The 110,680-nt window shown below is 63.5% G+C and carries 111 protein-coding genes (1 of these 111 cut by a window edge); 60 read left to right on the forward strand and 51 right to left on the reverse strand.

The genetic code is table 11. The features are described 5' to 3' along the window. The 8 genes from dnaA to ABCR88_RS00040 all read left to right on the forward strand — a co-directional run bounded on the left by dnaA (position 1) and on the right by ABCR88_RS00040 (position 8,396). Entirely contained in the window at positions 1-1,542 is a 1,542-nt protein-coding gene (gene dnaA, locus ABCR88_RS00005; protein WP_077933137.1) for a chromosomal replication initiator protein DnaA, read from the forward strand. Positions 1,543-1,580: 38 nt separating this feature from the next. After that, positions 1,581-2,684 carry a DNA polymerase III subunit beta gene (gene dnaN / locus ABCR88_RS00010; protein ID WP_011058392.1) on the forward strand — a complete coding sequence of 368 codons (1,104 nt, stop codon included), beginning with the start codon at positions 1,581-1,583 and terminating at the stop codon, positions 2,682-2,684. A gap of 20 nt (positions 2,685-2,704) precedes the next feature. Then, positions 2,705-3,808: a DNA replication/repair protein RecF gene (recF, locus tag ABCR88_RS00015; RefSeq protein WP_350403938.1), complete on the forward strand. Its 1,104-nt coding sequence runs from the start codon at positions 2,705-2,707 to the stop codon at positions 3,806-3,808. Positions 3,809-3,812: 4 nt separating this feature from the next. Then, the gene (gene gyrB, locus ABCR88_RS00020; protein WP_011058394.1) at positions 3,813-6,230 is read left to right on the forward strand and encodes a DNA topoisomerase (ATP-hydrolyzing) subunit B; all 2,418 of its coding nucleotides are present in this window, start codon (positions 3,813-3,815) and stop codon (positions 6,228-6,230) included. Positions 6,231-6,351: 121 nt separating this feature from the next. Next, on the forward strand, positions 6,352-6,756 hold the full coding sequence (locus ABCR88_RS00025; protein ID WP_015633604.1) for an Imm1 family immunity protein: 405 nt from the start codon (positions 6,352-6,354) through the stop codon (positions 6,754-6,756). 160 nt (positions 6,757-6,916) lie between these two features. Beyond that, on the forward strand, positions 6,917-7,567 hold the full coding sequence (locus ABCR88_RS00030; RefSeq protein ID WP_350403940.1) for a DUF4265 domain-containing protein: 651 nt from the start codon (positions 6,917-6,919) through the stop codon (positions 7,565-7,567). Between the two features lie 26 nt (positions 7,568-7,593). Further along, entirely contained in the window at positions 7,594-8,079 is a 486-nt protein-coding gene (locus tag ABCR88_RS00035) for a DUF4265 domain-containing protein (protein ID WP_041114916.1), read from the forward strand. Next, on the forward strand, positions 8,076-8,396 hold the full coding sequence (locus ABCR88_RS00040; RefSeq protein ID WP_169892327.1) for a hypothetical protein: 321 nt from the start codon (positions 8,076-8,078) through the stop codon (positions 8,394-8,396). Before ABCR88_RS00035 ends, ABCR88_RS00040 begins: the two co-directional genes overlap by 4 nt. A 27-nt stretch (positions 8,397-8,423) precedes the next feature. Here the strand turns inward: ABCR88_RS00040 and ABCR88_RS00045 are convergent, their stop codons facing one another. Continuing rightward, the gene (locus ABCR88_RS00045; protein ID WP_011058398.1) at positions 8,424-9,152 is read right to left on the reverse strand and encodes a response regulator transcription factor; all 729 of its coding nucleotides are present in this window, start codon (positions 9,150-9,152) and stop codon (positions 8,424-8,426) included. Positions 9,153-9,380: 228 nt separating this feature from the next. Between ABCR88_RS00045 and ABCR88_RS00050 the strand changes: the two genes are divergently transcribed. From ABCR88_RS00050 to ABCR88_RS00060, 3 genes are all read left to right on the forward strand, one after another. After that, positions 9,381-9,668: a hypothetical protein gene (locus ABCR88_RS00050; protein WP_041114921.1), complete on the forward strand. Its 288-nt coding sequence runs from the start codon at positions 9,381-9,383 to the stop codon at positions 9,666-9,668. A gap of 399 nt (positions 9,669-10,067) precedes the next feature. After that, on the forward strand, positions 10,068-11,066 hold the full coding sequence (locus ABCR88_RS00055; RefSeq protein WP_350403941.1) for a FecR domain-containing protein: 999 nt from the start codon (positions 10,068-10,070) through the stop codon (positions 11,064-11,066). 18 nt (positions 11,067-11,084) lie between these two features. Further along, positions 11,085-13,403 (forward strand): CHASE2 domain-containing protein, encoded by a 2,319-nt coding sequence (locus ABCR88_RS00060; RefSeq protein ID WP_041114924.1) that lies wholly within the window; start codon positions 11,085-11,087, stop codon positions 13,401-13,403. A gap of 180 nt (positions 13,404-13,583) precedes the next feature. Here the strand turns inward: ABCR88_RS00060 and ABCR88_RS00065 are convergent, their stop codons facing one another. From ABCR88_RS00065 to glyQ, 4 genes are all read right to left on the reverse strand, one after another. Continuing rightward, on the reverse strand, positions 13,584-14,354 hold the full coding sequence (locus tag ABCR88_RS00065) for a lysophospholipid acyltransferase family protein (RefSeq protein ID WP_350403942.1): 771 nt from the start codon (positions 14,352-14,354) through the stop codon (positions 13,584-13,586). An 83-nt stretch (positions 14,355-14,437) separates the two neighbouring features. Beyond that, complete coding sequence (gmhB, locus tag ABCR88_RS00070) at positions 14,438-14,971, reverse strand: D-glycero-beta-D-manno-heptose 1,7-bisphosphate 7-phosphatase (RefSeq protein ID WP_011058402.1); 534 nt, start codon at positions 14,969-14,971, stop codon at positions 14,438-14,440. A 17-nt stretch (positions 14,972-14,988) separates the two neighbouring features. Beyond that, a complete protein-coding gene (glyS, locus tag ABCR88_RS00075; protein ID WP_015633612.1) occupies positions 14,989-17,043 on the reverse strand; it encodes a glycine--tRNA ligase subunit beta in 2,055 nt (684 codons plus the stop codon). Beyond that, positions 17,040-17,993: a glycine--tRNA ligase subunit alpha gene (glyQ, locus tag ABCR88_RS00080; protein WP_003177094.1), complete on the reverse strand. Its 954-nt coding sequence runs from the start codon at positions 17,991-17,993 to the stop codon at positions 17,040-17,042. Before glyQ ends, glyS begins: the two co-directional genes overlap by 4 nt. An 81-nt stretch (positions 17,994-18,074) precedes the next feature. Between glyQ and tag the strand changes: the two genes are divergently transcribed. The 3 genes from tag (at position 18,075) to ABCR88_RS00095 (ending at position 19,880) form a co-directional block, all read left to right on the forward strand. After that, positions 18,075-18,638, forward strand: a complete 564-nt coding sequence (gene tag / locus ABCR88_RS00085; RefSeq protein ID WP_047290171.1) for a DNA-3-methyladenine glycosylase I — start codon at positions 18,075-18,077, stop codon at positions 18,636-18,638. A gap of 42 nt (positions 18,639-18,680) precedes the next feature. Continuing rightward, positions 18,681-19,568: a lysophospholipid acyltransferase gene (locus tag ABCR88_RS00090; protein ID WP_011058405.1), complete on the forward strand. Its 888-nt coding sequence runs from the start codon at positions 18,681-18,683 to the stop codon at positions 19,566-19,568. Positions 19,569-19,640: 72 nt separating this feature from the next. After that, positions 19,641-19,880, forward strand: a complete 240-nt coding sequence (locus ABCR88_RS00095; RefSeq protein ID WP_011058406.1) for a PilZ domain-containing protein — start codon at positions 19,641-19,643, stop codon at positions 19,878-19,880. Between the two features lie 170 nt (positions 19,881-20,050). On the opposite strand, the gene ABCR88_RS00100 is transcribed toward ABCR88_RS00095, so the two are convergent. The 5 genes from ABCR88_RS00100 to def form a co-directional block, all read right to left on the reverse strand. Then, on the reverse strand, positions 20,051-20,368 hold the full coding sequence (locus tag ABCR88_RS00100) for a tetratricopeptide repeat protein (protein ID WP_350403944.1): 318 nt from the start codon (positions 20,366-20,368) through the stop codon (positions 20,051-20,053). Positions 20,369-20,483: 115 nt separating this feature from the next. Continuing rightward, positions 20,484-21,857: a Trk system potassium transporter TrkA gene (trkA, locus tag ABCR88_RS00105; RefSeq protein WP_011058408.1), complete on the reverse strand. Its 1,374-nt coding sequence runs from the start codon at positions 21,855-21,857 to the stop codon at positions 20,484-20,486. A 22-nt stretch (positions 21,858-21,879) separates the two neighbouring features. Next, on the reverse strand, positions 21,880-23,205 hold the full coding sequence (gene rsmB / locus ABCR88_RS00110) for a 16S rRNA (cytosine(967)-C(5))-methyltransferase RsmB (protein WP_041114931.1): 1,326 nt from the start codon (positions 23,203-23,205) through the stop codon (positions 21,880-21,882). Then, on the reverse strand, positions 23,202-24,161 hold the full coding sequence (fmt, locus tag ABCR88_RS00115; RefSeq protein WP_350403945.1) for a methionyl-tRNA formyltransferase: 960 nt from the start codon (positions 24,159-24,161) through the stop codon (positions 23,202-23,204). The genes rsmB and fmt overlap by 4 nt, the downstream gene beginning before the upstream one ends. 69 nt (positions 24,162-24,230) lie before the next feature. Next, the gene (gene def, locus ABCR88_RS00120; RefSeq protein ID WP_011058411.1) at positions 24,231-24,737 is read right to left on the reverse strand and encodes a peptide deformylase; all 507 of its coding nucleotides are present in this window, start codon (positions 24,735-24,737) and stop codon (positions 24,231-24,233) included. 153 nt (positions 24,738-24,890) lie between these two features. On the opposite strand from def, the gene ABCR88_RS00125 reads away from it, so the two are divergent. The 3 genes from ABCR88_RS00125 (at position 24,891) to ABCR88_RS00135 (ending at position 27,707) form a co-directional block, all read left to right on the forward strand. Continuing rightward, a complete protein-coding gene (locus tag ABCR88_RS00125; protein ID WP_041114935.1) occupies positions 24,891-25,901 on the forward strand; it encodes a LysM domain-containing protein in 1,011 nt (336 codons plus the stop codon). An 87-nt stretch (positions 25,902-25,988) separates the two neighbouring features. Then, positions 25,989-27,095, forward strand: a complete 1,107-nt coding sequence (dprA, locus tag ABCR88_RS00130) for a DNA-processing protein DprA (protein ID WP_041114937.1) — start codon at positions 25,989-25,991, stop codon at positions 27,093-27,095. 54 nt (positions 27,096-27,149) lie between these two features. Further along, positions 27,150-27,707 carry an L-threonylcarbamoyladenylate synthase gene (locus tag ABCR88_RS00135; protein ID WP_011058414.1) on the forward strand — a complete coding sequence of 186 codons (558 nt, stop codon included), beginning with the start codon at positions 27,150-27,152 and terminating at the stop codon, positions 27,705-27,707. Between the two features lie 64 nt (positions 27,708-27,771). Here ABCR88_RS00135 and ABCR88_RS00140 read toward each other — a convergent pair whose 3' ends face one another. Then, positions 27,772-28,749 (reverse strand): NADPH:quinone reductase, encoded by a 978-nt coding sequence (locus ABCR88_RS00140; protein ID WP_026020270.1) that lies wholly within the window; start codon positions 28,747-28,749, stop codon positions 27,772-27,774. A 167-nt stretch (positions 28,750-28,916) separates the two neighbouring features. Here ABCR88_RS00140 and hemF point away from each other — a divergent pair, with 167 nt between their 5' ends. Beyond that, complete coding sequence (gene hemF / locus ABCR88_RS00145; protein ID WP_011058416.1) at positions 28,917-29,834, forward strand: oxygen-dependent coproporphyrinogen oxidase; 918 nt, start codon at positions 28,917-28,919, stop codon at positions 29,832-29,834. A gap of 93 nt (positions 29,835-29,927) precedes the next feature. Continuing rightward, the gene (gene aroE / locus ABCR88_RS00150; RefSeq protein WP_041114940.1) at positions 29,928-30,749 is read left to right on the forward strand and encodes a shikimate dehydrogenase; all 822 of its coding nucleotides are present in this window, start codon (positions 29,928-29,930) and stop codon (positions 30,747-30,749) included. A gap of 119 nt (positions 30,750-30,868) precedes the next feature. Here aroE and ABCR88_RS00155 read toward each other — a convergent pair whose 3' ends face one another. The 3 genes from ABCR88_RS00155 to betC all read right to left on the reverse strand — a co-directional run bounded on the left by ABCR88_RS00155 (position 30,869) and on the right by betC (position 34,987). After that, positions 30,869-32,437 carry a SulP family inorganic anion transporter gene (locus ABCR88_RS00155; protein ID WP_350403946.1) on the reverse strand — a complete coding sequence of 523 codons (1,569 nt, stop codon included), beginning with the start codon at positions 32,435-32,437 and terminating at the stop codon, positions 30,869-30,871. A 100-nt stretch (positions 32,438-32,537) separates the two neighbouring features. Further along, positions 32,538-33,455, reverse strand: coding sequence for a choline ABC transporter substrate-binding protein (gene choX / locus ABCR88_RS00160; RefSeq protein ID WP_041114944.1), 918 nt, complete (start codon positions 33,453-33,455; stop codon positions 32,538-32,540). 17 nt (positions 33,456-33,472) lie between these two features. Then, a complete protein-coding gene (gene betC, locus ABCR88_RS00165) occupies positions 33,473-34,987 on the reverse strand; it encodes a choline-sulfatase (RefSeq protein WP_350403947.1) in 1,515 nt (504 codons plus the stop codon). A gap of 114 nt (positions 34,988-35,101) precedes the next feature. On the opposite strand from betC, the gene ABCR88_RS00170 reads away from it, so the two are divergent. Continuing rightward, a complete protein-coding gene (locus ABCR88_RS00170) occupies positions 35,102-36,052 on the forward strand; it encodes a LysR family transcriptional regulator (RefSeq protein WP_041114946.1) in 951 nt (316 codons plus the stop codon). Here the strand turns inward: ABCR88_RS00170 and ABCR88_RS00175 are convergent. Both ABCR88_RS00175 and ubiA read right to left on the reverse strand, forming a co-directional pair. Next, a complete protein-coding gene (locus tag ABCR88_RS00175) occupies positions 36,018-36,479 on the reverse strand; it encodes a DoxX family protein (RefSeq protein WP_041114948.1) in 462 nt (153 codons plus the stop codon). The two genes, ABCR88_RS00170 and ABCR88_RS00175, sit on opposite strands and share 35 nt — an antisense overlap. Before the next feature lie 54 nt (positions 36,480-36,533). Further along, entirely contained in the window at positions 36,534-37,442 is a 909-nt protein-coding gene (gene ubiA, locus ABCR88_RS00180; RefSeq protein ID WP_041114949.1) for a 4-hydroxybenzoate octaprenyltransferase, read from the reverse strand. A 228-nt stretch (positions 37,443-37,670) separates the two neighbouring features. Between ubiA and ABCR88_RS00185 the strand changes: the two genes are divergently transcribed. Further along, on the forward strand, positions 37,671-38,669 hold the full coding sequence (locus tag ABCR88_RS00185; RefSeq protein WP_350403948.1) for a LysR family transcriptional regulator: 999 nt from the start codon (positions 37,671-37,673) through the stop codon (positions 38,667-38,669). A gap of 104 nt (positions 38,670-38,773) precedes the next feature. Continuing rightward, a complete protein-coding gene (locus ABCR88_RS00190) occupies positions 38,774-39,100 on the forward strand; it encodes a DOPA 4,5-dioxygenase family protein (RefSeq protein WP_011058423.1) in 327 nt (108 codons plus the stop codon). A 55-nt stretch (positions 39,101-39,155) separates the two neighbouring features. On the opposite strand, the gene ABCR88_RS00195 is transcribed toward ABCR88_RS00190, so the two are convergent. The 3 genes from ABCR88_RS00195 to trpB all read right to left on the reverse strand — a co-directional run bounded on the left by ABCR88_RS00195 (position 39,156) and on the right by trpB (position 41,753). Further along, entirely contained in the window at positions 39,156-39,599 is a 444-nt protein-coding gene (locus ABCR88_RS00195; RefSeq protein WP_041114953.1) for an anti-virulence regulator CigR family protein, read from the reverse strand. Positions 39,600-39,720: 121 nt separating this feature from the next. Then, on the reverse strand, positions 39,721-40,533 hold the full coding sequence (gene trpA, locus ABCR88_RS00200; protein WP_041114955.1) for a tryptophan synthase subunit alpha: 813 nt from the start codon (positions 40,531-40,533) through the stop codon (positions 39,721-39,723). Next, on the reverse strand, positions 40,533-41,753 hold the full coding sequence (trpB, locus tag ABCR88_RS00205; RefSeq protein WP_011058426.1) for a tryptophan synthase subunit beta: 1,221 nt from the start codon (positions 41,751-41,753) through the stop codon (positions 40,533-40,535). The genes trpA and trpB overlap by 1 nt, the downstream gene beginning before the upstream one ends. 147 nt (positions 41,754-41,900) lie before the next feature. On the opposite strand from trpB, the gene ABCR88_RS00210 reads away from it, so the two are divergent. After that, a complete protein-coding gene (locus ABCR88_RS00210; protein ID WP_041114956.1) occupies positions 41,901-42,794 on the forward strand; it encodes a LysR family transcriptional regulator in 894 nt (297 codons plus the stop codon). Here ABCR88_RS00210 and ABCR88_RS00215 read toward each other — a convergent pair. Then, the gene (locus tag ABCR88_RS00215; protein ID WP_011058428.1) at positions 42,791-43,117 is read right to left on the reverse strand and encodes a DUF883 family protein; all 327 of its coding nucleotides are present in this window, start codon (positions 43,115-43,117) and stop codon (positions 42,791-42,793) included. The two genes, ABCR88_RS00210 and ABCR88_RS00215, sit on opposite strands and share 4 nt — an antisense overlap. 158 nt (positions 43,118-43,275) lie before the next feature. On the opposite strand from ABCR88_RS00215, the gene ABCR88_RS00220 reads away from it, so the two are divergent. Beyond that, positions 43,276-43,491 (forward strand): dodecin, encoded by a 216-nt coding sequence (locus ABCR88_RS00220; RefSeq protein ID WP_011058429.1) that lies wholly within the window; start codon positions 43,276-43,278, stop codon positions 43,489-43,491. Between the two features lie 134 nt (positions 43,492-43,625). Next, positions 43,626-43,850, forward strand: a complete 225-nt coding sequence (locus ABCR88_RS00225) for a DUF1161 domain-containing protein (protein WP_041114958.1) — start codon at positions 43,626-43,628, stop codon at positions 43,848-43,850. Between the two features lie 60 nt (positions 43,851-43,910). Here the strand turns inward: ABCR88_RS00225 and ABCR88_RS00230 are convergent, their stop codons facing one another. Further along, entirely contained in the window at positions 43,911-44,912 is a 1,002-nt protein-coding gene (locus ABCR88_RS00230; protein WP_041114960.1) for an LLM class flavin-dependent oxidoreductase, read from the reverse strand. Between the two features lie 240 nt (positions 44,913-45,152). Between ABCR88_RS00230 and ABCR88_RS00235 the strand changes: the two genes are divergently transcribed. Continuing rightward, entirely contained in the window at positions 45,153-45,584 is a 432-nt protein-coding gene (locus ABCR88_RS00235; RefSeq protein ID WP_011058432.1) for an OsmC family protein, read from the forward strand. A gap of 156 nt (positions 45,585-45,740) precedes the next feature. Continuing rightward, positions 45,741-45,974, forward strand: a complete 234-nt coding sequence (locus ABCR88_RS00240; RefSeq protein WP_011058433.1) for a DUF1161 domain-containing protein — start codon at positions 45,741-45,743, stop codon at positions 45,972-45,974. A 6-nt stretch (positions 45,975-45,980) separates the two neighbouring features. On the opposite strand, the gene ABCR88_RS00245 is transcribed toward ABCR88_RS00240, so the two are convergent. Beyond that, complete coding sequence (locus tag ABCR88_RS00245; RefSeq protein WP_011058434.1) at positions 45,981-46,400, reverse strand: hypothetical protein; 420 nt, start codon at positions 46,398-46,400, stop codon at positions 45,981-45,983. A 42-nt stretch (positions 46,401-46,442) separates the two neighbouring features. Then, positions 46,443-46,856, reverse strand: coding sequence for a hypothetical protein (locus ABCR88_RS00250; protein WP_015633631.1), 414 nt, complete (start codon positions 46,854-46,856; stop codon positions 46,443-46,445). A gap of 59 nt (positions 46,857-46,915) precedes the next feature. Between ABCR88_RS00250 and ABCR88_RS00255 the strand changes: the two genes are divergently transcribed. Beyond that, complete coding sequence (locus tag ABCR88_RS00255) at positions 46,916-48,025, forward strand: aminopeptidase (RefSeq protein ID WP_041114961.1); 1,110 nt, start codon at positions 46,916-46,918, stop codon at positions 48,023-48,025. A 28-nt stretch (positions 48,026-48,053) separates the two neighbouring features. Here the strand turns inward: ABCR88_RS00255 and ABCR88_RS00260 are convergent, their stop codons facing one another. Together ABCR88_RS00260 and ABCR88_RS00265 are read right to left on the reverse strand one after the other, a co-directional pair. Continuing rightward, complete coding sequence (locus tag ABCR88_RS00260) at positions 48,054-48,704, reverse strand: HAD family hydrolase (RefSeq protein WP_041114963.1); 651 nt, start codon at positions 48,702-48,704, stop codon at positions 48,054-48,056. A 29-nt stretch (positions 48,705-48,733) separates the two neighbouring features. Further along, entirely contained in the window at positions 48,734-49,279 is a 546-nt protein-coding gene (locus ABCR88_RS00265) for a gamma carbonic anhydrase family protein (RefSeq protein ID WP_041114965.1), read from the reverse strand. A 75-nt stretch (positions 49,280-49,354) separates the two neighbouring features. Between ABCR88_RS00265 and prlC the strand changes: the two genes are divergently transcribed. Both prlC and ABCR88_RS00275 read left to right on the forward strand, forming a co-directional pair. Next, positions 49,355-51,433, forward strand: coding sequence for an oligopeptidase A (gene prlC, locus ABCR88_RS00270; RefSeq protein WP_019095604.1), 2,079 nt, complete (start codon positions 49,355-49,357; stop codon positions 51,431-51,433). Further along, positions 51,430-51,708 (forward strand): YheV family putative zinc ribbon protein, encoded by a 279-nt coding sequence (locus ABCR88_RS00275; RefSeq protein ID WP_011058440.1) that lies wholly within the window; start codon positions 51,430-51,432, stop codon positions 51,706-51,708. The genes prlC and ABCR88_RS00275 overlap by 4 nt, the downstream gene beginning before the upstream one ends. 75 nt (positions 51,709-51,783) lie before the next feature. Here the strand turns inward: ABCR88_RS00275 and ABCR88_RS00280 are convergent, their stop codons facing one another. From ABCR88_RS00280 to ABCR88_RS00290, 3 genes are all read right to left on the reverse strand, one after another. Further along, positions 51,784-52,590, reverse strand: a complete 807-nt coding sequence (locus tag ABCR88_RS00280) for an IS3 family transposase (protein ID WP_350023009.1) — start codon at positions 52,588-52,590, stop codon at positions 51,784-51,786. Positions 52,591-52,616: 26 nt separating this feature from the next. Continuing rightward, complete coding sequence (locus tag ABCR88_RS00285) at positions 52,617-52,919, reverse strand: transposase (RefSeq protein WP_350023010.1); 303 nt, start codon at positions 52,917-52,919, stop codon at positions 52,617-52,619. 154 nt (positions 52,920-53,073) lie between these two features. After that, complete coding sequence (locus ABCR88_RS00290) at positions 53,074-53,733, reverse strand: tyrosine-protein phosphatase (protein ID WP_019095605.1); 660 nt, start codon at positions 53,731-53,733, stop codon at positions 53,074-53,076. A 292-nt stretch (positions 53,734-54,025) separates the two neighbouring features. Between ABCR88_RS00290 and ABCR88_RS00295 the strand changes: the two genes are divergently transcribed. From ABCR88_RS00295 to ABCR88_RS00305, 3 genes are read left to right on the forward strand one after another with little or no spacing between them, the layout of a single operon-like run. Then, positions 54,026-54,781, forward strand: a complete 756-nt coding sequence (locus tag ABCR88_RS00295) for a gluconate 2-dehydrogenase subunit 3 family protein (protein ID WP_041114967.1) — start codon at positions 54,026-54,028, stop codon at positions 54,779-54,781. 2 nt (positions 54,782-54,783) lie between these two features. Further along, positions 54,784-56,568, forward strand: a complete 1,785-nt coding sequence (locus ABCR88_RS00300; protein WP_350023434.1) for a GMC family oxidoreductase — start codon at positions 54,784-54,786, stop codon at positions 56,566-56,568. Positions 56,569-56,580: 12 nt separating this feature from the next. Then, on the forward strand, positions 56,581-57,885 hold the full coding sequence (locus ABCR88_RS00305) for a cytochrome c (protein WP_350023435.1): 1,305 nt from the start codon (positions 56,581-56,583) through the stop codon (positions 57,883-57,885). Positions 57,886-57,930: 45 nt separating this feature from the next. Here ABCR88_RS00305 and ABCR88_RS00310 read toward each other — a convergent pair whose 3' ends face one another. Further along, positions 57,931-58,287 (reverse strand): hypothetical protein, encoded by a 357-nt coding sequence (locus ABCR88_RS00310; protein ID WP_065364963.1) that lies wholly within the window; start codon positions 58,285-58,287, stop codon positions 57,931-57,933. A gap of 199 nt (positions 58,288-58,486) precedes the next feature. Between ABCR88_RS00310 and ABCR88_RS00315 the strand changes: the two genes are divergently transcribed. The 3 genes from ABCR88_RS00315 to ABCR88_RS00325 all read left to right on the forward strand — a co-directional run bounded on the left by ABCR88_RS00315 (position 58,487) and on the right by ABCR88_RS00325 (position 62,151). Then, a complete protein-coding gene (locus tag ABCR88_RS00315) occupies positions 58,487-59,545 on the forward strand; it encodes a PA0069 family radical SAM protein (protein WP_350023436.1) in 1,059 nt (352 codons plus the stop codon). A 244-nt stretch (positions 59,546-59,789) separates the two neighbouring features. Then, entirely contained in the window at positions 59,790-60,524 is a 735-nt protein-coding gene (locus tag ABCR88_RS00320) for a carbonic anhydrase (protein ID WP_041114975.1), read from the forward strand. 91 nt (positions 60,525-60,615) lie between these two features. Beyond that, entirely contained in the window at positions 60,616-62,151 is a 1,536-nt protein-coding gene (locus ABCR88_RS00325; RefSeq protein ID WP_011058447.1) for a SulP family inorganic anion transporter, read from the forward strand. Positions 62,152-62,234: 83 nt separating this feature from the next. Here the strand turns inward: ABCR88_RS00325 and ABCR88_RS00330 are convergent, their stop codons facing one another. Beyond that, entirely contained in the window at positions 62,235-62,885 is a 651-nt protein-coding gene (locus tag ABCR88_RS00330; RefSeq protein WP_015633641.1) for a hypothetical protein, read from the reverse strand. Positions 62,886-63,258: 373 nt separating this feature from the next. Between ABCR88_RS00330 and coxB the strand changes: the two genes are divergently transcribed. From coxB to ABCR88_RS00350, 4 genes are all read left to right on the forward strand, one after another. Then, positions 63,259-64,386, forward strand: coding sequence for a cytochrome c oxidase subunit II (coxB, locus tag ABCR88_RS00335; RefSeq protein ID WP_011058449.1), 1,128 nt, complete (start codon positions 63,259-63,261; stop codon positions 64,384-64,386). Between the two features lie 82 nt (positions 64,387-64,468). Continuing rightward, positions 64,469-66,064 (forward strand): cytochrome c oxidase subunit I, encoded by a 1,596-nt coding sequence (gene ctaD, locus ABCR88_RS00340; RefSeq protein ID WP_041114980.1) that lies wholly within the window; start codon positions 64,469-64,471, stop codon positions 66,062-66,064. Positions 66,065-66,163: 99 nt separating this feature from the next. Next, complete coding sequence (locus ABCR88_RS00345) at positions 66,164-66,721, forward strand: cytochrome c oxidase assembly protein (protein WP_011058451.1); 558 nt, start codon at positions 66,164-66,166, stop codon at positions 66,719-66,721. 33 nt (positions 66,722-66,754) lie between these two features. Next, entirely contained in the window at positions 66,755-67,642 is an 888-nt protein-coding gene (locus ABCR88_RS00350; RefSeq protein ID WP_325985393.1) for a cytochrome c oxidase subunit 3, read from the forward strand. A gap of 6 nt (positions 67,643-67,648) precedes the next feature. On the opposite strand, the gene ABCR88_RS00355 is transcribed toward ABCR88_RS00350, so the two are convergent. Continuing rightward, on the reverse strand, positions 67,649-67,852 hold the full coding sequence (locus tag ABCR88_RS00355) for a twin transmembrane helix small protein (RefSeq protein WP_011058453.1): 204 nt from the start codon (positions 67,850-67,852) through the stop codon (positions 67,649-67,651). Between the two features lie 70 nt (positions 67,853-67,922). Between ABCR88_RS00355 and ABCR88_RS00360 the strand changes: the two genes are divergently transcribed. Genes ABCR88_RS00360 through ABCR88_RS00380 form a run of 5 tightly spaced genes read left to right on the forward strand, consistent with a single transcriptional unit; the run spans position 67,923 to position 71,831 of the window. Beyond that, positions 67,923-68,663, forward strand: a complete 741-nt coding sequence (locus ABCR88_RS00360; RefSeq protein WP_041114982.1) for an SURF1 family protein — start codon at positions 67,923-67,925, stop codon at positions 68,661-68,663. Then, positions 68,629-69,219, forward strand: a complete 591-nt coding sequence (locus tag ABCR88_RS00365) for a hypothetical protein (RefSeq protein ID WP_015633644.1) — start codon at positions 68,629-68,631, stop codon at positions 69,217-69,219. Before ABCR88_RS00360 ends, ABCR88_RS00365 begins: the two co-directional genes overlap by 35 nt. A 10-nt stretch (positions 69,220-69,229) precedes the next feature. Beyond that, the gene (locus ABCR88_RS00370) at positions 69,230-70,309 is read left to right on the forward strand and encodes a COX15/CtaA family protein (RefSeq protein ID WP_019095615.1); all 1,080 of its coding nucleotides are present in this window, start codon (positions 69,230-69,232) and stop codon (positions 70,307-70,309) included. Next, positions 70,297-71,199, forward strand: coding sequence for a heme o synthase (gene cyoE, locus ABCR88_RS00375; RefSeq protein ID WP_041114985.1), 903 nt, complete (start codon positions 70,297-70,299; stop codon positions 71,197-71,199). Before ABCR88_RS00370 ends, cyoE begins: the two co-directional genes overlap by 13 nt. Further along, complete coding sequence (locus tag ABCR88_RS00380) at positions 71,196-71,831, forward strand: SCO family protein (protein ID WP_015633647.1); 636 nt, start codon at positions 71,196-71,198, stop codon at positions 71,829-71,831. The genes cyoE and ABCR88_RS00380 overlap by 4 nt, the downstream gene beginning before the upstream one ends. Positions 71,832-72,014: 183 nt before the next feature. Here the strand turns inward: ABCR88_RS00380 and ABCR88_RS00385 are convergent, their stop codons facing one another. From ABCR88_RS00385 to ABCR88_RS00395, 3 genes are read right to left on the reverse strand one after another with little or no spacing between them, the layout of a single operon-like run. Further along, on the reverse strand, positions 72,015-72,788 hold the full coding sequence (locus ABCR88_RS00385; RefSeq protein ID WP_350023437.1) for a MetQ/NlpA family ABC transporter substrate-binding protein: 774 nt from the start codon (positions 72,786-72,788) through the stop codon (positions 72,015-72,017). 59 nt (positions 72,789-72,847) lie between these two features. Continuing rightward, a complete protein-coding gene (locus ABCR88_RS00390; RefSeq protein ID WP_041114987.1) occupies positions 72,848-73,513 on the reverse strand; it encodes a methionine ABC transporter permease in 666 nt (221 codons plus the stop codon). Continuing rightward, positions 73,513-74,520 carry a methionine ABC transporter ATP-binding protein gene (locus ABCR88_RS00395; protein WP_011058461.1) on the reverse strand — a complete coding sequence of 336 codons (1,008 nt, stop codon included), beginning with the start codon at positions 74,518-74,520 and terminating at the stop codon, positions 73,513-73,515. The genes ABCR88_RS00390 and ABCR88_RS00395 overlap by 1 nt, the downstream gene beginning before the upstream one ends. A 215-nt stretch (positions 74,521-74,735) precedes the next feature. On the opposite strand from ABCR88_RS00395, the gene katE reads away from it, so the two are divergent. Further along, positions 74,736-76,928, forward strand: coding sequence for a catalase HPII (gene katE, locus ABCR88_RS00400; RefSeq protein WP_225368716.1), 2,193 nt, complete (start codon positions 74,736-74,738; stop codon positions 76,926-76,928). 56 nt (positions 76,929-76,984) lie between these two features. On the opposite strand, the gene ABCR88_RS00405 is transcribed toward katE, so the two are convergent. From ABCR88_RS00405 to zur, 4 genes are read right to left on the reverse strand one after another with little or no spacing between them, the layout of a single operon-like run. Continuing rightward, positions 76,985-77,704, reverse strand: a complete 720-nt coding sequence (locus tag ABCR88_RS00405; protein WP_041114991.1) for a PA5502 family lipoprotein — start codon at positions 77,702-77,704, stop codon at positions 76,985-76,987. A gap of 37 nt (positions 77,705-77,741) precedes the next feature. Then, a complete protein-coding gene (znuB, locus tag ABCR88_RS00410; protein WP_011058464.1) occupies positions 77,742-78,530 on the reverse strand; it encodes a zinc ABC transporter permease subunit ZnuB in 789 nt (262 codons plus the stop codon). Next, positions 78,523-79,308: a zinc ABC transporter ATP-binding protein ZnuC gene (gene znuC, locus ABCR88_RS00415; protein ID WP_011058465.1), complete on the reverse strand. Its 786-nt coding sequence runs from the start codon at positions 79,306-79,308 to the stop codon at positions 78,523-78,525. Before znuC ends, znuB begins: the two co-directional genes overlap by 8 nt. After that, positions 79,308-79,790, reverse strand: a complete 483-nt coding sequence (gene zur / locus ABCR88_RS00420; RefSeq protein WP_011058466.1) for a zinc uptake transcriptional repressor Zur — start codon at positions 79,788-79,790, stop codon at positions 79,308-79,310. Before zur ends, znuC begins: the two co-directional genes overlap by 1 nt. Before the next feature lie 66 nt (positions 79,791-79,856). Between zur and ABCR88_RS00425 the strand changes: the two genes are divergently transcribed. Beyond that, positions 79,857-80,777 (forward strand): zinc ABC transporter substrate-binding protein, encoded by a 921-nt coding sequence (locus tag ABCR88_RS00425; protein ID WP_350023440.1) that lies wholly within the window; start codon positions 79,857-79,859, stop codon positions 80,775-80,777. A gap of 91 nt (positions 80,778-80,868) precedes the next feature. Here the strand turns inward: ABCR88_RS00425 and ABCR88_RS00430 are convergent, their stop codons facing one another. Together ABCR88_RS00430 and ABCR88_RS00435 are read right to left on the reverse strand one after the other, a co-directional pair. Beyond that, positions 80,869-81,819 carry a homoserine kinase gene (locus ABCR88_RS00430; RefSeq protein ID WP_041114995.1) on the reverse strand — a complete coding sequence of 317 codons (951 nt, stop codon included), beginning with the start codon at positions 81,817-81,819 and terminating at the stop codon, positions 80,869-80,871. Positions 81,820-81,884: 65 nt separating this feature from the next. Next, on the reverse strand, positions 81,885-82,172 hold the full coding sequence (locus tag ABCR88_RS00435; protein ID WP_011058469.1) for a DUF2782 domain-containing protein: 288 nt from the start codon (positions 82,170-82,172) through the stop codon (positions 81,885-81,887). Positions 82,173-82,246: 74 nt separating this feature from the next. On the opposite strand from ABCR88_RS00435, the gene polA reads away from it, so the two are divergent. After that, the gene (gene polA / locus ABCR88_RS00440) at positions 82,247-85,039 is read left to right on the forward strand and encodes a DNA polymerase I (protein WP_053154828.1); all 2,793 of its coding nucleotides are present in this window, start codon (positions 82,247-82,249) and stop codon (positions 85,037-85,039) included. Positions 85,040-85,453: 414 nt separating this feature from the next. Here polA and yihA read toward each other — a convergent pair whose 3' ends face one another. Then, on the reverse strand, positions 85,454-86,095 hold the full coding sequence (gene yihA / locus ABCR88_RS00445; protein ID WP_011058471.1) for a ribosome biogenesis GTP-binding protein YihA/YsxC: 642 nt from the start codon (positions 86,093-86,095) through the stop codon (positions 85,454-85,456). Between the two features lie 191 nt (positions 86,096-86,286). On the opposite strand from yihA, the gene ABCR88_RS00450 reads away from it, so the two are divergent. The 7 genes from ABCR88_RS00450 to ABCR88_RS00480 all read left to right on the forward strand — a co-directional run bounded on the left by ABCR88_RS00450 (position 86,287) and on the right by ABCR88_RS00480 (position 93,691). After that, a complete protein-coding gene (locus tag ABCR88_RS00450; protein WP_015633654.1) occupies positions 86,287-86,577 on the forward strand; it encodes a c-type cytochrome in 291 nt (96 codons plus the stop codon). Positions 86,578-86,622: 45 nt separating this feature from the next. Next, on the forward strand, positions 86,623-87,228 hold the full coding sequence (locus ABCR88_RS00455) for a c-type cytochrome (protein ID WP_011058472.1): 606 nt from the start codon (positions 86,623-86,625) through the stop codon (positions 87,226-87,228). A 197-nt stretch (positions 87,229-87,425) separates the two neighbouring features. Continuing rightward, positions 87,426-88,055 carry a thiol:disulfide interchange protein DsbA/DsbL gene (locus ABCR88_RS00460; RefSeq protein WP_011058473.1) on the forward strand — a complete coding sequence of 210 codons (630 nt, stop codon included), beginning with the start codon at positions 87,426-87,428 and terminating at the stop codon, positions 88,053-88,055. Between the two features lie 12 nt (positions 88,056-88,067). Further along, a complete protein-coding gene (locus ABCR88_RS00465; protein ID WP_011058474.1) occupies positions 88,068-88,946 on the forward strand; it encodes an endonuclease/exonuclease/phosphatase family protein in 879 nt (292 codons plus the stop codon). Further along, a complete protein-coding gene (locus ABCR88_RS00470; RefSeq protein WP_041114999.1) occupies positions 88,943-91,114 on the forward strand; it encodes a GGDEF domain-containing protein in 2,172 nt (723 codons plus the stop codon). The genes ABCR88_RS00465 and ABCR88_RS00470 overlap by 4 nt, the downstream gene beginning before the upstream one ends. A gap of 101 nt (positions 91,115-91,215) precedes the next feature. Continuing rightward, the gene (locus ABCR88_RS00475) at positions 91,216-91,995 is read left to right on the forward strand and encodes an N-acetylmuramoyl-L-alanine amidase (RefSeq protein WP_041115001.1); all 780 of its coding nucleotides are present in this window, start codon (positions 91,216-91,218) and stop codon (positions 91,993-91,995) included. A 73-nt stretch (positions 91,996-92,068) separates the two neighbouring features. Next, entirely contained in the window at positions 92,069-93,691 is a 1,623-nt protein-coding gene (locus ABCR88_RS00480; RefSeq protein ID WP_041115003.1) for an EAL domain-containing protein, read from the forward strand. 4 nt (positions 93,692-93,695) lie between these two features. On the opposite strand, the gene ABCR88_RS00485 is transcribed toward ABCR88_RS00480, so the two are convergent. Further along, positions 93,696-95,480: a KinB sensor domain-containing domain gene (locus ABCR88_RS00485; RefSeq protein WP_011058478.1), complete on the reverse strand. Its 1,785-nt coding sequence runs from the start codon at positions 95,478-95,480 to the stop codon at positions 93,696-93,698. 10 nt (positions 95,481-95,490) lie between these two features. Further along, positions 95,491-96,837, reverse strand: a complete 1,347-nt coding sequence (algB, locus tag ABCR88_RS00490) for a sigma-54-dependent response regulator transcription factor AlgB (RefSeq protein ID WP_011058479.1) — start codon at positions 96,835-96,837, stop codon at positions 95,491-95,493. Between the two features lie 441 nt (positions 96,838-97,278). On the opposite strand from algB, the gene ABCR88_RS00495 reads away from it, so the two are divergent. The 5 genes from ABCR88_RS00495 to ABCR88_RS00515 all read left to right on the forward strand — a co-directional run bounded on the left by ABCR88_RS00495 (position 97,279) and on the right by ABCR88_RS00515 (position 101,762). Continuing rightward, positions 97,279-97,563, forward strand: a complete 285-nt coding sequence (locus tag ABCR88_RS00495) for a hypothetical protein (protein ID WP_015633659.1) — start codon at positions 97,279-97,281, stop codon at positions 97,561-97,563. Positions 97,564-97,644: 81 nt separating this feature from the next. Further along, the gene (locus tag ABCR88_RS00500) at positions 97,645-97,809 is read left to right on the forward strand and encodes a DUF1328 domain-containing protein (protein ID WP_003170804.1); all 165 of its coding nucleotides are present in this window, start codon (positions 97,645-97,647) and stop codon (positions 97,807-97,809) included. 2 nt (positions 97,810-97,811) lie between these two features. After that, the gene (locus ABCR88_RS00505; protein WP_041115009.1) at positions 97,812-98,279 is read left to right on the forward strand and encodes an inhibitor of vertebrate lysozyme family protein; all 468 of its coding nucleotides are present in this window, start codon (positions 97,812-97,814) and stop codon (positions 98,277-98,279) included. A 745-nt stretch (positions 98,280-99,024) separates the two neighbouring features. After that, a complete protein-coding gene (gltP, locus tag ABCR88_RS00510) occupies positions 99,025-100,356 on the forward strand; it encodes a glutamate/aspartate:proton symporter GltP (protein ID WP_011058482.1) in 1,332 nt (443 codons plus the stop codon). A 176-nt stretch (positions 100,357-100,532) separates the two neighbouring features. Then, a complete protein-coding gene (locus ABCR88_RS00515; RefSeq protein WP_019095624.1) occupies positions 100,533-101,762 on the forward strand; it encodes a spore maturation protein in 1,230 nt (409 codons plus the stop codon). A 72-nt stretch (positions 101,763-101,834) separates the two neighbouring features. Here the strand turns inward: ABCR88_RS00515 and ABCR88_RS00520 are convergent, their stop codons facing one another. The 8 genes from ABCR88_RS00520 to ABCR88_RS00555 all read right to left on the reverse strand — a co-directional run. Then, entirely contained in the window at positions 101,835-102,464 is a 630-nt protein-coding gene (locus ABCR88_RS00520) for an ABC-type transport auxiliary lipoprotein family protein (RefSeq protein ID WP_350023441.1), read from the reverse strand. Then, entirely contained in the window at positions 102,461-103,399 is a 939-nt protein-coding gene (locus tag ABCR88_RS00525; RefSeq protein ID WP_011058485.1) for an MlaD family protein, read from the reverse strand. The genes ABCR88_RS00520 and ABCR88_RS00525 overlap by 4 nt, the downstream gene beginning before the upstream one ends. 1 nt (position 103,400) lies before the next feature. Continuing rightward, positions 103,401-104,204 (reverse strand): ATP-binding cassette domain-containing protein, encoded by an 804-nt coding sequence (locus ABCR88_RS00530; RefSeq protein WP_011058486.1) that lies wholly within the window; start codon positions 104,202-104,204, stop codon positions 103,401-103,403. Next, entirely contained in the window at positions 104,201-105,349 is a 1,149-nt protein-coding gene (locus tag ABCR88_RS00535) for an ABC transporter permease (protein WP_011058487.1), read from the reverse strand. Before ABCR88_RS00535 ends, ABCR88_RS00530 begins: the two co-directional genes overlap by 4 nt. 54 nt (positions 105,350-105,403) lie before the next feature. Then, on the reverse strand, positions 105,404-106,447 hold the full coding sequence (locus tag ABCR88_RS00540) for a DUF5924 family protein (protein ID WP_015633662.1): 1,044 nt from the start codon (positions 106,445-106,447) through the stop codon (positions 105,404-105,406). A 179-nt stretch (positions 106,448-106,626) separates the two neighbouring features. Next, on the reverse strand, positions 106,627-108,009 hold the full coding sequence (locus tag ABCR88_RS00545) for an insulinase family protein (protein ID WP_350403952.1): 1,383 nt from the start codon (positions 108,007-108,009) through the stop codon (positions 106,627-106,629). A 56-nt stretch (positions 108,010-108,065) separates the two neighbouring features. Beyond that, positions 108,066-109,724, reverse strand: coding sequence for a Na/Pi cotransporter family protein (locus ABCR88_RS00550; protein ID WP_011058490.1), 1,659 nt, complete (start codon positions 109,722-109,724; stop codon positions 108,066-108,068). Between the two features lie 216 nt (positions 109,725-109,940). Continuing rightward, positions 109,941-110,680, reverse strand: the 3' portion of a protein-coding gene (locus ABCR88_RS00555; protein WP_011058491.1) for a TerC family protein. It continues 28 nt past the right edge of the window; 740 of the gene's 768 nt are visible here — the last part of the coding sequence; its start codon lies beyond the right edge, outside the window; it ends in the stop codon at positions 109,941-109,943.

Raw genomic sequence — 110,680 nt, forward strand, 5'->3', positions numbered from 1 at the left:
GTGTCAGTGGAACTTTGGCAGCAGTGCGTGGAGCTTCTGCGTGATGAGCTGCCTGCCCAGCAATTCAACACTTGGATCCGTCCGCTACAGGTCGAAGCCGAAGGCGACGAGTTGCGTGTATACGCACCGAATCGTTTTGTTCTCGATTGGGTCAATGAAAAGTACCTGGGGCGTGTGCTCGAGCTGCTGGATGAACACGGCAACGGCGTGGCACCGGTTCTTTCCTTATTAATAGGCAGCAAACGCAGTTCGGCGCCTCGCGCCGCACCTAACGCGCCACTGGCCGCTGCCGCTTCGCAAGCCCTGCAAGCCGCAGCAGCCAATGCTGCCCCGGCAGCTGCTCCCGCGCCCGCTCCGGCACCCACTTCTGCCCCGGCCAAGAAAGCCGCCGCGCAGAAGGCTGCCGAAGTCAGCGAAGAACCCTCTCGTGACAGCTTCGACCCGATGGCGGGCGCCAGCTCGCAGCAGGCACCGGTACGCGCCGAACAGCGTACTGTCCAGGTAGAAGGCGCGCTCAAGCACACCAGCTACCTGAACCGCACTTTCACCTTTGAGAATTTCGTCGAGGGTAAATCCAACCAGCTGGCCCGCGCGGCGGCCTGGCAGGTGGCGGACAACCCCAAGCATGGCTACAACCCGCTGTTCCTTTATGGCGGCGTCGGCCTGGGTAAGACCCACTTGATGCACGCTGTGGGTAACCACCTATTAAAGAAGAACCCGAATGCCAAGGTCGTGTACCTGCATTCCGAGCGATTCGTGGCGGACATGGTCAAGGCGTTGCAGCTCAACGCCATCAATGAATTCAAGCGTTTCTACCGTTCGGTCGATGCGCTGCTGATCGATGACATTCAATTCTTCGCCCGCAAGGAACGTTCCCAGGAAGAGTTCTTCCACACCTTCAACGCCCTCCTCGAAGGCGGCCAGCAGGTGATTCTCACCAGCGACCGCTACCCGAAGGAGATCGAAGGCCTGGAAGAGCGCCTCAAGTCGCGTTTCGGCTGGGGCCTGACGGTGGCCGTCGAACCGCCTGAGCTGGAAACCCGGGTGGCGATCCTGATGAAGAAGGCCGACCAGGCCAAGGTCGAGCTGCCTCATGATGCAGCGTTCTTCATTGCCCAGCGCATTCGCTCCAACGTCCGTGAACTGGAAGGTGCCCTGAAACGGGTCATCGCCCATTCGCACTTCATGGGCCGCGATATCACCATCGAGCTGATTCGCGAATCCTTGAAGGACCTGCTGGCGCTGCAGGACAAGCTGGTGTCTGTGGATAACATCCAGCGCACAGTCGCCGAGTACTACAAGATCAAGATTTCCGATCTGCTGTCCAAGCGGCGTTCCCGTTCGGTGGCCCGCCCGCGTCAGGTGGCCATGGCCCTGTCCAAGGAACTGACCAACCACAGCCTGCCGGAAATCGGCGATGTGTTCGGCGGTCGCGACCACACCACGGTTCTGCACGCCTGCCGCAAGATCAATGAACTTAAGGAATCCGACGCGGACATCCGCGAGGACTACAAGAACCTGCTGCGTACTCTGACCACTTGATGACTCCAACGCAGCTTATTAAGGCAAGGGACTAGACCATGCATTTCACCATTCAACGCGAAGCCCTGTTGAAACCCCTGCAACTGGTCGCCGGCGTCGTCGAACGCCGCCAGACCTTGCCGGTGCTTTCCAACGTGCTGCTGGTTGTCGAAGGCCAGCAACTGTCGCTGACCGGTACCGACCTGGAAGTCGAGCTGGTCGGTCGTGTGCAACTTGAAGAGCCAGCCGAGCCGGGGGAAATCACCGTTCCCGCGCGCAAGCTGATGGACATCTGCAAGAGCCTGCCCAACGATGCCCTGATCGACATCAAGGTCGACGAGCAGAAGCTGGTGGTGAAGGCCGGGCGTAGCCGCTTCACCCTGTCGACCCTGCCGGCCAACGACTTCCCGACTGTGGAAGAAGGCCCGGGCTCGTTGACCTGCCAGCTGGAGCAGAGCCGACTGCGCCGCCTGATCGAACGCACCAGCTTCGCCATGGCCCAGCAGGATGTGCGCTACTACCTCAATGGCATGCTGCTGGAAGTGTCCGCCGGGATCATCCGTGCCGTGGCCACCGACGGTCACCGTCTGGCCATGTGCTCGATGCAGGCGGACATCGGCCAGCCGGATCGCCACCAGGTGATCGTGCCGCGCAAAGGCATCCTGGAACTGGCGCGCCTGCTCACCGAGCCCGATGGCAACGTCAGCATTGTCCTGGGCCAGCACCACATTCGTGCCACCACCGGCGAATTCACCTTCACCTCCAAGCTGGTGGACGGCAAGTTCCCGGACTACGAGCGCGTGCTGCCCAAAGGCGGTGACAAGCTGGTACTGGGTGATCGCCAGGCGCTGCGCGAAGCCTTCAGCCGTACCGCGATCCTGTCCAACGAGAAGTACCGCGGCATCCGTCTGCAACTGGCCAATGGTCAGCTGAAGATCCAGGCCAACAACCCGGAGCAGGAAGAAGCGGAAGAAGAAGTGGGCGTGGAATACAACGGCGGTTCCCTGGAAATCGGCTTCAACGTCAGCTACCTGCTGGACGTGCTGGGCGTGATGACCACCGAACAGGTTCGCCTGATCCTGTCCGATTCCAACAGCAGTGCGCTGGTGCAGGAATCCGACAACGACGACTCGGCTTACGTTGTCATGCCGATGCGCCTGTAATCATGCTCAGCAGAAGCTAGATGTCCCTCAGTCGCGTCTCGGTCACCGCGGTGCGCAATCTGCACCCGGTGACCTTCTCCCCCTCCCCCCGCATCAACCTTCTTTACGGCGCCAACGGCAGTGGCAAGACCAGCGTGCTGGAAGCCATCCACCTGCTGGGGCTTGCCCGCTCGTTCCGCAGTGCCCGCCTGTTGCCGGTGATCCAGTACGAGCAGCTGGCTTGCACGGTGTTCGGCCAGGTGGAGTTGGCCCAGGGCGGCCATAGCAGCCTGGGGATATCCCGTGATCGCCAGGGGGAATTCCAGATCCGCATCGACGGTCAGAATGCCCGCAGCGCGGCGCAGTTGGCCGAGATCCTGCCGCTGCAGTTGATCAACCCGGACAGCTTCCGCCTGCTGGAGGGCGCACCGAAGATCCGTCGGCAGTTCCTGGATTGGGGAGTGTTCCATGTGGAACCACGCTTCATGTCCACCTGGCAGCGCTTGCAGAAGGCCCTGCGGCAGCGGAACTCATGGCTGCGGCATGGTACACTTGACGCAGCTTCGCAAGCGGCCTGGGACCGGGAACTGTGTCAGGCCAGCGCTGAAATCGATGAATACCGCCGCGCTTATATCAAAGCCTTGAAACCAGTCTTTGAGCGGACCTTGGACGAACTGTTGCAGCTCGAGGGCCTGACGCTTAGCTATTACCGTGGTTGGGACAAGGACCGGGAGCTCAGTGAAGTGCTCGCGACCGCCCTCCACCGTGACCAGCAAATGGGTCATACCCAGGCCGGCCCACAACGTGCTGATTTGCGTCTGCGCTTAGGCGGACACAACGCCGCGGACATCTTGTCCCGTGGCCAGCAGAAGTTGGTGGTCTGTGCCTTGCGCATTGCCCAGGGGCACCTGGTGAGCCAGGCCCGCCGCGGTCAGTGTATTTATCTGGTGGATGACTTGCCGTCCGAGCTGGACGAGCAGCATCGCCGCGCACTTTGTCGCTTGTTGGAAGACTTACGCTGCCAGGTGTTTATCACCTGTGTAGACCACGAATTATTGAGGGAAGGCTGGCAGACGGAAACGCCAGTCGCTTTGTTCCACGTGGAACAAGGCCGTATCACCCAGACCCACGACCATCGGGAGTGAAGGCATGAGCGAAGAAAATACGTACGACTCGACCAGCATCAAGGTGCTGAAAGGTTTGGATGCCGTACGCAAACGTCCCGGTATGTACATTGGCGACACCGATGACGGCAGCGGTCTGCACCACATGGTGTTCGAGGTGGTCGATAACTCCATCGACGAAGCGCTGGCCGGCCATTGCGACGACATCAGCATCATCATCCACCCGGATGAATCCATCACCGTGCGCGACAATGGTCGCGGCATCCCGGTAGATGTGCATAAAGAAGAAGGCGTTTCGGCGGCCGAGGTCATCATGACCGTGCTCCACGCCGGCGGTAAGTTCGACGACAACTCCTACAAGGTCTCCGGCGGTCTGCACGGCGTAGGTGTATCGGTAGTGAACGCCCTGTCCGAGGAGCTGATCCTCACCGTGCGCCGTAGCGGCAAGATCTGGGAACAGACCTATGTCCACGGTGTTCCGCAAGAGCGGATGAAAATCGTTGGTGACAGCGAAACCACCGGTACCCAGATCCACTTCAAGCCTTCGGCTGAAACCTTCAAGAACATCCACTTCAGCTGGGACGTCCTGGCCAAGCGGATCCGTGAACTGTCCTTCCTCAACTCCGGTGTCGGCATCGTCCTCAAGGACGAGCGCAGCGGCAAGGAAGAGCTGTTCAAGTACGAAGGCGGCCTGCGGGCATTCGTTGAATACCTGAACACCAACAAGACTGCGGTCAACCAGGTGTTCCACTTCAACATCCAGCGTGAAGACGGAATCGGCGTGGAAATCGCCTTGCAGTGGAACGACAGCTTCAACGAGAACCTGTTGTGCTTCACCAACAACATTCCTCAGCGCGACGGCGGTACCCACCTGGTGGGCTTCCGTTCGGCCCTGACCCGTAACCTGAACAACTACATCGAGCAGGAAGGCCTGGCCAAGAAACACAAGGTCGCCACCACTGGTGACGACGCTCGTGAAGGCCTGACCGCGATCATCTCGGTGAAGGTGCCGGATCCGAAGTTCAGCTCCCAGACCAAGGACAAGCTGGTTTCTTCCGAAGTGAAGACCGCGGTCGAACAGGAAATGGGCAAGTACTTCTCCGACTTCCTGCTGGAAAACCCCAACGAAGCCAAGTTGGTGGTGGGCAAGATGATCGACGCTGCCCGCGCTCGTGAAGCGGCGCGTAAAGCCCGTGAAATGACTCGTCGCAAAGGCGCGCTGGATATCGCCGGCCTGCCGGGCAAACTGGCGGACTGCCAGGAAAAGGACCCGGCCCTGTCCGAACTCTACCTGGTGGAAGGTGACTCTGCTGGCGGTTCCGCCAAGCAGGGCCGCAACCGCAAGACCCAGGCGATCCTGCCGCTCAAGGGCAAGATCCTCAACGTCGAGAAGGCACGCTTTGACAAGATGATCTCCTCGCAAGAGGTGGGCACCCTGATCACCGCGCTGGGCTGCGGCATCGGCCGTGAAGAGTACAACATCGACAAGCTGCGTTATCACAACATCATCATCATGACCGATGCTGACGTCGACGGTTCGCACATCCGTACCCTGCTGCTGACCTTCTTCTTCCGTCAGTTGCCGGAGCTGATCGAGCGTGGCTACATCTACATCGCCCAGCCGCCGCTTTACAAGGTCAAGAAAGGCAAGCAAGAGCAATACATCAAAGACGACGACGCCATGGAAGACTACATGACCCAGTCGGCTCTGGAAGATGCCAGCCTGCACTTGAACGAAGAAGCCCCGGGGATCTCCGGCGAGGCGCTGGAGCGCCTGGTCAACGACTTCCGCATGGTGATGAAGACCCTCAAGCGCCTGTCGCGCCTGTACCCGCAGGAGCTGACCGAGCACTTCATCTACCTGCCGGCCGTGACCATGGAGCAACTGTCCGACCACGCCGCCATGCAGGATTGGCTGGCCAAGTACGACGCCCGTCTGCGCACTTCCGAGAAGTCCGGCCTGGTCTACAAGGCCAGCCTGCGCGAAGACCGTGAACGCAATGTGTGGCTGCCAGAGGTCGAGCTGATCTCCCACGGCCTGTCCAACTACGTCACCTTCAACCGCGACTTCTTCGGCAGCAACGACTACAAGACCGTCGTCTCCCTCGGCGCTCAACTGAGCACCCTGCTGGACGAAGGCGCTTATGTTCAGCGCGGCGAACGCAAGAAAGCCGTCACCGAGTTCAAGGAGGCCCTGGACTGGCTGATGGCGGAAAGCACCAAGCGCCACACCATCCAGCGATACAAAGGTCTGGGCGAGATGAACCCTGACCAGCTGTGGGAAACCACCATGGACCCAAGCATGCGCCGCATGCTCAAGGTGACCATCGAAGACGCCATTGGCGCCGACCAGATCTTCAACACCCTGATGGGTGATGCGGTCGAGCCTCGTCGCGACTTCATCGAAAGCAACGCCCTGGCGGTGTCCAACCTGGACTTCTGATCCAGCGACACAGCTGAAAATAAAAAGGCCGACGCTTGCGTTGGCCTTTTTTATTGGCAGATTGTTCAATCCCTCATCCATAACGATTTACGTTTTTATCCGGACAAGGCAGTCATGGCAAATGCTCAAGAAAATTGTTGAAGATGAATATGCCGGTAATCGTTGTCACACCCATGAGTGGTTAAACCCCGACTCGATGCAGGTGTTGTCCGCGTTCAACCGCCTGGACGGAAAGGCTTTCAGCTCGACGGTTTTTTTCTTCAGTGATCAGACCCTGATGCATATCGGGGGCGGTGCGGCCGATCAGTATGTGGTCTTTATCGCCCAGGACGTCGACCAGTCGTTGCAGACCCTGCTCAGCGCAGACACCCCTGATGATCAGCGGGTTGAGTTGGTCGCGGGCGGCCAGTCCGGTAGTTACCCTCGCTATCAGTGTGTGGCTAAAGAGCGAGCGAGACAGGCCCTAGCTTATTTCTCGGCCTATGGCTCGGCTGATCCCGATCTGGCCTGGGAAGTGGAAGGTTAACTGGACAATAAGGACGTTGACCTTGGCAGGTACAAGCAGCCACCTATTCGATGAAGCACGCTTCCCCTTCGGGGGCCGTGCGGAGGTCATATTTTCCTTCGAGGAAAACTTCTTTTACGGGCAGTTTGTGAGGCCCATGGCGGCGCCTCGGTGAGATGGAATGGATACCTCGACAGCACAGTTTCAGAAGATCATTTTCAAGCTCACCGTCGACGCTGACGGTTATCCACCGGTGGAGTATGAGTCGATGTGGGGCGTTCAGCGGGGGGCAGATGTCTACCAGTTGGATAACACGCCCTACTATCTCTATGGCGTGAGCAAGGGGGACTGGGTGCTGACTCGCGCCGATGCCCATGAGCGGATCGCGACTCGCGTGGTGCGACAATCCGGGCACTCGACGCTGCGGGTTTTTGCCGAGCGCGAGTCAGAGCGCTCGGGGATTGTGCAGCACCTGCGCAGCCTCGGCGCCAGGTGCACGGTTACCCGGGGCCTGTCGCTGTTCACTGTGGACATCGCGCCCGAGGTCAGTTTTTCCGCGATCGACCAATACCTGGCCTCCATCACCGACGACCAATATGTCGCCTATGAAGATGCCTGTTTACAGCACGAGGCCATTGAGCCTGCGCGCCTGAGCGAGTGCTCTTCACTGGCCTCAGTTGAGTGCGTCACCTGGGCGGGATCACTAGGTGCTGTGCTGGCACCTGAGCTGCGAGACGATCCGGCCATTGAACAGGCGCGTTCGAGATGTGTTTATCGATCGGTTGACCCCGCTACGCGGCTGAGCCGGTTCGGCTCATTTCACTCTTTGTAGAAACAGCAATCGCACGGAAATGGGTTATGGATGATGAAAACCAGGAAATATCGATTCGGGTTGTCGCGGGGCAGAACAGCCGCGGCCCGGTCTATGAGCCGCTGCATGTCCGGCGCATTGATGAGGACAGTTACGAGATTCTCTACTCACCAGGGCTGGCGCTGAACCTGGCCAAGGGCGATATCATCTCGATCAAGGATCCGCAGGCCCCCGCCGTGGTGCTCAAGCGTGGCGGCAACTTCTGCATCCATATCTATTCGGATCACATCCCTGAAGAACACATCATTGCCCTGGCGGCGGATGTGGCGAGCGAATTGGGTGGCATGCTTGACGGGCGCTACAAGGGCAATCTGACATTGTCGGTGCCGGCGCGAAACGGCATGGACAACATCGCCCTGTTCTTCAACCGCTTTCGCGAGACCACGGGCAGCGAGTGGTACTACGCCAACATCTATAAAAACCTCGATGACACCGATGACGAGACCCTGCTCGATTGGTGGCTGGCCCTATGAACGAAAGACAGCAGCTTATCTGTGAACGCTACGACCTTGCTCCCCAGGCCCCTGAGCCGATGATTGCGCTGGCCATAGGCTCCCTTGCGCAGTCGCCCATCTATGGCACCCGGGTCGAGTTGCCGGAGAACGGCACGGTCAGTTGGTTTATCCACTGCGGCGAACATTCCACTGCGGTGGATTTCTACCAGCCTCTGTGTGCCGAGCATCTGCTCGAGCTGTTGCCGGAGGTGATCGATTACCTGTACCTGCCGAGCGGGACGCGTTTCATCATCGACCGCGCCGGCTATGAAGATGTCTGGCGGGACCCGGAATGATATCAAGCCGCTTTTGAAGGCAAGCAGTCAGCTGCCCTGTTCTTCAGGCGACGCGACACTTTCCAGGCGGTAGCCATAGCCGTAGATCGTCAACAGTTGCCAGCCGCGATCCGCGGTCAGCCCGAGTTTGTTGCGCAAGCGGTAGATGTGGGTATCCAGGGGCCGTGAGGAAACGATTTCCTCATGGGTCCAGAACCGTTCGTACAGGTATTCCCGGGACAGCGGCCGGCCCAGGTTGGCGAACAGGCAGCGGGCCAGGCGGTACTCGCGCTCGGTAAGGCTGATGGGAGCGCCGGCGCGGGTGACGGTCAGTTCCGCATCATCGAAGCTCAGGTCGTTGAAACTCTGCACTTCTTCGCTGTGGTTGCGCTGCAAGCCATGGCGGCGCAGTACCGCGTTGACCCGGGCCTTGAGTTCGTTGGGACGAAACGGCTTGCTCAGGTAGTCGTCGGCACCGGTGTTCAGGGCCTGGACGATATCGCTCTCGGCATCGCGGCTGGTGAGCATGATGGCCGCGGGCGGCGAATCCATGTGTTCCCGGGTCCAGCGCAACAGGGACAGGCCGCTGAGGTCCGGCACTTGCCAGTCGAGGATCAGCAGGTCGAAGGTTTCCCGGCGCAACTGGCGCAGTAGGTCTTCTCCGCGCTCGAAGCTGTGCAAGGTCCAGGGCTGTTCGCCGGGGCCGGGAATCTCTCGCAGTGTCTGTTCCACCCGCGCCAGTTCCGCAGGTTCGTCATCCAGTATCGCGACACGCATGCGAGGCAGTTCCTTATGGTTCCAAGAGCGCCCGGGGCCGTGGCTGCCGGGCTCGGACTGAGGGGAAGTTTAGGCACCTGGCCTGAATCTGAACAATTGTGGCGAATTGCTCTTGAGCCCCGGGTCCCTCGGTACGCTGATATCAAATAGCCGGTAAGGCGCCTGGAGCACGGGCCGTCGGGCTATTGAGCAGCACGATACCGGCTCGTACAAACAAGGAAAAGAACCATGGGGAACCTGCTCAGGAAAGGCCAGGTCGCGCTTGTCAGAATATTCAGCGGCGATGATCCGGTGCGTCTTCTCAGTTTGATGCTGGCGGCTTATCTGGGAATCAGTGCCTGTACCGTGCCAGCGTCCACAGCGGGCTGCTGTCAGCCCTCCGGCATCGGGCAATACCCGGCGTCTGCCCTGCCCGCTGGCAGTGACTCCAACCTGACCCTGGACGCCGAGCCCGTGATCGGTCGGACAGCGCTACCCACGAACCTGCAGCCACCGGCCCCGCGCTGGGTGTTCTAGAGGCCGAGGCAATGATTCTGAACAAATATTGCAAATCCGTCGCAGCTTTGCGGCCAGCGTTACATTGCTTCCCGCTGAGTGGCACACGGGGGCACCTGGAAGTGCTCCGACACAGGGAGTGTCAACCGCCAGGCTGGCGGGACAACGCGCGCTCGCGTGCGTCGTTGAAGGGGAATACAGGGAGTGCCTCCTCAGGACTTTGGGCCGGGCGACCTGTCGCTCCGGTTCCGACACAGGGACGTGTCACTTTCTTCTCGTCCTGCCCTGTTTCCGCCCTCGCCCGACCGGGTTCCTGTCTTTGGGCGACATCCCGCAGCGTTCGGCTTTCTGCCAACGATCTGCCTCAGGTATGGTGCGTAGGATTTCGCCGCGGTTTTCCCAAAGGCTCTAAGCACATCCATGAATGACCTCTGCCCTTTTCCGTCCACCGGCCGGCCTCAGGTCGCGCGTGTCGCCCTGCTGTTGGCCGGGCTGATTCTGCCGTTGTGTGCGGCACAGGCGGCTGCGCCACGGCTGCCCTATATCGATGACAACCAGCAGTGCCGTGGCCAGCCCCTGCCGGCGACGGTGGAACACCTGACCGGCGAAGCCTGGAAGCTGGACGCCAAGGGACGCGAGGTGCTCCTGCAGGAAGGCATGAGCATCGATGAGAAGGAAGGGGTCAGGACCTCGCCGTCGGCCTTCGTCAGCCTGTCCCTGGGAGACGGTTCGCGGGTGGTGCTGCCTTCCAGTTCCCAGGTCACCCTGCAACTCAATAACCAGTACTCCATCCCTCAGGTTGTGCTGGAACAGGGCCAGATCGAGTCCTACGTGATCAAGCGCACCAGTGATCACGACCGTTTCCAGATCGTTACGCCGGTGGGCGTGCTGGGGGTTCGCGGTACTCACTTCCGGGTACGCAATGACGATCAGCAATCCCTGGTGGAGGTGCTCAATGGCCAGGTGGCGGTGAATCGCGAAGAGGACGCGCCGCAGCCGGCACCGCGGCGTACGCGTCAGCGCCCTGTGGATAAACCGGCAGGCCCGGTGCCGGGTGAAGTCCAGGTCATGGCGCGCCAGGGGCTGCGGATCCAGAAACAGGGCGAGCTCAAGCCGGTGGAACTGCTGGCCGCGCCGAGGCTGCTGGGGCAGGCCGGACAGACCGGTGCCCTGCCCGTCTGGCAACTGATCCTGCAACCTTTGCCCGGGGCCAGCCGCTACCGGGCCCAGGTCGCCACCGACAAGGACTTCCTGAACATCAAGCAGGAGCAGTTCTCCAGCACCCCGCAGGTCAACTTCACCGGCTTGCAGGCATTTTTTTATCACGTGCGTCTTTCGGCGTTCGATGAGCACGGCCTGGAAGGCGAAACCGGGGTCTATGACATCTTTTATTACCCCAGGACCACCCGTGTTGAATAACGCCCCGGTGGGCCGTCCATGAGCGTGTGGCGCCGTCGGGCCGAAGGCCGTGAACCGACCCAGGCTCAGCGCCTGTTCCGCGGGCTGGTGCGGGAGTGGCTGTGGGTCAGCCTGATTCTTCTGCCGCTGACTGCGGTGTTGTCCCTGAGCCACGGCCTGGCCCTGAACAATCTCTTCTACGACAACCTGCGGCGCTTCACCCCGTTACCGGTGGACCCGCGCATCCTGCTGGTGACCATCGACGACTACAGCTTGCAGCAACTGGGGCGCTGGCCCTGGCCGCGGGCCATTCATGGCCAACTGCTGGACCGGCTGAGCGCGGCCGAGGCCAAAGGGGTGCTGTTCGATGTGATCCTCAGTGAACCCGGCAGCACGGTGGAAAACGACACCCGCCTGGCTGCCGCCCTGTGCCGGGCCGGCAATGTGTTCCTGCCGGTGCTGCGCCAGGGCGTTGCCCGCTATGGCCAGGACATTGAGGAAATCCCGCCGGTGCCGCTGCTGCGCAATTGCGCCCGCGGCCTGGGCCATATCAATGCCGAAGCGGATGCCGATGGCACGGTGCGCAGCGTCTACCTGCGCGAAGGCCCGGTGCTGGCTCCCCGGGCGCAACTGACGTGGCTGCTGTACCAACTGACCGAAGCCGAGCCGGCATTCCCCCATATGCCCGGGCCCGGCAAACCTCGCGTGGCCCAGGGGTGGCTGCGGTCCAACCCGGTGCGCATTCCCTTTATCAGCGCCGACGCCGGCTTTCCCAGCGTGCCCTATGTCAGCGTGCTGCGGGGCGAAGTGCCGCCGGAGCTGCTGCGCGACCGGCTGATCCTGGTGGGCTCCACGGCCCCGGGGCTGGGGGACCGCTACGTGACCCCGCAATCCGGCAGCCAGGGCACCACCCCGGGGGTGGAGATCCAGGCCAACCTGCTCAACGGCCTGCTCCAGCATCGCAGCGTGGTTGCCCTGGGCCAGTGGTCGGGGATGCTGCTGTCCATGGCCCTGACCGCTGTGTTGCTGGGCCTGTTGCTGTGGCGGCCGCGCCACGCGCTGTGGATAACCCTGGGTTGCATGGGGCTGGGCCTGGCGGGCTCGGTACTGATGCTGCGGCTGGGCTACTGGTGGTCGCCGGTGGCCAGCCTGCTGGGCATGCTGCTGGCCTACCTGATCTGGAACTGGCGCCGGCTGAGCGTGATCCTGGCCTACTTCGGCTGGGAACTGGCGCGCCTGGACAGCGAGCCCAAGGTGTTGCCGGAACGCCGGCGCAGCCAGGCCCCGGCCGGGGATGTGCTGCAGGGGCAGATCGTCGCTCTGGAGCAGGCCTTGAGCCGCACCCGGGACACCCGGCGTTTTATCGCCGATGGCCTGGAGTACCTGCCGGTGGCGACCCTGATCAGCGACCCCGACGGCAAGATCCTGCTGGCCAACCGCAATGCACGGGAAGTGTTTGCCCATTCCCTGGTGGGTGAAGGGCTGATTGCCCAGTTGGCTGTCCTGGGTTACCCGGGCCTGACGGAACCGGCCTTGTACCCCCGGCTGGAACAACTGCCGGCGGTGGAGTTCCGTGATGTTCAGCAGCGCAGCCTGCGCATGGAACTGGCGCCGCTGCTGCCGGTGGACAGCGATACCGCCATTGGCTGGCTGCTGAGCCTCACCGACCTCAGCGTCGAGCGCGACGCCGAACAGCAACGCAGCGTGCTGTTGCGCTTTCTGTCCCATGATCTGCGCGCGCCCCATTCGGCGATCCTGGCCTTGCTGGATGTGCAGCGCCATCAGCCGGCGACGCCCCGGCAGGTGTATGGCCAGATCGAACAGCAGGTACGCCGGGCCCTGGCTCTGACCGAGGCCTTCGTGCAGTTGGCCAAGGCCGAATCGGAGGCCTACCAGTTCGAACCGAGCATGTTCGCCATGCTGGTGCTGGACGCCTTCGATCAGGCCACGACCCTGGCCCAGTTGAAGGACATTCACCTGGAGCATGACCTGGACGACGAGGCCGAAGGCCTGGTGCTGGCGGACCAGTCGCTACTGACCCGGGCGCTGTTCAACCTGCTGGAAAACGCCATCAAGTACAGCCCGGTGGAGTCCAGGGTGAGTGTTCGGGTCAGTTGTACCCCAGGCTGGCTGCGCTGCGAGATCAGCGATGAAGGCCGGGGTATCGATGCCGCGGATCTGCCCCAGCTGTTCGGCCAGTACCAGCGTTTTGCTTCGGCCAAGGGCATTGATGGCCTGGGCCTGGGCTTGTCCATGGTCAAGGCGGTGGTGGACCGGCATCAGGGCCGTATCAGTTGCCAGAGCGTGGTGGGTCGGGGCTCTTGCTTCATCCTCGAACTGCCTTTGCTGGAGGAATGAAGGGCCGGGAATATCCCAGGTGAAAAAAACCGGCTCAAAGGCCGGTTTTTTTGTCTGCTGAAAAACTTATGCACGTTTTTCCACATTTTATGAGCTTGGGAAATATATATATAAATCAGTGATTTATAATTCAATTTCAAGCCTTGTAGGAAAAGTCGTACACAGGTTATCCACAGAAGCTCATACAGCAACCTTATCCGTAGAAGTGGCCAATGGTGGCAATGAGCCCATATCCCGTTGAGCCTGTTCATTCCAGGTCGCCACCCGGTCATTGAGCTCGGCGATGGCCCGCGGGCCGCTGCCTTCGGCATACATCGGCGCGCCGATGGTCACGGTGATGGTGCCGGGGCGCTTGGCCCAGCCGGTCTTCGGCCAGAACTTGCCCGCGTTGTGGGCCACCGGCAGCACTGGCAGGTCGGCATTCACCGCCAGGGCGCTGCCGCTGCGGGAAAACTTGCCGATCTGGCCGTAAGGCACGCGGGTGCCTTCAGGGAAGATCAGTACCCAGACATTGTCCTTGAGCAACTCGTCGCCCTTGCTCGCCACCTGCTTGAGGGCAGCCTTGGGGTTGTCCCGGTCAATGGCGATGGGCCGCAGCATGGCCATGGCCCAGCCGAAAAACGGCACATACAGCAGCTCGCGCTTGAGCACCTGGCTCAGGGGCTCGAAGTAGGCCGAGAGAAAGAAGGTTTCCCAGGTGCTCTGGTGATTGGAAACGATCACGCAAGGCCGCTCGGGGACGTTTTCCGCGCCCTTCACTTCCACGCGGATATTGAGGAATACCTTGGTTAGCCACAGCGCGCAGCGACACCAGTAGACGTTGATAAAGCGATAGCGCGCCTTGAATGGGAGGAACGGCGCGATAAAAAAGCTCAGGGAGCACCACAGCAAGGAACTGGTGCCCAGTAGCAGGTAAAAGAAAAAGGTTCTGATGGCCTGCAGGATCGACATAGCGGCATTTACCATTGCGGGCATTGCCCGCCTGTTAAAAAGCGCTCTCCCGAACAGTCCTTGGTCAGGATGCCAGAAGGGGCCTAATTGTGGATAAGTTCAGCGGCAACGGCCGCCAGGTCGTCAAAAATCAAGGTGCCTACCGGCAGGGTTTTCCCCAGAGTCTTTTCGCCTTTCCCGGTCTTTACCAATACTGGCTGAGAGTCGACGGCTTTTGCGGCTTCCAGGTCACCGAGACTGTCACCGACAAACCATAGACCTGTCAGTTCTGCCTGGTAATGCTCGGCAATGGTTCGCAGCATGCCCGGTTTCGGTTTGCGGCAGGCGCACCCTTCGTCGGGCCCGTGAGGGCAGTAGACGATCAGCCCGACTTCGCCGCCCTGCTCCGCCACCAGTTCGCGCAGGCGCGCGTGCATGGCATCGAGGGTGGCCAGGTCGTAGTAGCCGCGAGCGATGCCGGACTGGTTGGTGGCGATCGCCACCGTCCAGCCGGCCTTGCTCAACTGCGCAATGGCTTCGATCGCGCCGGGGAGCGGAATCCACTCCTGCACCGATTTGATGTAGGCATCGGAGTCGTGATTGATCACGCCGTCACGATCGAGTATCAGCAGTTTCACAGCAGTTCCTTACCTGATCAGCTCAGTACCGAAATGTCGGCCACGCCCAGGAACAGGCCCCGCAGCCGCGCCAGCAGCGCGTAGCGGTTGGCCCGTACATTGGCGTCCTCGGCATTGACCATCACCGCCTCGAAGAAGGCGTCCACCGGCTCGCGCAGGGCAGCCAGGCGGGCCAGGGTCTCGCTGTACTGGCGGGCAGCGGCCATGGGCTGTACAGCCTGGTCCGCTTGCTGGATCGCCGAGTACAGGGAGAACTCGTTGGCGTTGTCGAAGTACTTGGCTTCGATGGTGGTCGGCACATTGCCTTCGATCTTGCTCAGCAGGTTCGACACGCGCTTGTTCACCGCAGCCAGGGCGGCGGCTTCCGGCAGCTTGCGGAAGGCCTGCACGGCTTGCACGCGCTGGTCGAAGTCCAGGGCCGAACCCGGCTTCAGGGCACGCACCGAGAGGTAGGTGGCCACATCCACGCCTTCGTCTTCGTAACGGGCACGCAGGCGGTCGAAGATGAACTCCAGCACCTGGTCGGCCAGGCCGGCGGCCTTGACCTTGCTGCCGAAGGCGCTGACGGCGAAGGCCACGGCGTCGTTCAGGTCGAGGTCGAACTTCTTCTCGATCAGGATCCGCAGCACGCCCAGTGCCGCGCGACGCAGGGCGTAGGGGTCCTTGCTGCCGGTGGGCAGCATGCCGATGCCGAAGATCCCCACCAGGGTGTCCAGCTTGTCGGCGATGGCCACGGCGGCACCGGTCACGGTGCTGGGCAGCTCGGCGCCGGCACCACGTGGCATGTACTGCTCGTTCAGGGCCAGGGCGACATCTTCCGGCTCGCCGTCATTGAGGGCGTAGTAGTAGCCGGCGATACCTTGCATCTCCGGGAACTCGCCGACCATCTCGGTGGCCAGGTCGCACTTGGACAGCAGGCCGGCGCGGGCGGCGCGCTGGGCATCGCCGCCGATACGCGGGGCAATGAAGGCGGCCAGCTTGGAGATCCGCTCGGCCTTGTCGTAGACGCTGCCGAGTTTTTCCTGGAAGACCACGTTCTGCAGGCGCAGGTTGAAGTCTTCGAGCTTCTGCTTCTTGTCCTGCTTGAAGAAGAACTCGGCGTCGGTCAGGCGTGGGCGCACGACTTTCTCGTTGCCCTCGATGATCTGGCGCGGGTCCTTGCTCTCGATGTTGGCCACGGTGATGAAGCGCGGCAGCAGCTTGCCGTCCACGTCCAGCAGGCAGAAGTACTTCTGGTTGTCCTGCATGGTGGTGATCAGGGCTTCCTGGGGCACTTCGAGGAAGCGCTCCTCGAACGAGCACACCAGTGGCACCGGCCATTCGACCAGGGCAGTCACTTCGTCCAGCAGGTCCGCCGGGACGATCGCCGTGCCTTCCTGCAGGGTCGCCAGTTCCGCGGTGCGCTTGCTGATCAGCTCGCGACGCTCGTTGGCGTCGGCCAGCACGTAGGCGGCACGCAGGTCGGCCAGGTAGTTGGCCGGCGCGGTGATGCGTACGCTTTGCGGGTGGTGGAAGCGGTGGCCGCGGGAGTCGCGACCGGCCTTCTGGGCGAGGATGGTGCAGTCGATGACCTCATCGCCCAGCAGCATCACCAGCCATTGAGTCGGGCGCACGAACTCTTCCTTGCGCGCGGCCCAGCGCATGCGCTTGGGAATCGGCAAGTCGTTCAGCGAATCTTCGACGATGGTTGGCAGCAGGCTGGCGGTCGGCTTGCCCTTGATGCTCTGGCTGTAGCGCAGTTTCGGGCCGCTCTGGTCGATCTCGCTGAGTTCGACGCCGCACTTCTTGGCAAAGCCCAGGGCCGCCTGGGTCGGGTTGCCTTCAGCGTCGAAGGCTGCCTGGCGTGGCGGGCCGTCGAGGTTGATGCTGCGATCCGGCTGCTGGGTGGCCAGTTGGGTGATCAGCACCGCCAGGCGCCGTGGCGCGGCGTATACGTGCTTGGCCTGGAAGCTCAGGCCGGCGCTCTGCAGGCCTTTTTCGATGCCGGCCAGAAAGGCTTCGGCCAGGGTGTTCAGGGCTTTGGGTGGCAGTTCTTCAGTGCCCAGTTCAACCAGAAAATCTTGCGCACTCATTGTGCCGCCTCCAACTTAGCCAACACTTCATCACGCAGATCCGGGGTTGCCATCGGGAAGCCCAGCTTGGCACGGGCCAGCAGGTAGGCTTGCGCAACGGAACGCGCCAGGGTGCGCACACGCAGGATGTACTGCTGGCGTGCGGTGACCGAGATTGCCCGGCGTGCATCCAGCAGGTTGAAGGTGTGCGAGGCCTTGAGGACCATTTCATAGCTCGGCAGCGGCAGTGGCTGATCCAGCTCGATCAGGCGCTTGGCTTCGCTTTCGTAGAAGTCGAACAGTTCGAACAGCTTCTCGACGTTGGCGTGTTCGAAGTTGTAGGTCGACTGCTCCACTTCGTTCTGGTGGAACACATCGCCATAGGTGACCTTGCCGAACGGGCCGTCGGCCCACACCAGGTCGTATACCGAATCCACGCCCTGCAGGTACATGGCCAGGCGTTCCAGGCCATAGGTGATTTCACCGGTCACCGGGTAGCACTCGATGCCACCGGCTTGCTGGAAGTAGGTGAACTGAGTCACTTCCATGCCGTTGAGCCAGACTTCCCAGCCCAGGCCCCAGGCGCCTAGGGTTGGCGATTCCCAGTTGTCCTCGACGAAGCGGATGTCGTGCACCAGCGGGTCCAGGCCCACGTGCTTCAGGGAACCCAGGTACAGCTCCTGGAAGTTCTCCGGGTTGGGCTTCAAGACCACCTGGAACTGATAGTAGTGCTGCAGGCGGTTGGGGTTTTCGCCGTAGCGGCCGTCAGTCGGGCGACGACTGGGCTGCACATAAGCGGCGTTCCAGGTTTCCGGGCCGATGGCCCGCAGGAAGGTAGCGGTGTGGAAAGTGCCGGCGCCTACTTCCATATCGTAGGGCTGAAGTACCACACAACCTTGCTCGGCCCAGTACTGCTGGAGGGCGAGGATCAAGTCTTGGAAGGTACGCACGGCTGGCGTAGGCTGGCTCACGAAATTCACCTGTTACTTGGGCTGCGATTTAAGGAGCGGGAGTATACCCGATTCAGTCCTGCGCACGCCCCCTGGAGCCTTATGCCACGCTGCTTTTGGTGTTCCGAAGATCCGCTGTACATGGCTTATCACGATCAGGAGTGGGGCGTGCCGCTGCGCGATGGGCAGCGCTTGTTCGAGTTGTTATTGCTCGAAGGGTTCCAGGCCGGGCTGTCATGGATCACCGTGCTGAAGAAGCGCGAGCACTATCGCCAGGTGCTGTTCGGCTTCGATGTGCAGCGCGTGGCGCAGATGAGCGATGCCGAGATCGACGACCTGATGCAGGACCCGGGCATCATCCGCAACCGCCTCAAGCTCAATGCCGCGCGGCGCAATGCCCAGGCCTGGCTGGAGCTGGAAGACCCGGTGGCCTTTCTCTGGGCCTTCGTCGGTGGTGTGCCGAAGATCAACCATTTCAAGGACCGCAGCGAAGTGCCGGCGGTGACGCCGGAGGCCGAAGCCATGAGCCGCGGCTTGCGCAAGGCCGGCTTCACTTTCGTCGGCCCGACCATCTGTTATGCGCTGATGCAGGCCTCGGGGATGGTCATGGACCATACCCTGGACTGTGATCGGTACGCCATCCTGGCCGATGCGCGGTTAGAATAGCCGGCTGGCGACACGCTTCATGACCAAGATCAGGAGTCATTTGTGGATAAGTTCAAAGGCGCCCTGCTGGTGGGTGCTCTGCGGTTGTTTGCCCTGCTGCCCTGGCGCGCGGTGCAGGCGGTCGGCGCAGCCATCGGCTGGATCATGTGGAAGACGCCCAATCGTTCCCGCGAGGTGGTGCGCATCAACCTGGCCAAGTGTTTTCCGCAGATGGACCCGGCGGAACGCGAGCGCCTGGTGGGCCAGAGCCTGAAGGACATCGGCAAGTCCCTGACTGAAAGCGCCTGCGCCTGGATCTGGCCGGCCGAGCGTTCCATTGCCCTGGTGCGTGAAGTCGAGGGCCTGGAAGTACTCAAGGACGCCCTGGCCTCGGGCAAGGGCGTGGTTGGCATTACCAGCCACCTGGGCAACTGGGAAGTGCTCAACCACTTCTATTGCAGCCAGTGCAAACCGATCATTTTCTACCGTCCGCCCAAGCTCAAGGCAGTGGACGAACTGCTGCGCAAGCAGCGGGTGCAACTGGGCAACCGCGTGGCGGCTTCCACCAAGGAAGGCATCCTCAGCGTCATCAAGGAAGTGCGCAAAGGGGGGGCAGTGGGCATCCCCGCCGACCCGGAACCGGCCGAATCCGCCGGGATCTTCGTGCCCTTCTTCGCCACCCAGGCCCTGACCAGCAAGTTCGTGCCGAACATGCTGGCCGGCGGCAAGGCGGTCGGCGTGTTCCTCCATGCCCTGCGCCTGCCCGACGGCTCGGGCTACAAGGTGATCCTCGAAGCGGCGCCGGAAGACATGTACAGCACCGATACCGAAACCTCCTGCGCGGCCATGAGCAAGGTGGTCGAGCGTTATGTGGGGGCCTATCCGAGCCAGTACATGTGGAGCATGAAACGCTTCAAGAAGCGCCCGCCTGGCGAGGCGCGCTGGTACTGAGGGAACTGGCACGATCTGTGGATAACCCCGCACCGGGAGTTATCCACAGCACACCGAACAAGGGCGCAGAAGATGTCCGATCATCGCAAGTCGTTCCGCATCAAGATTTCCCACGAAAGCATCGGCGAATGCCTGGGGCAGACCCGCAACCTGTCCGCCAGCGGCGTCTATGTACAGAGCCCGGCCCTGGCAAGACTGCCCAAGGGCGCGGTGGTCTACGGCCAGGTGCAGGGCTTGCCGGTGACGGCGCCGCGGGTGCGCATGGAAGTGGTGCAAGTGGACGCGGAAGGGATCGCCCTGCGCTACCTGTGAAATAGCCCTGTAGCCGTTGCCGAGCCCGCGAGGCTGCGAAAAGGACCGAAGGGCCTTGCTTGGCGCTCTCTTGTCGAGCCTGTGCGGGTCTTCAGAGCTAGCGAGCAGTGCAGCGCAGTGCCGCCCAGCTCGTTCGCAGCCTGCAGCAGCGGCTACCGAGGAGGGGGGGGTCAGCCTTGAGAGTGGCGGTCGAGTTTTTTCAGGAACACCGTCATTTCCTTTTCCGCCTGCTTGTCGCCGTGGCCCCGGGCCGCTTCCAGGCCCTGTTCCCAGGCCTGGCGCGCTGCCGGCAGGTCGCCCTGCCCCTGGCAGGCCTTGCCCAGCAACTTCCACGCCGCGGAATACTTGGGGTCGAAGGCCACGCAGCATTGCAGGTGCTCGGCGGCCTTGGCGAAATCGCCCTGATCCAGGTAACCCTTGCCCAGGCCAAAGCGTAGTAGGGCATTATCCACACCCTTGGCGAGCATTTTTTCCAGGGATTCAAGCATCGTTGTCACTCCTGTGGGCTCATGTAGCCTGCGATCAGTCCCGTACAGCCTTCGCAAGGGCAGTGCCTGCTGCGCAGTCGATCGCAGCCTTCGGCAGCGGCTACAGCGTTGTTGATCAGAAGAAGCTCAGGCCGACGTGGAACAGTTTCTCCACGTCGCGAATGTGCTTTTTATCCACAAGGAACAGGATCACGTGGTCGCCGGCTTCGATCACCGTGTCGTCGTGGGCGATCAGCACTTCTTCATCGCGAATGATCGCACCGATGGTGGTGCCCGGCGGCAGGCCGATGTTCTCGATGGCACGGCCGATCACCTTGCTCGACTTGGCGTCGCCGTGGGCGATGGCCTCGATGGCTTCCGCCGCGCCCCGGCGCAGGGAGTGCACGCTGACGATATCGCCGCGGCGCACGTGGGCCAGCAGCGTGCCGATGGTGGCCAGCTGCGGGCTGATGGCGATGTCGATGTCGCCACCCTGGATCAGGTCGACGTAGGCCGGGTTGTTGATGATGGTCATCACCTTCTTCGCGCCCAGGCGCTTGGCCAGCAGCGAGGACATGATGTTGGCTTCGTCGTCGTTGGTCAGGGCCAGGAAGATATCGGCATCGGCGATGTTCTCTTCCAGCAGCAGGTCGCGGTCCGAGGCGCTGCCCTGCAGCACCACGGTGCTGTCCAGGGTGTCGGAGAGGTAGCGGCAGCGGGCCGGGTTCATCTCGATGATCTTCACCTGGTAGCGGCTTTCGATGGCCTCGGCCAGGCGCTCGCCGATCTGCCCGCCACCGGCGATGACGATGCGCTTGTAGGATTCCTCCAGGCGGCGCATCTCGCTCATCACCGCGCGGATGTGGGCCTTGGCGGCGATGAAGAACACTTCGTCGTCGGCCTCAATCACCGTATCGCCCTTGGGCATGATCGGCCGGTCGCGACGGAAGATCGCCGCCACCCGGGTGTCGACGTTGGGCATGTGCTCGCGCAGCTGGCGCAGTTGCTGGCCCACCAGCGGGCCACCGTAGTAGGCCTTGACCGCCACCAGTTGCGCCTTGCCTTCGGCGAAGTCGATCACCTGCAGCGCACCGGGGTGCTCGATCAGGCGCTTGATGTAGTTGGTCACCACCTGCTCGGGGCTGATCAGCACGTCCACCGGAATCGCATCGTTGTCGAACAGCCCGGCGCGGGTCAGGTAGGCGGCTTCGCGCACCCGGGCGATCTTGGTCGGGGTGTGGAACAGGGTGTGGGCCACCTGGCAGGCGACCATGTTGGTCTCGTCGCTGTTGGTCACCGCCACCAGCATGTCGGCGTCGTCGGCGCCGGCCTGGCGCAGCACCGTCGGGAACGAGGCGCGGCCCTGCACGGTGCGGATGTCCAGGCGGTCGCCGAGGTCGCGCAGGCGTTCGCCGTCGGTATCGACCACGGTGATATCGTTGGCTTCGCTGGCCAGGTGTTCCGCCAGCGTGCCACCCACTTGCCCGGCGCCGAGGATGATGATCTTCATCCAGTCACTCCCTTAAAACCGTTTAACCGCGTGCGGCGGCAATCTTGATCAGCTTGGCGTAGTAGAAGCCGTCGTGGCCGCCTTCTTGCGCCAGCAACTGGCGCCCGTGGGGCTGCTTGAGGCCGGCCGCAGGCTGCCCCAGTTGGCCGCCGATGTCCAATTCACGAGCACCCGGGGTGCGGGCCAGGAAGGCCTCGATGACCTCGGTGTTCTCGGTGGGCAGGGTCGAGCAGGTGGCGTAGAGCAGGATGCCGCCCACTTCCAGGGCCTGCCACATGGCATCCAGCAGTTGGCCTTGCAGTTGCGCCAGGGCGGCGATGTCTTCGGGCTGGCGGGTCAGCTTGATATCCGGATGGCGGCGGATCACCCCGGTGGCCGAGCATGGCGCGTCCAGCAGGATCCGCTGGAACGGCTTGCCGTCCCACCAGGCCTGGGTGTCGCGGCCATCGGCGGCGATCAATTGGGCGTCGAGCCCCAGGCGGTCGAGGTTTTCCCGTACCCGCACCAGGCGCTTGGCCTCCAGGTCCACCGCTACCACGCCGGCCAGGGCCGGTTGCACTTCGAGGATGTGGCAGGTCTTGCCGCCCGGGGCGCAGCAGGCGTCCAGCACCCGTTGCCCCGGCGCCAGTTCCAGCAGCTCGGCGGCCAGTTGCGCGGCCTCGTCCTGCACACTGATCCAGCCTTCGGCAAAGCCCGGCAGGCTGCGTACATCGAAGGCTTCGTCGAGGACGATGCCGTCCTGGCTATAGACGCAAGCCTTGGCCGCAACTCCCGCTTCGCTCAACAGCTTCAGGTAGGCATCGCGGGAATGATGCCGGCGGTTGACCCGCAGGATCATCGGCGGGTGGGCGTTGTTGGCGGCGCAGATGGCTTCCCACTGCTCGGGCCAGAACGCCTTGAGGGATTTCTGCAACCAGCGCGGGTGTGCGGTGCGCACCACCGGGTCGTGCTCCAACTCGGCCAGCAGCGTTTCGCTTTCGCGTTGGGCGCGGCGCAGCACGGCATTGAGCAAGGCCTTGGCCCAGGTTTTTTTCAGCTTGTCGGCGCAGCCCACGGTTTCACCGATGGCGGCGTGGGCCGGAACCCGGGTGTAGAGCAACTGATAGAGGCCCACCAGCAGCAATGCTTCGACATCGGCGTCGGCTGCCTTGAACGGCTTCTGCAGCAGCTTGGCCGCCAGCGCCGACAGCCGCGGCTGCCAGCGTGCGGTGCCGAAGGCCAGGTCCTGGGTGAAGCCGCGATCACGGGCCTCGACCTTGTCCAGCTGGATCGGCAACGAGCTGTTGAGCGAGGCCTTGCCGTTGAGCACGGCAGTCAGCGCCTTGGCGGCGGCCAGGCGCGGGTTCATTGGGCCTCCGCTGCTTGGCCGAGCAGGGCGCCGATGGCGAATTTCTCGCGGCGGCTGTTGAACAGGTCGCTGAAGTTCAGCGCCTTGCCCCCGGGCAGTTGCAGGCGGGTCAGGCACAGCGCCTGCTCACCGCAGGCGACGATCAGGCCGTCCTTGCTGGCGCCGAGGATTTCCCCCGGCGCGCCCTTGCCTTCGGCCAGGGTGGCGGCCAGCACTTTCAGCGCTTCGCCATTCAAGCTGCTGTGGCAGATCGGCCAGGGGTTGAAGGCCCGCACCAGGCGCTCCAGCTCCACGGCCGGGCGGCTCCAATCGATGCGTGCCTCGTCCTTGTTCAGCTTGTGGGCGTAAGTGGCCAGGCTGTCGTCCTGGACTTCGCCTTCCAGGGTGCCGGCGGCCAGGCCTTCGATGGCTTGCAGCACCGCGGGCGGGCCCATCTCGGCCAGGCGGTCGTGCAGGCTGCCGCCGGTATCTTCGGCGCCGATCGGGGTGCTGACCTTGAGCAGCATCGGCCCGGTATCCAGGCCGGCTTCCATGCGCATCACGGTCACCCCGCTTTGCACGTCACCGGCTTGCACCGCACGCTGGATCGGCGCGGCACCGCGCCAGCGTGGCAACAGCGAAGCATGGCTGTTGATGCAACCCAGGCGCGGAATATCCAGCACCGCCTGGGGCAGGATCAGGCCGTAGGCCACCACCACCATCAGGTCCGGCTTGAGCGCTGCCAGTTCGGCCTGAGCCTCGGCATTGCGCAAGGTCGGCGGTTGCAGCACGGGGATGTCGTTTTCCAGAGCAAGCTGCTTGACCGGACTGGGCATCAGCTTCTGCCCGCGCCCCGCCGGACGGTCCGGCTGGGTGTAGACCGCAACGATCTGGTAAGGGCTGTCGAGCAGGGCCTTGAGGTGTTCGGCGGCGAATTCGGGGGTGCCGGCAAAGACGATGCGCAGTGGCTCAGTCATGGGAATTCTCGATGTTAAACATGCGGAAAAGAAAAAGGCTTGCCGTAGCAAGCCTTTGCAAGACGGTCATCAAGCCTGCTGGCGATGCTGCTTTTCCAGCTTCTTCTTGATCCGGTCACGCTTGAGCGTGGACAGGTAGTCGACGAACAACTTGCCGTTCAGGTGGTCGCATTCGTGCTGGATGCACACGGCGAGCAAACCTTCGGCGATCAGTTCGTAGGGCTGGCCGTCGCGGTCCAGGGCCTTGATCTTGACCCGTTGCGGGCGGTCGACGTTTTCATAGAAGCCCGGTACCGAAAGGCAGCCTTCCTGGTACTGGTCCATCTCGTCGGTCAGGGCTTCGAACTCGGGGTTGATGAACACCCGTGGCTCGCTGCGGTCTTCGGACAGGTCCATGACCACCACGCGTTTGTGCACGTTGACCTGGGTCGCCGCCAGACCGATGCCTGGGGCCTCATACATTGTTTCAAACATGTCGTCGACCAACTGACGCACTTCGTCGTCCACTACGGCCACTGGTTTGGCGATAGTGCGCAGGCGCGGATCAGGGAATTCGAGGATGTTTAAAATGGCCATAAGCGTAATTGCTACACGTGTGAAGTAAGGGCGGAGTCGGCGTCCGCGCAGGTTCTGGACCTGGGCCGCCGGTGCAAAACGTGCTCTGGGATGGAGCGAGCCGTGCAGGCTCTGGCGTTTCACGCGAACGCACATAATAAAGGGATTCAGCCCATGAGGAAATCACTGTTCGCCCTGCTGCTGGCGGGCTGGACCGCCATCGGCCAGGCCCAGGTGCAACTGCGGGACAGTTATCCACAGCACTACCGGGTGCAGCCGGGCGATACCCTGTGGAGCGTCGCCAGCCTGTATCTGCAGCAGCCCTGGCAATGGCGCGAGCTCTGGCCGGCGGGCTTCGCCGGGCAGATCTTCCCCGGTGACCGCCTGCAACTGGTGCGCAATGACGGCCCGCCACGCCTGCAGCTGGAGCGACCAGCGGCGCCGCCGACGGTCAAGCTCGCGCCCCAGGCCCGGCGCCTGCCCCCTGCCCCGATTCCGAGCATCCCCCTGCAAGCGATCAGCAGCTTCTTGCTGGACAACCGCATCGTCGATCAGCCCGGGGCCCTGGAGCAGGCGCCGTATATCGTGGCCGGTGAGGGCGAGCGGGTGCTGGGTGGCATGGGCGACCGGCTTTTCGCCCGTGGCCGGCTGGACCCTGAGCAGCCGGTCTATGAGCTGTTCCGCCAGGGCAAGATCTACCGCGACCCCCTGAGCCAGGAACTGCTGGGGGTCAACGCCGACGCCATTGGCAGCGCCCGGGTGGTGGCGAGCGAAGGTGACCTGGCCACCCTCGCCTTGCAGAGCAGCAACCAGGAAGTGCGCCTGGGTGATCGCTTGCTGGCCGCCGATACCTCGGGGTTGCCGGGCTCCTTCAGCCCCAGTGCCCCGCAACGGCCGGTGGAAGGGCTGATCATCGATGTGCCCCGAGGGGTCACCCAGATCGGCGCCCTGGATGTGGTGACCCTCAACCGCGGGCGCCGTGACGGGCTGCTGGAGGGCAACGTACTGGCGGTGATCAAGACCGGTGAAACCGTGCGCGACCGGCAAACCGGCGAGCCGCTGAAAATTCCCGACGAGGCGGCCGGCTGGCTGATGGTGTTCCGCAGCTACGACAGGCTCAGCTACGGATTGGTACTCAAGGCCACGCGTTCGCTGGCGTTGCTGGACAAGGTCCGCAACCCCTGAGGGAGATCTTTCCTCAACAAGTTACCAACAGAGTTATCCACAGCTTGTTCCAGCTCAGGCTGGAGCCCTGACGATCAAGGATGATCCATGTCGAACTCGATGAGCGGCAGCATTTCCCCGGCAGAACTGGAAGCTCGATTGCGCTTGCACGTCCTGCCCGAACTCGGGCCGATGCGTTTTCAGCGCCTGCTTCAGGCATTCGGTTGCGCTTCTAAAGCACTCAGTGCCCCGGCCAGTGCCTGGCGTTCCCTGGACCTGCCGCCGGCCTGCAGCGAGGCCCGGCGCAGCCCCCAGGTGCGCGACGGCGCCCGTCGCGCATTGGCCTGGATAGATAGCCAGGCCCAGCATTTGCTTATGTGGGACCAGCCCGGCTACCCGCCCTTGCTGGCGCAACTCGAGGATGCGCCTCCGCTGCTGTTCGTGGCCGGCGACCCTTCGATTCTCGAACGGCCGCAGTTGGCGATGGTGGGCAGCCGTCGCGCATCGCGACCGGGGCTGGACACCGCCGGGGCCTTTTCCCGCAGCCTGGCTCGCGCCGGTTTTGTCATCACCAGCGGTCTGGCCCTGGGCATCGATGGCGCTGCTCATCAGGCGGCCCTGGATGTTGGCGGGCGCACCGTGGGCGTGCTGGGCACTGGCCTGGAAAATTTTTATCCACAGCGGCACCGGGCCCTGGCCAGGGCCATGATCGACCAGGGCAGCGCGGTGGTTTCCGAGTTCCCGCTGGACACTCCGGCGCGTGCGGAACACTTCCCCCGGCGCAATCGAATCATCAGTGGCCTGGCCCTGGGCGTGCTGGTGGTGGAGGCCAGCGTCGCCAGCGGTTCGCTGATTACCGCGCGGCTGGCGGCGGAGCAAGGCCGCGAGGTGTATGCCATCCCCGGTTCTATCCACCACCCCGGTGCCCGGGGCTGCCACCAGTTGATCCGCGACGGCGCGGTGCTGGTGGAAAGCGTGCAGCACATCCTGGAGACCCTGGCCGGCTGGCAGAACCTGCCGCCCAGCGCCTCGCTGCCGACAGCGGCCTGTACCCACCCGTTGCTGGCCTTGCTGCATGCGGCGCCCCACAGCAGCGAAGCCTTGACCAGCGCCAGCGGCTGGCCCCTGCCCCGGGTGCTGGCAGCCCTGACCGAGCTGGAGATCGAAGGCCGTGCGGTCCATGAAAATGGGCGTTGGTATGCGCGTCTGAGCTAGGTTTTATAAGCAGGATCGGTAAACTGCGCACAGCTTTTATCTGGAGAGTCGGCAATGGTCAGCAGTTGGCGTGTGCAGCAAGCCGCACGAGAGATTCGCGCAGGGGCGGTGATTGCCTATCCAACCGAAGCGGTCTGGGGCCTGGGGTGCGATCCGTGGAATGAAGAGGCGGTGGATCGCCTGCTGGCGATCAAGTCACGGTCGGTGGACAAGGGCCTGATCCTGATCGCTGACAACATCCATCAGTTCGATTTCCTCTTCGAGGACTTCCCGGACACCTGGATCGATCGTATGTCCAGCACCTGGCCGGGGCCCAATACCTGGCTGGTGCCCCATCAGAACCTGTTGCCCGAGTGGGTCACCGGGGTCCATGACACGGTGGCGCTGCGGGTCAGCGACCATCCGCTGGTGCGTGAGCTGTGCTCCCTGGTGGGCCCGCTGATTTCCACCTCTGCCAACCCCCAGGGGCGCCCGGCGGCGCGCACGCGGCTGCGCATCGAGCAGTATTTCCGTGGGCAACTGGATCTGGTCCTCAGTGGCAGCCTGGGCGGGCGCAAGAACCCGAGCCTGATCCGTGACCTGGCTACCGGCAAGGTCGTTCGGCCTTCCTGAAGCGCTTCGCCGGCAAGCCGGCTCCTACGATACTCGGCAGGAACCGGCTTGCCGGCGAAGGCGTTCAAGGCAGCAGCACAGTCGAGCCAGTCGTGCGTCGCGCCGACAGTTCGATATGGGCCTTGGCCGCATCCGCCAGGGCGAAGCGCTGGCCAATCTCGATCTTCAGCTTGCCGCTGGCAATCATGCCGAACAGGTCGTCGGCCATGCGCTGCAGGTTCTCGGCATTGTTGGCGTAGCTGGCCAGGGTCGGCCGGGTCACGTACAGCGAGCCCTTGGCCGAGAGAATCCCCAGGTTGACCCCGTCCACTGCGCCAGAGGCGTTGCCGAAGCTGACCATCAGCCCGCGTGGAGCCAGGCAGTCCAGGGAGGTCAGCCAGGTGTCCTTGCCCACGCCGTCGTAGACCACCGGGCATTTCTTCCCGCCGGTCAGTTCCAGCACTCGCTGGGCCACGTCTTCATGGCTGTAGTCGATGGTTTCCCAGGCGCCCAGGGCCTTGGCGATGGCGGCCTTTTCCGGCGAGCTGACGGTGCCGATCAGCTTTACCCCGAGGGCCTTGGCCCACTGGCAGGCCAGGGAGCCGACACCGCCGGCAGCGGCGTGGAACAGCACGGTTTCGCCGCCCTGGAGTTCATAGGTCTGGCGCAGCAGGTACTGCACGGTCAGGCCCTTGAGCATGACCCCGGCGGCCTGTTCGAAGCTGATGGCGTCCGGCAGGCGTACCAGGTTGGCTTCGGGCAGCACGTGCACATCGCTGTAGGCCCCCAGTGGGCCGCTGCCATAAGCCACCCGGTCGCCGACCTTGAAACGGGTCACGGCACTGCCCACGGCCTCGACTACGCCCGCGCCTTCGGCCCCCAGGCCCGAAGGCAGGGCGGGTGGTGCGTAGAGACCGCTGCGGAAATAGGTATCGATGAAGTTCAGGCCGATGGCCTTGTTGCTGACGCGAACCTGTTGCGGGCCCGGTTCCGCCGGTTGGTAATCCACATATTCGAGCACTTCGGGGCCGCCATGGGCGCGGAACTGGATACGTTTGGCCATCTGCATTCTCTCCTCGGACGTGTCGTGAAAGTGCTCTATCGGACTCCTCTGCTTGACCTTCGTCAACTGCGGAGCGCCCCGGCGCGGTGTTATGCTACGCGCCCATTTGCGCCGGCCCGTGCTCCATCCCTAGCGCCGCGTAGCTTTGCCCGATTCAAGGTGATGCCATGACTACCCGCACCGAGGCCGTGAAAGCCTACCTGCTCGACCTGCAAGACCGCATTTGCGCTGCACTGGAAACCGAAGACGGTGGCGCACGCTTCATCGAGGACGCCTGGACCCGGCCTGCCGGTGGTGGCGGGCGTACCCGGGTGATCGGCGACGGTGCAGTGATCGAAAAGGGTGGGGTGAACTTCTCCCATGTATTCGGCAGCGGCCTGCCGCCATCGGCCAGTGCCCACCGGCCCGAGCTGGCCGGCCGTGGCTTCGAGGCCCTGGGCGTGTCCCTGGTGATCCACCCGCACAACCCCCATGTGCCGACTTCCCACGCCAACGTGAGGTTCTTCATCGCCGAGAAGGAAGGCGAAGAGCCGGTCTGGTGGTTCGGCGGCGGTTTTGACCTGACCCCCTACTACGGCAACATCGATGACTGCGTGCACTGGCACCGGGTTGCCGAGCGGGCCTGCGCGCCCTTCGGTGCCGACGTCTACCCGCGCTACAAGGCCTGGTGCGACAGCTATTTCCACATCAAGCACCGCAATGAACCGCGGGGCATCGGTGGCCTGTTCTTCGACGATCTGAACGAATGGGACTTCGACACCAGTTTCGCCTTCATGCGCGCCATCGGCGACGCCTACATCGAGGCCTACCTGCCCATCGTCCAGCGCCGCAAGGCCGCGGCCTACACCGCGCAGCAGCGGGAATTCCAGGAGTTCCGCCGGGGCCGCTACGTGGAGTTCAACCTGGTCTACGACCGTGGCACCCTGTTCGGCCTGCAATCGGGCGGGCGCACCGAGTCGATCCTCATGTCGCTGCCGCCACAAGTGCGCTGGGGCTATGACTGGAAGGCCGAGCCGGGCAGCGAAGAAGCGCGCCTGACCGAATACTTCCTGCAGGATCGCGACTGGCTGGCAGCCAGCAACTAAACCGTACCCACTGTGTAGAAGCCGGCTTGCCGGCGAAAAGGCCTTCAAGGCGGATGCGGTTCCTACCCCTGTGTTGAGCAAATGGGATGAGAGATGGATCAGTACGTTGTCTTTGGTAACCCGATCGGCCACAGCAAGTCGCCGCTGATCCATCGGCTGTTCGCCCAGCAGACCGGCCAGCAGCTGGAGTACAACACCCTGCTGGCGCCCCTGGATGATTTCGCCGGCACCGCTCGCAGCTTCTTCTCCCACGGGCGTGGGGCCAATGTCACGGTGCCGTTCAAGGAAGAGGCCTATCGCCTGTGCGACAGCCTGACCGAACGGGCCCAGCGCGCCGGCGCGGTGAACACCCTGAGCAAGCAGGCCGACGGCCGCCTGCTGGGGGACAACACCGACGGCGCCGGGCTGGTGCGCGACCTGAAGGTGAACGCCGGGGTCAGCCTCAAGGGCAAGCGCATCCTTGTGCTGGGGGCTGGCGGCGCTGTCCGTGGTGCCCTGGAGCCGTTGCTGGCCGAGCAGCCGGAGGCCTTGGTGATCGCCAATCGCACCGTGGAAAAGGCTGAGCTGCTGGCGGAGTTGTTCGCCGACCTGGGGCCGGTATCGGCCAGCGGCTTCGACTGGCTGCAGGAGTCGGTGGACCTGATCATCAATGCCACCTCCGCCAGCCTTTCGGGCGAGCTGCCGCCGATTGCCGGCAGCCTGATCGAGGCGGGCAAGACCGTGTGCTACGACATGATGTACGCCAAGGAGCCGACACCATTCTGCCGCTGGGCCAGTGAACAGGGCGCGGCCCTGGTGCTGGATGGCCTGGGCATGCTGGCCGAGCAAGCGGCGGAAGCCTTCTACCTGTGGCGCGGCGTGCGCCCCGACAGTGCCCCGGTGCTGGCTGAACTGCGTCGCCAGCTGGCCCTGTAACGCCCCCCTCGTAGGAGCTGGCTTGCCAGCGAAGGCGGCTTCAAGGCTGGGCCAGGCTCAAGGGCCTCTTCGCCGGCAAGCCGGCTCTCACGTCGGATGTGGGCAAGGCGCCTGCGGGTTCAGTCTTCGAAGTGGATCGGGCAGCGTTCCGGGCCTTCGAGCTTGACCAACTCTTCTTTCACCGCCTGCCGTGCCCGGCGCAGGATCAGGCTGCGCTCCTGGCGCCTGAGGCGGCGTGCTTCCTGGTGCAGCATTTCCACTCCTGAATAGTCGATGAAGTTGATTTGCCGTGCGTCGATCACCAGCCTGGGCGCGTGGCAGCGCTGCATGCGCACCTGCAGGTAATGGCTGGCGCCGAAGAAAATCGAACCGCCGACCCGCAGGACGTCTTCATCGCCTTCGCTGGACTGCTGCACCCGCGGTTGCGAAGTGCGCTTGAGGTAGAAGAACAGCGACGCCAGGACCCCGGCATAGATCGCGGTCTGCAACTCCAGGAGCAGAGTGGCGACGCAGGTCAGGCTCATCACCACGAACTCGGCGCGGCTGACCCGGAACAGCGCGCGAATGCCCCGGTGGTCCACCAGCCCCCAGCAGATCAGCAGGATGCTGCCGGCCATGGCCGGGATCGGGATATGGGCGATCAGCCCGGCGCCGGCCACGGCGAACAGCGCCACCCACAGCGCCGAGAACACTCCGGCCAGGGGCGAGCAGGCGCCGGCCTCGTAGCTCAACCCGGAGCGGGTGAAGGAGCCCGAGGACAGGTAGCCGGAGAAAAACGCCCCGACCATGTTCGACAGGCCCTGGGCGCGGACTTCCTGATTGGCGTCCAGCAACTGTTCCGAACGTGCTGACAGCGAGCGGGCAATCGACAAGCTGGTGACCAGCCCGAGCATGCCCACCGCCACTGCGCTGGGCAGCAACCGCAGGATCAGTTCCAGGTCCAGGGGCAGCGGGCTCAACGGCGGCAGCCGGCCGGCGAAGGCGCTGACCAGTTGCACATGGCCAAACACCCCTGGCAGCAGCCATACCACCAGGGCACTGAACACCAGGCTCAGCAGCAGGCCGGGCCAGCGCGGCGCCAGCAGCTTGAAGGCGACCCCCAGTGCCAGGGTGCCCAGCCCCAGCAACAGCGAAGGCCGGTCCACCTCGCTCAGGTGCTGCAGCAACTGGCTCAGGCTGTTGAGGGCGGTGGCCTGGTTCGGCAGTTCCAGCCCCAGCAGGTTGGGCAATTGGCCCAGGGCGATGACCACCGCCGCGCCGAGGGTGAAGCCCAGCACCACCGAGTGCGAGACGAAGTTCACCAGGGCACCGAAGCGCAGCATTCCCAACAGCCACTGGAAGACCCCGGCCAACAGCGTCAGGAGCAGGATCAGGGTGATGTAGTCCTCGGATGCCGGCACCGCCAGAGGGCTGATGCTGGCATACAGAACAATGGAGATCGCCGCCGTGGGGCCGCAGATCAGGTGCCACGATGAGCCCCATAGGCAGGCGATCAGCACCGGGACTATGGCCGCGTACAGCCCGTACTCCGGGGGCAGGCCGGCGATCAGGGCATAGGCGATGGATTGCGGCAGAGCGAGGATCGCGCCGCTCAGGCCCACCAGCAGGTCACGGCCGACGCTGGCCCGGGTCTGGCGCGGCAGCCAGCTCAGCAAAGGCAGGAGAGATTGGCGGTCGGGCCAGGCCATGGTTCCTCACGGGTGGGTTGATTCGGTGGGCCAGGGTAAAGCATTGCCAGGCTTTGAGTGTAGGAGCCGGCTTGCCGGCGAATGGCCGGCGCACCTCGGGCTACAACCTGCTCTTCACCGCTGCCAGGGCCTCTTTGTCATCAATGGTCCGCACTCCCTCCAGCCATTGCTCCAGCACTGCCGGGTGGGCCTTGATCCAGGCCTTGGCGGCATCGGTGTTGCTGAGTTTGCTGTTGGCCACCGCGGCCATGATGCTGTTCTCCATCTCCTGGGTGAACCGCAGGTTGCCCAGCAGTTTGCCGACGTTCGGGCAAGCCTGTGCATAACCCTTGCGGGTCAGGGTGTAGACGCTGCCGCTGGCGCCGAAGTACTTTTCGCCGCCGGTCAGGTAGCGCATTTTCAACTGCACGTTCATCGGGTGTGGGGTCCAGCCGAGGAAGGTGATGAAGCGCTGCTTTTTCGTAGCCCGGGACACTTCGGCGAGCATTGCCTGTTCACTGGACTCGATCAGCTTCCACTGGCCCAGGTTGAACTGGTTGCTCTTGATGATTTCCTGCAGCGACAGGTTGGCCGGCGCGCCGGAGCCGATGCCGTAGAGCTTTTTGTCGAACTTGTCGGCGAACTTGTCCAGGTCGGCAAAATCATGCACTCCGGCCTCCCACACATAGTCCGGCACCGCCAGCGTGAACTCGGTGCCTTCCAGGTTCTTGGCCAGCTGGGTGACGTCGCCATTGGCCACGAACTTGTCATGGAAGCCTTGCTGCGCCGGCATCCAGTTACCCAGGAATACATCCACCCGGCCATCCTTCAGGCCACCGAAGGTGATGGGCACGGCCAGGGTGTCGATCTTCGCCTTGTAGCCCATGCCGTCCAGCAGGAAGCCGGTGATGGCATTGGTGGCGGCGATATCGCTCCACCCCGGGTCGGCCATCTTCACTGTCTCGCACGAGTCGGCCCAAGCGGATGCGCTGCCCAGGGCCAGAAGCCCGAGCGTCAGTGCTGTGGATAACCTTTGCATGCTTTTCCCCTTACGTTTTATTGGTTTTGGCAGGGTTGTGGAAAACGGGCCTTGCGCTCCAGGTCATCGAGGTCGATGTGGTTGCGCATGTACTGCTGGCTGGCGTCTACCAGGGGCTGGTGGTCCCAGCTCTTGAGTTTGCCCCGGCTCAGCGCCTCGGCCACCAGCCGGCGGCGGCGCTGGCTGGCCAGGACCTGTTGGTGAATGCGCGGAATATCCCACTTGGCCCGGGCCTCGGCCAGGAACGCGGCGAACAGCGGCCGATGCTCGGGCGACTGGCCAAGGTCGAAGCGCTCTTGCGGGTCGTGGTGCAGGTCGAAGAGTAGGCAGGGGTCGTCTTCGCTGTAGATGAACTTGTAGGCACCGCGGCGAATCATCATCAACGGGCTGATGGTGCCTTCGGCCATGTATTCGCCGAACACCTCGTCGTGCCCGCCCTGCCCTCGCAAGTGCGGGACCAGGGAGCGGCCATCCAGCGGCAGGTCGGGCTCGACCCGGCCGCCGGCCAGTTCCACCAGGGTCGGCAGCAGGTCGGCGGTGGAGACAGCGGCGCTGACCCGGCCGGCAGTGAACTGCCCCGGTGCACAGATCAGCAGCGGTACCCGGGCGGCCATTTCAAACCAGTGCATTTTGTACCAGAGGCCGCGCTCGCCGAGCATGTCGCCGTGGTCGCCGGAAAACACGATCAGCGTGTCATCCACCAGCCCGGTGTCTTCCAGGGTCTGCAGCAGCTTGCCGACGTTGCTGTCGATGTAGCTGCAGGCGCCGAAGTAGGCGCGGCGCGCGTCGCGGATCTTATCCACAGGCAAGGGCTTGTCCCACAGGTCGTAGACCTTGAGCAGGCGCTGGGAGTGCGGATCCAGCTCGCTTTGGGGCGGGGTCTGCGGCAGTGGAATCTGGTCGTCGCGGTACAGGTCCCAGAAGCCCTTGGGAATGGTGTACGGATCGTGGGGGTGGGTCATGGAGACGGTGAGGCAGAACGGCTGGTCGCCGGCCTCGCGCACATGGTCGAACAGGTATTGCTGGGCCTTGAACACCACCTCCTCGTCGAAATCCAGCTGGTTGGTGCGTACACAGGGGCCGGCCTGCAGTACCGAGGACATGTTGTGGTACCAGCTGGGGCGCACATCGGGCTGGTCCCAGTTCACCGCCCAGCCGTAGTCGGCGGGGTAGATATCGCTGGTCAGGCGCTCTTCATAGCCGTGCAACTGGTCCGGACCGCAGAAGTGCATCTTGCCCGAGAGCGCAGTGCGGTAGCCCAGGCGCCGCAGGTAGTGGGCGTAGGTGGGCACGTCGGCGGGGAAGTCCGCGGCGTTGTCGTAGGCACCGATCCGGCTGGGCAACTGGCCGCTGACCAAAGTGAAGCGCGAGGGTGCGCACAAGGGGCTGTTGCAGTAGGCGGCGTCGAAGACCACGCCCTGGGCGGCCAGCCGGCTGAGGTGAGGCAGCTTGATCGGCGAGGGTCCGTAGAACGGCAGCAAGGGGGCGGCCATCTGATCGGCCATGATGAAAAGAATGTTCTTGCGCTTCATGGATTCGCGGCATTCCATAGTCGATGGTTATGCGAAGGTTCTGCAATCGAGCATGGATCCCATGCCGTTGGTGGTAAAGCCCATGTACAGCAATGACTAGGATAAGCACAGCTTATGTATGAAGCCCTTGGCGACCTGTCCCTGGACCTGCTCCGAGTGTTCGAAGCAGCCGCGCGCCTGCGCAGCTTCACCGCCGCGGCGGTGGAACTGGGCACCACCCAGCCGGCTATCAGTCAGCAGATCAAGCGCCTGGAGGAACAGCTGGGGGTGCGCCTGTTCGACCGCATCTACCGGGGCATAGAGCTGACCGAGTCTGCAGCCTTGTTGCTCGATCAGGTCCAGGCCGGCCTGCAGAGCATCGATGCCGGCCTCAGCGCCCTCAGCCAGCAGCATCAGCATGAGGTGTTGCAGGTGGCCACGGATTTCGCTTTCGCCGCCTATTGGCTGATGCCCCGCCTGCATCGCTTTCATGAGGCCAACCCCCAGGTGGATGTGAGCCTGGTCACCAGCGAGCGCAGCCACAGCATGCTGCGCAGCGATATCGACGTGGCGGTGCTGTTCGGCGACGGGCGTTTCAGGCAGGGGGAAAGCCACTGGCTGTTCAGCGAAGAAGTGTTTCCGGTGTGCAGCCCGCTGCTGCTCAAGGACCGTGCTGCGCCGCTGCCCGCCCCTTCCCTGCTGGAACTGCCGCTGCTGCACCTGCGGGGTGAAGGCAGCAACCACTGGTTCGACTGGAGCGGGGTATTTCGCGAGCTGGGCCTTGCGGGTGCGCCGGCCCCAGGGCAATTGCGCTTCGACAATTACACCCTGCTGATCCAGGCGGCCATCGGCGGCCAGGGCGTGGCCATCGGCTGGCGTCACCTGGTGGATGACCTGCTGGAGCAGGGCCTGCTGTGCCGGCCCATCGCCGAGAGCGCGCTGTCCGCCTACGGCTATTACGTGGTGCTGCCCCAGCGCAAGCGCCGCGGCCCGCTGATCCAGCGTTTCGTCGACTGGCTGATGAGCGAGCAGGCCGGCAGCGCCCAGAGCCTCAAGGGGTTGGCGCTGCCGTCCATTGCCCCGTAGACGGCACCTTGAACAGGCTCCACAGGGACAGCGCGCCGTTGCCCAGACACACCAAGGCCAGCGACACCACTGCGAGAAAGGCCAGGTATTCCCAGCCGCCCCCCGGGCTGGTGTAGATCCAGCCGTGGGCGCCGTGGACGAAGACGATCGCCCCTAGCAGCATCGGCATCAGCCCCAGGGCGATCCAGCGCACGCCGACCCCGAGGATCAGCAACAAGCCCCCCACCAGCTCGGCGCACACCGCCGGGTAGGTCAGCCACTCGGGCATGCCGGTGGCGCTGAACAGCTTGAGGGTGCCCGGCCAGCCCAGGACCAGGATCTTGAACAGGGCGTGGGCGATGTACATGGCGCCCAGTGCCAGGCGCAGGAACAGGGCGGCCCATTGTTCCGGTGCCTGGAGCGGCGATCTGATTGGGAGTGCAGGCATATGACAGGTCCTTGTGTGGTGGAAGGTGCGGGTTGAGTGCTGAATGTCCAACGGTCAAACGATGGCTACCGAGGCGCCGACCAGTAACAGCACGCCGATGTGGGCGTTGCTGCGAAACAGGTGGTTGCAGGGCTCCGGGTGGTCCGGACTGAACAGGCTGAGCTGGTAGGCCAGGGACAGGGCGATAGGCAGCAGCAGGATGAAAAAGCCCGGGTTGGCGCCGGCCAGCAGGCCCGCGCCGTACCAGCACAGCAGGGTCATGGTGTAGAACACGGCGATCCAGGTCCTGCCCCGTTCGGCGAACAGCGTGGCGGTGGAGCGCAGGCCCATTTTCAGGTCGTCCTCACGGTCGCTGTAGGCATAGAGGGTGTCGTAGCCCAACTGCCAGAACAGGCAGCCCAGCCACAGCGCCAGCGCACTGGGTTGCAGGCTGCCGGTGGTTTCCACGCTGGCCATGAGCACGCCCCAGTTGAACACCGCGCCGAGAAACGCCTGGGGCCAGTGGGTGAAGCGCTTGAACAGCGGGTAGACCAGGGTCAGGGGCACGCAGCACAGGGCCAGCAGCACCGTCGCCGGTTGCAGAAGCGGCAGCAACCCGGCGGCCAGCAGCAATGTCGCGGCCAGGCAGGCCAGGGCTTGGGCGAGGTTCAGCGAACCCTGGGCCAGGGGCCGCTGGCGGGTGCGGTTGACCCGGGCGTCGAAGCCGCGATCGAGGATGTCGTTGATGCAGCAGCCGGCACTGCGCATCAGCAGGGCGCCGAGGGCGAACACCAGCACGGTGCCGACCGGGGGAATGCGCCCGGCGCAGAGGATCAGCGCGGCCAGGGCCGGCAGCAGGGTCAGCCAGGTGCCGATGGGCCGGTCCAGGCGCATCAGGCGGGCGTAGGCCTGCCAGGATCGCGGCAGGCGGTTCGCGACCCAGTCATGGGCGCGGATGTCATTGAGGTCGGGGCTTGCGGGCATCTTCGGTCCCTGAGTGTGAGCACGGTGTTGATCACGACCCAGCGCTTTCAAGTGTTCAAAAAACACTCAGGCCGGTGGCGGTCACTGAACGTCGGGCAAGCCGCTGCCGTGATCGCACGGGTTGATGTTCAGTGCCATCTGCTTGCTGGTCGGATGCGCTAAAGTTGCCCGCCCCCGCCCGTTGCGGCAAGGGAACAATCCGCAATAGCCTCCTGCAGGATCTGCAATATGCTCCGTGATGAAGTGCCCCGCGTTCCGCGTATCGACCTCAACCTGTTGCGGGTTTTCGATGCGGTCTATGAGGACCGCAGTATCCTGCTGGCCAGCAAGCGCCTGCATCTGAGCCAGTCGGCGGTCAGCCATGCCCTGACCCGACTGCGTGAGTCCTTGCAGGACGAGCTGTTCATTCGCACGGCCAAGTGCATGCAGCCGTCGGCCCGGGCCGAGGCGATTGCCGGCCCGCTGCGCGAAGCGCTGCTGACCATTCAACACACGGTCGGCGTGGAGCCATTCGACCCCGCCCGCGCGACGCGTACCTTCACCCTGGCGGCCAACGACTACCTGAGTTCGGTGCTGTTGGCGCCCTTGCTGCGGCGCCTGGCCCGGGTGGCGCCGGGGGTGGATTTGGTGGTGCGTCCGGCGACCCGCCTGGACCTGGCCGAGCAGATCGATGTCGGGCGTATCGATCTGGCCGTCGGGGTGTTTGCCGAGTTGCCGCAGCGGGTGCACAGCGCCTGTCTCTGGCGGCAGCAGGATGAGTTGCTGATGTGTCCCGAGCATCCCTTGCTCGACCTGCCCGTACTGACGCTTGAGGCCTTGGCGGACCAGTCGTTGATCACGCTGTCGGTGGGTGGGCAGGAGGAAGGCGCGGTCAACGGCTACATTCTCGAGCGTGGCATTGCCCGGCAGTCGGAGATGTTCGATCGCCAGCGCCTGGAGCAGGCCCTGGCGGCGATTGGCCGGCGTCCCCAGTACAAGGTCACCCTGCCCCATGCCCTGGTGCTGCCGCAGTTGCTGGAGCAGTCGCGCCTGGTGGCGATTGTGCCGGAACCCTTGGCCCGGGCCTTCGAGCAGCGCTTTGGCCTGTGCCGGCGGGCGCTGCCACTAGCGGTAGAGCCCTCATCGCTGCTGGCGATCTGGCACGGGCGCAACAGTGCCGACCCGGCACATCTCTGGCTGCGCCAGCAACTGCTGGAGGTGGCGGCGACGCTGGCGCAAGCGCTTTGAGCCGGTCGGTTTTCGGTGTTTTCATGGGGCCGGTGTTTTCTTCACAGCGGGTGTTCTACATCTGTGGCGAGCCTTGAGGGTTCGTCTTGATTGCGAGGGTTTGCATGCAACGGATCAAGGGCTACCACGCCCATGTCTACTTTGACGCCAGCACCATCGACCAGGCTCGGGCCTTGTGCGAACGGGCGGCGCAGCTGTTCGAACTGAAAATGGGCCGGGTCCACGAGCGGCCGGTGGGACCGCATCCGGACTGGAGCTGCCAGTTGGCCTTCGGCCCCGAGGTGTTTGCCCAGGTGGTGCCGTGGCTGGCCCTCAATCGCCAGGGGCTGGTGGTGTTCCTGCATCCGGATACCGGTGATGACCTGCTGGACCACACCGACCATGCGATCTGGATGGGGGCTATGCGGCCACTGGACCTGAGGGGGTTCTGAGGGCGACGGACCGCCGGCAAGCCGGCTCCTGCAGGGGCCGGCCGGTCGGGTGAGGTCAGTAGAGCACGCCGTCGAGGATCTCGTAGACGATGCCGGTGCCCACGGCGATCAGCACGATGTCGCCCCCCATGCGCCGCCATTCGTACCCCGGGTACACCGGCAGGCGCGACAGGGCCCGGGGCTCCAGGCGTTCGCCGTAGTAGCCGCGCGGCAGTGGCTGGCCGCGCACCAGGTGGATGCCGGGAGGCGGCGGCGCGCCCCGGACGAAGTAGCCGTGGTTGTCGCGGATGGTCTGGCGCACCGGGCCGAAATCCTGTGGCGGGCCGCCGCGGCGGTCATCCCCCGGGCCACGGTGCTCGTTGCCACGGTTGTCCCAATGGCCCTGTTGTGGCCCGCCATGATCATAGCCGCCGCGCTCGTCGGCCATGACCTGCAGCAACGGGCTGGCGCTGAGCATCAGCAGCGCGGCACCGGCAATCAGACGTTTGGGCATTTTCATCAGGTATTCCTCGCAACACACACAGCAAAAAGGGGTTCGCCACCTTGGTCGCGAACCCCCGGGTCTTGCTGTTTAGTCTGTGTCTCGAGGCGCTAATTCCTCTGTATCAGGACCTTTACCCTCAGCTGACGCGGGCCTTACGTACGCCCTCGGACAGCGCCGCACACAGGCTCAGCACCCCATCCACCGCTTGCTCGGAAGACTCGGCGCTGGCGATGTGGTCGATCAGCGCCGAGCCCACTACCACGCCGTCGGCCAGGCGAGCGATGGCGGCTGCCTGCTCCGGAGTACGGATGCCGAAACCGATGCTGATGGGCAGGTCGGTGTGGCGACGCAGGCGGGCCACGGCTTCTTCTACGTGCTCCAGGGTGGCGGCGCCGGCACCGGTGACCCCGGCCACGGAAACGTAGTAGACGAAACCGGAGCTGCCGTTGAGCACCTTGGGCAGGCGCACGTCGTCGGTGGTCGGTGTGGTCAGGCGGATGAAGTCGATGCCGGCGGCCTGGGCCGGGTCGCACAGTTCGCTGTTATGTTCCGGCGGCATGTCCACCACGATCAGGCCATCGACACCGGCGGCCTTGGCGTCGGCGATGAAGCGCGGCACGCCGTAGTGGTGGATCGGGTTGAAGTAGCCCATGAGCACCAGCGGGGTGTCGCTGTTGCCTTCGCGGAACTCGCGAACCATCTGCAGGGTTTTCGCCAGGTTTTGCTTGGCCCCCAGGGCACGGATGTTCGCCAGCTGGATCGCCGGGCCGTCGGCCATCGGGTCGGTGAAGGGCATGCCCAGTTCGATCACGTCGGCACCCGCTGCGGGCAGGCCCTTGAGGATCGCCAGGGAGGTGTCGTAGTTCGGGTCGCCGGCGGTGACGAAGGTTACCAGGGCGGCGCGGTTTGCTTCCTTCAGCTCGGCAAAACGGGTTTGCAGGCGGCTCATCAGTGTTTCTCCTGCTGGGACTGTTGCATGTGGTGCATCACGGTCTGCATGTCTTTGTCGCCACGGCCCGAGAGGTTGACCACCATCAGGTGATCCTTGGGCAGGTTCGGTGCGCGCTTGAAGACTTCGGCCAGGGCATGGGCGCTTTCCAGGGCCGGGATGATGCCTTCCAGGCGGCAGCACTGGTGGAACGCGGCCAGGGCTTCGTCGTCGGTCACCGAGGTGTATTCGACGCGGCCGATATCGTGCAACCAGGCGTGTTCCGGGCCGATGCCGGGGTAGTCGAGGCCGGCGGAAATCGAGTGGGCGTCGATGATCTGGCCATCGTCGTCCTGCAGCAGGAAGGTGCGGTTGCCGTGCAGTACGCCGGGTACGCCGCCGTTGAGGCTGGCGGCGTGCTTGCCGGTCTCGATGCCGTAGCCGGCGGCTTCGACGCCGATGATCTCGACGCTTTTGTCGTCGAGGAACGGGTGAAACAGGCCCATGGCGTTGGAACCGCCACCGATGCACGCCACCAAGCTGTCCGGCAGGCGGCCTTCCTGGGCTTGCATCTGCTCGCGGGTTTCCTTGCCGATGACCGCCTGGAAGTCGCGGACCATGGCCGGGTACGGGTGCGGGCCGGCGACGGTGCCGATCAGGTAGAAGGTGCTGTCGACGTTGGTCACCCAGTCACGCAGGGCTTCGTTCATCGCGTCCTTCAGGGTGCCGGTGCCGGCCACCACCGGGATCACTTCGGCGCCCAGCAGCTTCATGCGAAATACGTTGGCCTGTTGGCGCTCGATGTCGGTGGTGCCCATGTAGATCACGCAATCCAGGCCAAAACGCGCGGCCACGGTGGCGGTGGCCACGCCATGCATGCCGGCGCCGGTCTCGGCGATGATGCGTTTCTTGCCCATGCGCCGCGCCAGCAGGATCTGGCCGATGCAGTTGTTGATCTTGTGCGCGCCGGTGTGGTTCAGCTCTTCACGCTTGAGGTAGATCTTGGCGCCGCCGCAGTGCTCGGTCAGGCGTTCGGCGAAGTACAGCGGGCTGGGGCGGCCCACGTAATCGCGCTGGAAGTAGGCCAGCTCCTTGAGGAATTCGGGATCTTCCTTGGCCTTTTCGTATTCGCGGGCCAGGTCGAGGATCAGCGGCATCAGGGTTTCGGCCACGTAACGGCCGCCGAATGCGCCGAACAGGCCGTTGTCGTCAGGGCCATTGCGTAATTGGGACTGGGTCATTGCAGCGCTCCCGGGGGAAGTTTGGAGAAAGAAGGCCTGGTGGAGAGACCGCTTCGTAGAAACACAATGGAGCCCACTCTACCCCTGACATCCGATGCTGAAAACCGATAAGATCGCCGCAACCTGTCAGGAAAACTCACAGATAAAATGAGCCGCGACCTCCCTCCCCTGAATGCCCTGCGGGCCTTCGAAGCCACTGCCCGGCTCAATAGCGTCAGCCAGGCGGCCGAACAGCTGCACGTCACCCACGGCGCGGTCAGCCGGCAGTTGAAGGTGCTTGAAGAACACCTGGGGCTGAGCCTTTTCGTCAAGGAAGGCCGTGGCCTTAAACTCACAGATTCCGGCATTCGCCTGCGCGATGCCAGCAGCGAGGCCTTCGAACGCCTGCGGGATGTCTGCGCCGAGCTGACCCAGGGCAGCGCCGATGCGCCCTTTGTCCTGGGTTGTTCCGGAAGCCTGCTGGCGCGCTGGCTGATCCCGCGCCTGGGGCGCCTGAACGCCGACCTGCCGGACCTGCGCCTGCACCTTTCGGCCGGTGAAGGCGACCTCGACCCCCGGCGCCCGGGCCTGGATGCCTTGCTGGTCTTTGCCGAGCCGCCCTGGCCGGCGGACATGCAGGTCTATGAACTGGCCAGCGAACGCATCGGCCCGGTGCTCAGCCCGCGCTATGCCGGTTATCCACGCCTGCGGCAGGCGCCGGCTGGCGTCCTGGCCAGCGAGGCCCTGCTGCACACCACTTCCCGCCCCCAGGCCTGGCCCAGTTGGGCACGGCGCAACGGCCTGAATCCCGAAACGTTGAAGTACGGGCAGGGTTTCGAGCATCTGTATTATTTGCTGGAGGCGGCCGTGGCGGGCCTGGGGGTGGCAATTGCCCCGCAGCCGCTGGTGGCCGAGGACTTGCTGGCAGGCAGGCTGGTTGCGCCCTGGGGTTTTTCCGACACCCCGGGGCAACTGGCGCTGTGGTTACCCAAGCGCGCCGCGGATGGGCGCGCCCGGCAATTGGCGCAGTGGCTGGAAAACGAACTGCGCCAGCAGCTTTAGTCGCCGCGCTTGCACAGCAGATAGGCGGCCAGCAGGCCGATGGCACCCACGGCGACCCCGGCGGTGGTCCAGGGGTGTTCCTGGGCATAGTCGCGGGTCGCGATCCCGGTTTCACGGGTTTTCACTTTGACTTCTTCATAGGCATCGCTGAGCAGGCTGCGCGAATGCTTCAGCGCGCTTTCGGCATTGCTCTTGAGCGCCTTGAGGGTCTTGCGCGACTCGTCGGACGCATCGTCCTTCAGGCTTTCCAGCGATTTGAGCAGGCTGGAGATCTCGGCTTCCATACTTTCCAGTGAGGCTTTGCGTAACGAGGTGTTGGCCATGTCGGCTCTCCTGCAGGGTGGTGAATGGGCTGTGTAGGTTCCGACTGCGGCGTGTTGGGAAAGTGCAGAAAATCTGAACTTAGCTTTGGGCGCAGGCGCCATAAGTAATAAGAAAAATCACTGCTAGGCTGTAATTCACAGCTAAAAAGGAGAGCGCCATGACTGATCATCACACTTACAAGAAAGTCGAACTGGTGGGTTCGTCGCCGAACAGCATCGAAGATGCGATCAACAACGCGCTAGCGGAAGCGCACAAGAGCATCAAGCACCTGGAATGGTTCGAAGTGACTGAAACCCGGGGCCATATCAAGGACGGCAAAGCTGCGCATTTTCAGGTCACGCTCAAGGTGGGCTTCCGAATTGCCAATAGTTGAAGGCTTGAGCTAGGCTCTGGAACTTGTGCGCTGGCCGAGTGCCATAGGAAATGGCAAAGCGCTACAAGTGTCTTGAGCCTCTGTCAGGCAGGCGTCAATGCCGCCTCTTTTGATCCGACCAGGGAATGTGACCGATGAAAAAACTAGTATTAGCTGCTGCTTTGTTGAGTCTTGCGGGAACAGCCCTTGCCGCTGGCAAGCCGTGCGAAGAACTCAAGAGCGAGATTGCCGCCAAGATCGACGCCAACGGCGCCAAGCACTACTCGCTGGAAGTGGTGGACAAGGGCGCGGCGGCGGATGGCAAGGTGGTCGGCTCCTGCGAAGCCGGTACCAAGGAAATTGTCTACAAGCGCGGTTGAGCCTTGTGGATGGTCAAAAAAAAGCCGACGCAGAACGTCGGCTTTTTCATGCCTGTCGTTTCAGCCTTTCATCACCTGTGACAGCAGCTCGTAGGAGTGCAGCCGATCGGCGTGTTCGTACAGATCGCAGGTGAAGATCAGCTCATCGGCTCCGGTCTGCTCGATCAGCACCTCCAGCTTGGCGCGGATTTTCGCTGGGCTGCCGACCATCGCCAGGCCGAGGAAGCTGGCGACCGCTTCCTTCTCATGGGGTAGCCACAGGCCGTCCATGCTTTGCACCGGTTTGCGCTGGACCAGGCTCTGGCCACGCATCAGCGCCAGGATGCGCTGGTACACCGAAGTCGCCAGGTAATCGGCCTGTTCGTCGGTGTCGGCTGCCACCAGCGGCACGCCAAGCATCACATAGGGCTTGTCGAGCACCGCCGAAGGCTTGAAGTGGTTGCGGTAGACGCGAATCGCCTCGTGCATGTAGCGCGGTGCGAAATGCGAGGCGAAGGCGTAAGGCAAGCCCCGTTCCCCGGCCAGTTGTGCACTGAACAGGCTGGAGCCCAGCAGCCATACCGGCACGTTGGTGCCGGTGCCCGGCATGGCGATCACCCGTTGTTCGGGGGTTCGCGGGCCCAGGTAGGCCATCAGTTCGGCCACGTCCTCAGGGAAATCGTCGGCGCTGCCGGAACGTTCCCGGCGCAGGGCGCGGGCGGTCATCTGGTCGGAACCCGGGGCGCGGCCCAGTCCCAGGTCGATGCGCCCCGGGTACAGGCTTTCCAGGGTGCCGAACTGTTCGGCGATCACCAGGGGCGCGTGGTTGGGCAGCATGACCCCGCCGGAACCGACTCGAATGGTCGAAGTACCGCCCGCCAGGTAGCCGATCAGCACCGAGGTGGCGGAACTGGCGATACCGTCCATGTTGTGGTGCTCGGCGACCCAGAAGCGCGTGTAACCGAGCTTCTCCACATGCTGCGCCAAGTCCAGGGAGTTGCGCAGGGACTGCCCCGGGCTGCCGTTTTCACGCACGGGCACCAGGTCGAGGGTCGAGTATTTAACAGCGGACAGCGGTTTCATAAGCCTGCTTCTCCTTGGGGTGCGCAGGCTTTTGTCATGAGCCAAAACCTGCCGAAGTCTGTAAGTCAGATCTATGCAATGTGGGCATATACCCGAGTTTCAATAGCCTGAGTGAATTTGTCGGGTAAACGGGCATCGGCGACAACGGCTGAACTTTGCCATCGGATCTATCCTCAGAACCCTTAGGCAACAAAAAACATCAGGGTGCGAACTTTTGCACCGGTTCTTGAGGAGAAAGCGATGAGCATCAAAAAGAAAGCCTCGGCGCACTGGGAAGGTGACCTGAAAACCGGCATTGGCTCGATCTCGACCGAAACCGGCGTGTTGCGTGAGGCGCCCTACGGCTTCAAGGCGCGTTTCGAAGGCGGCAAGGGCACCAACCCGGAGGAACTGATTGGCGCGGCCCACGCGGGCTGTTTCTCCATGGCCTTTTCCATGATCCTTGGCGAGGCCGGGCTCAAGGCGGACAGCATCGACACCCAGGCAGAAGTGACCCTGGACCAGGTCGATGGCGGCTTTGCCATTACCGCGGTGCACCTGATCCTCAAGGCGAAGATCCCCGGTGCCAGCCAGCAGCAGTTCGATGAGCTGAGCAAGAAGGCCAAGGAAGGGTGCCCGGTGTCCAAGGTGCTCAACGCCAAGATCAGCCTGGATGCGACACTGCTGAGTTGAGGCAACTGCTTGGCCGGCAAGCCGGCTCCTGCAACGGTCCGTAGGAGCGGGCTTGCCGGCGAATGCGCCTGTGCGGCGGACAAGCACCTGTGGTCGAATACGCGACTGCGGCTTCAGCGCACCCCCGTGTGCACCGCAGCAAGGGAGCTTTAGATCATGAAACGTTTTGCCTTGGCGGTTGTTAGTTGTGCGCTGGCCACATCGGCCCTGGCCGCGCCCAAGCCCTGCGAGGAACTCAAGGCCGAGATCGAAGCCAAGATCCAGGCCCAGGGCGTACCTTCCTACACCCTGGAAATCGTCACCAACGACGAGGTCCACGACAACAACATGGTGGTCGGCAGCTGTGAAAACGGCACCAGGAAGATCATCTATCAGAAGAACGATCGCTGACCCGACTCAGGGCACGCAGTTGATCATGCGCTCCTCGGCGACTATTTCGCGCTGGGCGTTGTACAGCCGGGCGCTGGGGGTGAACCCCAGGTTGCGCGCCTCCAGGCGATAGCGCTGGCCGGCCTGGAAATGGTCGTAGCGCAGGCTCAGGTAGCACAGGCGCTCCTGGGGATCGTTGTTCATGCCCATGCCGCCGGCGAACACTTCGAAATCGAAGCGCACCATCAATTCGTGGCTGCCGGGGCTGACCTGGAAGAAGCGCCCGTCGTCCAGGCGCTGGTTGTCCAGGCGTTCGGCCATGACCAGCTTGCCCCCGGGCGTCGGGGTGGCCAGGTCGATCCAGGCCTGTTGCGGATCGACGCCCGGCAGGGGCGTAGTGCAGGCGCTGAGGGTGCCAAGGGCGAGAAACAGTAGAAATGGACGCATGACTGGGGCCGAGTGAGCGAGAGGCCCTCAGCATAGCGCCGTTCAACTGCGCTGGCAGCCTGCTGGCCGGGCTTTGTCGAGCAGGGTGTGCTGCTCGTCGTAGAGCCTGGCCCAGGGGTGGAAACCGATGTTCCCGGCCTGTACCTGGTAGCGCTGGCCGGCACCGAAATCCTTGAATTTCACGTTCAGCTGGCAATCGCGCCACAGCGGCTCGGCGTCTGGCCCGATGTTGCTGGGTTGCACGGCGAACTGGTAGCGCAGGGTCAGTTCATGGCTGCCGGGCTGGACCTGGAAATAGCGCGGATCATCGATGTTCTTGGCGTCCACCTCCAATGCCTGCAGGTGGGTGTTCCGGGGCGGAGCCAGGTCGACCCAGGCCTGGGCCGGGTCGGGGTCGGGCAGGCCGGCGCAACCGCCGAGGGTCAGCAGGCCGGTGGTCAACAACAACACGCGCATGGCGAAACTCCAGGCTGGCGAGATAGTCTTGCGGACAGACTCTCTGTGGATGATTCGATTTGATTAGGCCGTGTTCAAGCCATGGGTTACTTGATCCTCTTTTACGGTTTTTGTTTCCGGCACTGATGCTTTTGCTGCTCAACGGTTGCAGCAGCGTCGGTTATTACAGCCAGCTGGCCAGTGGCCAATTGCAGCTGCTGCGAGCCCGTGTGCCGGTGGCGCAAGTCGTCGCCGACCCGAGCCGCGATGCGAGCCTGCGCGCCCATCTGGCCCAGTCGCAGCAGGCACGCCGCTTTGCCAGTGAGCACCTGCACCTGCCGGACAACCGCAGCTATCGGCTGTACGTCGACATCGGGCGGCCCTATGTGGTGTGGAACGTGTTCGCCACCCCGGAGTTTTCCCTGAACCCGCAAACCCACTGCTTTCCCATTGCCGGTTGCGTGGCTTACCGCGGCTATTACAGCCAGGGCGCGGCCCGGGGCGAGGCGGCGTTGCAGCAGTTGAAGGGCATGGACGTGGCGATCGGCGGGGTCGAGGCCTATTCCACCCTGGGCTGGTTCGACGACCCGATCATCAGTTCGATGATGCACTGGGGCGAGGAGCGCCTGGCGACCCTGATCTTCCACGAGCTGGCGCACCAGCGCTTCTATGTGAAGGACGACACCGAGTTCAACGAGTCCTACGCCACCTTCGTCGAGCAGGAAGGCACCCGCCAGTGGCGGGCCTATCGCGGGCTGGCGCCATTGAGCGACGGCGAGTTGCGCCAGCGTGACCAGTTCACCCAGCTGGTGCTCGACACCCGCAAGCGCCTGGAGCAGCTGTATGCCCTGCCCTTGCCCGCCGAGCAGATGCGCCAGCGCAAGGCCGCGGAGTTCGAGCGCATGCGCAGCGAGTATCGGCAGTTGCGCGACAGCCAGTGGGCCGGTTCCAAGCGCTATGACGCCTGGATCAACACCCCGCTGAACAACGCCCGGCTGCTGCCCTTCGGCCTGTATGACCAATGGGTGCCGGCGTTTGCCGCCTTGTTCAGGCAGGTGAAGGGGGACTGGCCGGCATTCTTCGCCGCCGTGGAGACGCTGGGACGTTTGCCGGCCGAGGAGCGCAAGGCGGCCCTGATCCGGTTGCAGGACACAGTCGCCCTGGCGCCGGCTCCTGCTTCGGGCCTGTAGCATCCGGCTTGCCGGCGAAGCCTGTGCCTTAACGCGGCAAAAACGCCTGGTGCAGCTCGCCCAGGGTCTGGAAGTGATAGGCCGGGGCTTCGGCAGTCAATTCCTCATGGCTGCCAAAGCCATAACCCACCGCCGCCGCGTCCAGCCCGTTGCGCCTGGCGCCGATCAGGTCGTGCTTGCGGTCGCCGATCATCAATGTGCTGGCAGGGTCGAGTTGCTCCTGCTCCAGCAGATGGGCGATCAGCTCCACCTTGTCGGTGCGGGTGCCGTCCAGTTCGCTGCCGTAGATCACCTTGAAGTGCTTGGCGAAGTCGAAGTGACGGGCGATCTCCCGGGCGAAGACCCAGGGCTTGGAGGTCGCGATGTACAGTTGCCGCCCTTGCCCGCAGAGCGTTTCCAGCAGCGGCGTGACGCCATCGAAGACGCGGTTTTCATACAGGCCGGTGACCTTGAAGCGTTCGCGATAGAAGTTCACCGCTTCCCAGGCTCGGGCCTCGTCGAAGCCGTAGAACTGCATGAAGGCCTGCAACAGCGGCGGGCCGATGAAGTGTTCCAGTTTGCTCAGGTCCGGCTCGTCGATGCCCAGTTTGCCCAGGGCGAACTGGATCGAACGGGTGATGCCCTCGCGAGGGTCGGTGAGGGTGCCATCGAGGTCGAACAGTACGGTTTGGTAATGCATGGGGATTCCTGGGCTGTGCAAGGGGGGGCTCAGGGCCGGTCGTAGCCTTCGGCCAGGTGCAGATCCTTGAGCTTGACGTAGTTGGCGGCGCTGTAGGTGAAGAAGGCGCGCTCCTTGTCGGTCAGCGGGCGCGCCTGCTTCACCGGGCTGCCCACATAGAGAAAGCCGCTTTCCAGGCGTTTGCCCGGTGGCACCAGGCTGCCGGCGCCGACTATCACATCGTCCTCCACCACCGCGCCGTCCATGACAATGCTGCCCATGCCGATCAGCACCCGGCTGCCGATGCTGCAACCGTGGAGCATGACCTTGTGGGCGATGGTCACGTCGTCGCCGATCAGCAGCGGGAAGCCGTCGGGGTTGAACGGGCCGGCGTGGGTGATGTGCAGCACGCTGGCGTCCTGCACGCTGGTGCGTGCGCCGATGCGGATGCGGTGCATGTCGCCGCGGATCACGGTCAGCGGCCAGACCGAGCTGTCGGCGCCGATTTCCACGTCGCCGATGACCACCGCCGAGTGGTCGACAAAGGCCCGCTCGCCCAGGTTCGGGGTGTGGTTCTGGTAGCTGCGAATGGCCAAGTGCGAATGCCTCTCTGAGATTTATTAATGGGGGCTATAGCTGCGGTGGGCGTCGATTGTAATTAAGATGGCTCAATGTTTCTTCCAGCCAAGGTGCCCACCGTGAGTGTGAACAACCCTCTTCTGCAGCCCTACGACCTGCCGCCGTTCTCGGCGATCCGCGCCGAGCATGTGCAACCGGCCATCGAACAGATCCTGGCTGACAACCGCGCCGCCATCGCTGACATCCTCAAGACCCAAGCCACCCAGCCGACCTGGGCTGGCCTGGTGCTGGCCATGGACGAGCTCAATGATCGCCTGGGCGCTGCCTGGAGCCCGGTCAGCCACCTCAACGCAGTGTGCAACAGCGCCGAACTGCGTGAAGCCTACGAGGCCTGCCTGCCGGCCTTGAGCGCCTATTCCACGGAAATGGGCCAGAACCGCGAGCTGTTCCAGGCCTTCGACGCCCTGGCCAAGAGCCCGGAAGCCGCCGGTTTCGACGTGGCGCAGAAGACTATCCTCGAACACTCCCTGCGGGACTTCCGCCTGTCGGGCATCGATCTGCCGCCCGAGCAGCAAAAGCGTTATGCCGAGGTGCAGAGCAAGCTTTCCGAGCTGGGCAGCCGGTTCTCCAACCAACTGCTGGATGCCACCCAGGCCTGGACCAAGCACATCACCGACGAAGCCGCCCTGGCCGGCCTGACCGACTCGGCCAAGGCGCAAATGGCTGCCGCCGCCCAGGCCAAGGACCTGGAAGGCTGGCTGATCACCCTGGAATTCCCCAGCTACTACGCAGTGATGACCTACGCCCAGGACCGTGCCCTGCGCGAAGAAGTCTATGCCGCCTACAGCACCCGCGCGTCGGACCAGGGCCCTAACGCCGGTCAGAACGACAACGGCCCGGTGATGGAAGAGATCCTCGACCTGCGTCAGGAGTTGGCCAAGCTCCTGGGTTTCGCCAGCTTCTCCGAGTTGAGCCTGGCCACCAAGATGGCCGAGTCCAGCGACCAGGTGCTGAGCTTCCTGCGGGACCTGGCCAAGCGCAGCAAGCCGTTTGCCGCCCAGGACCTGGAGCAGCTCAAGGCCTACGCCGCCGAACAGGGTTGCCCCGACCTGCAAAGCTGGGACAGCGGTTTCTATGGCGAGAAGCTGCGTGAGCAGCGCTACAGCGTTTCCCAGGAAGCCCTGCGCGCCTATTTCCCCATCGACAAGGTGCTGAGCGGGCTGTTCGCCATTGTCCAGCGCCTGTACGGCATCGAGATCGCCGAGCAGAAAGGTTTCGATACCTGGCACCCGGACGTGCGCCTGTTCGAGATCAAGGAAAACGGCCAGCACGTCGGCCGCTTCTTCTTCGACCTCTATGCCCGTGCCAACAAGCGCGGCGGTGCCTGGATGGACGGTGCCCGCGATCGCCGTCGCACGCTGGACGGGGTATTGCAAAGCCCGGTAGCCAACCTGGTGTGCAACTTCACTCCGGCGGTCAGCGGCAAGCCGGCCTTGCTGACCCACGATGAAGTCACCACCCTGTTCCACGAATTCGGCCACGGCCTGCACCACCTGCTGACCCGGGTCGAGCACGCCGGAGTGTCCGGGATCAACGGCGTGGCCTGGGACGCCGTCGAGCTGCCGAGCCAGTTCATGGAAAACTGGTGCTGGGAGCCGGAAGGCCTGGCACTGATCTCCGGCCACTATGAAAGCGGCGAACCGCTGCCCCAGGACCTGCTGCAGAAGATGCTGGCGGCGAAGAACTTCCAGTCCGGGCTGATGATGGTGCGCCAGCTGGAATTTTCCCTGTTCGACTTCGAACTGCACGCCACCCACGGCGACGGCCGCAGCGTGCTGCAAGTGCTGGAAACCGTGCGCGACGAAGTCTCGGTGATGCGCCCGCCGGCCTACAACCGCTTCCCCAACAGCTTCGCGCACATCTTCGCCGGCGGTTATGCCGCGGGGTACTACAGCTACAAGTGGGCGGAAGTGCTGTCGGCCGACGCCTTCTCCAGGTTCGAGGAAGAGGGTGTGCTCAATTCGGCCACCGGGCGTGCGTTCCGCGAGGCGATCCTGGCCCGTGGCGGCTCCCAGGAGCCTATGGTGCTGTTCGTCGATTTCCGCGGACGCGCACCGTCGATTGACGCACTCTTGCGCCACAGCGGCCTCAGCGAGGACGCGGCAGCATGAGTGACGCACCCGTGAAGACCAAGAAACGCTTTATCGCCGGGGCGGTATGCCCGGCGTGCAGTGAGCAGGACAAGCTGATGATGTGGAGTGAGGACGATGTGCCTCATCGCGAGTGCGTGGCCTGTGGCTACTCCGACACCCTCAACGAACAGGGGCTGTCGGTGCCCAAGGAACTCGGGACCCGGGTCAACAGCGCGACGCCCAAGGTGGCGGACATCAAGGTGCAATCGGTGCAGTTTTTCCCCAACCCCAAGTTGAAGAAAAAGACCGACTGACCCGCAATAAAAAGCCGGCTCCCCCTTAGGAGCCGGCTTGAACTGGTCAAGTAATCCTGGACACCGATTAAGGTTCTACGCCGCCAGTTTCTCCATCGCTACCGGCGACCAATAGTCGTTATAACTGTGAGGCCTGATGGTGTTGTAGCGCATGACGTAGCGCTGTACATCCGTTCGGGCCTCATGCTCCGAGCTGTAGCCTGTTTCAGGTACCCACTCCGACTTCAAACTGCCAAAGAAACGCTCCATCGCAGCGTTGTCCCAGCATTCACCTTTACGACTCATACTTTGCCGGTGCCCAAGTTCCAGCAGCTCATTCCTGAACTTATGGCTGGTGTACTGGCAACCTTGATCGGAGTGAAACAACACGTCTTTGGGACGCCCCCGTAGCTCGACGGCCATCCGCAAGGCTTCACAGGTCAGCGAGGCATCAGAGATCATCGAAAACGACCAGCCCACGATCCTGCGGGCGAACAAGTCCAGAACTGCGGCAAAATACAGCCAGCGCTTGCCGACCTTGATGTACGTGACGTCGCCGCACCACACCTGATTCATCGCCGTAACCTCAAACTGACGCTTGAGCACGTGGGGCGCCACCAGCGCTTCCACGCCGGAGGACTTGTACTTGTGGCGTCGACGCTGACGACTGGCGATACCGGCTTCTCGCATCAGGCTGCGAGCCATGTACCGTCCGACACTATGCCCATTGGCTTGCAGCACCTTGGCCAGGGTGCGCGAGCCGGCAGATGCCCTGGAAGCCTTATGGTGCTTGACCAGCAAGGCTTTGAGCTTCTCTCGTTCGGGCCGAGCTCGGCCTTGGCGCTCGCGCCATGCGTAAAAGCTGCTGCGGCTAATTCCCAGCACGCGGCAGCACTTGTTCACGCCGTATTGCTCACCCAGCTCATCGATCAGCGAGAGTGATCTTTGGCGTCCAACAGCAGGAGAGCACTGGCCTTTTTTAGGATTTCGATATCCTGATCTTTTTGCCTGAGCAAGGCTTTGAGTTGTTGGATTTCTCGCTGATCGGCGGTAATCGCTTTGGCCCCGACCGGAATCGATCCCTGGCGCTCTTGACGAACTTGTTCAACCCAGCGACGCAGCGCCGTAGGACCAACACTCAAACTGGCGCAAACCTCGGGAACCGATAGTCCCTCGTCCAACACCATGCTGGCCGCCTTGAGCTTGAACTCACCCGAATAAGAATTACGCATATCCAAACACCTCTGATTTGGGCGCCATCATAGCGCCCGATTTGGGTGTCCAAAATTATTAGGCCAGTTCAGCTTGCCGGCGAAGCGATTCGCCGCCCTTCCCTCGCCCCCTGGGTTTTCGCAAGCAAGCTCGCTCCTACACAGGGTGTGGTGCTCAGTTGCTCAGCGGCTTGGTCGCGCTCACCGTCTCGAACCAGCTCTTCACCGAACAGGTGGCGAATACGCTGGTGCTGCAATCGCCATTGGCCAGGGCGGTGCGCAGTTTGTCGACATCGGCCTGCATCATGTAGCGAATACCATCCTTGAAGTGGGAACTGTCGCCGTACCCACCCTGGGTCATTTCATTCAGCGCTTCTTCTTTGCTCCAACCCTGGATCACCACCCGGTACATGGCCGACATCAGGCCGGTGCGGTCCGAACCATGCTTGCAGTGCATCAGCACCGGGCCTTGGGCTTCGGCGCTCTGGATTGCGCGCAGGGCCTTGAGCACATCGGCGTCGTCCACATGGTTGGTGCGATAAGGCAACTGCACCTGGTTGATGCCCGGTGCCGACAGCCAGCTGGCGTCGGATTCCGGCAGGAAGTTGATCACCGTTGCCACCTTGAGCTGCTGCAGCAGCGGCACCGCGCCTTTGTCCGGCAGGGCGCTGCGATACAGGGTCGGGGACATTTGGTACAGGTTGTACTGCTTTTCCACTGGCTGTGCCCATTGGTCCGGGCGGCTGGAGGGGGCCTCGGCGGCTTGTACCTGGGGCCCGGCCAGCAGCGCCAGCAACGACAGGCAAAGGGCCGGGATGAAACGAATGCTCGACATGCGCGGGATCACCGATGAGGGGATTCAATGCCGCGCAGTATCGATTTGTCGGGGTCAAAGCCCCGTGAGCCCCCTGTCAAAGAATCGTGAAGCTGATCCGCTTTTTCCGGCGGTTTCTGATCTTTTTTCCGCCTGAAACGATTCATCTGGATGCTTAGCCTGCTACCATTTGTAACTAAAGTTTGCTGATGTGTTCATAAAACCGGGTCTTCCCGGCCTTTTGCGTTGCCAAAACACAAAGTCGCGCCATGACGCGGCTGACCAATCCATCAATGCCTGATGAGGTGCACCCATGTCTGATCAAGATCGAGACAACCCGCGGCGTGAGTTCTTGCGTAAATCCCTGACCTTGATCCCTGTGGTCACCGTCGCCAGCACCGGCCTGGGCGGCTCCCTGCTGGCGGCTGCACCTGAAACGGCCGCCGCTGCCACACCGGCCACGCCGGGCAAGCAGCCCGCCGGCAGCGGCCAGGGCTATGAGCCGGGCTATTTCACCGCCGAGGAGTGGGCCTTCATCAAGGCCGCGGTGGAACGCCTGATCCCGGCCGATGAAATGGGCCCGGGCGCCCTGGAAGCCGGCGTGCCGGAATACATCGACCGGCAGATGAATACCCCCTACGCCGCTGGCGCCCTGTGGTACATGCAAGGCCCGTTCAAGGCCGACGCCGCACCGGAGATGGGCTGGCAGAGCAAACTGGTGCCCAAGGACATCTATCGCCTGGGCATTGCCGCCACGGATGCGTGGTGCAAAGAGCTCAAGGGGCAAACATTTGCTGCGCAAGACAGCGCTACCCGAGACGATTTGCTCAAGCAACTGGAGGCCGGAACCCCGCAGTTCGACGCGGTCCCGGCCAAGCTTTTCTTCAATCTGCTGTTGCAGAACACCAAGGAAGGCTTCTTCAGCGATCCGATCCACGGGGGCAATAAAGGCCTGGTGGGCTGGACCCTGATCGGCTTTCCCGGCGCTCGCGCCGATTTCATGGATTGGGTGGAACGCAACGAGCAATACCCCTTCCCGGCTGTATCGATTCGCGGCGAGAGGGCTTGAGCATGGCAACAGTGATGAAGAAGGTCGACGCAGTGATCGTCGGTTTCGGCTGGACCGGCGCGATCATGGCCAAGGAACTGACCGAGGCCGGGCTCAATGTGCTGGCGCTGGAACGCGGGCCGATGCAGGACACCTACCCGGATGGCAACTATCCCCAGGTGATCGACGAACTCACCTACAGCGTGCGCAAGAAACTCTTCCAGGACATCTCCAAGGAGACGGTGACCATCCGCCACAGCGTCAACGACGTGGCCCTGCCCAACCGTCAATTGGGGGCCTTCCTGCCGGGCAATGGTGTGGGCGGCGCCGGCCTGCACTGGTCCGGGGTGCATTTTCGCGTCGACCCCATCGAGCTGCGCATGCGCAGCCACTACGAAGAACGCTACGGCAAGAACTTCATCCCCAAGGACATGACCATCCAGGACTTCGGCGTCAGCTATGAAGAGCTGGAGCCGTTCTTCGACTACGCGGAAAAGGTCTTCGGCACTTCGGGCCAGGCCTGGACCGTGAAGGGCCAACTGGTGGGCGACGGCAAGGGCGGCAACCCTTATGCGCCGGATCGCTCGGACCACTTCCCGCTGGAATCGCAGAAGAACACCTATTCCGCACAGCTGTTTCAGAAAGCGGCCAATGAGGTGGGCTACAAGCCCTACAACCTGCCGTCGGCCAATACCTCGGGGCCTTACACCAACCCCTATGGCGCACAGATGGGGCCGTGCAACTTTTGCGGCTTCTGCAGCGGCTACGTCTGCTACATGTACTCCAAGGCCTCGCCCAACGTGAACATCCTGCCGGCCCTCAAGCCGCTGCCGAACTTCGAGCTGCGGCCCAACTCCCACGTGCTCAGGGTCAACCTCGACAGCAGCAAGACCCGCGCCACCGGCGTCACCTACGTCGATGGCCAGGGCCGCGAGATCGAGCAGCCGGCGGACCTGGTGATCCTCGGCGCCTTCCAGTTCCACAACGTGCGCCTGATGTTGCTGTCGGGCATCGGCAAGCCCTACGACCCGATCACCGGCGAAGGCGTGGTGGGCAAGAACTTCGCCTACCAGAACATGGCCACCATCAAGGCCTACTTCGACAAGGACGTGCACACCAACAACTTCATCGGCGCCGGCGGCAACGGCGTGGCGGTGGACGACTTCAACGCCGACAACTTCGACCACGGCCCCCACGGCTTTGTCGGCGGCTCGCCGATGTGGGTCAACCAGGCCGGCAGCCGGCCCATCGCCGGCACCTCCAACCCGCCGGGTACCCCGGCCTGGGGCAGTGCCTGGAAGAAAGCCACCGCCGACTACTACACCCATCAGGTCTCCATGGACGCCCACGGAGCGCATCAGTCCTACCGTGGCAACTACCTGGATCTGGACCCGGTGTACCGCGATGCCTACGGCTTGCCCCTGCTGCGGATGACCTTCGACTGGCAGGAAAACGACATCAAGATGAACCGCTTCATGGTGGAGAAAATGGGCAAGATCGCCGAGGCGATGAACCCCAAGGCCATTGCCTTGCTGGGCAAGAAGGTCGGTGAGCACTTCAACACTGCGTCCTACCAGACCACCCACTTGAACGGCGGCGCGATCATGGGCACCGACCCCAAGACCAGCGCCCTGAACCGCTACCTGCAAAGCTGGGACGTGCACAACGTCTTCGTGCCCGGGGCTTCGGCCTTCCCTCAAGGCCTGGGCTACAACCCTACCGGCCTGGTGGCAGCGTTGACCTACTGGTCGGCCCGGGCGATCCGCGAGCAGTACCTGAAAAAACCCGGCCCGCTGGTTCAGGCATAAGGAGCGATGACCATGAAAGCACTCGTTATCGCCACCCTGGCGCTGCTGGGCAGCGCAGCCGCCAATGCTGCCGAAGCGGATCAGCAAGCCCTGGTGCAACAGGGCGAATACCTGGCCCGCGCCGGTGACTGCGTAGCCTGCCATACCGCCAAGGACGGCAAGCCGTTCGCCGGCGGGCTGCCGATGGAGACCCCCATCGGCGTGATCTATTCCACCAACATCACCCCGGACAAGACCGGCATCGGCGACTACAGCTTCGAGGACTTCGACAAAGCGGTGCGCCATGGTGTGGCCAAGGGCGGCAGCACCCTGTACCCGGCCATGCCGTTTCCTTCCTACGCCCGAGTCAGCGACGCCGACATGCAGGCGTTGTATGCCTACTTCATGAAGGGCGTGGCACCGGTGGCCCGGGACAACCAGGACAGTGACATTCCCTGGCCCCTGAGCATGCGCTGGCCGTTGTCCATCTGGCGCTGGATGTTCGCCCCGAGCGTGGAGACCCCGGCACCTGCGGCTGGCACCGATCCGGTGATCAGCCGTGGTGCCTACCTGGTGGAAGGCCTGGGCCACTGCGGCGCCTGCCACACGCCACGGGCCCTGACCATGCAGGAGAAGGCCCTGAGCGTCAGCGATGGCAGCGACTTCCTGTTTGGCAGCGCGCCGCTGGAGGGCTGGATCGCCAAGAGCCTGCGTGGCGATCACAAGGATGGCCTGGGCAGCTGGAGCGAAGAGCAACTGGTGCAGTTCCTCAAGACCGGTCGCAGTGATCGCAGCGCGGTGTTCGGCGGCATGAGCGATGTGGTGGTCCACAGCATGCAGTACATGACCGACGCAGACCTGACGGCGATTGCCCGCTATCTCAAGTCCCTGCCGGCCAATGACCCCAAGGACCAGCCGCACCAGTACGACAAGCAAGTGGCCCAGGCCCTGTGGAACGGTGACGACAGCAAGCCGGGCGCGGCGGTGTACATCGACAACTGCGCGGCCTGCCACCGCACCGACGGCCACGGCTACACCCGGGTGTTCCCGGCGCTGGCGGGCAACCCCGTGCTGCAATCGGCGGATGCCACCTCGCTGATCCATATCGTGCTCAAGGGCGGCACCTTGCCAGCGACCCACAGCGCGCCTTCGACTTTCACCATGCCGGCCTTCGCCTGGCGTCTGTCGGACCAGGAGGTGGCCGATGTGGTCAACTTCATCCGCAGCAGCTGGGGCAACCAGGCCTCGGCGGTGAAGCCCGGGGATGTGGCGGCGCTGCGCAACGGCGACTTGCAGAGCACCTCCAACGACGACCTGGGGCAGGTCACCAGCCACTAGCCCCAAGGCCGGCGCTCGCTGCGGGCGCCGGCCCGGGATGGCCGTTCAGCCCTGGGTGAAGCGCTGGATGCCCAGGCGGCTTTCCAGCTGATAGCCGGCGATGCAGTCCGCCAGCCCGGCGGTCATCAGGTCTTGCCAGCTTGCGGGGAGCAGGCCGATGCCGTCGTGGCAGGGGCTCCAGCGCACCTCGGCGAACTTCGGGTCCGCTTCATCGAAGGGTTGCTGGCCGTTCACAGTGGCCTTTTCGATGTCCTGGGTGCACAGCTCGAATTCGCAGGCCACTCCCCACAACTGCCCGTCGGGTGCCCTGACGATGATCAGGTCGGCACCTTGTTCGTAGCTGGGGAGGTAGGCCTCTGCGGCGTAGAAAATCTTTTCCAGCGTGCCGGGTGTCCTGGGCATGCTTGTGCTCCTGTTCTTTGAGCCTGCCTTATACCCTAACGCCACACGCCCGCAGTAGCCGGCTTGTCGGCCAAGAATGCGGTACGCGTTGTGTCGCATTGGGGAACGTCCGCTGGCAGGGGTGGGTTTCGGTCCGACGGTGCTGGTCAGGTAAATCCGGCTCCATTACTGTATGTGCATACAGTTATGGAGTGCTTCCATGTTCAACCCCCTGCCTCCCCGTGGTCGCGGTACCGCGAGCAATCCGCACAACCGTTTTGCGCCCAATCGTTCGGTGGCCGAGGATGATGGCTGGTACCAGGAGGTGCCGTTGACCCAGGGCACCGAGGTGCGCTTTGAAACGGCCAAGTCGATCATCACCCGCAACAGTTCGCCGGACCTGCCCTTCGACCGCTCCATCAACCCCTATCGCGGTTGCGAGCACGGTTGCATCTATTGCTACGCGCGGCCCAGCCACGCCTATTGGGACCTGTCCCCGGGGCTGGATTTCGAAACCAAGCTGATCGCCAAGAGCAACACCGCGGCCTTGCTGGAGCAGCAACTGTCCAAGCCCGGCTATCGCTGTGCACCGATCAACCTGGGGTCCAATACCGATCCCTACCAGCCCATCGAGCGCGAACAGCAGTTGACCCGGCGCACCCTGGAGGTGCTGCTGCGCTATCGACACCCGGTGACCATCGTCACCAAGGGCTCGTTGATCCTCCGGGACCTGGACCTGCTGAGCGAGCTGGCGCGCCAGCGCCTGGTGGTGGTGATGATCAGCCTGACCACTTTGGACGATGAGTTGAAGCGCATTCTCGAGCCCCGGGCGGCGGCGCCCAAGGCGCGCTTGCGGGCCATCCGGGTGATGCGCGGGGCGGGCATCCCGGTGGGCGTGCTGTGTTCGCCGATGATCCCGATGATCAACGACAGCGAGCTGGAAAGCCTGCTCAGCGAGGCCCATGCCGCAGGGGCGCAGAGCGCGGCCTACATGATGCTGCGCCTGCCCCTGGAAGTGGCGCCGCTGTTCGAGGAGTGGTTGGCGGCGCATTACCCGCAGCGGGCGGCCCATGTGCTCAGCCTGATTCGCCAGAGCCGGGGCGGCGAGCTCTACGACAGCCGTTTCGGTGCCCGCATGCGCGGTGAAGGACCTTTTGCCGACCTGCTGGCCCAGCGCTTCGCCAAGGCCCTCAAGCGCCTGGGGCTCGCCCGTCGCGAGGGCTTCGATCTTGACTGTTCGGCCTTTTGTCCGCCGGGTGGGCAGATGTCGTTGCTGTGAGCGGCATTGGCCAATCACTGAGCAGTGGGCGCAGCGTTCCCCGGGTACGCTGGTCGCCTTTTGCCATCGCCGATAGTGGCGTTCTAGAGCCTTCCGTTCAGTTTGAGTTAAGTATGGATGGCTACCTTGTTCATCGAGTGACCCACGGGTCGCCGCCAGCGCAGTTGGTTGTTTTTTAATCGATCGTTGGCGTCGTGCCGGATATTTCTGGAAAATTCACCCCATCCGACAGAGAGAATGAATCATGAGTGACCAGGATAAACAGCCGTTGGCTGCGTCGGCTCCGACACCCACAGAAGTCGCCGAGACCGCCGATGCAGCGCTGCAGCACATCGTTGACGGCTTTTTGCATTTTCATCATGAAGTCTTCCCGCAGCAGGAAGAGCTGTTCAAGAAACTCGCCACCGCTCAGCGGCCGCGGGCGATGTTCATTGCCTGCGCCGACTCGCGCATCGTTCCCGAGCTGATCACCCAAAGCTCCCCGGGCGATCTTTTCGTGACCCGCAACGTGGGCAACGTGGTGCCGCCCTACGGGCAGATGAACGGTGGTGTTTCCACGGCGATCGAGTACGCGGTTCTGGCCCTGGGGGTGCATCACATCATCGTCTGCGGGCACTCGGATTGCGGCGCCATGCGCGCGGTACTCAACCCGCAGAGCCTGGAGAAAATGCCCACGGTCAAGGCCTGGCTGCGCCACGCCGAAGTAGCGCGGACCATGGTCCACGAGAACTGCGATTGCGCCGACGAATCCTCCAGCATGCATGTGCTGACCGAAGAGAACGTCATTGCTCAACTGCAGCACCTGCGCACCCATCCTTCCGTGGCCTCGCGCATGGCCAACGGCCAGTTGTTCATCCATGGCTGGGTCTATGACATCGAGACCAGCTCGATCAAGGCCTACGACGCCGACAAGGGTTGTTTCCTGCCTCTGGATGGCAGCCATCCGATCCCGGTAGCGACGCCCAAAGCGCGTTTCTGACCCTACCTCAATCCCCCTGAGTGGTTGTAGCCAGGGCTGCCATCTGGCGGCCCGGCTTTGCCACGCCTGAAGAAAAGTCGGGAGAACTGTCATGCGTGCAGCACAGTTGAAAAGTGTCCTGCCACGGGAGCTGCTGGCTTCGGTGGTGGTGTTTCTGGTGGCCCTGCCCCTGTGCATGGGGATCGCCATTGCCTCGGGCCTGCCGCCGGCCAAGGGCCTGATCACCGGGATCATCGGTGGCCTGGTGGTGGGCTGGCTGGCGGGCTCGCCCCTGCAGGTCAGCGGGCCGGCGGCCGGGCTGGCGGTGCTGGTGTTCGAGCTGGTGCGCCAGCATGGGGTGGCCATGCTCGGGCCGATCCTGCTGCTGGCCGGGCTGCTGCAATTGCTGGCCGGGCGCCTGCGCCTGGGTTGCTGGTTCCGGGTCACGGCGCCAGCGGTGGTCTACGGCATGCTGGCGGGCATCGGCGTGCTGATCGTGCTGTCCCAGGTGCATGTGATGCTCGATGCCGCGCCCCAGGCCTCGGGCCTGGATAACCTTGTGGGCTTTCCCCAGGCTCTGGCGCAGGCCTTGCCGAGCCTGGGGTGGCAGGCTGGCTTGCTGGGGTTAGCGACCATCGCGGTGATGTGGGGCTGGGACAAGTGGCGGCCCCAGGCGCTGCGGTTCATCCCCGGTGCCCTGCTCGGTGTCGGGCTGGCGACCCTGGCCAGCCTGCTGCTGGCGCTGCCGGTGAAGCGGGTCGAGGTGCCGGCCAACCTGGCCGAGGCCATCGACTGGCTGCGCCCCGCCGACCTGCTCAACCTGGCGGACCCCAACCTGCTGATCGCCGCCTTCGCCGTGGCCTTTATCGCCAGTGCCGAAACCCTGCTGTCCGCCGCCGCGGTGGATCGCATGCACAGCGGCCAGCGCTCGGACTTCGACCGTGAACTGTCGGCCCAGGGCGTGGGCAACATGCTCTGCGGTCTGCTGGGTGCCCTGCCCATGACCGGGGTCATCGTGCGCAGCTCGGCCAATGTCCAGGCCGGGGCCCAGACCCGTTATTCGACGATTTTCCATGGCCTGTGGCTGCTGGGTTTCGTGCTGGTGCTGTCCAGCGTGCTGCAGAGCATTCCGGTGGCGAGCCTGGCGGGGGTGCTGGTCTACACCGGCTTCAAGCTGGTGGACCTCAAGGTCTTTCGCGGCCTGGGGCGCTACGGGCGCATGCCGATGCTGACTTACGCGGTGACGGCCCTGGCGATTGTTTTCAGCGACCTGCTGACCGGGGTACTGATCGGCTTTGCCCTGACCCTGGCCAAGCTGGCGTTCAAGGCGTCGCGCTTGAAGATCAGCCTGATCGACCTGGCAGAGGAAGGCGAGATGGAGTTGCGTCTGGTCGGCGCTGCGACCTTTCTCAAGGTGCCGGCCCTGACTCGGGTACTGGCGACGATTCCCCCGGCCACCACTGTGCATGTGCCCCTCAGCAACCTCAGTTATATCGACCATGCGTGCCTGGAGTTGCTGGAAGACTGGAATCGGGCCAACAGTGCCAAGGGCTCGCGGCTGGTGATCGAAACGCGGGGCTTGAAGCGGCGCCTGGAGGGCCGGTTGACCACCACCAGCGGCGTGGGGGCGGCTGCGGCGAGAGGTTGAATCGCCGGGTGGGCGGGAGGGGCTTGGGCGAGCCAGGCCCTTCGCCACAAGGCTCGCTGCGAGCCTTGCTGGCGAGGAATGGGTCAGGCGGCGGGCTGGTCGAGTTCCAGTTCCACGCCCAGTTGGCGTGACAGGCAAGGCCAGCGTTTCCAGGCGGCCTCGGTGTCCGGGCTGCTGAGTTTCTCGCGGTAGGCTTCCACCGACTCCAAGGCGAAGCTTTCTTCGTCGAGCATGGCGTCGACGGCGTGGTGCACCGCTTCGTCCAGCTGGTTGGCGAAGGTTTCGCCGATCAGTTGGTGGGCGATGAGGTTGGCGACAGTCATGTCCAGGGGGATCAGCGGACGGCCGAAATGCTTGATGTACAGGTCGTTGACCTCTTCCACCAGACGGTGGGCCAGATAGGCTTCATCCAGCAGGCCGTCGAGGCCGACGTGGCCATCCATGATGGCCGGCGGCTGGAGGAAGAATTGCTCGGCGATCTTCAGCACCGGCTTGATCTGCGACTCGATGCCGGCTTCCCGGGCTACAGAGTTGGCGGCGTCCAGAAGGTCTGGAACCTGGTCGATATAGGCGCTGACAAAACGGGTCATGACGCCCTTGGCGTCGACTTCGGGCAGCTGGATGGCAGGGTGCAGGTGAGGCAATTGGCTCTCCAACTGACGGGTCAGGAGGCCGGTACTGGCTTCGTGCTGCTGGGCCAGTTTGATCTGCTCGCGCAATGCGGCGGTGTTCATGAAAACTCCAGGGAACAAGGGCAATTGAATAGGGAGAACATAAGTTAGCCTGCTTACAAAAGCGCTTAAGACGCATTTGTCATAATTATTTCATGCTTAGTCACCACGGTTATATCGTTTCGCCATCCAGGGCACTCGATCCCTTTCCCGCCGTGGCCTGCAAACCTCCTTATTAGTGTTTCAGTTGATTTACGCCCTCGCGTTGCGAGGTGGGAGTCGCTGTCTATACTCGCCCTTGTATGAAGTTAGCTGATGATGCCCGACTGCAAATGCAGCGAAGGCTCGGCCGGTTTAAGTTCGTAGTCTAGGCAGCCGCTCCCTTGCCGCAGGTGTTAAGCCGGCGGGATAACAAGAACGATAAGGGGAACCCGCAATGATGCGACATCCACATGTCTGGATGGGCCTCCTGTTGTGGTCGGTATTCAGCCAGGCGCAAGCCGCCTGGACCGTGAATATGACGCCTGGGGCGACCGAGATAAGCCACGCGGTATTCGACCTGCACATGACCATCTTCTGGATCTGTGTGGTGATCGGCGTCATCGTCTTCGGTGCGATGTTCTGGTCGATGATCGTTCACCGCCGTTCCGTTGGCCAGGTCCCGGCCAAATTCCACGAAAGCACCACGGTGGAAATCCTCTGGACCATCATTCCCTTCCTGATCCTGGTGGCCATGGCCGTGCCTGCCACGGCGACGCTGATCAAGATGTACGACACCAGCGAGCCGGACGTGGATATCCAGATCACCGGCTACCAGTGGAAGTGGCACTACAAATACCTCGGCCAGGACGTGGAGTTCTTCAGCAACCTGGCCACCCCCGCCGACCAGATCCACAACCAGAGCACCAAGGGCGAGCACTACCTGCTGGAGGTCGACCAGCCGCTGGTACTGCCGGTGGGCGCCAAGGTGCGCTTTCTGGTGACCGCCGCCGACGTCATCCACTCCTGGTGGGTGCCGGCCTTCGCGGTCAAGCGCGATGCTATCCCGGGTTTCGTCAACGAAGCCTGGACCCGGGTCGACAAGCCCGGCATCTACCGTGGCCAGTGCGCCGAGCTGTGCGGCAAGGACCACGGCTTCATGCCGATCGTGGTGGAGGTCAAGAGCCAGGCCGACTACGACACCTGGATGGGCGAGCGCAAGGCCGAGGCGGCCAAGCTCAAGGAGCTGACCAGCAAGGAATGGACCCTCGACGAGCTGGTGGCCCGCGGTGACAAGATCTACCACACCACCTGCGTTGCCTGTCACCAGGCGGAAGGCCAGGGCCTGCCGCCGATGTTCCCGGCCCTCAAGGGCTCGAAGATCGCTACCGGTCCCAAGGAGGCTCACCTGAGCCTGGTGTTCCACGGCAAGCCGGGCACCGCCATGGCCGCCTTCGGCAAGCAGCTGTCGGAAGTCGACATCGCCGCCGTCGTCACCTACGAACGCAACGCCTGGGGCAACAACAAGGGCGACATGGTGACGCCCAAGGAAGTCCTGGCGCTGAAGCAGGCGGAAAGCAAATGAGCCGGCTCATGGGGTATGTGCGCAACCGGTCGCGGCGTCTCGCCGCCGATCATCCAGTCCATTCGCTCGCAGGAGACAGGACATGAGTGCTGTGATCGATGACCACGGCCACGCCGGCCATGATGACCACGCCCATGGCCCAGCCAAGGGCCTGATGCGCTGGGTACTGACCACCAACCACAAGGACATCGGCACCCTGTACCTGTGGTTCAGCTTCTGCATGTTCCTGCTGGGCGGCTCGTTCGCCATGGTGATCCGTGCCGAACTGTTCCAGCCCGGGCTGCAGATCGTCGAGCCGGCGTTCTTCAACCAGATGACCACCATGCATGGCCTGGTGATGGTCTTCGGTGCGGTGATGCCGGCCTTCGTCGGCCTGGCCAACTGGATGATCCCGTTGATGATCGGCGCGCCGGACATGGCCCTGCCGCGGATGAACAACTTCAGCTTCTGGTTGCTGCCGGCGGCCTTCCTGTTGCTGATCTCGACCCTGTTCATGCCCGGCGGCGGGCCGAACTTCGGCTGGACCTTCTATGCCCCCCTGTCCACCACCTACGCCCCGGAAAGCGTGACCTTCTTCATCTTCGCCATCCACCTGATGGGCGTCAGCTCGATCATGGGCGCGATCAACGTGATCGCCACCATCCTCAACCTGCGAGCCCCGGGCATGACCCTGATGAAGATGCCACTGTTCGTCTGGACCTGGCTGATCACCGCCTTCCTGCTGATTGCGGTGATGCCGGTACTGGCCGGGGTGGTGACCATGATGCTGATGGACATCCATTTCGGCACCAGCTTCTTCAGTGCAGCCGGCGGCGGCGACCCGGTGTTGTTCCAGCACGTGTTCTGGTTCTTCGGCCACCCCGAGGTGTACATCATGATCCTGCCGGCCTTCGGCGCGGTCAGCTCGATCATCCCCACCTTCAGCCGCAAGCCACTGTTCGGCTACACCTCGATGGTCTATGCCACCGGGGCGATCGCCTTCCTGTCGTTCATCGTCTGGGCGCACCACATGTTCGTGGTGGGCATCCCGCTGGTGGGCGAGCTGTTCTTCATGTACGCCACCCTGCTGATCGCCGTGCCCACCGGGGTCAAGGTGTTCAACTGGGTGAGTACCATGTGGCAGGGCTCGCTGACCTTCGAGACACCGATGCTGTTCGCGGTGGCCTTCGTCATCCTGTTCACCATCGGCGGTTTCTCCGGGCTGATGCTGGCCATTGCCCCGGCGGACTTCCAGTACCAGGACACCTACTTCGTGGTGGCGCACTTCCACTACGTACTGGTGCCGGGGGCGATCTTCGGGATCTTCGCCTCGGCCTACTACTGGCTGCCCAAGTGGACCGGGCACATGTACGACGAGACCCTGGGCAAGCTGCACTTCTGGCTGTCCTTCGTCGGCATGAACATGGCGTTCTTCCCCATGCACTTCGTGGGGCTGGCGGGCATGCCGCGGCGGATCCCGGACTACAACCTGCAGTTCGCCGACTTCAACATGGTGTCCTCCATCGGTGCGTTCACCTTCGGCGCGACGCAGATCTTCTTCCTGTTCATCGTCATCAAGTGCATCCGCGGCGGCAAACCGGCTCCGGCCAAACCCTGGGAAGGTGCCGAAGGCCTGGAGTGGAGCATTCCCTCGCCGGCGCCGTACCACACCTTTGTCACCCCGCCGGAAGTGAAATGAACATCTGTGCTGTAGGAGCGAGCTCGCTCGCGAAGGCGCCAGAGTATGGTGCCCGCTTCGCCGGCAAGCCGGCTCCTACAGGCTTGGGAGGACGTTGAGATGGCCGAGGTAACGCTGAAGAAACTGGTGACCCGCCTGTTGCTGGTGGTGGTGGCGATGTTCGTCTTCGGTTTTGCCCTGGTGCCGATCTACGACGTGATGTGCAAGGCCCTGGGGATCAACGGCAAGACCGGTGGGCAGTACGCGGACCAGGGGCAGCAGGTGGACGTATCGCGCCAGGTGCGGGTGCAGTTCCTGTCCACCAATGCCATCGACATGGTCTGGGATTTCTATCCCAAGTCCGATGACATCGTGGTCCATCCGGGGGCGGTGAACGAGATGATCTTCATCGCCCGCAACCCCAGCGACCACCCGATGAGCGCCCAGGCGATCCCGAGCATCTCCCCCAGCAGCGCGGCCATGTATTTCCACAAGACCGAGTGCTTCTGCTTTACCCAGCAGGTGCTGCAGCCGGGCGAGAAGATCGAGATGCCGGTGCGTTTCATCGTTGACCGTGACATGCCCAAGGATGTGAAGCACCTGACGCTGGCTTACACGCTGTTCGATATCACCGCGCGTCATCCACCGGTGGCGGTTGCCGCCAAGAACGGTGGCTAGACGATCTAGCGTGCCCGATAAGGAGAACAACCCATGGCGATTCATGAGCACTATTACGTTCCCGCCCAGAGCAAGTGGCCGATCATCGCAACGGTGGGCATGTTCGTCACCGTGGTGGGCCTGGGCACCTGGTTCAACGACCTCAAGGCTGCGCGACCGGAATCCCACGGCCCGCTGATCTTTTTCGTCGGCGGCCTGCTGCTGGCCTACATGCTGTTCGGCTGGTTTGGTGCGGTGGTCAAGGAAAGCCGCGCCGGGCTCTACAGCGCCCAGCTCGATCGCTCGTTCCGCTGGGGCATGAGCTGGTTCATCTTTTCCGAAGTGATGTTCTTCATGGCCTTCTTCGGCGCGCTGTTCTATGTGCGGCACATGTCCGGGCCCTGGCTCGGCGGTGAGGGGCACAAGGGCATCGCCCACATGCTGTGGCCGAACTTCGAGTTCGTCTGGCCGCTGCTCAACAACCCCGACCCGAAACTCTTTCCGCCGCCCAAGGGCACCATCAGCCCCTGGGGCCTGCCGCTGCTCAATACCATCCTGCTGGTGAGTTCCAGCGTCACCGTGACCATCGCCCACCACGCCTTGAAGAAAGGCCATCGCGGCGCGCTGAAGATCTGGCTGGCGCTGACGGTGCTGCTGGGTTGCGCCTTCCTGGGCTTTCAGGCCGAGGAATACATCCATGCCTACCACGAGCTGGGGCTGACCCTGGGTTCGGGGATCTACGGCGCCACCTTCTTCATGCTCACCGGTTTCCACGGTGCCCACGTGACCATTGGCACCCTGATCCTGTTCGTGATGCTGATGCGCATCATGCGCGGGCATTTCGACGCCGAGCACCAGTTCGGCTTCGAGGCCGCCAGCTGGTACTGGCACTTCGTCGATGTGGTCTGGATCGGCCTGTTCGTTTTCGTCTACGTGCTCTGAGGCGCCCTACCAGGGCGCGTGGGAGACCAGCTGGCCGCTGAAGAAACCCCAGGCGATCAAGCCGACGGTGACCACGGCCAGCGCGACCCGAATGCTCAGTGAGGTCACCAGGCGCTTGGATGAACTGTCGTCCTTGACCAGAAAGAACAGGCCGCTGAACAGGCTGACAACCGTGGCAATCAGCATCAGGACGATGGCTGCTTTGAGCATGGTGGGACTCCGGGGGAAACGCGATGTACAGCAGTATAGCGAGTGGATTTCTCAGCCTTGCAGGCCAGCCATGAAGGGCTTCCGGCCGGGCATCGGGCCAACCCTGGTGGTGCTCTTGCTGCTGCCGGTGCTGGTTGCCCTGGGCTTCTGGCAACTGGGCCGGGGCGAGCAGAAGCGTCAGTTGCTGGCCAGCTACGCCGAGCGCCGCGCGGCGGAGCCGGTGGCCCTGTTCGAGCTGTTGGCCAGCGAGGATCCGGCTTTTCGCCGGGTACGCCTGCACGGTCATTTCGATGCCGATCACAGTCTGTTGCTGGATAACCGCCTGCATGACGGCAAGGTCGGGGTCGAGCTGCTGCAACCCTTCCTCGACCAGGCCAGCGGTCGCTGGCTGCTGGTCAACCGCGGCTGGCTGCCCTGGCCCGACCGGCGCACGCCTCCCGTATTCAGCACCCCGCAGCAGAGCCTGAGCCTGGATGCCTGGGTCTACGTTTCGCCGGGCGCGGCATTCCAGCTGCACGCCGACCCCAGCGGCGCGAGCTGGCCGCGGCTGATTACCGCCGTGGTTCCACAGGCGCTCTGGGCCGAGCTGGGCCGCAGCGGTTTCGACCATGAAGTGCGCCTGGAGTCGGGCCCGGGTGCCTACCTGACCGAATGGCCGGTGGTCGCCATGGGCCCGGAAAAACACCAGGCCTATGCGGTGCAGTGGTTCGCCATGGCCCTGGCGCTGTTCGCTCTCTATCTCTATTTCGGCTGGCACAACACTCGGGAGAAACGCCATGGGAACGGCCATGAATCCACCCAACATCTCTGACGCCCAGGCGCCCAATCGGCGGCGCGGCCGCTGGCAACTGGTGCTGATCCTGCTGATGGTGATCGGCCCGATGATCCTTGCCACCGGCATGTACAAGCTGCAGTTCTGGGTACCGGAAAGCCGCAGCTATCACGGCGAGCTGATCGGCAATGGCCAGACCCGCGCCCAGATCGGCGTGCAGGCCGAGGAGGATCGCTGGCAGGTTCTGGTCACCGCGCCCGGGGAGTGTGCAGTGGATTGCCAGCAACTGGTGTACCTGGCGCGGCAGATCCAGATCGCCCTGGGCCGTGATGCCTCGCGGGCCAGCCATGCCCTGGCCAGCGCCCGGCCCCTGAGCGCCGAATACGAAGCCAAGCTGCAGCGTGAATACCCGCAACTGCAACGCTACCCCCTGGACCTGGCGACCTTCACCAAGGGCGCCAACGACAAGGAGGCGCCGCAGCTGTGGATCGTCGACCCCCACAGCAACCTGGTGCTGCGCTATGACGCCCGGGTCAAGGGCAAGGACCTGCTCAACGACCTGCGCCACCTGCTGAAACTGTCGAACATCGGATAAGGGCATCGTCATGGCCAAACCTGGATTTCGCCTCGCGTTGTTTGCCACCTTGCTGGCCCTGATCGTGGTGCTGCTCGGTGCCTACACCCGGCTGACCCATGCCGGCCTCGGCTGCCCGGACTGGCCCGGCTGCTACGGCTTTATCAGCGTGCCGAAAAGCGAAGCCCAGTTGGCCCATGCCGAGCTGCATTTTCCCGATACCCCGGTGGAGGCCCACAAGGGCTGGAACGAGATGATCCACCGATACTTCGCCGGCACCCTGGGGCTGCTGATCGTGCTCCTGGCGGCCCGGGCCTGGACCCATCGCCGGCATCCGGGGCAGCCCCTGAAGCTGCCGCTGTTCCTCCTGGCAGTGGTGTTCGCCCAGGCGGCCTTCGGCATGTGGACGGTGACCCTCAAGCTCTGGCCGCAAGTGGTCACCGCGCACCTGCTGGGCGGTTTCGCCACCCTGAGCCTATTGTTCCTGCTGACCTTGCGCCTGTCCGGGGTATTGCCGGCGCTGATCGTGCCGCGGCGCTTGCAGTACTGGGCTACCGCCGGGCTGGTGCTGGTGATCGGGCAGATCGCCCTGGGCGGCTGGGTCAGTTCCAACTACGCGGCGGTGGCCTGTATCGACCTGCCCACCTGCCATGGCCAGTGGTGGCCGAACATGGATTTCGCCAATGGCTTCCACCTGACCCAGCACATCGGCCCCAACTACCTGGGCGGGCAGCTGGACAGCGATGCCCGCACCGCCATCCACATGACCCACCGGGTCGGCGCGGTGCTTGTGACCCTGGTGTTGCTGGGCCTGGCCTGGCAGCTGCGGCAGACCGGCATGACCCGCCTGGCCGGGCTGGTGCTGGTGGCGCTGGGCGCGCAGGTCAGCCTGGGCCTGAGCAACGTGTTCTTTCATTTGCCACTGCCGGTGGCCGTGGCCCACAACGCCGGGGGGGCGGCGCTGCTGCTGACCCTGGTGCTGGTCAACTACCACGCCCGTACCAGCCTGGTGCGGGCCCGGGATCGCCTGCCCCTGGGCTGGCGGCTCAGCCCGCGTAAACAGATGGCGGGTCCCATCACCATCAAAGGAGAGATGCCATGGCGACTCTGACCGGCGCCCGCCAGCACCCCCAGGCGATCTGGCGCGATTACCTGGAACTGACCAAACCCAAGGTGGTGGTGCTGATGCTGATCACCTCGTTGGTGGGCATGTTCCTCGCCACCCGCGCCGGAGTGCCGTGGACCGTTCTGGTGTTCGGCAACCTGGGCATTGCCCTGTGCGCGGGCGGGGCGGCGGCGGTCAACCATGTGGTGGACCGGCGCATCGATGCGGTAATGGCCCGGACCCACAAGCGCCCCCTGGCCGAAGGCCGGGTATCGCCACGAGCGGCGCTGGCCTTTGCCCTGCTCCTGGCGCTAGCCGGGCAGGCGCTGCTGCTGACCTTCACCAACCCACTCACGGCCTGGCTGACCCTGGCCTCGCTGCTGGGCTATGCGGTGGTCTACACCGGGTTTCTGAAACGCGCGACGCCGCAGAACATCGTGATCGGCGGGCTGGCCGGCGCGGCTCCACCGTTGCTGGGCTGGGTCGCCGCCACCGGGCACGTGAGCGCCGAACCGCTGCTGCTGGTGCTGATCATCTTCGCCTGGACCCCGCCGCACTTCTGGGCCCTGGCCATCCATCGCAAAGAGGAATACGCCAAGGCCGATATCCCGATGCTGCCGGTCACCCATGGCGAGCACTACACCAAGGTGCACATCCTGCTCTACACCTTTGCCCTGCTGGCGGTGAGCCTGCTTCCCTATGTCATCCACATGAGTGGCGTGCTGTACCTGGTGTGTGCCCTGGCCCTGGGCGGGCGCTTCCTGCAATGGGCCTGGGTGCTGTACCGTGGCACTCGGCCGCACGCGGCGATCAACACCTTCAAGTACTCTATTTATTACTTGTTCCTGCTGTTCATCGCCCTGCTCGTAGACCACTACCTATTGTTGAACCTATGACTCGAACTCAGAAAACCGTCTTTATTCTCGTTGCCTTGGTGGCCCTGGTGCTGGGGCTTACCGTCAACAAAGTACTGTCCGGCAAGGGTCAGGGCGACCCCACTGCACTGATCGATGCGGGCATCATCCTGCTGCCGCAAAGCCGTACCCTGCCTGCGGTGAAGATGGTCGACCAGGACGGCCAGCCAGTGGTGATCGACGAGCTGAAGGGCAAATGGTCGCTGCTGTTCTTCGGCTACACCTTCTGCCCGGACATCTGCCCCACCACCCTGGCGCAGTTGCGGCAGATCAAGAGCGAGCTGCCCAAGGAAGCGGTGGACAAGCTGCAGGTGGTCCTGGTCAGCGTCGACCCCAACCGTGATACCCCGCAGCAGCTCAAGCAGTACCTGGGCTACTTCGACAAGGACTTCAAGGGCCTGACCGCCTCCTCGGTGGAAGACCTGCAGAAGCTCGCCAACGCCGTGAGCATTCCCTTCATCCCGGCCGATACCAGCAAGCCCAACTACACCGTGGACCACAGCGGCAACCTGGCGGTGATCGGCCCGGACGGTACCCAGCGCGGTTTCATCCGTGCTCCGCTGAACAACCAGAAGCTGGTGGCCCAACTGCCTGTGATGCTGCAGCGCAAATAACGCTACATGCTCGAACCGCTGAACCGCTGAACCCTGTAGCTGCTGCTGCAGGCTGCGATCGGCCTCGAGGAGGACGCGCTCCTGAGGCCCTTGGAGGGCGCTGGGCGCCTTATCCCGGCCTTCGGCAGCGGCTACAACGAAACGGGGCGCCCCAAGGCGCCCCGTTTGTGTTTCTGCAACCGATCAGAACGCCGGCACGATGGCGCCTTTGTACTTCTCGAGAATGAACTGCTTCACTTCAGGGCTGTGCAGGGCCGCGACCAGCTTCTTCATGGCGTCCGAATCCTTGTCGTCAGGACGGGCCACCAGGATGTTCACGTAAGGCGAATCCTTGCCTTCGATCATCAGGGCGTCCTTGGAAGGATCCAGCTTGGCTTCCAGGGCATAGTTGGTGTTGATCAGCGCCAGGTCGACCTGGGTCAGCACGCGCGGGATGGTGGCTGCTTCCAGTTCACGGAACTTCAGGTCCTTGGGGTTCTCGGTGATGTCCTTGATGGTGGCCAGGATGTTGTTGGAATCCTTGAGCTTGATCAGGCCGGCCTTGTCCAGCAGCAACAGCGCGCGGCCGCCGTTGGTGGCGTCGTTGGGGATCACCACGGTGGCGCCGCCCGGCAGTTCGGAGAGCTGCTTGTACTTGCTGGAATAGGCACCCAGGGGCTCGACGTGAACACCGGCAACGTTCACCAGCTTGGTGCCCTTGGCCTTGTTGAACTCATCCAGGTAGGGCTGGTGCTGGAAGAAGTTGGCGTCCAGGCGCTTTTCGGCGACTTGCACGTTGGGCTGCACGTAGTCGGTGAAGACCTTGACCTTCAGGTCCACGCCTTCCTTGGCCAGGGCCGGTTTGACGAACTCCAGGATCTCGGCGTGGGGCACTGGTGTGGCGGCCACGGTCAGGGTTTCGGCGGCGTGCGCGGAGAACGCGGCAACGGCTGCGAAAGCGACGAGTAGTTTTTTCATCCAACAAGCTCCTTGTAAGTCGCCCGACCCCGGGCGCCTGCCGGCCTGGGCCGGCAATTTTATTTGCGGGAAAAGTGCACCACCAGCTTGTCGCCGACGGTTTGCAGAACCTGGACCAGCACCAGCAGCAACACCACGGTCACCACCATCACATCGGTCTGGAAGCGCTGGTAGCCGAAGCGGATCGCCAGGTCGCCCAGGCCACCGGCCCCCACCACGCCGGCCATGGCGGTGTAGGACACCAGGGTAATGGCAGTCACGGTGATAGCGGCAAAGATGCCCGGGCGGGCCTCCGGGAGCAAGGCATTGGTAATGATCTGCCGGGTGCTGGCACCCATGGACTGGGTGGCCTCGATGATGCCGCGATCCACTTCGCGCAGGGCGGTTTCCACCAGCCGGGCAAAGAACGGCGTGGCGCCGACGACCAGCGGTGGAATGGCCCCGGCAACCCCCAGCGATGTGCCGGTGATCAGTACGGTGAAGGGAATCATCACGATCAGCAGAATGATGAACGGCAGTGAACGCAGGATGTTGACCACCAGCGACAGCAGCGCATACAGCGACTTCTGCTCCAGCAGTTGGCGCGGGCTGCAGAGGAACAGCAGCACGCCCAGTGGCAGGCCCAGCAGTACGGTGAACAGCAGCGAGCCGGCGAGCATCATCAAGGTGTCGCCGGTGGCCAGCCAGATTTCCAGCCAGTCGATGTTGGCGAAGAAGGTCTCCATCAGCGCAGCACCTCCATGTGGACATCCGCCGCGGTGAAGCGGGCGAAGGCCGCTTCCATGTCACCGCCGGTGATGGCCAGGGTCAGTTGCCCGTAAGGGGTGTCCTTGATGCGGTCGATGCGTCCGGCGAGGATGCTGTAGTCGACCCCGGTCTCCCGGGCCACGGTGCCCAGCAGCGGCGCGTAGGTGGAATCGCCCTGGAAGGTCAGGCGCACGATGCGCCCCGGTACGTGGGCGAAGTCGTCGCGCTGCTCGTTCTCGTCGATCTGCTCGTCTTCCTGGACGAAGCGCCGGGTGGTCGGGTGCTTGGGGTGCAGGAACACGTCGGCCACCGGGCCCTGTTCGACGATCACGCCGGCGTCCATCACCGCCACCTGGTCACAGACGCGACGGATCACGTCCATCTCGTGGGTGATCAGGACGATGGTCAGGTTCAGCTCGCGGTTGATCTCGGCCAGCAGTTGCAGGACCGAGGCGGTGGTCTGCGGGTCCAGGGCGCTGGTGGCCTCGTCGCACAGCAGGATCTTCGGCTTGGTGGCCAGGGCGCGGGCGATGCCGACGCGCTGCTTCTGGCCGCCGGACAGCTGCGCCGGGTATTTCTTCGCGTGGTCGGCCAGGCCGACCCGGTCCAGCAGCTCGGCCACCCGGCGGTCGATGTCGCTGCGCGACAGCTCGCCGGCCAGGGTCAGGGGCAGGGCGACGTTGTCGGCCACGGTCTTGGACGACAGCAGGTTGAAGTGCTGGAAGATCATGCCGACCTGCTGGCGGAAGCGGCGCAGGCCACTGGCGTCCAGGGCGGTGACGTCTTCGTCGTCGACGACGATGGTGCCGCCACTGGGGTTTTCCAGGCGGTTGATCAGGCGCAGCAGCGTACTTTTACCCGCACCGGAGTGGCCGATCAGGCCGAACACCTGGCCATTCTCGACCCGAAGGCTGGTCGGGTGCAGGGCGGGAATATCCTTACCGGCGACCCGGTAGGTTTTATGGACGTTTTGAAACTCGATCACGTAGCGAACCTTGTGGGGCGCGTTAGAAAAGGATCAGCGGTTAGCCGGGCGCGCATTTTAGCCTGTCCGTATAGAGGTTCTTAGCATTTATTTCGCAATCATCCTGCCATTTGGCAATAACGCGATCAAAGGTCATAAAAAAGGAACGCCCGCACCTTCTCGTCAGTCACTACTTAAGTCACTCGAAAGCCGCCAGGTGCCGTGCCTGGAGGCCTTTGCCCACGAAGCCCCGGCACGCCAGGGATTTCGCCAACGAGGAGTTTTGCCTGATGAGCACGAAGAAGCCCGATACCCCAAAAAGCCAGATGGCCGGGACCGACACCCTGGACCGCGGCAACAGCAACAGCAAGCTCAAGAGCCTGGAGACGTTCCGCTCCGACGCCACCGGGCAGGCCCTGCGGACCAACCAGGGGGTGAAGATCGCCGACAACCAGAACACCCTCAAAGCCGGTGCTCGTGGGCCTTCGCTGCTGGAAGACTTCATCATGCGGGAGAAGATCACCCACTTCGACCATGAGCGGATTCCCGAGCGCATCGTGCATGCCCGAGGGGTGGGTGCCCATGGTTACTTCCAGAGCTATGACAACCATTCGGCATTGACCAAGGCCGGTTTCCTGCGTGATCCGGGGAAGAAAACACCAGTGTTCGTACGCTTTTCCACGGTCCAGGGGCCAAGAGGCTCTGGCGACACCGTGCGTGATGTGCGCGGCTTTGCGGTGAAGTTCTTCACTGACGAAGGCAACTTCGACTTGGTGGGCAACAACATGCCGGTGTTCTTCATTCAGGACGCGATCAAGTTCCCCGATTTCGTACACGCCGTGAAACCCGAACCCCACAACGAAATACCCACCGGCGGCTCGGCCCATGACACCTTCTGGGACTTTGTCTCGCTGCAGCCGGAATCGGCGCACATGGTGATCTGGGCCATGTCAGACCGGGCCATTCCGAAAAGCCTGCGGGCCATGCAGGGTTTTGGCGTGCATACCTTTCGCCTGATCAACGCCCAGGGCCGGTCGAGCTTCGTCAAGTTCCACTGGCGGCCGACGGTGGGTACCTGTTCGCTGGTCTGGGATGAGGCGCAGAAGCTGGCGGGCAAGGACACCGACTTCCATCGCCGCGACCTGTGGGAATCGATCGAAGCCGGGGATTACCCGGAGTGGGAGTTCGGCGTACAGATCATCGCCGAGGAAGACGAGCACAACTTTGATTTCGACATCCTCGACCCGACCAAGCTGATTCCCGAGGAGCTGGTGCCGATCACGCCCCTGGGCAAGATGGTGCTGAACCGCAACCCGGACAACTATTTTGCCGAGACCGAGCAGGTCGCCTTCTGCCCGGGGCACATAGTGCCCGGGATCGACTTCTCCAACGACCCGCTGTTGCAAGGGCGGCTGTTTTCCTACACCGATACCCAGATCAGCCGCCTGGGTGGGCCGAACTTCCACGAATTGCCGATCAATCGGCCGCTGGCGCCCTTCCACAACAGCCAGCGCGACGCCATGCACCGCATCACCCTAGACAAGGGCCGGGCCTCCTATGAGCCCAATTCCATCGACGGCGGCTGGCCCCGGGAAACCCCACCGGCGGCCGAGGATGGCGGCTTCGAGAGTTACAACGAGCGTATCGATGCGCACAAGATCCGCCAGCGCAGCGAATCGTTCAGCGACCATTTCTCCCAGGCGCGGCTCTTCTACAAGAGCATGAGCAAGCACGAGCAGGAGCACATCATCGCCGCCTACAGCTTTGAGCTGGGCAAGGTGGAACGTGAATGGATCCGCGAACGCCAGGTCAACGAGATTCTGGCCAACATCGACCTGCAACTGGCCGCGCGAGTGGCCGAGAACCTCGGACTGGCGGCGCCGAAGAAAGCCACGGTGGCGGAGCGCAAGACTTCGCTCTCGCGCTCGCCGGCCCTGAGCCAGGCGAACCTGTTGCCGGGCAATATCAAAACCCGGAAGGTGGCGATTCTGGCGGCCAACGGCGTCGATGGTGCAGCGATCGATGCGCTGAAGAAGGCTCTCAAGGCCGAAGGGGCGCACGCCAAGCTACTGGGGCCGACCTCGGCGCCGGTCACCACGGCGGACGGCAAGAGCCTGCCGGTGGATGCGTCCATGGAGGGCTTGCCATCGGTGGCCTTCGATGCGGTGTTCGTGCCCGGAGGTGCGCAGTCGATCAAGGCCTTGAGCGGCAATGGCGTGGCCCTGCATTACTTGCTGGAGGCGTACAAGCACCTCAAGGCGATTGCCCTGCACGGCGATGCCCGGGAGCTGTTGCACAGCCTGCGGCTGGAGGCGGATGAAGGCTTGATCGTGGGGGCCGATGCCAAGGCGCTGAAGGCATTCATTGCCGCCATCGCGCAACATCGGGTCTGGAGCCGAGAGGAAAAGGCCAAGGCAATCCCGGCCTGAACACACTTTCCCCGACAAGCCTGCTCCGTGTAGGAGCCGGCTTGCCGGCGAAGGCTTTACTGCGCCTTGCGCGGCGTCAGCACCATCTGCGCCGGTACATGGCGCACGATTTGCCGACTGATCTTCTGTTCAAAGTCCGGGTCGAGCTTCTTCACCCGCTTGCCGAGCAGGGTCGACAGCCAGGGGTAATCCTCGGTGCGTGGTACCTGGATGCTCACGTCGCACTGGTAATTCACCACATCGGCGGCCAGGGCATCGAGTTGATGCCGCAGCTTGCGGATATCAGTGACGTTCAAGGCGACGGTGGTGCTCTCGGCGGTCGGATCGATCAGCTTGGCCGCAGGGCGCGCTTCGGCGGCCTTCAGGGCGGCTTCGGCCTTGTCCAGCTCCGCCTTGCGGGCGTGGGCAATGGCATTGTTGACCCCACCGGTCAGCGCCGGAGCCTTGGGCATCAGTGCCCGGGCACGGCTCAGGGCCGTGGCTGCGGCGTTCACATCGCCCTTCTGCAGGACGATCTGGCTGCGCTGCAGATAGGCTTCGGCCAACTGCCGCTGGTACTGCACCAGTTGCGGGTCGTCGGGCGTCTGCGCCTGCAAGGCACTGAGTTGATCTTCCGCGGTGGCCAGTTCGCTGCTGGCGATGTTTTGTTCCAGCTGCGCGATGGCCGTGGCCCGTGCATCAGGGACCTCGGTGGCCGCTGGTGGCGTGCTTTGGCAGGCTCCCAGTAGCAGGGAAAATGCGACAAGGAGCAGATAACGGGAGGCGAACGGCTTCATTCCTGCGACTCTCTAATTGCGCAAAAAGCGAGCAAGTCTACACCCCTCGACGGGGCAGAACAAAACTCAGCAGAAACAGTGTGGCGGCGGTGACCACGATCGACGGCCCGGCCGGTGTGTCCTTGAACCAGGACAGCGCCAGCCCGCCGCACACCGCGAGCATGCCCAGCAGGCTGGCGCCCAGGGCCATCTGCTCCGGCGAGCGGGCGTGACGCTGTGCCGCAGCGGCCGGGATGATCAGCAGCGAGGTGATCAGCAACACCCCGACAATCTTCATGGCCACGGCAATCACCACGGCGATCAGCAGCATCAGCGCCAGGCGCAGCGAGGCCACAGGCAGGCCTTCGACCCTGGCCAGTTCCTCGTGCACGGTGATCGCCAGCAAGGGGCGCCACAACGCCACCAGCAGCAACAGCACCGCCGCGCTACCGCCGAGAATCCACGCCAGGTCGCCCGGGCTGATTGCCAGCAGGTCACCGAACAGATAGGCCATCAGGTCGATTCGCACTTCATGCATGAAGCTTAGTACCACCAGGCCCAGAGACAGGGTGCTGGGTGCAAGAATCCCCAGCAGCGTGTCGGAAGCCAGGGGTTGGCGCTGTTGCAGGGTCACCAGCAGCACCGCCAGCAGCAGGCAGCCGACCGTGACCGCTACGGCCGGGCTGACATCCAGCAGAAAGCCCAGGGCCACGCCGAGCAGCGCGGCGTGGGACAGGGTATCGCCGAAATAGGCCATGCGACGCCAGACCACAAAGGACCCCAAGGGGCCGGCAACCACCGCCAGGGCCAGGCCTGCGAGCAGGGCGTAGAGCAGAAAATCAGCCATGCTTGCAGTTTTCTCCATGGACATGGGCGTGGCCCGAAGCGGGCTGGGTGACAACCGAACCATGCAGGTCGTGGGCATGGTCGTGATGGTGGTGGTAGATCGCCAGGCTCGGTGCGTTCTTGCCGAACAGCTCGACGAAGGCCGGGTCGCCGCTGACCTGCTCGGGGTGGCCAGAGCAGCAGACGTGGCGATTGAGGCAGACCACCTGATCGGTGGTGCTCATCACCAGGTGCAGGTCGTGGGAGACCATCAGCACGCCGCAGCCGTGACGGTCGCGCAGGCGGGTAATCAGGCTGTAGAGCTCGGCCTGGCCGGCCACATCGACGCCTTGCACCGGTTCATCGAGCACCAGCAGCTCTGGCTCGCGCAGCAGCGCCCGGGCCAGCAGCACGCGCTGCATCTCGCCACCGGAGATGCTCTGCACCGGGCTGTCGATCACCTGCTCGGCACCTACTTCCTTGAGCGCTGCCAGCGCCCGGGTACGGTCCACTCCCGGCACCAGGCGCAGAAAGCGCAGCACCGACAGCGGCAAGGTCGGGTCCACATGAAGCTTCTGCGGCATGTAGCCCACCCGCAGTTTGGGCTTGCGCCAGACACTGCCGGTGTCGGGCTTGAGCAGGCCGAGCACGGCGCGCACCAGCGTGGTCTTGCCGGCGCCATTGGGGCCGATCAGGGTGACGATCTGGCCGGGTTCGACGCTGAGCTGGATGTTCTCCAGCACGTTCTGCCCGGCAAAGGTCACCCCGACCTGCTCGAGGCGGATCAACGCATTGCTCATCAAGCCCCCTGGCAGCCCGAGCAGAGCCCGACCACTTCGACGGTCTGGCCCTCGACCACGAAGCCGACGTCGCGGGCGCTGCTGATGATGGCGTCGCTGATGGATTTCTGTTCCAGCTCGATGGCGGCGTGGCATTCGCGGCAGATCAGGAACTGGCCCTGGTGCGCGTGCTCGGGGTGGTTGCAGCCGACAAAGGCATTGAGCGAGGCGATGCGGTGCACCAGGCCGTTTTCCAGGAGGAAATCCAGCGCCCGGTAAACCGTTGGCGGAGCGGCGCGACGGCCGTCCTGCTCGCTGAGCACGGCCAGGATGTCGTAGGCCCCCAGGGGCTTGTGGCTTTGCCACACCAGCTCCAGCACCCGCCGGCGCAGGGCGGTCAGGCGCAGGCCTTGCCGTGCGCACAGGGCGTCGGCCTCAGACAGTGCGCTGTGTACGCAGTGAGAGTGGTCGTGTGGACGGCTGGCAAGGGGTGTTTTAGGCATGAGCGGCGACGAGGTTTGTGAGAGACGTTATTATGTTACCCGTTCTCGCCTCCTCGAGTGTCCATCGTGCCCAGACTTTTTCGCCTTTTTGTCGCTTTTACCTTCAGCCTGTTCTCGATCGGCTCGGCCCAGGCCGAAGTGCGGGTGCTGACCAGCATCAAGCCGCTGCAACTGATTGCCGCCGCCGTGCAGGATGGCGTGGCGGTTCCCGAGGTGCTGCTGCCGCCCGGAGCTTCCCCGCACAACTACGCGCTGCGGCCTTCGGACGTGCGCAAGGTGCAGAGCGTAGACCTGCTGTACTGGATCGGCCCGGACATGGAAGGCTTCCTGCCGCGGGTGCTGAAGGGCCGTAGCCTGCCCTCGGTGGCGGTACAGGACCTGTCGGGCATGAGACTCCGGCACTTTGCCGAAGATAGCCACTCCCACGCTGAAGATGCCGACGAACATGACCATGATCATCGCCCCGGCACCCTGGACGCACACCTCTGGCTGTCGCCGATCAATGCCCGGGTGATCGCCACCCGCATGGCCGCGGACCTGAGCGCGTGCGACCCGGCCAATGCCGCCCGCTACCAGAACAACCTGAAGGCGTTCAGCGAGCGTCTGGATGCCCTGGATGCTCGCTTGAAAGCCCGCCTGGCGGGGATCGCCGGCAAGCCTTACTTCGTGTTCCACGAAGCTTTCGACTACTTCGAGGACGCCTACGGCCTCAAGCACGCCGGGGTGTTCAGCGTGGCAGCGGAAGTCCAGCCGGGGGCCCAGCACGTCGCCGCCATGCGCGCGCGCTTGCAGCAGGTGGGCAAGACCTGTGTGTTCAGCGAGCCGCCCCTGCGCCCGCGCTTGGCGGAAACCCTGGTGGCCGGCCTGCCGGTGAAGCTGGCGGAGCTGGATGCGTTGGGCGGTTACACGCCGGCGACCGCTCAAGGCTATGAGCAGGTGCTGGAGAAGTTGGGGAATGATCTGGCGGGCTGCCTGGAGCAGCTTTAAGCGGGGATTGTTGCGCGAGGGCTTTCGCGGGCAAGCCCGCTCCTACAGGTTGGGCGCATCTCTGTAGGAGCGGGCTTGCCCGCGAAGCGTTTTACAGGGCGAACGGCAGCGCGATGCTGACCTGTTGCCGCTGCGCCAGGCGCTGCTGGAACTCCATCGGATCGTGAATCAGCACGTCCTGCCCGGCGAAGCTCTCGGCGGCGATCAGCCGCGATAGCCAGAAGCGCACGCAGGCCACCCGCAGCAGGGTCGGCCAGAGTTCGGCCTCCGCCGCAGTGAATGGGCGCAGCGCCGCGTAGGCGCCCAGCAGGGCTCGGGCCCGTTGGCCGTCGAGTACGCCTTCATCGTCGGAGCACCAGTCATTCAGGGCGATCGCCACGTCGTAGAGCATCGGTCCCGAACAGGCGTTGTAGAAGTCGATCAGGCCGGTCAGGTGGGTGCCTTCGAACATGGCGTTGTCGCGAAACAGATCGGCGTGGATGTTGGCCCGGGGCAGGGCGAGGATCTTCATCTTCTGAGCGGCGATTTCATCCAGGGCCCGTTGCAGCAGGTCCTGGGCCGTGGGGGCCAGGTGCGACAGCAGTTGCCTGCCCTCTTCCTGCATCCAGTCCAGGCCGCGATCGGTCTTGCGCTTGATCATGTGGTCCTTGGTGGCCACGTGCAGGTGGCCGAGCAGTTCACCGACCTGGGCACAGTGCTGGGCGTTGGCCTGCTTGATGTGCTTGCCCGCCAGCCGCGGTTGCAACAGTGCCGGCTTGCCCGCCAGTTCGCGCAGGGCGACGCCGTCGGTGGTGCGCAGGGCATAGGGCACTGGCAGGTTGGCCTGGTGCAGCACGTCCAGCAGTTCAATGAAGAACGGCATTTCCTGGACCGGGCCACGTTCCACCAGGGTCAGGACGAACTCGCCCTGTTCCAGGCTGATGAAGAAGTTGGTGTTTTCGCTACCAGCGGCGATCCCCTGGAAATCAAGCAGGCGGCCGAGCCCATACGGGGCGAGAAAGGTTTCCAGCTCGGGCCGAGCCAGGGGGGTGAACACAGACATGGTTAAAAACTGCCAGTACGGGCGCTGCTATCCAGCCAGCGCCATTGAGTTGAAGTCGGAGTGGTTTACCACTCAAAGATTTTCCACGAAGGGATCAGCATATCCGGCTGATCCGAACGGATGAAGTTGCCGTCCGAGCCATCGGCACGCACCAGGAAGTAGGGTTTGCCGCCCTTTGGCGTGATCTTGATGGCATACAGGAAGCCATTTTGCCGGTATTCCTGGATGGTCTTGTCGCCTTCCGTGCGAATGGTTACTTCCGGGTCCGCTGATGGCGCATCTTCTGCGGCGATCGCGGCCAATGGAGCGATTGCAATCAAGCCGGTCAGCAGCAAGCGATTTAGTGTGCGCATGATAACCTTGTCCCTTTGTCGTCAACGGTCCCGCTATTCTAGCGCCGGACCCGCCGAAAAGGTTGATCCCGCTCATGAGCCAAGCCCCCCTCGTCCTGGTGGACGGTTCTTCATATCTGTACCGCGCGTTCCACGCGCTGCCACCGCTGACCACCTCCAAAGGCCTGCCTACCGGCGCGGTCAAGGGCGTGTTGAACATGCTCAAGAGCCTGCGCAAGCAGTACCCGGACAGCCCGTTCGCCGTGGTCTTCGATGCCAAGGGCGGGACCTTTCGCGATGACATGTATGCCGAATACAAGGCCAACCGTCCGAGCATGCCCGACGACATGCGGGTGCAGATCGAGCCGTTGCACGCCAGCGTGATCGCCCTGGGTTTCCCCCTGTTGTGCGTGGAAGGGGTCGAGGCCGATGACGTGATCGGCACCCTGGCCCGCAGCAGCGCGGCAGCGGACCGCCCGGTGGTGATTTCCACTGGCGACAAGGACATGGCACAGCTGGTGGACGGGCACATTACCCTGGTCAACACCATGTCCGGTAGCAGCATGGACGTGGAAGGCGTGAAGGAGAAATTCGGCGTCGCTCCCGAGCAGATCATCGATTACCTGGCGCTGATGGGCGACTCTTCCGACAACATTCCCGGGGTGCCGGGCATTGGTCCGAAGACCGCTTCCGGCCTGCTGGTCGGGGTCAATGGCGGGTTGAAGGAGCTGTACGAACAGCTCGATATCGTACCGACCCTGCCGATCCGCGGGGCCAAGACCTTGCCGGCCAAGCTCGAAGAACACAAGGAAATGGCCTTCCTCTCCTATCAGTTGGCGACCATCAAGGTCGACGTGCCGCTGGATGTCGGGCTCGACGACCTGCACCTGGGTGAGCCGGACCGCGAGAAGCTGGTGGAGCTCTACAGCCTGCTGGAGTTCAAGAGCTGGCTCGACGAGTTGCAGCGCGATGCCAAGCGTGTCGAGCTCAGCGGCGCTGAGGCGGCACCCGCCGCCGTGCCGCCGCCGCAGGCTGTGGAGCAGGCTCCGCTGGAGCTGCAGTACGAAACCATCCTCGACCAGGAGCGTTTCGATGCCTGGCTGGAGAAGCTCAAGGGCGCCAAGCTGATTGCCTTCGATACCGAAACCACCGGGATCGATGCGCAGCAGGCGCAACTGGTGGGCCTGTCCTTCTCGGTCAAGGCCGGCGAAGCGGCCTATGTTCCCCTGACCCACTCCTACATGGGCGCGCCGGCACAGCTGGATCGCGACAGCGTGCTGCTGGCCCTCAAGCCCTTGCTGGAAGATCCCAAGCTGCTCAAGGTCGGCCAGCACGCCAAGTTCGACATGAACATCCTGGCCAACTGTGCCATCGGCGGCGACCAGGCCAATGGCATCACTGTGCGCGGCGTGGCCTTCGATACCATGCTCGAATCCTACGTGCTCAACTCCACCGCCACCCGCCATGACATGGACAGCCTGGCGCAGAAGTACCTGGACCACAGCACTGTGAGTTTCCAGGACATCGCCGGCAAGGGTGCCAAGCAGTTGACCTTCGACCAGATTCCCCTTGAGCAGGCCGGCCCCTACGCCGCGGAAGATGCCGACGTGACCCTGCGCCTGCACCAGGTCCTGTTCGACAAGCTGACCGCGATACCGAGCCTGGCCAGCGTGCTCACCGATATTGAAATGCCTTTGGTGCCGGTCCTGGCGCGCATCGAGCGCCAGGGAGCACTGGTGGACGACAAGCTCCTGGGAGTGCAGAGCATCGAACTGGGGGACAAGATGGTCGCCCTGGAGCGCGAAGCCTTCGAGATCGCCGGCGAGGAGTTCAACCTGGGCTCGCCCAAGCAGTTGGGCAGCATCCTCTACGACAAGCTCGGCCTGCCGGTGCTGAAAAAGACTGCCAAGGGCCAGCCATCCACGGCTGAAGAGGTGCTGGCCAAGCTGGCGGAAGACGACTATCCGCTGCCGCGGGTGCTGATGCAGTACCGCTCCATGAGCAAGCTGAAAAGCACCTATACCGACCGCCTGCCGGAGCAGATCAACCCGCGTACCGGGCGCATCCACACCTCCTATCATCAGGCGGTAGCGTCCACCGGCCGGCTGTCCTCCAGCGATCCGAACCTGCAGAACATTCCGGTACGCACCGCTGAAGGCCGGCGCATTCGCCAGGCCTTCATCGCGCCGCCGGGCTACAAGCTGCTGGCAGCGGACTATTCGCAGATCGAGTTGCGGATCATGGCGCACCTGTCCCGCGACGAAGGTTTGCTCAACGCCTTCCGCAACAACCTGGACGTGCACACCGCCACGGCGGCCGAGGTGTTCAAGGTGGAGCTCAAGGACGTCACTTCCGATCAGCGCCGCAGCGCCAAGGCCATCAACTTCGGCCTGATCTACGGTATGGGCGCGCAGAAGCTGGGCAAGGACATCGGTGTCGATACCAAGCAGGCCAAGGCCTATATCGACACCTACTTCGCGCGTTACCCGGGGGTTCGCGAGTACATGGACCGCACCCGCGCCCAGGCCGCGGACCAGGGTTATGTCGAGACCATCTTCGGTCGCCGCCTGTACCTGCCGGAGATCAACTCCAACAAGCCACAGGAGCGCGCCGGCGCCGAACGCACCGCGATCAATGCGCCGATGCAGGGCACCGCGGCAGATATCATCAAGAAAGCCATGGTGGCCGTGGACAACTGGCTGGAGTCCTCGGGGCTGGATGCCCGAGTGATTCTCCAGGTGCACGACGAACTGGTGCTGGAAGTGCGCGAGGACCTGGTGGACCAGGTTCGTGAGGAAATTCGCGGGCACATGAGCGGTGCCGCGACCCTGGATGTGCCGCTATTGGTGGAAGTGGGGGTGGGAAATAACTGGGATGAGGCTCATTAAGGGCACTTTTCAGATGTTTTTGCCGCGGCATAGTGTCGCGGCAAAAACTAGCGAAGAGCTATTAGCACCGAAAATTTCATCGATTATTGCCAATAGTTTTTGCAAACGTCCGGAACTAAATAGGTGAACGCCCACTCAGAGTTACTGAATGGCTGGTGAAGCCCTTCGATGCTCCTATGTTGTGTTAAGTGTTGGCAGATATCTGGACCCCGCCCTAGCGGTCTAGAACTTGAACCCCGAACTTCCCCCTCCCCATACGAAGTCCGGGGTTTTTTTTGCCTGAAAACCGCCTGGGAAATGATCATGCTGCGTTAAAAGCGCGGCGCGAAATGCTCATTTACAGCCAGTGAACTCCGCTTTCGCACCGCGCTTTTGCCTTGCCTGACCATCCCCAGGCAATTTTCCCTACGTCTCTCAGGCCTCGGCTTCGGCGCCTTTGTCGGCCAGTTCCATCCAGCCCGCCAGCACGGTGTAGGCCTCTTCCAGGCCCATGCGCTTGGGGGCCGAGAACAGTTGGATGGTGACGGCTTCGCCCCAGCCCTTGCGGATCTGCGACTGCACCTTGAGCAGGGTGTTCTTGGCCGCGCCGTAGGTCAGTTTGTCGGCCTTTGTCAGCAGGATGTGCATCGGCATGCCGCTGGCGACCGCCCAGTCCAGCATCAGCAGGTCGAAGTCGGTCATGGGATGACGGATATCCATCATCAGGATCAGGCCCTTAAGGCTCTCGCGGCTGCCCAGGTAGGCTTCCAGGTGACGCTGCCAGTGTTGCTTGAGCGGGATTGGCACTTTGGCGTAACCGTAGCCCGGCAGGTCGACCAGACGGCGATCGTCGTCTAGCTTGAAGAAGTTCAACAACTGCGTGCGACCCGGAGTTTTCGAGGTGCGTGCCAGGCTGGCGTGGGTCAGGGTGTTCAGGGCGCTGGATTTGCCGGCGTTGGAGCGCCCGGCAAAGGCCACTTCGAAGCCTTCATCGTCAGGGCATTGATCGACTTTGGCGGCGCTGAGCATGAACGTAGCCTGTTGGCACAGACCGAGGATGGGGTTCTTGAGTTGCATGGGATTTCCGATTGGGGCGATGCCGAGAGTGGACGCGGCGAGCGGTGTCGTTTCCGTTTCAGTAACGCCAGTATATAATGCCGCAGATTTTGTGTGCGCTTTGTCCCAGCGTAGGATGAAGTTCACGAGAGCGATAAACCTTGAATGCGCATTAGAACGCAGCACGCTCTCAACCCTGAAAAGGTCGTTTTATGACGAAATGGCTGCTAGCTGCCGGTGTCTTGATGCCGTTTTACGGCGCTCAGGCTACACAGGATCCGGAAGCTGTGTACAACCGTGTTTGTGGGGCTTGTCATTCCGGCCAACTACCCACGGCGCCCCGCAAGGGCGACCAGGAAGCTTGGGCGCCGAGGTTGGCGCAAGGTATGGAGACGCTGGTGCAACACGTGACCCAGGGTTTCAAGGCGATGCCGCCGCGTGGTTTGTGCATGGACTGCAGTGCCGAGGATTACCGAGTCATCATCCATTGGATGAGCGAGTGATCCCGGTCCATAACTCTTAACCCTTAGCCGTAGTTGGATTAGCTGATGAACAAATTACTCGTGAGTCTGCTGTTGACCTTGGGCATCACAGGTGTCGCCCATGCCGCAGGCGACGCTGCTGCCGGTCAGGCGAAAGCCGCAGTCTGTGGTGCTTGCCACGGCCCTGATGGGAACAGCATGGCGCCAAACTTTCCCAAGCTGGCGGGTCAGGGGGAAAAGTACCTGAACAAGCAGTTGCACGATATCAAGTCCGGCAAGCGCCAGGTGCTGGAGATGACAGGCCTGTTGACCAACCTGAGCGATCAGGACCTGGCTGACATCGCCGCCTACTTCGCCAGCCAGAAAGGCAGCGTCGGCGCAGCAGATCCTAAAGTCGTGGCCCGTGGTGAGGAACTGTTCCGTGGCGGCAAGCTGGACCAGGGCATGCCTGCCTGCACCGGTTGCCACTCGCCAAACGGTGCGGGTAACGCAGCAGCCGGCTTCCCCCATCTGGGCGGCCAGCACGCACAGTACGTGGCCAAGCAGTTGACCGACTTCCGCGAAGGCAACCGTACCAACGATGGCGATACCCTGGTGATGCGCAGCATCGCTGGCAAGCTGAGCAACAAAGACATCGAAGCGGTGTCCAGCTATATTCAGGGCCTGCACTGAGGCCGGCTCGATCAGCGTTGCCCAAGGTGCTAAGCCACGGCAACGTTAATGATCGATTAATCTGACGGTGCAAGCATAAAGGGTGGCTCAGGCCGCCCTTTTTTATGGCGTCTGCCGCTACACTAGCGAACTCAAGCCCGCCAAGACCTGGCCGAATTCAGGTCGAGCGAGGCGCCAAAATTGTCCAGGAGTAAAGCATGCGTAATCTGATTCTCAGCGCCGCACTCGTCACCGCCAGCCTGTTTGGCGTGACCGCTCAAGCGGCCGAACCGCTTGAAGCCGGTAAACAATATGTCGAGTTGAGCAGCGCCGTTCCGGTTGCCGTGCCAGGCAAGATCGAAGTGGTTGAGCTGTTCTGGTATGGCTGCCCGCACTGCTACGCTTTCGAACCCACCATCAATCCCTGGGCTGAAAAACTCCCGGCCGACGTCAACTTCGTCCGTATCCCGGCCATGTTCGGCGGTATCTGGAACATCCATGGCCAGCTGTTCATCACCCTTGAAGCCATGGGTGTCGAGCACAAGGTGCACAAGGCCGTATTCGAAGCCATCCATGGCGGCAAGAAGCTCGCTACTCCTGAAGAGATGGCCGAGTTCCTGGCTGGCGAAGGCGTCGACAAGGACAAGTTCCTGAGCACCTACAATTCCTTCGCCGTCAAAGGCAAGGTCGAAGACGCCAAGAAAAAGGCCCAGGCCTACCAGATCACCGGCGTACCGACCATGGTGGTCAACGGCAAGTATCGTTTCGACCTGGGCACCGCCGGTGGTCCTGAAGGCGCGCTGAGCGTGGCTGACCAGTTGATCGCCAAAGAGCGCGCAGCCAAGTAAGCGCCCGCCGCCATGCCGCGCTGGAGCTCGGAACGCATCGTTGGCCTGCATGATCCGCAGGTCAACGAGCACCATTTGGCGTCGTCCGGCCTGCCGGCAGACAGTCGTCTGCGCTTGCTCAGTTTCAATATCCAGGTCGGTATCAGCACCGAACGTTATCGCCATTACCTGACTCGTGGTTGGCAGCACCTGCTGCCCCATCATGGGCGTGCCGACAATCTGCAGAAAATCGGCAACCTGCTTGGCGATTTCGACCTGGTGGCCCTGCAGGAGGCCGATGGCGGCAGCCTGCGCTCCGGCTACGTCAATCAGGTGGAACACCTGGCCCAACTGGGCGCCTTCCCCTACTGGTACCAACAGCTCAATCGCAACCTGGGACGCCTGGCTCAGCACAGCAATGGCGTGCTCAGCCGCCTGCGCCCCTGGGCCATCGAAGACCACCCGCTGCCTGGCCCCAAGGGGCGCGGCGCGATCCTCGTGCGTTTTGGCGAGGGTCCCGAGGCACTGGTGGTGGTGATGATGCATCTGGCGCTCGGTGCCCGCACCCGAACCCGGCAACTGGCGTACATCCGCGAGTTGATCGGCGGCTACAAGCATCAGGTGCTGATGGGGGACATGAACACCCATGCCAGCGACCTGCTGGAGCATTCCCCTCTAAGGGACCTCAGCCTCTTGGCGCCGCAACTGCAGGCGACCTTTCCCAGCTGGCGTCCGCAACGTTGCCTGGACCATATTCTGCTCAGCCCCAGCCTGACCCTGGAGCGCGTGGAGGTCCTGGCCCAACCCATATCCGATCACCTGCCGGTCGCGGTAGAGATTCGTCTGCCGGGTTCGCTCACGGCTGATGCATTGCCCGCGTTGAGTCCTGCCCCTCGCGGAACCGATGAATGAGCGACGACGCCAATCGCTGGAAAGAGAAATACCTCAAAAGTATCGAACAGCAGGAAAAGCTCGAACGCCGATGGGCGGCCCGTCTCGACTTGCTGCGTCGTGGCCTGGTACGCAGCACCCTGGCGGCGGAGGGCACCGATCGCGCGGTCGACCAGTGCATGAAGGAAATGCGCGAGGTGGTACGCACCGACGACATGGACGCCGGACTTGCTGCCCTTCTGCCGCGTCTGGAAAAAGCCGTGCTGGACTCCGAGCAGCGACGGGAAACCCGGGTCGAGCAGATGAGCAGCGCGCTGACGGCGCTGGTCAGCCAGTTGCAGTCCCTGCCCCTGCCCCGGGAGGTCAGCCGTCCGCTGAAAGCCTTTGCCAAGCAACTGGATGGCCGGGTTGGCCAGGCGCGGGAAATTCCCTTGCTGCTCGGCGAACTGAGCAGCCTGCAGGGCAAGGCCCTGAGCCAGCTGGAAACCCCGGCCGAACCCGACCGCCCAAGCCTGTTGCAGCGCCTGTTCGGCAGCCGCGAGGCGAGCGAGACGCCAGCCCCGGCGGAGGAAGCTGTTGCGACGAATCCGCCGCTCCCGGCAGCCGCGGCTGAGGCTCATCCACAAGCCGAGGAAGCCCCAGCACCGGAGGATGGCGCGCGCGAGCACTATCAGACGCCGACCCAGGCCTTGCCTGAGGCGGTTTCGGCGCCTGCCGCGCCCGCCACGGCACAGCCCGAAGCGCAGCTCGAACCTGAGCCGGTTGCCAGCGACGAGCCGGAGGTTGCTGCAGTGCCCGCTCCGGCCCCGGTGGTGGCGTTCGTGCCTCCGGTACTGGTGCAGGAGGCGCCCGCCGAGCCTGTACCCGCTATCGAGGTCGAACCTCAAGCCACCATTTCGCCTGTCGCGGAGCCACAAGCGCACGTTGATCCCGGGGTGGTCGCCGCTTCCGATTCGCCGCTCGCGCCTGTTGCCGAAGCCGCGCTCAATCCCGACGAGTTGTTGCCCCTGCCGACGGTTTCCCCGGCAGTGCTGCTGGACAGCCTGCCCCTGCCGGCAGTCATGGCCGAGGCCCTGGCCGCCATCGATCCGGAGCAGTCGGAGCACGATGTGCTCTACGCTCTGCCGGATTCGCCCGAGCCCTCCTACAGTTCGGTGGCCAAGCACATCGAGCACACCTTGCTGGGGCTGCTCGACGACCTGAGCCTGCCGGAGCGCCACCGGCCACAGGCCGAGGCCATGCGCGATCGTCTGCAGCATGGGTTGAACTGGTACGAATTGCTGCCGATTCTCGACGATCTGGCGGTGTTGATGCTGGCCATCACCGACTCCGGCCAGCATGAGTTCGAGACCTACCTCAAGCAGCTCAACGAGCGCCTGGAGGCCTTCCAGAGCAACCTGCAGGCAGCCAGCGATGGCCATGCCGACAGCAGTTCGGCGGCACGGGCCATGGACAGCCAGATCCGCGAACAGGTCGACGGCCTGCAAAGCAGCGTGCAGGAGGCCGCCGACCTGGATGACCTCAAGCAAGTGCTGGAAAGCCACCTGGAAGGCCTGCTGGGCACCATGGACCACCACCAGAAGCAGCGCGATGAGCGTGAACGGGAAGTGGCCGCCCGCCTGCAAAGCCTGGCGGAGCGGGTTTCGAGCATGGAGCAGGAAGCCCAGGGCTACCGTGAGCACCTGGAAGAGCAGCGGCAGAAGGCGCTGATCGATCCGCTCACCGGCCTGCCCAACCGGGCTGCCTGGAGCGAACGCCTGGAACATGAAGTCGGCCAATGGCAACAACATGGCAACAGCCTGCTGCTGGCCATGCTCGATCTCGATCATTTCAAGCGGATCAACGACAACTACGGTCACCTGGCCGGTGACAAGGTGTTGAAGATCATCGCCAACGTACTGCGCAAACGCCTGCGAGGCAGCGATTTCATCGCACGTTTCGGTGGCGAGGAGTTTGTTCTGCTGCTGCCCAACACCCCCTGGCCGGTGGGCGTGCGCATTGTGGAAGCCTTGCGCGCGGCAATCGAGGCGTGCCCGTTCCATTTCAAGGGCGAGCCGGTGACCATCACCGTGTCCGTCGGGCTGAGTGCGTTCAAGGCCGGTGATCGCAGCGATCTGGTGATCAAAAGAGCCGATCAGGCGCTGTACCGGGCCAAGGATGCCGGCCGGAACCGGGTGGAAGCTGGTTGAGGAGCCAGCACTTTGCTGAATGAAAGCGCGGTTTTGCCCATGATCGCCAGGGCAGTACGTTACACTGTTGCATTATCGTCTTCAGCGTACTGCCTTTTGCCATGAAACTTCTTGTTCTTGCCCTCTCCCTGCTGATCCTCGCCGGCTGCGCCAGCGGCCCGCGCATCGACACCAGCCACCCGTCGGTCAATTACGATCAGCGCGCCCAGTTCATCATCGTCCACTACACCTCGGCATCGCTGGAGCGCTCCCTGGCCCTGTTGACCCATGGCCAGGTCAGCAGCCACTACCTGATCGGCGATGACAAGTCCGCCACCATCTACAAGCTGGTGGACGAGCAATACCGTGCCTGGCATGCCGGCGACAGCCAGTGGCAGGGCCGGACCTGGCTCAACTCCAGTTCCATTGGCATCGAGATCGTCAACCCGGGGTTCCGCGATGGCCCCAGCGGGCGGCTCTGGTACCCCTACAGCGAAGCGCAGATCCAGAACCTGATCGTGCTGCTCAAGGACATCAGCAAGCGCAACAACATCTCGCCGCGCCACATCATTGGCCACAGCGATATCGCCCCCATGCGCAAGCTGGATCCGGGCCCGTTGTTTCCCTGGAAACGCCTGGCCGAGGCCGGCCTGGGACTGTGGCCCGATGCCCAGGCAGTGGCACGCCAGCAGGCGTTCTTTACCGTGAGCCCGCCGAGCATCGGTTGGTACCAGCAGCAACTGGCCCAGCTGGGTTACGCCACGCCGCAGACCGGCGAACTGGACAAGGCGACCCGTAACGTCCTGGCCGCATTCCAGATGCACTACCGGCCGGGGCGTTTCGATGGCACGCCGGACGCAGAAAGCGCGGCCATCCTGATGGTGCTCAACCAGACAAAATAATGACGCCGCCGGACGGTTCGGGCCGATTGTCCAATCAGTTGCTATAACTCATTGGTAATCCTTCGGATCTCCCATGATGCCGGCCGCTCGCGAGCCCTTGCGTACCTGGTTCCATCGCCCCTGGACGCTGGCGATGCTGGCGGCTGTGCTGAGTGCGGTGATTTTGCTGCTGGGCAGCGCCGGGCTGGCCATGCACCAGGTCCAGCAACGGGAAAGCGAGCAGATGAACGCCCAGGGGCAGCGTTTCCTGGAGCGGCTGGAGCAGTTGTTCGGGCAACTGCGCGAAGGTCTCGACGTGCTGGAGGCGCAGCCGCTGCGCGAGTGCAACGCCGATCTCATCGCAGCTCTGCAGCAGGTCAGCTACAGCTATCGCTTCATTTATGAAGCGGCCTACAGGGACGCCACCCACACCTGTTCCAACTGGCCACGGCAGAACCCCCTGCCGGCGGCCAGGCCGCCGGATATCCGCGGGCCGACCTACAGCTACTGGCTCAACACCTCGACCCAGCCCAATGAGAACCTTGCTGCCCTGATGCTGGGTCGCGGCAACTTTCGCGTGGCCACTTCCCGCGGGCACCTGACCGATGTGGTCGATCTGCCTGCCGGGGGCAGCCTGATGGTGGTGGTGGATCATGGTGCCCGGGCGATACCGGTGCTCGGCCCGGCCCGTGCCTGGCCCCCCGCACAGCCTTGGCGGGCGGGCCGCGACGGGCCCTTGCAGGTCACCCCGGACCTGCTGATCTATCGCATGCCCACTCGCAACCCCGAGTACCAACTGGTGCTGATCACCCCCCGCGCCAGCCTGCAGGGCGAAGTGCTCGACGGTTGGTGGTGGTTGCTGCCCTCCAGCCTGGTGCTGGCGCTGTTCATCGGTGGGTTGGTGTATCAGTTGGTCCGCCAGCGCCAGTCCCTGGGGGCGGAGCTGCAAGGGGCCCTGCGCCGCGGCGAGCTGCAGGTGCTGTACCAGCCGATCTTCGATCTCAGTAGCCGGCTCTGCGTGGGGGCCGAGGCCCTGCTGCGCTGGCGCCGCCCGGACGGCACCCTGACCAGCCCCGACCTGTTCATCCCGCTGGCGGAGAACACCGGGCAGATCCGCCAGATCACCGACTTCGTCCTGCAGCGCCTGCTGGAGCAACTGGGGCATGTGCTACGGGCCAATCCCCAGCTGTACATCTCAGTCAACCTGGCGGCCTGCGACGTGATGGTCCCGCGGATCGGCATGGTCATGGCGCGGCTGCTGGCGACGCATCGGGTAGCGGCCCGGCAGATCGCCTTCGAGGTCACCGAGCGTGGGCTGATCGATGTGGTGGTGGCGCGCAACAACCTGCAGGCCCTGCGCGATGTCGGGCATCAGGTGCTGATCGACGATTTCGGCACCGGCTATTGCAGCCTGGCCTACCTGCAGAGCCTGCCGGTGGATTGCCTGAAGATCGACAAGGCGTTCATCGATGCCCTGGGGCACGATGCCGCCAGCAGCGGCGTGGCGCCGCACATCATTCGCATGGCCCACGCATTGAAACTCAAGGTGATTGCCGAGGGTATCGAGTTCGAGGACCAGGCGCTGCTGCTCAGCAGCGAGGGCGTGAGCTTCGGCCAGGGCTGGCTGTTCGCCCATGCCCTGAGTGCCTTGCAGTTCACTGAGTTGATTACCCGTGGCCGACGGCTGGTGGCCAGGCGCCTGGATGATGAAGCATGAAGCCCTAGAGCGGCAGGGCCAGATAGAACTGGGTGCCCTGCCCGGGCCTTGAGTAGACGCCCATGCGCCCGCCATGCAACTGGACGATCTCCTTGCACAGCGCCAGCCCGAGGCCGGCACCGCCCTTCTTGCGGCCCACCTGGACGAAAGGTTCGAAGATCCGCCCTTGCTGGCCATAGGCAATACCCTCGCCATTGTCTTCGACGCTGACGATCACCCGCTCGCCATGGCGCCGCGCCTGCAGGCGGATCTGGCCCTCGCTGGCGGTGTGGCGCAAGGCGTTGTCGATCAGGTTGTCCAGCACCCGCTCCAGTTGTGCGCGGTCGGCATGCAGCCGTGGCAACGGCGCCTGGATCTCCAGCAGCAGGTCGATGCCCTGCTGTTGGGCCTGCTCGCTGAAGCGGCCCTGGGCCTGCACCAGCAGTTCTTCCAGGGGGCAGGGAGCGAGGGTGAGTTTCTGCAGGCCGTTCTGATAGCGGGAAAAATTCAGCAGGTCGTTGATCAACTGCATCAGGCGCTGCATTTCCTCGTTGACCGTATTAAGCAGGTCGGTTTCCCGGGACTCCTCGGGAAAGTGCAGGCGTTCCTGAAGCAGCCCGAAGGCCATGTGCATGCCGGTGACCGGGGTACGCAGTTCGTGGGAGGCGCGCAGCACGAACTCACTGCGCACTCGTTCGAACGCCCGTTGCTCGGTGACATCGTGCAGCACCATCACGGCGCCGAGAATATGGCCCTGGGTATGGCTGACGGGGGTCAGGCTGTAGGTCAGCAGGCGCGACTCGCCGTCGACCTCGATATCCAGGTCGTCCGGCGCCCGTTCCAGATTGCCGCCGCGCAGTACCAGCTGTAGCTGCTCATCCAGCTCCGGGCGTTGCAGGGCGCTGCCCAGGCCCTGGCCGAGGCGCTCCTGGTCCCAGCCCAGCTGGCGCTGGGCCACGGGGTTGAGGTGTTCCAGGCGGCCCTGGCGGTCGATCATCAGCAAGCCGTCGTCAATACTGTCGAGCACGGCCTGCAGGCGCTGCTGGCCGGCCAGCAGCTCATCGACATTGGTTGCCTGATGCTGGCGCAGGGCCTCGGCCATGATGCCGAAGCGTCGGGTCAGCAGGTTCATCTCCGCCGCCGCTGAAATGGGCAGGGTGACGTCGAAATTGCCTTCGCCAATCTTGTCCGCAGCCTTGGCCAGGGCTTCGATCGGCCCGCCAAAGCGCCGGGCGATGGCATGGGCCGTGACGAAGCCGATGATCAGTACCGCCAGGGCCACCAGGCCTAGCAGGCCGGCCACCAGCCATGCACGGTTGCGGGCCTGCTGCTCCACCTGGCTGATGTTGTCCAGGGCGCGCTTGTGTTCGTTGATCAGCCCGCCGCGCAAGGCGTTGAAGCGCTCGGTCAGCTCGTTGTTGTCATGCAGCCCGCTTGCGGTGCTGTTGCGCTCGAAGGCTTGGTAGAAGCTCAGGTAGTCGCTACGGGCCTGCTGGAAGCCACTTTGTACCTGGGTCTGCCGATCATGGGCGATGCCTTCGTCGAGCAGTTCCAGATAGTGCTGCCGGGAGGTTTCCAGGGCGGCGCGGTCCGGCTGCTTGCCGAGCATGATGATCAGCTGGTCGCCCAGGGTCTGGCGCAGCTTGAGGCCCAGGTCCAGGGTGATGAAGTTGTTGCGGATCAGCGATTCCTGGGTGCTGGCCATCTGCATCACGCTGACCAGCCCGAGCACCAGGCCCAAGAGGGCCACGGTGATCAGGGCCGAGATGCTCAGAAACAGCCGGGTGCGCAGTTTCATCGCTAACTTCATAGGGTGTTGCTCACAGGTTGTACTGTTTGCGTTTGCGGTACAGCGTCGACGCGTCGATACCCAGGGTCTTGGCGGCTTGATCCAGGGTGTCGCTGGTGGCCAGGACCGCACCGATGTGGGCCTTTTCCAGCTCGTCCAGGCTCAGGGCGGCGCCGATCCGCGGGGCGTTGTTGGTGGGTTGCTCGGCCATGCCCAAGTGGCTGATTTCCACCCGCTCCTGCGGGCAGATAATGCTCGCCCGTTCTACCACGTTGCGCAGTTCGCGGATGTTGCCCGGCCAGCGGTAGTTGAGCAGCGCTTCCCGGGCTTCATCACTGAAGACCCGGGCCGGGCGCGAATACTCTTTGACGAAGCGGGCGAGGAAGCGGTCGGCCAGGGTCAGGATATCTTCGCTGCGCTCGCGCAGGGGCGGCAGGTGCAGGGTGATGACGTTCAGCCGGTACAGCAGGTCTTCGCGGAAACGCCCGTCGCGCACCATGTCTTCAAGGTTGAGGTTGGTGGCGGCGAGGATGCGCACATCGGCGCGGCGGGTTACCGGGTCGCCGACGCGCTCGTATTCCTTGTCCTGGATGAAGCGCAACAGCTTGGGTTGCAGGGTCAACGGGAAGTCGCCGATCTCGTCGAGGAACAGGGTTCCGCCATCGGCCTGGTTGACCCGGCCCAGGGTGCTCTCGCTGGCCCCGGTAAAGGCGCCGCGGCTGTGGCCGAAGAGTTCGCTCTCCATCAGTTCGGCAGTCAACGAGGGGCAGTTGATGGTCACGCAGGATTTCTTGGCGCGTTTGCTCCAGCCGTGAATGGCCCGCGCCAGCTCGCCCTTGCCCGTGCCGGACTCGCCGAGGATAAGGATGTTGGCGTCGGTGCTGGCCACCTGACGCGCGGTTTCCAGCACCACTTTCATTGCCGGGCTGTGGGAGTCCAGGCCGTCCTTGGGCTTGCGCACCTCACCTTCGAGGGCTTCCAGGCGTGCCGAGAGCTGGCGTACTTCCAGCTGCTTGGCGGTGGCCAGGCGCAACTGGTCGGGGCTGCAGGGCTTGACCAGGTAGTCTGCGGCGCCGGCCTGGATCGCATCTACTGCGGTGTCCACGGCAGAGTGAGCGGTGACGATCACTACCCGCATCCAGGGTGCCTGGGTACGCATTTGTGCCAGTACGTCGAGGCCGTTGTCTTCGCCCAGGCGCAGGTCGAGGAAGCACAGGTCGAATACCTGGCGTTGCAGCAGAGCATCGGCCTGCGCCGCGCTGTTGGCGGTGGCCACGGTGTAGCCCTCGTCTTCCAGGCAGTAGCGGAAGGTGCGAAGGATTGCGGATTCGTCATCCACCAGAAGGATGCGGCCTTGATTCTCCGGCGCTGACTCCATATCCCGAGGCTCCTTAATGAATGATCTTTATTTAGTCCCGGAAAAATCGGGCAAGTTGCAAGGTTGATTCTGATCCATTCCAGCGTCAGCAGGTTAGATATCTCCGGCTGAAACGGCTAACAGGCTGAAATTACGCATGTTTTACCCAGAGTAGCTGCTGGGTGGGTCTGTATCAGGCTATTGGCCATTGATCAAAGTTCCCCCTGTGATCAAAAAACACTCATTGTTTTCCCGGGGCATCGTGCATTTCGCACGGCCGGCATGGAGGCATCGTGCAGTATGCGTGTGGAATGCTTTTGGCAATTTGATTTAAGTGTTTGATTTTATTGAATTTAATTTCAAAGAAAAAGCTGGCATGCAGCCTGCAATATCCCTCTCATCGAGAAGCGCCGGCCGTGGCTTCCATAACAACATAACCACCAGTGTGGGAGGAGTTTCAGGATGAATCGCCAACGTCTTGCCCAATTGCGTATTGCGCCACTGCATCTCCAGCAAGGCCTCTTCGCCGTTCTGGCGTTGCTGGTCACCCTGATCGCCGGGCAACAGTTCCAGCGCTGGCAGGACAGCCAGGCACCTGCGCCGCGCGTGCCGGTTCATCACTTCACCCAGACCCATTTCAGTTCGGTGAGCAGCCAGCTCAACGACCAGGCCCCCATGCAACTGATGGCCGTCGACCAGGCACAGCCGGTCGCGGACGCGCCACGTCAGGAACGCTGGGTGTTCTAGCACCAAGGCCGGGCCCGCAATCGGCGGCGCCGGGCTGGCTCCATAGGCAGCACCACTAATAGAAGAGTAAGGAGAATCATCATGCTGAGCTGGGCAATCACATTCCTGATCATTGCCATTGTCGCTGCGGTCCTGGGCTTCGGTGGTATCGCGGGCACCGCCACGGGTATCGCCAAGATTCTCTTTGTGGTGTTCCTGGTGATGTTCATCGCTTCGTTCTTCTTTGGCCGTCGAGGCCGAGGCTGACCATGAGTCTCTCGTTGAAGACATTGACTGCCGCGCTGCTGCTGGGCGCCAGCGCCCTGGCGTCGGCGGCCAATGATGGCCAGGCACGAGCCAATCAGCTGTTGGGGTCGGACCCGCAGTTTCGTGAAACCTGGCAGGGGGTCGTGCACAAGGAGGAGCGCCTGCCCGAGTGGGTGATGAACCTCTCGGGTGATGCGCCGCAACAGATGAATGCCATGACCGAAGACGGCGATCAGTATCTGGTGGGCCCTCTGTGCGAAACCGCCCAGAGTTGTCAGAAACAGCGTTTGATTGTGGCCTTCAGTTTCGACAAGAAGCATGCCTACGCGATGCTGGTGGACGTGCCGGCGGGGTTGCCCGCGGACAAGTCACCGACCCGCCACGCCAATTATCGGTTTCTCGGCAAGCCCGATGATGGCATGCAAGCGCTGCTCCAGGAGCAGTTGCGCAAGGACCCAAACTGGTACTGATGTGCAAATTGCCGATATTGCATAACAGATAGACGAAAGGGCCGCCCTGGCGCTTTCGGCTGTTGCACCACCCGAGGAGGGCGAGTGCATGACCAAGGGGCCGGGATGTTCTGATCCACAGGTGATCGGAGTGACCTAGGGGTACAGGGAGTGCCTCCGCAAGGGCCGGGTCAGGAAAGAGCGGCGGCGCAAGCTCCCAGGTCGGCCACCGACCTGATGAGCTTGCGGCGTGCTTGAATGGCAAAGTCCTGTGCTAGAGCCGTCCGTCTGACAATTTCCGTGCTCGCGCGGGAAAAAATCTTCCTTTGACTCCGATCAAACGTTTCCTGGTGTTTCTCTGCGACCGTATATCGAGAAACTTTGTGCGAATTGCGCAGCGTTTCCGGGCGCCCGAATCAGAGCAATCCTAAACTTTTTTAGCCTTTTTCCTGACCCCTCCGACAAGCCTGCACGCCGCCTGAAATGGCCGTTACACGGCATTTTTGCCTGCCGAAATGTCGTATTCGAACCGGTTGGGACGCTCGTTTTGTTTGGAAAAACTCATGCCGATTCGGCATAGGGTAGGCGTTTACGGCATTAGACGTGCCTCCCTAGCATCGGAATAGTTGCGCCTTTTTTCGCCCGCAGAGAGCCGTAAATGCTCGTTCGGGATGACCTTATACGGGGGCCGATGCACAAACTTTTCCGCCATTGAGCGTTCCAGTTCGCGCATCAGCCCGAGTCCAACTGAAGTAAGGGTAATGATATGAAGAAGGCAAAATTAAGCCTCGCCTGGCAGATCCTCATCGGTCTGGTCCTGGGGATTGCGATTGGCGCGCTGCTCAATCATTTCAGTGCTGAAAAGGCTTGGTGGATCAGCAACGTCCTGCAGCCTGCGGGCGATATCTTTATCCGCTTGATCAAGATGATCGTGATCCCGATCGTCATTTCCTCGCTGATCGTCGGCATCGCCGGTGTCGGTGACGCGAAGAAACTGGGGCGCATCGGCCTCAAGACCATCATCTACTTCGAAATCGTGACCACCATCGCCATCGTCGTCGGCCTGCTGCTGGCCAACCTGTTCCATCCGGGCGCAGGCATCGACATGAGCACCCTGGGCACCGTGGACATCTCCAAGTACCAGGCCACTGCGGCCGAGGTGCAGCATGAACACGCGTTCATCGAGACCATCCTCAACCTGATTCCATCGAACATCTTCGCGGCCATGGCCCGTGGCGAGATGCTGCCGATCATCTTCTTCTCGGTGCTGTTCGGCCTGGGCCTGTCGAGCCTGCAGTCCGACCTGCGCGAACCGCTGGTGAAGATGTTCCAGGGCGTTTCGGAAAGCATGTTCAAAGTCACCCACATGATCATGAACTACGCCCCTATCGGCGTATTTGCACTGATCGCGGTGACCGTCGCCAACTTCGGTTTCGCCTCCCTGCTGCCGCTGGCCAAGCTGGTGATCCTGGTGTACGTGGCCATCGCCTTCTTCGCTTTCGTGATCCTCGGCCTGATCGCCCGCCTGTTCGGCTTTTCGGTGATCAAGCTGATGCGCATCTTCAAGGATGAGCTGGTCCTGGCCTACTCCACCGCCAGCTCGGAAACCGTGCTGCCGCGTGTGATCGAGAAGATGGAAGCCTATGGCGCGCCGAAAGCCATCTGCAGCTTCGTGGTGCCGACCGGCTACTCGTTCAACCTCGACGGTTCGACCCTGTACCAGAGCATCGCGGCGATCTTCATCGCCCAGCTGTACGGCATCGACCTGTCCATCAGCCAGCAACTGCTGCTGGTGCTGACCCTGATGGTCACCTCCAAAGGCATCGCCGGGGTTCCGGGTGTGTCCTTCGTGGTCCTGCTCGCCACCCTGGGTAGCGTCGGCATTCCTCTGGAAGGCCTGGCCTTCATCGCCGGTGTCGACCGTGTGATGGACATGGCGCGTACCGCCTTGAACGTGATCGGCAACGCCCTGGCGGTACTGGTCATCTCCCGTTGGGAAGGCATGTACGACGACGCCAAGGGCCAGCGTTACTGGAACTCCCTGCCGCACTGGCGCAGCAAGGAAAAGCTGCCAGCAGGCGAAGCGTCCAAAGGCTAAGTGCCTATTGTGTAGGAGCTGGCTTGCCAGCGAAGAGGCCCCAAGCCCTTCACCTGCCTGAAGACCGCCTTCAGCGGCAATCCAGCTCCAACAGATGACAGGCCCCGGTTAATCCGGGGTTTGTCGTTTCTGCCCGCCCCGCTATCATTCGCCGCATCTTTCGAGGGGTATGACCGATGCTCAATGGCCTGTGGCTTGGCTTCTTTATCGTGGCAACCGTGTCGGCCCTGGCGCAGTGGCTGGTGGGTGGCAACGCCGGGATCTTCGCTGCCATGGTGGAAAGCATCTTCGCCATGGCCAAGCTGTCGGTGGAGGTCATGGTCCTGCTGTTCGGCACTCTGACCCTGTGGCTGGGTTTTCTGCGCATCGCTGAGAAGGCTGGAATCGTCGAGTGGCTGGCCAAGGTCCTGGGGCCGCTGTTCAAGCGCCTGATGCCGGAAGTACCGCCGGGGCACCCGGCCCTGGGCCTGATCACCCTGAACTTCGCCGCCAACGGCCTGGGCCTGGACAACGCCGCCACGCCCATCGGCCTCAAGGCCATGCGCGCCCTGCAGGAACTCAACCCCAGCGCCACCACTGCCAGCAATGCGCAGATCCTGTTCCTGGTGCTCAACGCCTCGTCCCTGACCCTGCTGCCGGTGACCATCTTCATGTACCGCGCCCAGCAAGGCGCGGCGGACCCGACCCTGGTGTTCCTGCCGATTCTCCTGGCCACCAGCGCCTCGACCCTGGTGGGCCTGCTGTCGGTCGCGGTGATGCAGCGCCTGCGCCTGTGGGACCCGGTGGTACTGGCCTACCTGGTTCCCGGGGCCCTGGCCCTGGGCGCCTTCATGGCCTTGCTGGCCACCCTGTCGGCCACGGCCCTGGCGTCCCTGTCGTCGATTCTCGGCAACCTCACGCTGTTTGGGCTGATCATGCTGTTCCTGGTGGTCGGCGCGCTGCGCAAGGTCAAGGTCTACGAGGCCTTTGTCGAGGGCGCCAAGGAGGGCTTCGACGTCGCCAAGAGCCTCTTGCCATACCTGGTAGCGATGCTCTGCGCCATCGGCGTGCTGCGGGCGTCCGGGGCCCTGGATTTCGGTCTCGACGGCATTCGTCATCTGGTGGAGTGGGCCGGTTGGGACACACGTTTCGTCGACGCCTTGCCCACTGCCCTGGTCAAGCCGTTCTCGGGCAGTGCGGCACGGGCCATGCTCATCGAGACCATGCAGACCCAGGGCGTGGACAGCTTCCCGGCCCTGGTGGCGGCCACCATCCAGGGCAGTACCGAAACCACCTTCTATGTGCTGGCGGTGTACTTCGGCGCGGTAGGCATCCAGCGGGTGCGGCACGCCGTGGGCTGTGCCTTGCTGGCGGAATTCGCCGGTGTGGTGGCGGCGATTGCGGTTTGCTACTGGTTCTTTGGATGAGTTGAGCGAGCCTTCGCCGGCAAGCTGGCTCCTACTCCCTCTGTAGGAGCCGGCTTGCCGGCGAAAGGGCTCTCAATGTTTCAGCGCCCGATTGCCCTGCCCCACTGCCCAATCCACCACTTGCCGGGTCAGCGCATCGCCGGCCTGGCCAAATTCTGTGACCACCGCCGGCACCCCGGTTTCAGCCAGCGCTTGGCGCACTTCGAAGCGCCGGCTGGCGAGGATCTTCTGGTCGTAGCCACGAATCAGCCGCGCATCCAGGCGGATCACCACCTGGGCGGCGTTGCCCTGGTATTCGGTCTGGAAGGCTTGCAGGTCGCCGCCCAGGGCCAGGTCGGTCTGCAGGTTGCTGTCATCGGTGCTCAACAGCTGGACCCGGCCATCGCGCTGGAAGCCGTCCAGCAGGCGGTTGCGCAGCAGGATCGGTGCCGGATCGCTCCAGCGCGAGGCCTTGTAGCTGCTGATCAGGTTGCCTTGGGGAATCACCGCGATCCGTGCGCTGTTCAGCGCATCCCCTGCCTGGGGCTTGAGCAACTGCAAGGACCACGGCAGGGCCTGGTTCGACGCCGTGGCGCCGGCCTGGCTTGCCGGCAGCCGATAGATGTCCAGCGGCTCGCCCTTGGGCAGTATCGAGCAGGCCCCGGTCAGGGCCAGGGCGGCGCTCAGGCTCAGGGGGGCAAGCAGGCGATAGGCACGCTTCATGGCGTGAACTCCTTGTTCTTCTCGTTACCCAGCAGGTAACCGCCGGGGTTGGCTTCCAGGCGCCGGGTGATGGCCCGCAGCGAGCTCAGGGTCTCGCGCAGCTCGCGGACCGCTGGCGCCAGGCCGTTGAGGCCCTGCATGCCGTTGTTCAGCGAGTCCTGGTTGTCGCTCAGCAGTTTGTTCAGGGTGGCGCTGCTTTGCTCCAGGGAGCGCATGGCGTGCTCGGCGCTACCGAACATCTGCTTGCCCTGGTCGTTGAGCAGCCCATTGGCGTTGCGCATTAGCGCGGTGGTCTGTTCCAGCATGGCGCCGGTCTGCTTGCTGATGGAGCCCAATTGCTGCATCAGCTGGCGCAGGTCGTCGCGCTGCTCGGCGATGCTGGCGGAGGTCTTCTGCAGGTTGTCCAGGGTGCTGCTGACCCGGGCCACGTTGTCCGGGGAGAACATGCGGTTGGCGTTGTGCAGCAGCAGGTTGACCCCGGTCATCAGGTCGTTGCTGTTGTTCAGCAGGCGGGCGATGGGCGACGGTGAGGCGATGATGGTGGGCAGTTCGCCGTCCTTGCCCTTGAGGGTCGGGCTTTGAGGCGTGCCGCCGCTGAGCTGGATGATCGAGGTGCCGGTGATGCCGGTCAGGGCCAGCTTGGCCTGGGTGTCCTCCTTGATCGGCGTCTCGCTGCCCAGGCGGATCTGTGCCAGCACCCGGCGCGGGTCCTTGGGGTCCAGGCGCAGGTTGACCACATCACCGACCTTGATCCCGCTGTATTGCACGGAGCTGCCTTTGGACAGGCCACTGACCGCCTCGTTGAAGACGATCTGGTAGTCCTGGAAGGCGCTGTCGACGCTGGACTTGGCCAGCCACAGGCCGAACAGCAAGGCGCCGGCCACCACGATCACGGTGAACAGGCCGATCAGTACATGATGGGCTCGGGTTTCCATGTCATCCCTCGTTGGTCTGTGTAGCGGCCTGGTAGGCCGCGCGGCCGCGAGGGCCATGGAAGTATTGGTGAATCCATTCGTCGTCGGTCTCGGCGACGATATCGATGGCATCCGCCACCAGTACCTTTTTCTGCGCCAGCACCGCCACCCGGTCGGTGATGGTGTAGAGGGTGTCCAGGTCGTGGGTGACCAGGAACACACTGAGCCCCAGTGCATCGCGCAGGGTCAGGATCAACTGGTCAAAGGCGGCGGCGCCCACCGGGTCGAGGCCGGCGGTGGGTTCGTCGAGAAACAGGATGTCCGGGTCCAGGGCCAGTGCCCGGGCCAGGGCGGCGCGCTTGATCATCCCGCCAGAGAGCGAGGCCGGGTACTTGTCGGCCGCCGACAGCGGCAGGCCGGCCAGGGCCAGCTTGACCGCCGCCAGGTGTTCGGCATCGGCACGGGATAGGCCGGCATGCTCGATCAATGGCAGGGCGACGTTCTCGGTCACGGTCAGCGAGGTGAACAGCGCGCCCTTCTGGAACAGTACGCCGAAGCGTCGTTCGATCAGCGAGCGTTGCTGTTCCGGCAGGCTTGGCAGGTCCTGGCCGAATACCCGCACCGAGCCTTCGCTGGGCTGGCGCAGGCCGACGATGCTGCGCAGCAGTACCGACTTGCCGCTGCCCGAGCCGCCGACCACGCCGAGGATCTCGCCCTGGTATACATCCAGGTCGAGGTTCTCGTGCACGCTCTGCTTGCCGAAGCGGTTGCACAGGCCACGGACCTCGATCACCGCCTTCGCCGGCGCGCGTGGCGGCCGGCTCACCAGCCCATCTCCATGAAGAACAGCGCGGCCACGGCATCGATGACGATCACCACGAAGATCGACTGGACCACGCTGGAGGTGGTGTGGGCGCCCACCGACTCGGCGCTGCCGCTGACCTTGAAGCCTTCCAGGCAGCCGATGGCGGCGATCAGGAAGGCGAAGATCGGCGCTTTCACCAGGCCCAGCAGGAAGTGCTTCACGCCGATATCCGAATGCAGCAGCGAGAGGAACATCGCCGGAGAGATATCCAGGGACAGGGCGCAGACCACCGCGCCACCGACTATCCCCGAAAGCATCGCCAGGAACGTCAGCATCGGCAGCGACACCAGCAGGGCCAGGACCCGAGGCAGCACCAGCAGCTCTACCGGGTCCAGGCCCAGGGTGCGGATGGCGTCGATCTCTTCATTGGCCTTCATCGAGCCGATCTGCGCGGTGAAGGCACTGGCGGTGCGCCCGGCCATGAGAATCGCGGTGAGCAGTACGCCGAATTCCCGCAGGAAGGAAAATGCCACCAGGTCCACGGTAAAGATGCTGGCGCCGAAGTTGGCCAGCACGGTGGCGCCGAGAAAGGCCACCACCGCGCCCACCAGAAAGGTCAGCAGGGCGACGATGGGCGCCGCGTCGAGGCCGGTCTGTTCGATGTGTGCCACCACCGGGGTGATGCGCCAGCGCTTGGGGCGCAGCAGGCCGCGGGCCAGGGTTTCCAGGATCAGGCCGATGAAGCCCAGGACCTTCAGGGTGTCCTGCCAGACGGTGTAGACCGCGCTGCCAATGCGCGAAAGCAATTGCACGCTGACCGAGATCTCCGGTTCCTTGACCGGTACGCAGAAGTCGTTCAACGAGGTGTAGACCGTGTGCAGCAGCGCGCGGTCGGCGGCGGACAAGGTGCAGTCGGGGTGTTCGGCGGACTGCCCCAGGCGTTCGGCCCCCAGCAGTTCCACCAGCAGCGACGCGCCGGCGGTGTCCAGGGCGCCCAGGCCGTTGAGGTCGATATGGGTGCTGCTGTCGTAGCGGCCGTCCAGGGATTGGCTGAGGCGTTTGAGGTCGCTGTAGTGCGCCAGCGTCCAGTCGCCGCCGATGCGCAATTGCGCCGGGGAGTGGGCAAGGTCCAGTTGAGCGGTGCCGGGCGTCACGCTGCTAGTCATAAGCTCCGAGCTTGTGTGGCCATTTCGCAGTGCTACGTAATAGCACGATCCCGGTTACTTTGCCTCGCCGGTCTTGGCCGCGTCTTGATCTGGAGCGGTGATCTCGAAGCGCAGCACGCCGATCACCTGGCCGTCCTCGGTGATCACCCGCACCTGCCAGTCGCCCGCCGGGTTGGCGGGGAAATTCTGCTTGTGGGACCAGGCACGGTAGCCTTCCTTGCGCCCGCCATGGATGTCCAGGGCGACGCGATCCACCTCGCTGCCGTTGAATTGCCAGACGTGGTAAATGCGCTCGTCCAGGCCCCGGGGGGCGTTGATCGCGGTGTAGGCGTACAGGCCGGTGCTGCTTACCTGGGCGGTGCTGATCTGCTCCAGGCTGTCGCCCGGGGTGCGATCCTGGAGCTGGGTGCTGATGGCATCCTCGGTCAGCCACAGGGTGGCCGGCGGCACCCAGGAGCGCAGCAGCCAGCCGGTGCTGCCGATGGCCAGGGTAATGGCCAGCACGGTCAGGGCGCTGCGCAGGCTGCGGATCGGCAGGATCGAGGCCAGGCTCGGAAAGGACAGGAGCATGGCGATGCCCAGGGCCAGCTTGAAGCTCTGGGCGGTGGTCAGGTGCAGGATCAGCGGCAGGGCCGTGAGCAAGGCGGCGAACAGGGTCAGGGTGTGCAGCGCCAGGAACAGCCAGCGGCGCGGGGCCAGCCATTTGTAGTACAGCGGGTCAGTGATGGAAATCAGCGCCGCGGCGCCGAGCAGGCCGGTGAACACCAGTTGGCCGCTGTTCCAGCTGGTGGTGATGAAAAAGAACGGCAGGACGAAGAACAGGCTTTCCTGGTGGATCATCTGCGTCGCATAGCGCAGCAGCGGCTGCGGGATCTCGCGCTTGAAGACCTTGGTGAACAGCTGGGTCAGGCTGTTCTCCAGCATCAGCCAGACCCAGCTCACCAGCAGGATCACGGCGATCCACGAGGCCAGGCTCTGTTGCCGGTCCACCAGGATGAAGCTGCCGACCCCGGAGATGAAACCGCCGAGCGCAATGATCCCCGGATAGCGCTTCATCAGTTCGAGAATGCGCTGGATAAGGAGGGTCAGGTTCGGCATCGGGGGGATCACAGTCAGGGCAGGAAAAACCGCGACAGGATAACGTCGGCGGCGGTCCGTGGCGAGGGAGCTTGCTCAGATGCGCACGCGCTGGCGAGGTAATCCGGCCAAGGTGATTGCATTGCCCTGTCCCTGGGGCTGCTGCGCGGCCCGGCGGGAGCAAGCTCCCTGGCCATGGGTCAGCGGGCCCGGCGGCGCAGCAGGTAGACGCCGAAGCTGCCGAGCAGGACCAGGGCTAGCAGGCCGCCGATCAGCCAGAGCAGTTGTTCGTCACTGAGCAGCGGTTGTTCGATGCGCAGGTAGCCCGGCTGCTGCAGCAGCTGGCGCAGGGCCAGGTTGGCCTGCTCCAGGCTCACTGCTTTCAGGCGCTTGGCCGGGTCGCTGAAGCGGCCGTTGTCGAAGTCCCCGAGGGCGCTCCAGTAATAGTCCGCCAGGGCGCTGTTGCCCTGCACGGCCCAGGCCTGGCGATCGATGGCAGCCTGTTTCAGGCGGGCGAAGGTGGTCGGGTCGAGGCCGTCCTTGAGCAGCCGTGCCTTGAGCTGCTCTACCACTTGCCGGGCTTGGGGCAGGTCGTTGCGCTCAAGGTCGGCATTGAGGCTGAGAAAACCCACGCCACCGAAGACTTCCCGATCACTCCAGGGGCCGTAGGACAATTCGTGCTCAAGACGCAGTTGGCGATACAGCGCCCAGTCCAGGTAGTCCTTGAGCAGGTCGAAGGTCTCGTCGTGCTGCTGGTCCAGCACAGGCTCGGGAAACAGCCAGTGCAGTTGCGCGCTCTGCCCTACCCAGCCATGGACCAGGGTGCGCTCAGGGGCGGCGCTGCCCTGGATCTGCGGCAGGTCGGGGTGTTCGCTGGGCTCCACCGGCTCCAGGGCACCGTAGGTGCGCTCCAGGTAGGCCGGCAGCAGGCGATCGAGCTCGCCCACCACGATCAGGGTCATGTTGTTGGGGGCGTACCAGTCCTTGCGTACCTGCTCCAGCTGGGCCAGGGTCAGGTTCCCGACCTCGGCGCGTTCGGCGCATTTGAGCCCCAGTTCCACCGCCAGCTGGTTGCCTGCCTTGTGTCCCAGGTCCTGGCGGTCGAGCCAGCGTTGCAGGTGCGAATAGTGACCCCCGCCTTCGCGTTCCACCACTTGCTTGGCGGCGGCCACGGCGTTGTCGTCCAGGCGGGTATGGGTCAGCAGCGACAGCAAGAGGTCCAGGACCTTGCGCTGGTTGCGCGCCGGGGCCTCGATGACGAAGGTGGTGTCGGCATTGCTGGTGTAGGCATTCCATTCGCCGCCCAGGGCCTGCATGCGTTCTTCCAGGCCGCCTTCCCCGCTGTCATCCACGCCGCTGAACAGCAGGTGTTCCAGTAGGTGCGGCAACTCCTTGTCGGCACAGGCGAAGTCGTCCAGGCCCACTCCCACCACCAGGCGGATCGCCACGTGGCCGCGTTCGCTGCCGGGCTTGAGCAGCAGTTGCAGGCCATTGGGCAGGGTGTAGCCTTCGACCTGGAAACGATCCAGGGCCCATCCTTGTGCACTGCCCAGCAACAGGCAGGCGAATAACAGACAACGCATAACAAGCTTCCTTACGGCGTGCGTAAGTTCTACAGACTTCGTGGGACTGTGGACGTTCAGGGTGAATGAGTGATGTCAGCCATCTCTTCGACCTCCAGCGCGCCGGTGTCCGAGGTTTCCAGAACCACGTAGGCACTGCTGCAGAACAGGGAGTTGAGGCGCTTCATATCGGCGATCAGCTCCAGGTGCAGGGAACTGGTCTCGATGCTCTGGACGATCTTGCGTTGCAGGCGGCTGACGTGGGCGTGGGCCAGGCGCCGCTCCTGGGCGCGGAAACGGCGTTTTTCCCGCAGCAGCTGGCGCGCGCTTTCGGGGTCGGCGCTCAGGAACACCGAGAGCCCCAGGCGCAGGTTGGCGATCAGTTGCGCGTGCAGCCCGGTCAACTCTTCCAGGCCAACCTCGGAGAAGGAGCGGCGCTGGGAGGTCTTCTGCTGCTGGACCTTGCGCAGCATGCGCTCGATCAGATCGCTGGCCAGCTTGAGGTTGAACGCCAGTTCGATGATTTCGGCCCAGCGCCGGCTGTCCTGGTCGCTGAGGTCTTCCCGGGGCATCTGCGCCAGGTACAGCTTTATGGCGCTGTACAGCGCTTCGACGTCGTCGCTGAGGGCGCGCAGCTCCTGGGTGATGGCGGTCTGCTTGCCCTGCAGCGCGTCGCGCATCGCCTCCAGCATGCTGTCGATCAGGTCACCGATGCGCAGGGTTTCGCGGGCGGCGTTGGCCAGGGCCAGGCTCGGCGTGGCCAGGGCGGTTGGGTCTAGGTGCCGCGGGCGAGCGCGGCCGTTTTCCTGGGGGCGCTCCGGCAGCAGCCAGGCGCAGAGCCGGGCCATGGGGCCGACAGTGGGCAGCAGCAACAGGCAGCGGGCGGTGTTGTACAGCAGGTGGAAGCCGATCACCACTTCCTGGGGGCTGAAGTCCAGGCTGTCCATCCAGTGGGCCAGTGGGTCGAGCACCGGGATGATCAGCAGCAGGCCGATGAGCTTGTACAGCAGGCTGCCCAGCGCGACCTGGCGCCCGGCGGCGTTCTGCATGCTGGTGCTGAGGAAGGCCAGTACCCCGCTGCCGATGTTGGCGCCGATCACCAGGCCGATGGCCACTGGCAGGCTGATGACCCCGGCGCCGGCCAGGGTCGCGGTGAGCAGCACCGCCGCCAGGCTGGAATAGGACACCATGGCGAACACCGCACCCATCAGCGCATCCAGGAGAATATCGCCGGTCAGCGAGGCGAACAGGACCTTCACGCCCTGGGCATGGGTGATGGGGGCCGCGGCTTCGACGATCAGTTGCAGGGCCAGGATGATCAGCCCCAGGCCGATGCCGACCCGGCCCAGCTGGCCGGCGCGGGTCTGCTTGCGCGAGAGAAAGAAGATCACCCCGAGGAAGATCAACAGCGGCGACAGCCAGGACAGGTCGAAGGTCAGTACCCGGGCCATCAGCGCGGTACCGACGTCGGCGCCGAGCATGGTGGCCAGCGCCGGGGTCAGTGCCATCAGGCCCTGGCCGACAAAGGACGTCACCAGCATCGCCGTGGCGTTGCTGCTCTGGACCATGGCCGTGACCAGGATCCCGGCAATGAACGCCAGTGGCCGCCTGGCCATGTTCTGGCCGATCACGTGGCGCAGGTTGGAGCCGTAGACCCGCAGGATGCCGGTACGGACGATATGCGTACCCCAGATCAGCAGGGCCACGGCGGAAAGCAGATTGAGCAGGGTCAGCATAGAGGCCCCCCCTGGGGTGAAGTGCCCCAAGCGGGGCGAGTGGACGTTGTTGCGCGACGTTCTACGTTATGTACTTAAGCTGTAGTTGGCTAACGCACGAGGCGCCAGCATCGCATAGCCAAACCGGCGATTGAAACAAAACTGTCATGAAAACAGCTTCCTGCAGACGCAGAAAAGGGGCCCGAGAGCCCCTTTTCCATTCAGCGCATTCCCGGATTATTGACCAGGAACGTCCTTGCGCAGTTTCACCGGGTCCTGCTGTTTTTTCTTTTTCGCGATGGCGGTGCGCATCTTGATGTTGATGGCTTCCACCGCCAGGGAGAAGGCCATGGCGAAGTAGACGTAGCCTTTTGGCACGTGCACTTCGAAGGCTTCGGCGATCAGGACCGTACCCACCACCAGCAGGAAGGACAGCGCGAGCATTTTCAGCGACGGGTGCTTGTCGATGAATTCGCTGATGGTCCCGGCCGCCAGCATCATCACCAGCACCGCGACGATGATGGCCGCCACCATGACCGGCACATGGGAAACCATGCCCACGGCGGTGATCACCGAATCCAGGGAGAAGACGATGTCGATAATGGCGATCTGGATGATGGTGTAGAGGAAGTTGCCGCCCTTGCCCTTGGGCTCATCAATGGTTTCGTCCTCGCCTTCCAGGGCGTGGTACATCTCCTGGGAGCTTTTCCACAGGAGGAACAGGCCACCGAAGAACAGGATCAGGTCACGCCCGGAAATGCCCTGACCGAAGACCACGAACAGATCGGCCGTGAGGCGCATGACCCAGGTGATCGACAGCAGCAACAGAATGCGCGTGACCATCGCCAACGCCAGACCGAAGATCCGCGTGCGCGCCTGCATGTGCTTGGGCATGCGGCTGACCAGGATCGAGATCATGATGATGTTGTCGATGCCCAGGACGATCTCCAGGGCAGTCAGGGTAAAGAAGGCAACCC

It is taken from the genome of Pseudomonas sp. W17 (genome assembly GCF_040268305.1).
In the GTDB taxonomy this organism is placed as follows: Bacteria; Pseudomonadota; Gammaproteobacteria; order Pseudomonadales; family Pseudomonadaceae; genus Aquipseudomonas; species Aquipseudomonas protegens.

Coding starts and splice junctions, on each gene's coding strand:
- dnaN (WP_011058392.1), top strand. CDS start 1,581: ATGCATTTCACCATTCAACGCGAAGCCCTGTTGAAACCCCTGCAACTG.
- recF (WP_350403938.1), top strand. CDS start 2,705: ATGTCCCTCAGTCGCGTCTCGGTCACCGCGGTGCGCAATCTGCACCCG.
- gyrB (WP_011058394.1), top strand. CDS start 3,813: ATGAGCGAAGAAAATACGTACGACTCGACCAGCATCAAGGTGCTGAAA.
- ABCR88_RS00025 (WP_015633604.1), top strand. CDS start 6,352: ATGCTCAAGAAAATTGTTGAAGATGAATATGCCGGTAATCGTTGTCAC.
- ABCR88_RS00030 (WP_350403940.1), top strand. CDS start 6,917: ATGGATACCTCGACAGCACAGTTTCAGAAGATCATTTTCAAGCTCACC.
- ABCR88_RS00035 (WP_041114916.1), top strand. CDS start 7,594: ATGGATGATGAAAACCAGGAAATATCGATTCGGGTTGTCGCGGGGCAG.
- ABCR88_RS00040 (WP_169892327.1), top strand. CDS start 8,076: ATGAACGAAAGACAGCAGCTTATCTGTGAACGCTACGACCTTGCTCCC.
- ABCR88_RS00045 (WP_011058398.1), bottom strand. CDS start 9,152: ATGCGTGTCGCGATACTGGATGACGAACCTGCGGAACTGGCGCGGGTG.
- ABCR88_RS00050 (WP_041114921.1), top strand. CDS start 9,381: ATGGGGAACCTGCTCAGGAAAGGCCAGGTCGCGCTTGTCAGAATATTC.
- ABCR88_RS00055 (WP_350403941.1), top strand. CDS start 10,068: ATGAATGACCTCTGCCCTTTTCCGTCCACCGGCCGGCCTCAGGTCGCG.
- ABCR88_RS00060 (WP_041114924.1), top strand. CDS start 11,085: ATGAGCGTGTGGCGCCGTCGGGCCGAAGGCCGTGAACCGACCCAGGCT.
- ABCR88_RS00065 (WP_350403942.1), bottom strand. CDS start 14,354: ATGTCGATCCTGCAGGCCATCAGAACCTTTTTCTTTTACCTGCTACTG.
- glyS (WP_015633612.1), bottom strand. CDS start 17,043: ATGAGTGCGCAAGATTTTCTGGTTGAACTGGGCACTGAAGAACTGCCA.
- tag (WP_047290171.1), top strand. CDS start 18,075: ATGCCACGCTGCTTTTGGTGTTCCGAAGATCCGCTGTACATGGCTTAT.
- ABCR88_RS00095 (WP_011058406.1), top strand. CDS start 19,641: ATGTCCGATCATCGCAAGTCGTTCCGCATCAAGATTTCCCACGAAAGC.
- ABCR88_RS00100 (WP_350403944.1), bottom strand. CDS start 20,368: ATGCTTGAATCCCTGGAAAAAATGCTCGCCAAGGGTGTGGATAATGCC.
- trkA (WP_011058408.1), bottom strand. CDS start 21,857: ATGAAGATCATCATCCTCGGCGCCGGGCAAGTGGGTGGCACGCTGGCG.
- rsmB (WP_041114931.1), bottom strand. CDS start 23,205: ATGAACCCGCGCCTGGCCGCCGCCAAGGCGCTGACTGCCGTGCTCAAC.
- fmt (WP_350403945.1), bottom strand. CDS start 24,161: ATGACTGAGCCACTGCGCATCGTCTTTGCCGGCACCCCCGAATTCGCC.
- def (WP_011058411.1), bottom strand. CDS start 24,737: ATGGCCATTTTAAACATCCTCGAATTCCCTGATCCGCGCCTGCGCACT.
- ABCR88_RS00125 (WP_041114935.1), top strand. CDS start 24,891: ATGAGGAAATCACTGTTCGCCCTGCTGCTGGCGGGCTGGACCGCCATC.
- dprA (WP_041114937.1), top strand. CDS start 25,989: ATGTCGAACTCGATGAGCGGCAGCATTTCCCCGGCAGAACTGGAAGCT.
- ABCR88_RS00135 (WP_011058414.1), top strand. CDS start 27,150: ATGGTCAGCAGTTGGCGTGTGCAGCAAGCCGCACGAGAGATTCGCGCA.
- ABCR88_RS00140 (WP_026020270.1), bottom strand. CDS start 28,749: ATGGCCAAACGTATCCAGTTCCGCGCCCATGGCGGCCCCGAAGTGCTC.
- hemF (WP_011058416.1), top strand. CDS start 28,917: ATGACTACCCGCACCGAGGCCGTGAAAGCCTACCTGCTCGACCTGCAA.
- aroE (WP_041114940.1), top strand. CDS start 29,928: ATGGATCAGTACGTTGTCTTTGGTAACCCGATCGGCCACAGCAAGTCG.
- ABCR88_RS00155 (WP_350403946.1), bottom strand. CDS start 32,437: ATGGCCTGGCCCGACCGCCAATCTCTCCTGCCTTTGCTGAGCTGGCTG.
- choX (WP_041114944.1), bottom strand. CDS start 33,455: ATGCAAAGGTTATCCACAGCACTGACGCTCGGGCTTCTGGCCCTGGGC.
- betC (WP_350403947.1), bottom strand. CDS start 34,987: ATGAAGCGCAAGAACATTCTTTTCATCATGGCCGATCAGATGGCCGCC.
- ABCR88_RS00170 (WP_041114946.1), top strand. CDS start 35,102: ATGTATGAAGCCCTTGGCGACCTGTCCCTGGACCTGCTCCGAGTGTTC.
- ABCR88_RS00175 (WP_041114948.1), bottom strand. CDS start 36,479: ATGCCTGCACTCCCAATCAGATCGCCGCTCCAGGCACCGGAACAATGG.
- ubiA (WP_041114949.1), bottom strand. CDS start 37,442: ATGCCCGCAAGCCCCGACCTCAATGACATCCGCGCCCATGACTGGGTC.
- ABCR88_RS00185 (WP_350403948.1), top strand. CDS start 37,671: ATGCTCCGTGATGAAGTGCCCCGCGTTCCGCGTATCGACCTCAACCTG.
- ABCR88_RS00190 (WP_011058423.1), top strand. CDS start 38,774: ATGCAACGGATCAAGGGCTACCACGCCCATGTCTACTTTGACGCCAGC.
- ABCR88_RS00195 (WP_041114953.1), bottom strand. CDS start 39,599: ATGAAAATGCCCAAACGTCTGATTGCCGGTGCCGCGCTGCTGATGCTC.
- trpA (WP_041114955.1), bottom strand. CDS start 40,533: ATGAGCCGCCTGCAAACCCGTTTTGCCGAGCTGAAGGAAGCAAACCGC.
- trpB (WP_011058426.1), bottom strand. CDS start 41,753: ATGACCCAGTCCCAATTACGCAATGGCCCTGACGACAACGGCCTGTTC.
- ABCR88_RS00210 (WP_041114956.1), top strand. CDS start 41,901: ATGAGCCGCGACCTCCCTCCCCTGAATGCCCTGCGGGCCTTCGAAGCC.
- ABCR88_RS00215 (WP_011058428.1), bottom strand. CDS start 43,117: ATGGCCAACACCTCGTTACGCAAAGCCTCACTGGAAAGTATGGAAGCC.
- ABCR88_RS00220 (WP_011058429.1), top strand. CDS start 43,276: ATGACTGATCATCACACTTACAAGAAAGTCGAACTGGTGGGTTCGTCG.
- ABCR88_RS00225 (WP_041114958.1), top strand. CDS start 43,626: ATGAAAAAACTAGTATTAGCTGCTGCTTTGTTGAGTCTTGCGGGAACA.
- ABCR88_RS00230 (WP_041114960.1), bottom strand. CDS start 44,912: ATGAAACCGCTGTCCGCTGTTAAATACTCGACCCTCGACCTGGTGCCC.
- ABCR88_RS00235 (WP_011058432.1), top strand. CDS start 45,153: ATGAGCATCAAAAAGAAAGCCTCGGCGCACTGGGAAGGTGACCTGAAA.
- ABCR88_RS00240 (WP_011058433.1), top strand. CDS start 45,741: ATGAAACGTTTTGCCTTGGCGGTTGTTAGTTGTGCGCTGGCCACATCG.
- ABCR88_RS00245 (WP_011058434.1), bottom strand. CDS start 46,400: ATGCGTCCATTTCTACTGTTTCTCGCCCTTGGCACCCTCAGCGCCTGC.
- ABCR88_RS00250 (WP_015633631.1), bottom strand. CDS start 46,856: ATGCGCGTGTTGTTGTTGACCACCGGCCTGCTGACCCTCGGCGGTTGC.
- ABCR88_RS00260 (WP_041114963.1), bottom strand. CDS start 48,704: ATGCATTACCAAACCGTACTGTTCGACCTCGATGGCACCCTCACCGAC.
- prlC (WP_019095604.1), top strand. CDS start 49,355: ATGTTTCTTCCAGCCAAGGTGCCCACCGTGAGTGTGAACAACCCTCTT.
- ABCR88_RS00275 (WP_011058440.1), top strand. CDS start 51,430: ATGAGTGACGCACCCGTGAAGACCAAGAAACGCTTTATCGCCGGGGCG.
- ABCR88_RS00285 (WP_350023010.1), bottom strand. CDS start 52,919: ATGCGTAATTCTTATTCGGGTGAGTTCAAGCTCAAGGCGGCCAGCATG.
- ABCR88_RS00290 (WP_019095605.1), bottom strand. CDS start 53,733: ATGTCGAGCATTCGTTTCATCCCGGCCCTTTGCCTGTCGTTGCTGGCG.
- ABCR88_RS00295 (WP_041114967.1), top strand. CDS start 54,026: ATGTCTGATCAAGATCGAGACAACCCGCGGCGTGAGTTCTTGCGTAAA.
- ABCR88_RS00300 (WP_350023434.1), top strand. CDS start 54,784: ATGGCAACAGTGATGAAGAAGGTCGACGCAGTGATCGTCGGTTTCGGC.
- ABCR88_RS00305 (WP_350023435.1), top strand. CDS start 56,581: ATGAAAGCACTCGTTATCGCCACCCTGGCGCTGCTGGGCAGCGCAGCC.
- ABCR88_RS00310 (WP_065364963.1), bottom strand. CDS start 58,287: ATGCCCAGGACACCCGGCACGCTGGAAAAGATTTTCTACGCCGCAGAG.
- ABCR88_RS00315 (WP_350023436.1), top strand. CDS start 58,487: ATGTTCAACCCCCTGCCTCCCCGTGGTCGCGGTACCGCGAGCAATCCG.
- ABCR88_RS00320 (WP_041114975.1), top strand. CDS start 59,790: ATGAGTGACCAGGATAAACAGCCGTTGGCTGCGTCGGCTCCGACACCC.
- ABCR88_RS00325 (WP_011058447.1), top strand. CDS start 60,616: ATGCGTGCAGCACAGTTGAAAAGTGTCCTGCCACGGGAGCTGCTGGCT.
- ABCR88_RS00330 (WP_015633641.1), bottom strand. CDS start 62,885: ATGAACACCGCCGCATTGCGCGAGCAGATCAAACTGGCCCAGCAGCAC.
- coxB (WP_011058449.1), top strand. CDS start 63,259: ATGATGCGACATCCACATGTCTGGATGGGCCTCCTGTTGTGGTCGGTA.
- ctaD (WP_041114980.1), top strand. CDS start 64,469: ATGAGTGCTGTGATCGATGACCACGGCCACGCCGGCCATGATGACCAC.
- ABCR88_RS00345 (WP_011058451.1), top strand. CDS start 66,164: ATGGCCGAGGTAACGCTGAAGAAACTGGTGACCCGCCTGTTGCTGGTG.
- ABCR88_RS00350 (WP_325985393.1), top strand. CDS start 66,755: ATGGCGATTCATGAGCACTATTACGTTCCCGCCCAGAGCAAGTGGCCG.
- ABCR88_RS00355 (WP_011058453.1), bottom strand. CDS start 67,852: ATGCTCAAAGCAGCCATCGTCCTGATGCTGATTGCCACGGTTGTCAGC.
- ABCR88_RS00360 (WP_041114982.1), top strand. CDS start 67,923: ATGAAGGGCTTCCGGCCGGGCATCGGGCCAACCCTGGTGGTGCTCTTG.
- ABCR88_RS00365 (WP_015633644.1), top strand. CDS start 68,629: ATGGGAACGGCCATGAATCCACCCAACATCTCTGACGCCCAGGCGCCC.
- ABCR88_RS00370 (WP_019095615.1), top strand. CDS start 69,230: ATGGCCAAACCTGGATTTCGCCTCGCGTTGTTTGCCACCTTGCTGGCC.
- cyoE (WP_041114985.1), top strand. CDS start 70,297: ATGGCGACTCTGACCGGCGCCCGCCAGCACCCCCAGGCGATCTGGCGC.
- ABCR88_RS00380 (WP_015633647.1), top strand. CDS start 71,196: ATGACTCGAACTCAGAAAACCGTCTTTATTCTCGTTGCCTTGGTGGCC.
- ABCR88_RS00385 (WP_350023437.1), bottom strand. CDS start 72,788: ATGAAAAAACTACTCGTCGCTTTCGCAGCCGTTGCCGCGTTCTCCGCG.
- ABCR88_RS00390 (WP_041114987.1), bottom strand. CDS start 73,513: ATGGAGACCTTCTTCGCCAACATCGACTGGCTGGAAATCTGGCTGGCC.
- ABCR88_RS00405 (WP_041114991.1), bottom strand. CDS start 77,704: ATGAAGCCGTTCGCCTCCCGTTATCTGCTCCTTGTCGCATTTTCCCTG.
- znuB (WP_011058464.1), bottom strand. CDS start 78,530: ATGGCTGATTTTCTGCTCTACGCCCTGCTCGCAGGCCTGGCCCTGGCG.
- znuC (WP_011058465.1), bottom strand. CDS start 79,308: ATGAGCAATGCGTTGATCCGCCTCGAGCAGGTCGGGGTGACCTTTGCC.
- zur (WP_011058466.1), bottom strand. CDS start 79,790: ATGCCTAAAACACCCCTTGCCAGCCGTCCACACGACCACTCTCACTGC.
- ABCR88_RS00430 (WP_041114995.1), bottom strand. CDS start 81,819: ATGTCTGTGTTCACCCCCCTGGCTCGGCCCGAGCTGGAAACCTTTCTC.
- ABCR88_RS00435 (WP_011058469.1), bottom strand. CDS start 82,172: ATGCGCACACTAAATCGCTTGCTGCTGACCGGCTTGATTGCAATCGCT.
- polA (WP_053154828.1), top strand. CDS start 82,247: ATGAGCCAAGCCCCCCTCGTCCTGGTGGACGGTTCTTCATATCTGTAC.
- yihA (WP_011058471.1), bottom strand. CDS start 86,095: ATGCAACTCAAGAACCCCATCCTCGGTCTGTGCCAACAGGCTACGTTC.
- ABCR88_RS00450 (WP_015633654.1), top strand. CDS start 86,287: ATGACGAAATGGCTGCTAGCTGCCGGTGTCTTGATGCCGTTTTACGGC.
- ABCR88_RS00455 (WP_011058472.1), top strand. CDS start 86,623: ATGAACAAATTACTCGTGAGTCTGCTGTTGACCTTGGGCATCACAGGT.
- ABCR88_RS00460 (WP_011058473.1), top strand. CDS start 87,426: ATGCGTAATCTGATTCTCAGCGCCGCACTCGTCACCGCCAGCCTGTTT.
- ABCR88_RS00465 (WP_011058474.1), top strand. CDS start 88,068: ATGCCGCGCTGGAGCTCGGAACGCATCGTTGGCCTGCATGATCCGCAG.
- ABCR88_RS00470 (WP_041114999.1), top strand. CDS start 88,943: ATGAGCGACGACGCCAATCGCTGGAAAGAGAAATACCTCAAAAGTATC.
- ABCR88_RS00475 (WP_041115001.1), top strand. CDS start 91,216: ATGAAACTTCTTGTTCTTGCCCTCTCCCTGCTGATCCTCGCCGGCTGC.
- ABCR88_RS00480 (WP_041115003.1), top strand. CDS start 92,069: ATGATGCCGGCCGCTCGCGAGCCCTTGCGTACCTGGTTCCATCGCCCC.
- ABCR88_RS00485 (WP_011058478.1), bottom strand. CDS start 95,480: ATGAAGTTAGCGATGAAACTGCGCACCCGGCTGTTTCTGAGCATCTCG.
- algB (WP_011058479.1), bottom strand. CDS start 96,837: ATGGAGTCAGCGCCGGAGAATCAAGGCCGCATCCTTCTGGTGGATGAC.
- ABCR88_RS00495 (WP_015633659.1), top strand. CDS start 97,279: ATGAATCGCCAACGTCTTGCCCAATTGCGTATTGCGCCACTGCATCTC.
- ABCR88_RS00500 (WP_003170804.1), top strand. CDS start 97,645: ATGCTGAGCTGGGCAATCACATTCCTGATCATTGCCATTGTCGCTGCG.
- ABCR88_RS00505 (WP_041115009.1), top strand. CDS start 97,812: ATGAGTCTCTCGTTGAAGACATTGACTGCCGCGCTGCTGCTGGGCGCC.
- gltP (WP_011058482.1), top strand. CDS start 99,025: ATGAAGAAGGCAAAATTAAGCCTCGCCTGGCAGATCCTCATCGGTCTG.
- ABCR88_RS00515 (WP_019095624.1), top strand. CDS start 100,533: ATGCTCAATGGCCTGTGGCTTGGCTTCTTTATCGTGGCAACCGTGTCG.
- ABCR88_RS00520 (WP_350023441.1), bottom strand. CDS start 102,464: ATGAAGCGTGCCTATCGCCTGCTTGCCCCCCTGAGCCTGAGCGCCGCC.
- ABCR88_RS00525 (WP_011058485.1), bottom strand. CDS start 103,399: ATGGAAACCCGAGCCCATCATGTACTGATCGGCCTGTTCACCGTGATC.
- ABCR88_RS00535 (WP_011058487.1), bottom strand. CDS start 105,349: ATGACTAGCAGCGTGACGCCCGGCACCGCTCAACTGGACCTTGCCCAC.
- ABCR88_RS00540 (WP_015633662.1), bottom strand. CDS start 106,447: ATGCCGAACCTGACCCTCCTTATCCAGCGCATTCTCGAACTGATGAAG.
- ABCR88_RS00545 (WP_350403952.1), bottom strand. CDS start 108,009: ATGCGTTGTCTGTTATTCGCCTGCCTGTTGCTGGGCAGTGCACAAGGA.
- ABCR88_RS00550 (WP_011058490.1), bottom strand. CDS start 109,724: ATGCTGACCCTGCTCAATCTGCTTTCCGCCGTGGCCCTGCTGATCTGG.